General features: G+C 69.0%; 114 protein-coding genes and 2 pseudogenes (2 of these 116 running past the window's edge). 31 read left to right on the plus strand and 85 right to left on the minus strand.

The annotated features are described in order from the left end of the window. Positions 1-768 carry the 5' portion of a MerR family transcriptional regulator gene (locus ATK30_RS13880; RefSeq protein WP_208637343.1) on the minus strand. Its footprint begins 138 nt before the window's first position, so only the first 768 of its 906 coding nucleotides appear in the window; the start codon lies at positions 766-768; its stop codon lies off the left edge, out of view. A 247-nt stretch (positions 769-1,015) separates the two neighbouring features. Here ATK30_RS13880 and ATK30_RS13885 point away from each other — a divergent pair, with 247 nt between their 5' ends. Continuing rightward, a complete protein-coding gene (locus ATK30_RS13885) occupies positions 1,016-1,318 on the plus strand; it encodes a WhiB family transcriptional regulator (protein ID WP_037816439.1) in 303 nt (100 codons plus the stop codon). A 6-nt stretch (positions 1,319-1,324) separates the two neighbouring features. On the opposite strand, the gene ATK30_RS13890 is transcribed toward ATK30_RS13885, so the two are convergent. Continuing rightward, positions 1,325-1,975, minus strand: a complete 651-nt coding sequence (locus ATK30_RS13890; RefSeq protein ID WP_101435964.1) for a TetR/AcrR family transcriptional regulator — start codon at positions 1,973-1,975, stop codon at positions 1,325-1,327. Between the two features lie 93 nt (positions 1,976-2,068). Here ATK30_RS13890 and ATK30_RS13895 point away from each other — a divergent pair, with 93 nt between their 5' ends. Then, positions 2,069-2,809: an SDR family NAD(P)-dependent oxidoreductase gene (locus ATK30_RS13895; protein ID WP_101435965.1), complete on the plus strand. Its 741-nt coding sequence runs from the start codon at positions 2,069-2,071 to the stop codon at positions 2,807-2,809. Positions 2,810-2,919: 110 nt separating this feature from the next. Here the strand turns inward: ATK30_RS13895 and groL are convergent, their stop codons facing one another. After that, positions 2,920-4,533: a chaperonin GroEL gene (gene groL / locus ATK30_RS13900; protein ID WP_101435966.1), complete on the minus strand. Its 1,614-nt coding sequence runs from the start codon at positions 4,531-4,533 to the stop codon at positions 2,920-2,922. A gap of 98 nt (positions 4,534-4,631) precedes the next feature. Then, positions 4,632-4,925 (minus strand): co-chaperone GroES, encoded by a 294-nt coding sequence (gene groES / locus ATK30_RS13905; protein WP_009072407.1) that lies wholly within the window; start codon positions 4,923-4,925, stop codon positions 4,632-4,634. 349 nt (positions 4,926-5,274) lie between these two features. Between groES and ATK30_RS13910 the strand changes: the two genes are divergently transcribed. Beyond that, positions 5,275-7,197 carry a peptidoglycan recognition protein family protein gene (locus ATK30_RS13910; protein WP_101435967.1) on the plus strand — a complete coding sequence of 641 codons (1,923 nt, stop codon included), beginning with the start codon at positions 5,275-5,277 and terminating at the stop codon, positions 7,195-7,197. Positions 7,198-7,243: 46 nt separating this feature from the next. Here the strand turns inward: ATK30_RS13910 and ATK30_RS13915 are convergent, their stop codons facing one another. After that, complete coding sequence (locus ATK30_RS13915) at positions 7,244-8,572, minus strand: glycosyltransferase (protein ID WP_101440817.1); 1,329 nt, start codon at positions 8,570-8,572, stop codon at positions 7,244-7,246. Between the two features lie 53 nt (positions 8,573-8,625). Further along, complete coding sequence (gene xrtP / locus ATK30_RS13920; protein ID WP_101435968.1) at positions 8,626-9,132, minus strand: exosortase P; 507 nt, start codon at positions 9,130-9,132, stop codon at positions 8,626-8,628. A gap of 391 nt (positions 9,133-9,523) precedes the next feature. Between xrtP and ATK30_RS13925 the strand changes: the two genes are divergently transcribed. The 3 genes from ATK30_RS13925 to wecB all read left to right on the plus strand — a co-directional run bounded on the left by ATK30_RS13925 (position 9,524) and on the right by wecB (position 11,710). Continuing rightward, positions 9,524-10,276: a choice-of-anchor P family protein gene (locus tag ATK30_RS13925; RefSeq protein WP_279629991.1), complete on the plus strand. Its 753-nt coding sequence runs from the start codon at positions 9,524-9,526 to the stop codon at positions 10,274-10,276. A 21-nt stretch (positions 10,277-10,297) separates the two neighbouring features. Next, positions 10,298-10,477, plus strand: coding sequence for an LPXTG cell wall anchor domain-containing protein (locus ATK30_RS13930; protein ID WP_101435970.1), 180 nt, complete (start codon positions 10,298-10,300; stop codon positions 10,475-10,477). A 69-nt stretch (positions 10,478-10,546) separates the two neighbouring features. Next, positions 10,547-11,710, plus strand: a complete 1,164-nt coding sequence (gene wecB, locus ATK30_RS13935; protein ID WP_101440818.1) for a non-hydrolyzing UDP-N-acetylglucosamine 2-epimerase — start codon at positions 10,547-10,549, stop codon at positions 11,708-11,710. On the opposite strand, the gene tsaD is transcribed toward wecB, so the two are convergent. The 3 genes from tsaD to tsaB are packed head-to-tail and all read right to left on the minus strand — an operon-like array spanning position 11,691 to position 13,881. Beyond that, positions 11,691-12,737, minus strand: a complete 1,047-nt coding sequence (gene tsaD / locus ATK30_RS13940; protein WP_101435971.1) for a tRNA (adenosine(37)-N6)-threonylcarbamoyltransferase complex transferase subunit TsaD — start codon at positions 12,735-12,737, stop codon at positions 11,691-11,693. The genes wecB and tsaD overlap by 20 nt on opposite strands. Next, positions 12,737-13,219 (minus strand): ribosomal protein S18-alanine N-acetyltransferase, encoded by a 483-nt coding sequence (gene rimI, locus ATK30_RS13945; protein WP_101435972.1) that lies wholly within the window; start codon positions 13,217-13,219, stop codon positions 12,737-12,739. Before rimI ends, tsaD begins: the two co-directional genes overlap by 1 nt. Further along, positions 13,216-13,881, minus strand: a complete 666-nt coding sequence (tsaB, locus tag ATK30_RS13950) for a tRNA (adenosine(37)-N6)-threonylcarbamoyltransferase complex dimerization subunit type 1 TsaB (RefSeq protein ID WP_101440819.1) — start codon at positions 13,879-13,881, stop codon at positions 13,216-13,218. The genes rimI and tsaB overlap by 4 nt, the downstream gene beginning before the upstream one ends. 499 nt (positions 13,882-14,380) lie before the next feature. Between tsaB and ATK30_RS13955 the strand changes: the two genes are divergently transcribed. The 8 genes from ATK30_RS13955 (at position 14,381) to ATK30_RS13990 (ending at position 22,839) form a co-directional block, all read left to right on the plus strand. Then, positions 14,381-14,872 (plus strand): type VII secretion target, encoded by a 492-nt coding sequence (locus ATK30_RS13955; protein WP_101435973.1) that lies wholly within the window; start codon positions 14,381-14,383, stop codon positions 14,870-14,872. 4 nt (positions 14,873-14,876) lie between these two features. Then, the gene (locus tag ATK30_RS13960) at positions 14,877-15,467 is read left to right on the plus strand and encodes a DUF3558 domain-containing protein (RefSeq protein WP_101435974.1); all 591 of its coding nucleotides are present in this window, start codon (positions 14,877-14,879) and stop codon (positions 15,465-15,467) included. Beyond that, the gene (locus tag ATK30_RS13965) at positions 15,467-16,111 is read left to right on the plus strand and encodes a DUF3558 domain-containing protein (protein WP_101435975.1); all 645 of its coding nucleotides are present in this window, start codon (positions 15,467-15,469) and stop codon (positions 16,109-16,111) included. Before ATK30_RS13960 ends, ATK30_RS13965 begins: the two co-directional genes overlap by 1 nt. Beyond that, on the plus strand, positions 16,111-17,469 hold the full coding sequence (locus ATK30_RS13970) for a hypothetical protein (protein ID WP_208637345.1): 1,359 nt from the start codon (positions 16,111-16,113) through the stop codon (positions 17,467-17,469). The genes ATK30_RS13965 and ATK30_RS13970 overlap by 1 nt, the downstream gene beginning before the upstream one ends. 2 nt (positions 17,470-17,471) lie before the next feature. Further along, positions 17,472-18,218 carry an ESX secretion-associated protein EspG gene (locus ATK30_RS13975; protein ID WP_101435977.1) on the plus strand — a complete coding sequence of 249 codons (747 nt, stop codon included), beginning with the start codon at positions 17,472-17,474 and terminating at the stop codon, positions 18,216-18,218. A 109-nt stretch (positions 18,219-18,327) separates the two neighbouring features. Then, a complete protein-coding gene (locus ATK30_RS13980) occupies positions 18,328-19,749 on the plus strand; it encodes an acyl-CoA synthetase (RefSeq protein WP_101440820.1) in 1,422 nt (473 codons plus the stop codon). Then, positions 19,746-21,062 carry a carboxyl transferase domain-containing protein gene (locus tag ATK30_RS13985; RefSeq protein ID WP_101435978.1) on the plus strand — a complete coding sequence of 439 codons (1,317 nt, stop codon included), beginning with the start codon at positions 19,746-19,748 and terminating at the stop codon, positions 21,060-21,062. The genes ATK30_RS13980 and ATK30_RS13985 overlap by 4 nt, the downstream gene beginning before the upstream one ends. 364 nt (positions 21,063-21,426) lie before the next feature. Beyond that, complete coding sequence (locus ATK30_RS13990; RefSeq protein ID WP_101435979.1) at positions 21,427-22,839, plus strand: MFS transporter; 1,413 nt, start codon at positions 21,427-21,429, stop codon at positions 22,837-22,839. Between the two features lie 141 nt (positions 22,840-22,980). Here ATK30_RS13990 and ATK30_RS14000 read toward each other — a convergent pair whose 3' ends face one another. Beyond that, positions 22,981-24,078 (minus strand): neutral zinc metallopeptidase, encoded by a 1,098-nt coding sequence (locus tag ATK30_RS14000; protein WP_244194611.1) that lies wholly within the window; start codon positions 24,076-24,078, stop codon positions 22,981-22,983. 367 nt (positions 24,079-24,445) lie between these two features. On the opposite strand from ATK30_RS14000, the gene ATK30_RS14005 reads away from it, so the two are divergent. After that, on the plus strand, positions 24,446-26,104 hold the full coding sequence (locus ATK30_RS14005) for a DUF2207 domain-containing protein (protein ID WP_101435981.1): 1,659 nt from the start codon (positions 24,446-24,448) through the stop codon (positions 26,102-26,104). 21 nt (positions 26,105-26,125) lie between these two features. Here the strand turns inward: ATK30_RS14005 and tsaE are convergent, their stop codons facing one another. The 8 genes from tsaE to glmS are packed head-to-tail and all read right to left on the minus strand — an operon-like array spanning position 26,126 to position 35,532. Further along, on the minus strand, positions 26,126-26,581 hold the full coding sequence (tsaE, locus tag ATK30_RS14010; RefSeq protein ID WP_279629992.1) for a tRNA (adenosine(37)-N6)-threonylcarbamoyltransferase complex ATPase subunit type 1 TsaE: 456 nt from the start codon (positions 26,579-26,581) through the stop codon (positions 26,126-26,128). Beyond that, a complete protein-coding gene (locus ATK30_RS14015) occupies positions 26,578-27,666 on the minus strand; it encodes an alpha/beta fold hydrolase (RefSeq protein ID WP_167441906.1) in 1,089 nt (362 codons plus the stop codon). The genes tsaE and ATK30_RS14015 overlap by 4 nt, the downstream gene beginning before the upstream one ends. Next, complete coding sequence (gene alr, locus ATK30_RS14020; protein WP_101435983.1) at positions 27,663-28,784, minus strand: alanine racemase; 1,122 nt, start codon at positions 28,782-28,784, stop codon at positions 27,663-27,665. The genes ATK30_RS14015 and alr overlap by 4 nt, the downstream gene beginning before the upstream one ends. A gap of 29 nt (positions 28,785-28,813) precedes the next feature. Then, a complete protein-coding gene (locus ATK30_RS14025; protein WP_101435984.1) occupies positions 28,814-29,914 on the minus strand; it encodes an ABC transporter ATP-binding protein in 1,101 nt (366 codons plus the stop codon). Positions 29,915-29,917: 3 nt separating this feature from the next. Continuing rightward, the gene (xylB, locus tag ATK30_RS14030; protein WP_101435985.1) at positions 29,918-31,351 is read right to left on the minus strand and encodes a xylulokinase; all 1,434 of its coding nucleotides are present in this window, start codon (positions 31,349-31,351) and stop codon (positions 29,918-29,920) included. Then, positions 31,341-32,165, minus strand: a complete 825-nt coding sequence (locus ATK30_RS14035; RefSeq protein ID WP_101435986.1) for a DeoR/GlpR family DNA-binding transcription regulator — start codon at positions 32,163-32,165, stop codon at positions 31,341-31,343. The genes xylB and ATK30_RS14035 overlap by 11 nt, the downstream gene beginning before the upstream one ends. A gap of 50 nt (positions 32,166-32,215) precedes the next feature. Further along, positions 32,216-33,658, minus strand: coding sequence for an NAD(P)H-hydrate dehydratase (locus tag ATK30_RS14040; RefSeq protein ID WP_101435987.1), 1,443 nt, complete (start codon positions 33,656-33,658; stop codon positions 32,216-32,218). Between the two features lie 11 nt (positions 33,659-33,669). Continuing rightward, positions 33,670-35,532, minus strand: coding sequence for a glutamine--fructose-6-phosphate transaminase (isomerizing) (gene glmS, locus ATK30_RS14045; RefSeq protein ID WP_101435988.1), 1,863 nt, complete (start codon positions 35,530-35,532; stop codon positions 33,670-33,672). A gap of 194 nt (positions 35,533-35,726) precedes the next feature. On the opposite strand from glmS, the gene ATK30_RS14050 reads away from it, so the two are divergent. Next, positions 35,727-36,563, plus strand: a complete 837-nt coding sequence (locus ATK30_RS14050; protein ID WP_101435989.1) for a dienelactone hydrolase family protein — start codon at positions 35,727-35,729, stop codon at positions 36,561-36,563. Here the strand turns inward: ATK30_RS14050 and ATK30_RS14055 are convergent, their stop codons facing one another. The 6 genes from ATK30_RS14055 to rplM all read right to left on the minus strand — a co-directional run bounded on the left by ATK30_RS14055 (position 36,564) and on the right by rplM (position 42,377). Beyond that, the gene (locus tag ATK30_RS14055; RefSeq protein ID WP_101435990.1) at positions 36,564-39,017 is read right to left on the minus strand and encodes a WXG100 family type VII secretion target; all 2,454 of its coding nucleotides are present in this window, start codon (positions 39,015-39,017) and stop codon (positions 36,564-36,566) included. A gap of 2 nt (positions 39,018-39,019) precedes the next feature. Then, positions 39,020-39,337, minus strand: a complete 318-nt coding sequence (locus ATK30_RS14060) for a hypothetical protein (protein WP_101435991.1) — start codon at positions 39,335-39,337, stop codon at positions 39,020-39,022. 27 nt (positions 39,338-39,364) lie between these two features. Next, a complete protein-coding gene (locus ATK30_RS14065; protein WP_101435992.1) occupies positions 39,365-39,805 on the minus strand; it encodes a hypothetical protein in 441 nt (146 codons plus the stop codon). A 79-nt stretch (positions 39,806-39,884) separates the two neighbouring features. Further along, on the minus strand, positions 39,885-41,222 hold the full coding sequence (glmM, locus tag ATK30_RS14070; protein ID WP_101435993.1) for a phosphoglucosamine mutase: 1,338 nt from the start codon (positions 41,220-41,222) through the stop codon (positions 39,885-39,887). A gap of 202 nt (positions 41,223-41,424) precedes the next feature. Next, the gene (gene rpsI / locus ATK30_RS14075; RefSeq protein WP_009072362.1) at positions 41,425-41,913 is read right to left on the minus strand and encodes a 30S ribosomal protein S9; all 489 of its coding nucleotides are present in this window, start codon (positions 41,911-41,913) and stop codon (positions 41,425-41,427) included. An 11-nt stretch (positions 41,914-41,924) separates the two neighbouring features. Next, positions 41,925-42,377, minus strand: coding sequence for a 50S ribosomal protein L13 (gene rplM / locus ATK30_RS14080; RefSeq protein ID WP_009072361.1), 453 nt, complete (start codon positions 42,375-42,377; stop codon positions 41,925-41,927). Between the two features lie 254 nt (positions 42,378-42,631). Here rplM and ATK30_RS14085 point away from each other — a divergent pair, with 254 nt between their 5' ends. Together ATK30_RS14085 and ATK30_RS14090 are read left to right on the plus strand one after the other, a co-directional pair. Next, positions 42,632-43,537: a hypothetical protein gene (locus ATK30_RS14085; protein ID WP_167441907.1), complete on the plus strand. Its 906-nt coding sequence runs from the start codon at positions 42,632-42,634 to the stop codon at positions 43,535-43,537. A gap of 52 nt (positions 43,538-43,589) precedes the next feature. After that, positions 43,590-44,255 carry a DUF4333 domain-containing protein gene (locus ATK30_RS14090; RefSeq protein WP_101435995.1) on the plus strand — a complete coding sequence of 222 codons (666 nt, stop codon included), beginning with the start codon at positions 43,590-43,592 and terminating at the stop codon, positions 44,253-44,255. An 85-nt stretch (positions 44,256-44,340) separates the two neighbouring features. Here the strand turns inward: ATK30_RS14090 and ATK30_RS14095 are convergent, their stop codons facing one another. The 5 genes from ATK30_RS14095 to eccCa all read right to left on the minus strand — a co-directional run bounded on the left by ATK30_RS14095 (position 44,341) and on the right by eccCa (position 51,699). Beyond that, entirely contained in the window at positions 44,341-44,631 is a 291-nt protein-coding gene (locus ATK30_RS14095) for a WXG100 family type VII secretion target (RefSeq protein WP_101435996.1), read from the minus strand. 65 nt (positions 44,632-44,696) lie between these two features. Continuing rightward, positions 44,697-45,020 (minus strand): WXG100 family type VII secretion target, encoded by a 324-nt coding sequence (locus tag ATK30_RS14100; RefSeq protein WP_101435997.1) that lies wholly within the window; start codon positions 45,018-45,020, stop codon positions 44,697-44,699. Between the two features lie 242 nt (positions 45,021-45,262). Beyond that, positions 45,263-45,622, minus strand: a complete 360-nt coding sequence (locus ATK30_RS14105) for a hypothetical protein (protein ID WP_101435998.1) — start codon at positions 45,620-45,622, stop codon at positions 45,263-45,265. Between the two features lie 10 nt (positions 45,623-45,632). Further along, on the minus strand, positions 45,633-47,645 hold the full coding sequence (locus ATK30_RS14110; RefSeq protein WP_101435999.1) for a type VII secretion-associated protein: 2,013 nt from the start codon (positions 47,643-47,645) through the stop codon (positions 45,633-45,635). A 40-nt stretch (positions 47,646-47,685) separates the two neighbouring features. Then, positions 47,686-51,699, minus strand: a complete 4,014-nt coding sequence (eccCa, locus tag ATK30_RS14115) for a type VII secretion protein EccCa (RefSeq protein ID WP_101436000.1) — start codon at positions 51,697-51,699, stop codon at positions 47,686-47,688. Between the two features lie 327 nt (positions 51,700-52,026). Here eccCa and eccD point away from each other — a divergent pair, with 327 nt between their 5' ends. Both eccD and ATK30_RS14125 read left to right on the plus strand, forming a co-directional pair. Beyond that, a complete protein-coding gene (gene eccD / locus ATK30_RS14120; protein ID WP_101436001.1) occupies positions 52,027-53,427 on the plus strand; it encodes a type VII secretion integral membrane protein EccD in 1,401 nt (466 codons plus the stop codon). 8 nt (positions 53,428-53,435) lie between these two features. Beyond that, positions 53,436-55,070, plus strand: coding sequence for a type VII secretion-associated serine protease mycosin (locus ATK30_RS14125; RefSeq protein ID WP_101436002.1), 1,635 nt, complete (start codon positions 53,436-53,438; stop codon positions 55,068-55,070). 115 nt (positions 55,071-55,185) lie between these two features. On the opposite strand, the gene ATK30_RS14130 is transcribed toward ATK30_RS14125, so the two are convergent. The 3 genes from ATK30_RS14130 to eccB form a co-directional block, all read right to left on the minus strand. Continuing rightward, a complete protein-coding gene (locus tag ATK30_RS14130) occupies positions 55,186-56,211 on the minus strand; it encodes a WXG100 family type VII secretion target (RefSeq protein WP_101436003.1) in 1,026 nt (341 codons plus the stop codon). Continuing rightward, positions 56,208-56,516 (minus strand): hypothetical protein, encoded by a 309-nt coding sequence (locus tag ATK30_RS14135; RefSeq protein WP_167441908.1) that lies wholly within the window; start codon positions 56,514-56,516, stop codon positions 56,208-56,210. Before ATK30_RS14135 ends, ATK30_RS14130 begins: the two co-directional genes overlap by 4 nt. A 91-nt stretch (positions 56,517-56,607) precedes the next feature. Further along, positions 56,608-58,236 (minus strand): type VII secretion protein EccB, encoded by a 1,629-nt coding sequence (eccB, locus tag ATK30_RS14140; RefSeq protein ID WP_101436005.1) that lies wholly within the window; start codon positions 58,234-58,236, stop codon positions 56,608-56,610. Between the two features lie 780 nt (positions 58,237-59,016). On the opposite strand from eccB, the gene eccE reads away from it, so the two are divergent. Together eccE and ATK30_RS14155 are read left to right on the plus strand one after the other, a co-directional pair. Further along, a complete protein-coding gene (gene eccE, locus ATK30_RS14150) occupies positions 59,017-60,249 on the plus strand; it encodes a type VII secretion protein EccE (protein WP_101440822.1) in 1,233 nt (410 codons plus the stop codon). 82 nt (positions 60,250-60,331) lie between these two features. Further along, positions 60,332-61,051: a hypothetical protein gene (locus ATK30_RS14155; RefSeq protein ID WP_101436006.1), complete on the plus strand. Its 720-nt coding sequence runs from the start codon at positions 60,332-60,334 to the stop codon at positions 61,049-61,051. 51 nt (positions 61,052-61,102) lie between these two features. Here the strand turns inward: ATK30_RS14155 and ATK30_RS14160 are convergent. From ATK30_RS14160 to ATK30_RS14350, 39 genes and pseudogenes are all read right to left on the minus strand, one after another. Continuing rightward, positions 61,103-61,441, minus strand: a pseudogene (locus ATK30_RS14160) (type II toxin-antitoxin system death-on-curing family toxin); the annotation flags it as partial. Positions 61,442-61,446: 5 nt separating this feature from the next. Further along, positions 61,447-62,283 (minus strand): tRNA pseudouridine(38-40) synthase TruA, encoded by an 837-nt coding sequence (truA, locus tag ATK30_RS14165; RefSeq protein WP_101436008.1) that lies wholly within the window; start codon positions 62,281-62,283, stop codon positions 61,447-61,449. A 72-nt stretch (positions 62,284-62,355) separates the two neighbouring features. After that, positions 62,356-62,913 carry a 50S ribosomal protein L17 gene (gene rplQ / locus ATK30_RS14170; protein ID WP_101436009.1) on the minus strand — a complete coding sequence of 186 codons (558 nt, stop codon included), beginning with the start codon at positions 62,911-62,913 and terminating at the stop codon, positions 62,356-62,358. Positions 62,914-62,956: 43 nt separating this feature from the next. After that, positions 62,957-64,030, minus strand: a complete 1,074-nt coding sequence (locus ATK30_RS14175; protein WP_009072342.1) for a DNA-directed RNA polymerase subunit alpha — start codon at positions 64,028-64,030, stop codon at positions 62,957-62,959. Positions 64,031-64,135: 105 nt separating this feature from the next. Beyond that, a complete protein-coding gene (gene rpsD / locus ATK30_RS14180) occupies positions 64,136-64,741 on the minus strand; it encodes a 30S ribosomal protein S4 (protein WP_101436010.1) in 606 nt (201 codons plus the stop codon). 23 nt (positions 64,742-64,764) lie between these two features. Next, on the minus strand, positions 64,765-65,169 hold the full coding sequence (gene rpsK, locus ATK30_RS14185; protein ID WP_009072340.1) for a 30S ribosomal protein S11: 405 nt from the start codon (positions 65,167-65,169) through the stop codon (positions 64,765-64,767). 18 nt (positions 65,170-65,187) lie between these two features. Continuing rightward, complete coding sequence (locus tag ATK30_RS14190) at positions 65,188-65,373, minus strand: hypothetical protein (protein ID WP_037368511.1); 186 nt, start codon at positions 65,371-65,373, stop codon at positions 65,188-65,190. Further along, positions 65,370-65,750 (minus strand): 30S ribosomal protein S13, encoded by a 381-nt coding sequence (gene rpsM / locus ATK30_RS14195; protein ID WP_009072337.1) that lies wholly within the window; start codon positions 65,748-65,750, stop codon positions 65,370-65,372. Before rpsM ends, ATK30_RS14190 begins: the two co-directional genes overlap by 4 nt. 198 nt (positions 65,751-65,948) lie before the next feature. After that, positions 65,949-66,062: a 50S ribosomal protein L36 gene (gene rpmJ / locus ATK30_RS14200; RefSeq protein WP_004558882.1), complete on the minus strand. Its 114-nt coding sequence runs from the start codon at positions 66,060-66,062 to the stop codon at positions 65,949-65,951. 37 nt (positions 66,063-66,099) lie between these two features. Continuing rightward, positions 66,100-66,321 carry a translation initiation factor IF-1 gene (infA, locus tag ATK30_RS14205; RefSeq protein WP_004558881.1) on the minus strand — a complete coding sequence of 74 codons (222 nt, stop codon included), beginning with the start codon at positions 66,319-66,321 and terminating at the stop codon, positions 66,100-66,102. A 229-nt stretch (positions 66,322-66,550) separates the two neighbouring features. Beyond that, positions 66,551-67,327 (minus strand): type I methionyl aminopeptidase, encoded by a 777-nt coding sequence (gene map, locus ATK30_RS14210; RefSeq protein ID WP_101440823.1) that lies wholly within the window; start codon positions 67,325-67,327, stop codon positions 66,551-66,553. Between the two features lie 44 nt (positions 67,328-67,371). Further along, positions 67,372-67,926 carry an adenylate kinase gene (locus tag ATK30_RS14215; RefSeq protein WP_101436011.1) on the minus strand — a complete coding sequence of 185 codons (555 nt, stop codon included), beginning with the start codon at positions 67,924-67,926 and terminating at the stop codon, positions 67,372-67,374. Then, on the minus strand, positions 67,923-69,230 hold the full coding sequence (gene secY, locus ATK30_RS14220; RefSeq protein WP_037368504.1) for a preprotein translocase subunit SecY: 1,308 nt from the start codon (positions 69,228-69,230) through the stop codon (positions 67,923-67,925). The genes ATK30_RS14215 and secY overlap by 4 nt, the downstream gene beginning before the upstream one ends. 720 nt (positions 69,231-69,950) lie before the next feature. Next, on the minus strand, positions 69,951-70,397 hold the full coding sequence (rplO, locus tag ATK30_RS14225; RefSeq protein WP_037360245.1) for a 50S ribosomal protein L15: 447 nt from the start codon (positions 70,395-70,397) through the stop codon (positions 69,951-69,953). Then, entirely contained in the window at positions 70,394-70,579 is a 186-nt protein-coding gene (gene rpmD / locus ATK30_RS14230; RefSeq protein WP_033291195.1) for a 50S ribosomal protein L30, read from the minus strand. Before rpmD ends, rplO begins: the two co-directional genes overlap by 4 nt. Before the next feature lies 1 nt (position 70,580). Continuing rightward, a complete protein-coding gene (rpsE, locus tag ATK30_RS14235; protein ID WP_009072328.1) occupies positions 70,581-71,222 on the minus strand; it encodes a 30S ribosomal protein S5 in 642 nt (213 codons plus the stop codon). A 31-nt stretch (positions 71,223-71,253) separates the two neighbouring features. Beyond that, positions 71,254-71,655 (minus strand): 50S ribosomal protein L18, encoded by a 402-nt coding sequence (rplR, locus tag ATK30_RS14240; protein ID WP_101436012.1) that lies wholly within the window; start codon positions 71,653-71,655, stop codon positions 71,254-71,256. Further along, positions 71,655-72,194, minus strand: coding sequence for a 50S ribosomal protein L6 (gene rplF, locus ATK30_RS14245; RefSeq protein ID WP_101436013.1), 540 nt, complete (start codon positions 72,192-72,194; stop codon positions 71,655-71,657). The genes rplR and rplF overlap by 1 nt, the downstream gene beginning before the upstream one ends. A gap of 16 nt (positions 72,195-72,210) precedes the next feature. Next, positions 72,211-72,609 (minus strand): 30S ribosomal protein S8, encoded by a 399-nt coding sequence (gene rpsH, locus ATK30_RS14250; RefSeq protein WP_009072322.1) that lies wholly within the window; start codon positions 72,607-72,609, stop codon positions 72,211-72,213. Between the two features lie 106 nt (positions 72,610-72,715). Beyond that, the gene (locus ATK30_RS14255; RefSeq protein ID WP_020662790.1) at positions 72,716-72,901 is read right to left on the minus strand and encodes a type Z 30S ribosomal protein S14; all 186 of its coding nucleotides are present in this window, start codon (positions 72,899-72,901) and stop codon (positions 72,716-72,718) included. A gap of 4 nt (positions 72,902-72,905) precedes the next feature. After that, positions 72,906-73,469 (minus strand): 50S ribosomal protein L5, encoded by a 564-nt coding sequence (gene rplE / locus ATK30_RS14260; RefSeq protein ID WP_101436014.1) that lies wholly within the window; start codon positions 73,467-73,469, stop codon positions 72,906-72,908. Position 73,470: 1 nt separating this feature from the next. Then, positions 73,471-73,785: a 50S ribosomal protein L24 gene (rplX, locus tag ATK30_RS14265; RefSeq protein ID WP_009072317.1), complete on the minus strand. Its 315-nt coding sequence runs from the start codon at positions 73,783-73,785 to the stop codon at positions 73,471-73,473. Then, positions 73,785-74,153 (minus strand): 50S ribosomal protein L14, encoded by a 369-nt coding sequence (gene rplN / locus ATK30_RS14270; RefSeq protein ID WP_004558867.1) that lies wholly within the window; start codon positions 74,151-74,153, stop codon positions 73,785-73,787. Before rplN ends, rplX begins: the two co-directional genes overlap by 1 nt. A gap of 99 nt (positions 74,154-74,252) precedes the next feature. Beyond that, positions 74,253-74,531 (minus strand): 30S ribosomal protein S17, encoded by a 279-nt coding sequence (gene rpsQ / locus ATK30_RS14275; RefSeq protein ID WP_009072315.1) that lies wholly within the window; start codon positions 74,529-74,531, stop codon positions 74,253-74,255. Beyond that, positions 74,528-74,773, minus strand: coding sequence for a 50S ribosomal protein L29 (gene rpmC, locus ATK30_RS14280; protein ID WP_009072314.1), 246 nt, complete (start codon positions 74,771-74,773; stop codon positions 74,528-74,530). Before rpmC ends, rpsQ begins: the two co-directional genes overlap by 4 nt. Further along, a complete protein-coding gene (rplP, locus tag ATK30_RS14285; RefSeq protein ID WP_009072313.1) occupies positions 74,773-75,189 on the minus strand; it encodes a 50S ribosomal protein L16 in 417 nt (138 codons plus the stop codon). Before rplP ends, rpmC begins: the two co-directional genes overlap by 1 nt. Before the next feature lie 3 nt (positions 75,190-75,192). Continuing rightward, positions 75,193-76,035, minus strand: a complete 843-nt coding sequence (gene rpsC / locus ATK30_RS14290) for a 30S ribosomal protein S3 (RefSeq protein WP_101436015.1) — start codon at positions 76,033-76,035, stop codon at positions 75,193-75,195. Beyond that, positions 76,035-76,448, minus strand: coding sequence for a 50S ribosomal protein L22 (gene rplV, locus ATK30_RS14295; RefSeq protein WP_037360236.1), 414 nt, complete (start codon positions 76,446-76,448; stop codon positions 76,035-76,037). Before rplV ends, rpsC begins: the two co-directional genes overlap by 1 nt. A gap of 28 nt (positions 76,449-76,476) precedes the next feature. Beyond that, a complete protein-coding gene (gene rpsS / locus ATK30_RS14300; protein WP_003102083.1) occupies positions 76,477-76,758 on the minus strand; it encodes a 30S ribosomal protein S19 in 282 nt (93 codons plus the stop codon). 18 nt (positions 76,759-76,776) lie between these two features. Further along, a complete protein-coding gene (gene rplB / locus ATK30_RS14305; RefSeq protein WP_009072306.1) occupies positions 76,777-77,610 on the minus strand; it encodes a 50S ribosomal protein L2 in 834 nt (277 codons plus the stop codon). A 15-nt stretch (positions 77,611-77,625) separates the two neighbouring features. Further along, positions 77,626-77,937 (minus strand): 50S ribosomal protein L23, encoded by a 312-nt coding sequence (gene rplW, locus ATK30_RS14310; RefSeq protein ID WP_009072304.1) that lies wholly within the window; start codon positions 77,935-77,937, stop codon positions 77,626-77,628. Beyond that, positions 77,934-78,623, minus strand: a complete 690-nt coding sequence (rplD, locus tag ATK30_RS14315; RefSeq protein ID WP_101436016.1) for a 50S ribosomal protein L4 — start codon at positions 78,621-78,623, stop codon at positions 77,934-77,936. Before rplD ends, rplW begins: the two co-directional genes overlap by 4 nt. A gap of 2 nt (positions 78,624-78,625) precedes the next feature. Continuing rightward, a complete protein-coding gene (rplC, locus tag ATK30_RS14320) occupies positions 78,626-79,276 on the minus strand; it encodes a 50S ribosomal protein L3 (protein ID WP_009072300.1) in 651 nt (216 codons plus the stop codon). 30 nt (positions 79,277-79,306) lie between these two features. Then, positions 79,307-79,612 (minus strand): 30S ribosomal protein S10, encoded by a 306-nt coding sequence (gene rpsJ, locus ATK30_RS14325; RefSeq protein WP_003102098.1) that lies wholly within the window; start codon positions 79,610-79,612, stop codon positions 79,307-79,309. 402 nt (positions 79,613-80,014) lie between these two features. Next, positions 80,015-81,208 carry an elongation factor Tu gene (gene tuf, locus ATK30_RS14330; RefSeq protein ID WP_009072295.1) on the minus strand — a complete coding sequence of 398 codons (1,194 nt, stop codon included), beginning with the start codon at positions 81,206-81,208 and terminating at the stop codon, positions 80,015-80,017. A 126-nt stretch (positions 81,209-81,334) separates the two neighbouring features. Then, complete coding sequence (fusA, locus tag ATK30_RS14335; protein ID WP_101436017.1) at positions 81,335-83,434, minus strand: elongation factor G; 2,100 nt, start codon at positions 83,432-83,434, stop codon at positions 81,335-81,337. Between the two features lie 63 nt (positions 83,435-83,497). Then, positions 83,498-83,968, minus strand: a complete 471-nt coding sequence (gene rpsG, locus ATK30_RS14340) for a 30S ribosomal protein S7 (RefSeq protein WP_009072291.1) — start codon at positions 83,966-83,968, stop codon at positions 83,498-83,500. Continuing rightward, positions 83,968-84,342 (minus strand): 30S ribosomal protein S12, encoded by a 375-nt coding sequence (rpsL, locus tag ATK30_RS14345; protein WP_003102113.1) that lies wholly within the window; start codon positions 84,340-84,342, stop codon positions 83,968-83,970. The genes rpsG and rpsL overlap by 1 nt, the downstream gene beginning before the upstream one ends. Positions 84,343-84,984: 642 nt before the next feature. After that, a complete protein-coding gene (locus tag ATK30_RS14350; RefSeq protein WP_101436018.1) occupies positions 84,985-85,137 on the minus strand; it encodes a hypothetical protein in 153 nt (50 codons plus the stop codon). Between the two features lie 56 nt (positions 85,138-85,193). Between ATK30_RS14350 and ATK30_RS14355 the strand changes: the two genes are divergently transcribed. Further along, complete coding sequence (locus tag ATK30_RS14355; RefSeq protein ID WP_312878113.1) at positions 85,194-85,700, plus strand: GNAT family N-acetyltransferase; 507 nt, start codon at positions 85,194-85,196, stop codon at positions 85,698-85,700. Here ATK30_RS14355 and ATK30_RS14360 read toward each other — a convergent pair. The 5 genes from ATK30_RS14360 to ATK30_RS14380 form a co-directional block, all read right to left on the minus strand. Next, on the minus strand, positions 85,693-86,184 hold the full coding sequence (locus tag ATK30_RS14360; RefSeq protein WP_101436019.1) for an MmpS family transport accessory protein: 492 nt from the start codon (positions 86,182-86,184) through the stop codon (positions 85,693-85,695). The two genes, ATK30_RS14355 and ATK30_RS14360, sit on opposite strands and share 8 nt — an antisense overlap. A 77-nt stretch (positions 86,185-86,261) precedes the next feature. After that, positions 86,262-86,495: a hypothetical protein gene (locus ATK30_RS14365; protein WP_101436020.1), complete on the minus strand. Its 234-nt coding sequence runs from the start codon at positions 86,493-86,495 to the stop codon at positions 86,262-86,264. A gap of 17 nt (positions 86,496-86,512) precedes the next feature. Further along, positions 86,513-86,833, minus strand: a complete 321-nt coding sequence (locus tag ATK30_RS14370) for a hypothetical protein (RefSeq protein WP_101436021.1) — start codon at positions 86,831-86,833, stop codon at positions 86,513-86,515. A gap of 30 nt (positions 86,834-86,863) precedes the next feature. Further along, positions 86,864-88,624 carry a hypothetical protein gene (locus ATK30_RS14375; protein WP_101436022.1) on the minus strand — a complete coding sequence of 587 codons (1,761 nt, stop codon included), beginning with the start codon at positions 88,622-88,624 and terminating at the stop codon, positions 86,864-86,866. A gap of 60 nt (positions 88,625-88,684) precedes the next feature. Beyond that, a complete protein-coding gene (locus tag ATK30_RS14380) occupies positions 88,685-90,547 on the minus strand; it encodes a selenium-binding family protein (protein WP_244194613.1) in 1,863 nt (620 codons plus the stop codon). A gap of 894 nt (positions 90,548-91,441) precedes the next feature. On the opposite strand from ATK30_RS14380, the gene ATK30_RS14385 reads away from it, so the two are divergent. The 6 genes from ATK30_RS14385 (at position 91,442) to ATK30_RS14410 (ending at position 97,246) form a co-directional block, all read left to right on the plus strand. Next, complete coding sequence (locus ATK30_RS14385) at positions 91,442-92,020, plus strand: hypothetical protein (protein ID WP_244194614.1); 579 nt, start codon at positions 91,442-91,444, stop codon at positions 92,018-92,020. Next, positions 92,021-93,547, plus strand: a complete 1,527-nt coding sequence (locus tag ATK30_RS14390) for a hypothetical protein (protein ID WP_101436023.1) — start codon at positions 92,021-92,023, stop codon at positions 93,545-93,547. It abuts the gene before it with no gap. A gap of 120 nt (positions 93,548-93,667) precedes the next feature. Beyond that, complete coding sequence (locus ATK30_RS14395) at positions 93,668-94,249, plus strand: YbaB/EbfC family nucleoid-associated protein (protein ID WP_101440826.1); 582 nt, start codon at positions 93,668-93,670, stop codon at positions 94,247-94,249. Further along, positions 94,246-94,566, plus strand: coding sequence for a hypothetical protein (locus ATK30_RS14400; protein WP_101436024.1), 321 nt, complete (start codon positions 94,246-94,248; stop codon positions 94,564-94,566). The genes ATK30_RS14395 and ATK30_RS14400 overlap by 4 nt, the downstream gene beginning before the upstream one ends. Positions 94,567-94,579: 13 nt before the next feature. Then, positions 94,580-95,734, plus strand: a complete 1,155-nt coding sequence (locus ATK30_RS14405) for a hypothetical protein (RefSeq protein WP_101436025.1) — start codon at positions 94,580-94,582, stop codon at positions 95,732-95,734. Between the two features lie 9 nt (positions 95,735-95,743). Next, positions 95,744-97,246: a hypothetical protein gene (locus ATK30_RS14410; RefSeq protein ID WP_101436026.1), complete on the plus strand. Its 1,503-nt coding sequence runs from the start codon at positions 95,744-95,746 to the stop codon at positions 97,244-97,246. A gap of 4 nt (positions 97,247-97,250) precedes the next feature. On the opposite strand, the pseudogene ATK30_RS47275 reads toward ATK30_RS14410, so the two are convergent. After that, positions 97,251-97,310 (minus strand): annotated as a pseudogene (locus tag ATK30_RS47275) (zinc-ribbon domain-containing protein); the annotation flags it as partial. 98 nt (positions 97,311-97,408) lie between these two features. Here ATK30_RS47275 and ATK30_RS14420 point away from each other — a divergent pair. After that, positions 97,409-97,753 carry a hypothetical protein gene (locus tag ATK30_RS14420; protein WP_183123722.1) on the plus strand — a complete coding sequence of 115 codons (345 nt, stop codon included), beginning with the start codon at positions 97,409-97,411 and terminating at the stop codon, positions 97,751-97,753. A gap of 61 nt (positions 97,754-97,814) precedes the next feature. On the opposite strand, the gene ATK30_RS14425 is transcribed toward ATK30_RS14420, so the two are convergent. The 3 genes from ATK30_RS14425 to ATK30_RS14435 all read right to left on the minus strand — a co-directional run bounded on the left by ATK30_RS14425 (position 97,815) and on the right by ATK30_RS14435 (position 106,956). Beyond that, positions 97,815-101,726: a DNA-directed RNA polymerase subunit beta' gene (locus tag ATK30_RS14425; RefSeq protein ID WP_101436027.1), complete on the minus strand. Its 3,912-nt coding sequence runs from the start codon at positions 101,724-101,726 to the stop codon at positions 97,815-97,817. 155 nt (positions 101,727-101,881) lie between these two features. Continuing rightward, positions 101,882-105,385: a DNA-directed RNA polymerase subunit beta gene (gene rpoB, locus ATK30_RS14430; RefSeq protein ID WP_101436028.1), complete on the minus strand. Its 3,504-nt coding sequence runs from the start codon at positions 105,383-105,385 to the stop codon at positions 101,882-101,884. 713 nt (positions 105,386-106,098) lie between these two features. Next, positions 106,099-106,956 (minus strand): ADP-ribosylglycohydrolase family protein, encoded by an 858-nt coding sequence (locus ATK30_RS14435; RefSeq protein ID WP_101436029.1) that lies wholly within the window; start codon positions 106,954-106,956, stop codon positions 106,099-106,101. 83 nt (positions 106,957-107,039) lie between these two features. Here ATK30_RS14435 and aroQ point away from each other — a divergent pair, with 83 nt between their 5' ends. After that, complete coding sequence (aroQ, locus tag ATK30_RS14440; RefSeq protein ID WP_167441909.1) at positions 107,040-107,507, plus strand: gamma subclass chorismate mutase AroQ; 468 nt, start codon at positions 107,040-107,042, stop codon at positions 107,505-107,507. A gap of 19 nt (positions 107,508-107,526) precedes the next feature. On the opposite strand, the gene ATK30_RS14445 is transcribed toward aroQ, so the two are convergent. The 5 genes in view from ATK30_RS14445 to ATK30_RS14465 are tightly spaced (at most 36 nt apart) and all read right to left on the minus strand, a layout consistent with a single transcriptional unit that may run on beyond the window. Next, complete coding sequence (locus tag ATK30_RS14445; RefSeq protein WP_244194615.1) at positions 107,527-108,585, minus strand: hypothetical protein; 1,059 nt, start codon at positions 108,583-108,585, stop codon at positions 107,527-107,529. Positions 108,586-108,611: 26 nt separating this feature from the next. Further along, positions 108,612-109,217 carry a hypothetical protein gene (locus ATK30_RS14450; RefSeq protein ID WP_183123721.1) on the minus strand — a complete coding sequence of 202 codons (606 nt, stop codon included), beginning with the start codon at positions 109,215-109,217 and terminating at the stop codon, positions 108,612-108,614. Positions 109,218-109,253: 36 nt separating this feature from the next. Next, on the minus strand, positions 109,254-110,516 hold the full coding sequence (locus ATK30_RS14455; RefSeq protein ID WP_101436031.1) for an MCE family protein: 1,263 nt from the start codon (positions 110,514-110,516) through the stop codon (positions 109,254-109,256). Beyond that, on the minus strand, positions 110,516-111,739 hold the full coding sequence (locus ATK30_RS14460; protein WP_101440829.1) for an MCE family protein: 1,224 nt from the start codon (positions 111,737-111,739) through the stop codon (positions 110,516-110,518). Before ATK30_RS14460 ends, ATK30_RS14455 begins: the two co-directional genes overlap by 1 nt. 10 nt (positions 111,740-111,749) lie before the next feature. After that, positions 111,750-112,404, minus strand: the 3' portion of a protein-coding gene (locus ATK30_RS14465) for an MCE family protein (protein WP_101436032.1). Its footprint extends 527 nt past the window's final position; only the last 655 of its 1,182 coding nucleotides appear in the window; its start codon lies beyond the right edge, outside the window — the gene reads right to left on this strand; the stop codon is at positions 111,750-111,752.

Consider the following 112,404-nt stretch of genomic DNA (forward strand, 5'->3'; position numbering starts at 1 on the left):
GCGGGACACGCGCGCGAAGAGCCGCGGGTCCGCGTCCGCCCGATTCGCCCACAGCACGACCGCAGCGGGCGCGCTTCGCCGTACCGCTACCGCCAACACCTCTTGGGGCAGCGCGATGCCGAAGAGCTGTGCGCCGATCCGTCGCCCCGCGAGAGCGGCCGCCAACGCGTACACCGGCATGTTGTCCCGTTCGTCCGGCACGCACGCGAGAAGGACCGGGCGTTGGTTGCGAGGCTCGTCGAGGACCGGCGTCGCGCGTATTAATGCCGCGTACACGCACTCAGCGAGCAGGTACTCCACTTCCGCTCCCGCGTGCACGCCTCGCCACCGCGCGCCGAGCGCGGTGAGGACCGGGTCAATCACGCCCGACCACGCCTGAAGTACGCCTAGCTCGCGAATAGCGTCAACGAGCATTCGCTGTACCGCACCGACGTCCATCGCCAACGCAGCAGTACTCAACCGCCGCGCGAGCCGCGAAGGGACCTCGACGTCGTCGGCCGCCGCCTTCGTCTTCGTCGCTTCAGCAGGCTCGGCAGGCGCTGGCACGAAGTCCGCGCGCGGCATCTGCTCTAACGCGTACTGTGCGGCCTCCGCCGTTGAAGCGCCGCGAAGGAGCGCGCGCTGCATAAGTTCGAGACGGCCGATGTCAGAGCTGCCGTAGCGGCGATGTCTGCCGTCGGTGTGGCGGCTGGGGCCGAGACCGTAGCGGCGGTCCCAGGTACGCAGGGTGGACGGCGCGACACCGAGCCGGCGGGCGACCGAGGCCACCGGCAGGGTGGGTTCTCCATCGCCTGATCCGGATCCCACCCGGTCAATATCCAGCCCGCGGGCGGTCCCGGCAACCCGAGCCAAAAGCCCTGCTCACACATCTGGGGGATGCCTAACGGCTGAATCGCCGCCGATCTATTGAACAACTATTGGCGCGCTTCTAACGTTACCGCCGTTGCACCGAATGGAGTATCGGCACCACAGCAGAGCAGCTAATGGCATCGACCGGATGACGGAGGCGGTCAGGATGGCAGACACGCGCAGGCTCCCCGGCCCCAACGCAGACATGTGGGACTGGCAGCTGGAGGGGTCGTGCCGGGGGATGGACAGCGGATCCTTCTTCCACCCGGACGGAGAGCGGGGACCGGCGAGGGCGCGGCGCGAGGCCAGGGCCAAGGCGATCTGCCTGTCGTGCCCGGTGCTGGAGATGTGCCGCAAGCACGCGCTCGCCGTGCACGAGCCCTACGGCATCTGGGGCGGACTGTCCGAATCGGAACGAGACCACATCATCAAACAGGACAAACGCGCGTTGACCATGGCGCACATCTGACTTCCTTCACGGCGCGGAAGGGGCGGTGTCCACAGTGTCCACTGTGGATGCCGCCCCTCCGCCGTTTTCGGGCCACAACGAAAGCGCGAGGTCGATGACGGTCATCAGCGAGTCGAGACTGACGCCGTCGCGCGCTTGCATGGTCAGTCCATAAAAGACAGTCGCGTAAAGCGCACTGAGCGCGTCAGTGTCCACAGTGGCCGCAAGGTCGCCGTCTTCCACTCCACGGCGCAGGCGCTCGCGAAGCTGACGTCGCACGTTGTCGCGCGAAGCGGCGAGAAACTCCCACACGGACGCATTGGCTTGCGTGCAGTTGGTAGCCGCGAGAACCACCATGCAGCCCTTGGGATGGCCAGGCTCCACGTACGCACGAGCATTGTCGCGAAGCATCGCTTCGACCGCCGCGCGCGCTGTCGACTCTTCGGTCAGCGCCCGCATCGTGTACTGCCCGTACACGGATTGGTAGTGCTCGATCGCTTCGCGGAACAGCGTTTCCTTGTCCCCGAAGGCCGCGTACAGACTCGGCGGCTTGATGCCCATCGCCTCAGTCAGCTCCGCCAGCGACGCACCGTCGTAGCCACGCTCCCAGAACACCAGCATGGCCTGGGTGAGCGCGTGCTCGCGGTCGAAAGCGCGCGGGCGGCCGCGGGGTGACATGGACCACCTTCTTTAGTGAGCGATACAGAAGTCTTGACCCCGCCCATCGTACGCGGCTATTTATTTAGTTATCACTACAGAAAGAGGTGAGGCATGGGAACCCTGGACGGCAAGGTCGCTCTGGTCACCGGCGGAAGCCGCGGGATCGGCGCGGCGATCGCACTCCGGCTGGCCGAGGACGGCGCCGACGTCGCGATCACCTACGAACGCGCCGCGGACCGAGCGGCGGACGTGGTCGCGTCCATCGAAAAACTCGGCGGACGCGCACTGGCGCTGCAGGCCGACGCCGCCGACGCAGACGCCGTGACTGGCGCGGTCGACCAGACCGCGGCCGAACTGGGCGGACTGGACGTGCTGGTGAACAACGCCGGAGTGTTCCCGGCGGCACCGGTCGAAGAACTGGCCACGGAAACGATCGATCGCACGCTGGCGATCCACGTGAAGGCACCGCTGGTGGCGGCCCGGGCCGCGGTACGGCATATGAAGGAAGGCGGCCGGATCGTGTCGATCGGCAGCGACCTGGCGGAGCGCTCGCCGTTCGCCGGATTGAGCCTGTACTCGGCGAGCAAATCGGCGCTGGTCGGGATGACCAAGGGCCTGGCGCGCGACCTGGGGCCGCGCGGAATCACGGCGATGGTGGTCCACCCGGGCTCGACGGACACCGAGATGAACCCCGCCGACGGCCCGCACTCCGGAGACCAGTTGGCGCATATCGCGTTGGGGCACTACGGAAATCCGTCCGACATCGCGGCGGCGGTGGCGTACCTGGCGGGACCGGACGGCCGGTACCTGACGGGGACATCGATCACGGTGGACGGCGGGTTCACTGCCTGAACCTCTGGCGCACGAAAGCCTCGAAAGCCCGGCACCGCACCAAAAAAGCGGGGCGGCACTCCCCGAAGGGAATGCCGCCCCGCCAACGCAGAACGCGGAACGAACCAGCGTCAGTGCGAGTGCCCGTGGCCAGCGGCCTCCGGCTCCTCCTCGACCGGCTTCTCGACCACGGAGCTTTCCGTGGTGAGCACGAGCCGGGCGATGGACGCCGCGTTCGCGACGGCCGAGCGGGTCACCTTGACCGGGTCGACGATGCCGGCCGCGATCAGGTCCGTCAGCTCGCCGGTGGCGGCGTTGAAGCCCTGGCCCCAGCCCTGCTCCTGGACCTTGTTCACGATGACCGCGCCCTCGTGGCCCGCGTTCGTCGCGATCCAGAACAGCGGGGCGGTGAGCGCGTCGCGGACGATGGCGACACCGGTCGCCTCGTCGCCGGTCATGCCGAGGTTGCCCTCGAGCTCCTTGACCGCGTGCACCAGCGCCGAACCACCGCCGGGCAGGATGCCCTCCTCGACGGCCGCCTTGGTCGAAGCCACGGCGTCCTCGATGCGGTGCTTGCGCTCGTTCAGCTCGGTCTCGGTGGCCGCGCCTACCTTGATCACGGCCACGCCGCCGCCGAGCTTCGCGAGCCGCTCCTGCAGCTTCTCGCGGTCCCAGTCGGAGTCGGTGGTCTCGATCTCCTTGCGGATCTGCGCGGTCCGCGCGGCGATGGCGTCCTTGGTGCCCGCGCCGTCGACGATCGTCGTGTCGTCCTTGGTGACGACGACCCGGCGGGCCTTGCCCAGCGAGCCGAGGTCGACCTCGGACAGCTTGCGGCCGATCTCCGCGGAGATCACCTCGCCGCCGGTGACGACGGCAAGGTCGTCCAGGAACGCCTTGCGGCGGTCGCCGAAGAACGGGGCCTTGACCGCGACCGCGGTGATCGTCTTGCGCAGCGAGTTCACCACGAGGGTGGACAGCGCCTCGCCGTCGACGTCCTCGGCGATGATGAGCAGCGGCTTCTTCGCCTCGACGACCTTCTCCAGCACCGGGAGCAGGTCGGCCAGCGCCGAGATCTTCTCGCGGTGCAGCAGGACGTAGGCGTCCTCGAGGATCGCCTTCTGGTCCTCCGGGTTGGTCGCGAAGTGCGCCGACAGGAAGCCCTTGTCGAACTGGACGCCCTCGGTGATCACGAGGTCGGTCGCCAGCGTGGACGACTCCTCGATGGTGATCACGCCGTCCTCGCCGACGCGCTCGACGGCCTCGCCGAGCAGCGCGCCGATCGCCGCGTCACGCGAGGTGACGGTGCCGACCTGGGCGATGTTGTCACGGCCCTTGACCGGGGTGGCCTTGGCCTTGAGGACCTCGACGACCTTCTCCGCGGCCGCCTCGATGCCCCTGCCGACCGCGGTCGGGTTGGCGCCGGCGGCGACGTTGCGCAGGCCGTGCTTGACCAGCGACTGGGCCAGCACCGTGGCGGTGGTGGTTCCGTCGCCGGCGACGTCGTTGGTCTTGGTGGCGACGCTCTTGGCGAGCTGGGCGCCGAGGTTCTCGAACGGGTCGTCGAGCTCGACCTCACGGGCGACGGTGACGCCGTCGAGGGTGATGGTCGGACCGCCGAACTTCTTGTCGAGAACGACGTGGCGACCGCGCGGGCCGAGGGTCACCTTGACCGCGTCGGCGAGCTTGTTCACCCCGCGCTCGAGCGCGCGACGAGCGTCCTCGTCGAAACTGATCTGCTTGGGCATAGCGCTTTCCGCTTACCTTTCGGTTGTCGTGCGACGCAAAACGCCCCGCACCCCGGCATGAGCGGGGCCCGGGGCGTCCTTGCGCTGCGAGTGACGCGTCAGTTGATGACGGCCAGCACGTCGCGGGCGGAGAGGATCAGGTAGTCCTCGCCGTTGTACTTGACCTCGGTGCCGCCGTACTTGGAGTAGATGACGACGTCGCCGACAGCCACGTCCAGCGGAACGCGGTTGCCCTTGTCGTCGATGCGGCCCGGGCCCACGGCCAGAACCTTGCCCTCCTGGGGCTTCTCCTTGGCGGTGTCGGGGATGACGAGGCCGGAAGCGGTCGTCTCCTCGGCCTCGCTCGTCTGGACAACGATCTTGTCCTCGAGCGGCTTGATGTTCACGCTCACCGGGTTGACCTCCACGGTCGTCGAAAGCGTCGGCATGATGACTGGTTACGGCTCATACCACCCCCGCCGTCGCGGGTGCCGGGGCGTGTCCGGGCCGTTCGATTAGCACTCTAGCCATGTGAGTGCCAGCTTCGCAAGGAGGGTCCGCCGGACCTGGCGAATCGGGTGACGGAAGCCGCTGACCGGCCCGTTTGTTCCAGGCCGCGCGACGAGCGCCCGCCGCGGGGCGACCGGCGGCCAGGGCAGTGCCGCGTGCCCGTTCGGCCCCATCCGGCGGAAAAAGCCCACCAGCTCCCCCGGCTCCTGGTTGGATCCGGACAGACAGGCATCTCACTCCTGGAGTCCTCCTATGCCCCGCTCACTCCCGTGGCGCCTGGCCGCCGCCACCACCGGGCTGCTGGCGTTGGCCGCGGTCGCGGCCGCCGTGCCCGCTTCCGCGCAGCCGGCCAACGAAGCCCGCCAGCGTGCCTTCGCCGACGCAGCCTCCGAATTCGGTGTCCCGACCGACGTGCTGCTGGCCGTCTCGTACCTGGCATCCCGTTGGGACACCCATTCCGGCGCGCCCAGCACTGCCGCCGGGTACGGTCCGATGCACCTCACCGACGTCCGCACCACCGGCTTGCGCACCAGCGAGTTCGACAACCCCGACGAAGACCCCCGCGGCGACGACTCGCGCCCGACCCTGCGCCTGCGTCCGCTCGAGCCCTCGGCTCCCCCGCCCGGCAGCCAAACCATCGACAAGGCCGCCGAGCTCCTGCACACCGACGCGGCGAAGCTCCGTACCGACCCCGAAGCGAACATCCGCGGCGGCGCGGCGCTGCTGGCCGAGTACCAGCGAGAGCTGGGCGTCAAGAGCGACCACGCGAAGGACTGGTACGGAGCCGTCGCGCGATACAGCGGCTCCGAAGACGTCACCGGCGCGCGCACCTTCGCCGACGAGGTCTTCGCCACCATTAACAGCGGCATCGCGCGTACGACCGACGACGGCCAGGCCGTCAAACTCGCCGCGACCTCCGGCGTCACCCCGGACCGAGCACAAGCGGACCGTCTCGGCCTGCGCGCCGGGGAGCCGCCGGCGACCGAGTGCCCGAGGTCGCTGACCTGCGAATCGGTGCCCGCGCCGTTCCAGAAGATCGGCGACAGCTACGGCAACTACGACAAGGCTGACCGGCCGGACGACCAGACGATCGACTACATCGTCATCCACGACACCGAGGGCACCTGGGACTCGGTGATGAAGCAGGCCCAGACCCCGGGCCAGACCGCGTGGCACTACACGGTCCGCTCCTCGGACGGCCAGGTCGCCCAGCACGTGCCGACCAAGGACGTCGGCTGGCACGCCGGGAACTGGTACCTGAACGAGAAATCCCTCGGCGTCGAGCACGAAGGCTTCGCCGCACAGGGCACCTGGTTCACCGAGGCGATGTACCGCCAGTCCGCGAAGCTCGTGCGCTACCTCGCCCACCGCTTCGGCGTTCCGCTGGACCGGGCGCACATCCTCGGCCACGACAACGTGCCCGGCCCCAACGCGGACAAGATCAAGAGCATGCACTGGGACCCGGGTCCGTACTGGGACTGGGCGCACTATTTCGACCTGCTCGGCGCCCCGCTGCAGCACGAAGGCGAACCGGATTCCGGCCTGGTCGTGATCGACCCGGAGTTCTCCGCCAACCGTCCAGCGTTCACCGGCTGCGACAAGATCGGGTCCGGGAATCCTTGCCCGGAGCGGGGTTCGGGATCCGTCGTACTGCACACCGAGCCGAGCGAATCCGCGCCACTGCTGTCCGATGCGGGCATGCACGGGCCTAATCCGTCCACAATGGACGTCGCCGACATCGGCAGCCGTGCGGCCACTGGCCAGAAGTATGCCGTCGCGGACACCCAGGGCGACTGGATCGCGATCTGGTACCTCGGCCAGAAGGGCTGGTTCCGCAACCCGGACGACGCGCCCACCGCGTACCCGGCCGACGGATTCGTCGCGACGCCCAAGCAGGGCAAGGCGACCGTGCCGGTCTACGGAAGCGCTTACCCGGAAGCCTCGGCGTACCCGAAGGACATTCCGGTGCAGGAACTCAAGCCGCTGCCGTATCAGCTCGGCGCGGGCCAGAAGTATTCGGTCGGCGGGCTGACCGGGTCGGAGTACTACTCGGCGTCCTTCGACGTCGCGACCAACAAGGTCGTGAAGGGCAAGGCGAAGTACGTGGAAATCCAGCTCGGCCACCGCGTGGCGTACGTCAGCCGCGACGACGTCGACCTCGAACCGGCGTCCTGACCTCAGCTCGCTGAATGCCCGGGCCGCCAGTGCGCGGCCCGGGCATTCACGCGTCCAGGGCCACTTTCACGCCAGCGCTGGCCTCGGTGTTGCGCCGGGTTTTGGCCCAACCGTTGCGACCGCGCACCAGCCGGAACAGCGCACGCCAGGACGTGATGTAGAAGGTGTAGATGTAGGCCGCGTACAACAGGCCCATGCCGATGCCGCGGAAGATGTTCTTGCTGTGCAAGCATTTCATCTGGTAGATCGGGCCCCACACCACGAACGGCAGCAGCCCGAACGAACCGTAGATGGCGAACAGGATCCATGCGCCGCCGGTGAACCACGTCCACACCTGACCCGGATCGCCCGCGGTCGTCACGAGCAGCATGATGAACGGAACCGGGTACAGCAGCGAGCCGAGCAGCTGCATCCACGGCTGCGCCAGGTAGTACATCATCTCCGCGGCGCCCAAAGTGGACAGATGCGGCGAGTCCCAGATCCGGCGCAGGTACCGCATGCATTGCATGGTCCCCTGCCCCCAGCGCGTGCGTTGCACCAGGAACCGGCGGAGGCTGTACAGACCTTCTTGCGCCACATACGAATCCGGCGTGAATCCGGTGCGCCAGCCCGCGGTGAGCAGGTGCACGCCGAGCTCGAAGTCCTCCAGCAGCGAACCGCGCCACGGGGCCAGCTCGTCCCCGGCGATCGAGTCCAATGCGGACAGCCGGGTGAACTGTCCGTTGCCGCCCATGGAAATCGTGCCGGTGAAGCCGCGCGAGGTCTGGATCGCCGCGATCGCGGTACGGAACTCCAAGTCCTGCAACTGGGCGAGCTTGAGCCCGAAGGCACGGGAGAACCACGTGCGGCCGGGCGGACGGCTGCGGGCGTTGCTCATCCGGACGTCAAGCTGGACCGCGCCCACGGTTTCATCGCCGAAAAGGTGGTCCGCCGCGCACACTTCGAGACAGTTGGGCGCGGGGCGGCCGTCCGCGTCGACCACCACGACCACGACCTGGTCCCGGTCCGCGTCCGGGCCGAGCCACTCGTCCAGCTCGCGGTAGGCGGCGTTGAGCGCGTCGCCCTTGCCCGTGCGCGCTTCCGGACGCTGCCGGGCGACGAGGTGGAGATTCGGGTCGTAGCCGCCGTTGCGCCGCCACACCGCGCGCACGACGCGGGCGGTGCGGTCGTCCGAATCGTCGTCCACGACCCACACGTGCGCGCGGCGGAAGGTGCCGCGCAAGTACTTCACCGTCTCGCGGATCACCACTTCCTCGTCGCGGCAGGGGACGAAGAAGTGCCACGAGAAGTCGGCCGGGTCGCCGACCGGAGCGGGCTTGCGGCGCAGGTACGGCACGACGATCACCACGACGTACACGAGGAACGCGACGCTCATGGTGAGCGCGAACGCCTGTGTGACCGACAGCAGGATCTTCAGGCCGGAGTCGCTCACGCCGCGGCCCGCTTCTCGGCCTTAGTCTTCCGCGTCGACAGCCAGACGAACAGCACCAGCGAGATCGCGCCGCCGATGACGCTGACCAGCGAGCCGAGCAGGGTGTGGCCCCAGTAGTAGCCCTCGTCGGTGCCGAGGCCGTTGACCAGCCCGACGATGGTGAGGATCCGTAACTGATTAACCAAAATCACCGCGATCGCGGAAATTCCCAGCGAAAAAAAGAGCCGGCGGGCATTTTGTGGCCGGAACCACAGAAGAGCGGCCGTCACTAATAGCAACGGTAGAAGAAGGAATACCGACGAGCATTCCGGAGTCATCCGCAACCCGAATGGAGTATCGCCAGACAACCCGAAGTAGACCGATTCCCGGTTTCCGGCCACATAGACCCCCGATGAGGTGACGACCCGGAGGATGACCCCGGCCAGCTGCACCTCCAGCTCCCGGTACCCGCGTTCCACGAGCACCAGCACCACCCCCGCGGCGAGCACCCCGAACACCGCCATACGCAGCGGAAACCGGGATGCGCCGGACACCGGCGCGTTGACTGCTGTCACGACGACCCTCTCGAGAAGAAACCCAGCGGAACCGGGGCGGATCCGGCCGCGGTCGTGTCCGCGACGGTTTCCGCCCTTCGCCGGGCAGCCCCTTTCCGGGGACACCCGAGCAGCTTTCGGCATATTCTTACGCACACTTGCTAGTCCGTTCGGGTGATACTTCATCCAACCTGGGGAAAAGCGAATTCTTATCACCCGATATGGTGATCCAGCGAAAAATCTGTGCCATTTCTGGAACGTCCGCCGATAACCGATCCGCGTGCCGACTCTTGCTCAGCGGGATTCGTCCGTGCAGCGGCTCGCCCTGAGAAAAATCGGAGGACCAGTGAAGAGACACCTCGTGCGACGAGGCGGAATGCTCGCCGTCGTCGTGGCGAGCATCGCCTTGGCCGGAGCCGCTCCGGCCAGCGCCGCTCCCGGTGACGGGTCGGCCTACGGCGTCAACGTCAACGTGACGCTGCTCGGCCAGCCCGCGGTGCACGTCGGCCCGCTCGCGGCCGCGAACACCAATGGCCCGACGGAAAACACCGCGGTCTCCGCGAACGTGACCGGCGTGCTGACCACCGGCGTGATCACCACGTCCGCGGTGCGCGACGACAACTCCGGCGCGGTCACGTCGAAGGCGTCGGTCGCCGACGTCGGACTGCCGCTGCTCAAGCCCGCGGTGGGCAATGTCGGCGCGAAGGCCGTCGAAGCCGTCTGCACCGCGACGCAGGAAGGCGTCAAGGGCAGCACCACGCTGGTCGGCGCGAACCTCGGCAGCCTCGGCCAGGTCGACGCCAACCCGGCGCCGAACACCGAACTGCAGGTCCAGGTCGGCCCGCTGCATGTGGCGACGCTGATCCTGAACGAGCAGATCAAGAACGGCGACGGCAGCCTCACGGTCAACGCCCTGCACCTGAAGCTGCTCGGCGGCCAGGCGCTCGGCTCGCTGGGCTCGGGCGACGTGATCCTGTCGTCGGCGACCTGCGGTCCGGCCGCTCCGCCGATGCCGCTCGCCTCGGGTGCCGGCATGTGGATCGGCTTCGGCGTGCTCGCCGCGATCGCGGTGCCGGTCGGCCTGCGCTTCACCCGCCGTCGTTCGGCCGCCTGACCCCGGTGAGGTGATGGAGCGATGTACAAGATGCCTGGTGCCGGAGTCGGCGTCGCCGGTGGCGGGGTGGGTACCCTCGCCGCCACCGGTGCCGACGTCGGCTGGTGGCTCGCGGTCGGCCTGGCGCTGGTGATCCTCGGGATCGTCGCGCTGGTCGCCGTCCGCCGCCGGAATCGGCGGCTCGCCCGCCTCGACGGCTGAAGAATCCGGGCTGCCGGCGTTGTCCCGCCGGCAGCCCGGTTTTCCGGGACACTCGAAAGGGTGGAAACGTTGGACGTGATGCTGCTGGCCGGGACGCGGCCGGAGGCGGTCAAGCTCGCCCCGCTCGCGCTGGCCCTGGAGGCACGCCCCGGGCTGCGGCCGCTCGTCGTGCACAGCGGACAGCACCAGGGCATGGTCGAACAGGCGCTGGCCCCGTTCGAGGTCGAGATCGACGCGTGGCTCGACGTGCCGCCGCGAGTGTCGGGCACCCAGGCCGAACTGGTGTCCGGCCTGCTGCCCGCGCTCGACGCCGCGCTGCGCCGCTACCAGCCGTCGGCGGTCGTCGTGCAAGGCGACACCACCACCGGACTGGCCGGTGCGCTCGCCGCGTTCTGGCTCGGTATTCCGGTGGTACATCTCGAAGCCGGACTGCGTACGCACGATTTGGCGTCGCCGTTCCCCGAGGAAGGCACGCGGCAGATGATCTCGCGGATCGCCGCGCTGCACCTGGTCCCGACGGCGGCCGCGGGCGCGGCGCTGCTGGCCGAGGGCGTGCCTTCGGAACGGATCACGCTCACTGGCAACACCGTCGTGGACGCCGTGCTAGCGGTGGCCGCGCGCGATTTGCCCGCCCGTGATCCGGCGCTTGCCTTGCTGGAGATGGGAATCGCCGAAGCGGGCGAGCAACTGGTGCTGGTGACGTCACACCGCCGCGAGTCGTGGGGAGAGCCCTTGACGCGCACGCTGACTGCGGTGCGGCAGATCGTCGATACGCATCCGCGCGTGCAGGTGCTGTTCCCGGTGCATCCGAATCCGGCTGTGCGGCAACAGGTTGAGAACGTGCTGGGCGGCGTCGCGCGGGTGACTGTCACCGAGCCTCTGGAGTACCCGGACCTGGTGCGAGCACTGCGGTTGGCGTCGCTCGTGCTGACGGATTCCGGTGGTATCCAAGAAGAAGCGCCGACGTTTGGCACGCCAGTGCTCGTGCTGCGCGATACCACGGAACGCCCGGAGGCCGTCGAGGCCGGTTGCGCTTGGCTGGTCGGCACCGACACCGAGCTGATCACCGATACCGCCGCACGGATTCTTCGCGGCGAGATGAGCGCTGCGGTGTCAGCGAATCCCTACGGAAACGGCTCCGCCGCCGCCCTGTCGGCTTCGGCCATCGAGGCGTTGCTGGGGGTGTCCGCCAACTCCGCCGCTCTCGTGAGTCCTAAAGGGACACAATGTTGACCGGCAGGCCCGGGTTCGCCGAGAAGTCCAGCGGTGCCACCGATCGGCCTGCCGCCACCACGTGCGCGCCCAACGCCGCGATCATCGCACCGTTGTCCGTGCACAAGCGGGGTCGCGGCACACGCAGCTCGATGCCAGCCTCCGCGCACCGCTCAGCCGCCAGCTCGGAAAGCCGCGAATTCGCTGCCACGCCACCAGAAATCACCAGCGTGCCGATGTTTTGCTCGCGCGCGGCACGGATCGCCTTCGCGGTGAGCACGTCCGCGACCGCTTCCTGAAAGGACGCCGCGACGTCGTTCACCGGCACCTCGTCGCCAGCACGCTCGGCGTTCTCCACCCAGCGTGCCACCGCCGTTTTCAAGCCGGAGAAGGAAAAGTCGAACTTCGCGTCGCGCGGACCGGTCATCCCGCGCGGGAACGCGATCGCCTTCGGGTTGCCCTGCTTGGCCGCCTTGTCGATCGGCGGCCCGCCCGGGTACGGCAGCTCAAGCACGCGCGCGACCTTGTCGTACGCCTCGCCCGCCGCGTCGTCCACAGTGGATCCAAGCTCGGTGATGCTGGACGCGATGTCGTCCACTCGCAACAGTTGCGTGTGGCCGCCGGAAACCAGCAACGCCAACACCGGCGTCGGCAACGGGCCGTGCTGCAACGTGTCCACCGCGATGTGCCCAGCCAGGTGATTCACGCCGTACAGCGGCACATCCAACGCGGTCGCGTACGCCTTCGCCGCCGAAACGCCCACCAGCAACGCGCCGGCGAGACCCGGCCCCGCCGTCACGGCGATCGCGTCCACATCGGACAGCTTCAGGCCAGCCGTGGCGAACGCGCGTTCCGCCGTCGGCACCATCGCTTCGAGATGCGCTCGGCTGGCGACCTCCGGCACAACCCCGCCGAAGCGAGCGTGCTGGTCCACACTGGACGCGACCTCGTCGGCGAGCAGTTCCACCGTGCCGTCGTCGTGCAGGCGGACGAGGCCGACTCCGGTCTCGTCGCAGGAGCTTTCGATGCCCATGATGACGCGCGCCATCAGCCGGCCACCTCGTCTCGTGCCGGGGCCTGCGCGGGGCGGGCCATGGTGAACGCGTCGGCACCGGAGGGCTGGTAATAACGCTTCCGGATGCCAAGTTTTTGGAAGCCGTGCGCCTCGTACAGGTTCACGGCCGGGTCGTTGTCCGTGCGTACTTCGAGGAAGACCGCCGCTTGCAGCTCGTCGGCGCGCGCCAGCAACGCACGCAGCAACGCCTTGCCGATGCCCTGCCCCTGCGCCTCCGGAACCACGCCGATCGTGTGGACGCTCGCTTCGTAATCTCCGCGTCGACCGACCACTGCGAGCCCCGCGTAGCCCAGCAGGGTTTGCCCGTCGTCCGACCGCGCGGCCAAGTAGTAATGCCCCTGGTCCAGCTCGGAATGGAACGCGCGCGCACTCCACGGGTCATCGCCGGGGAAGAGAATCTTCTCGATCTCCGCGCACCTCGCGACGTCAGCGCGGCGCAACTGGTCGAGCTTCACAGTACGGTCACCCTCTTGCGCGCCGTGGGCTCCACAGCGTCCGGACGGCGCAGGTACAGCGGCGTCAACGGCTCCGGCTCCGCGCGTCCGAGAAGCGCCGTACGCGCGACGCGCACCAACCCAGCCGGCGACGGAAACCGCGGCTCGATCGGCACCACGCCCACCGCTGCCGCGTACTGCAACGCTCCGTCGCCCGCCGCAACCCGGATGTCAGTGTCGATGTCCGCGGGGCGCTGTACGTGGGGACCGTCCGTGCGCGCGCCCGAAGCGTCGTACGCAGCCCAGTAGACCTCGCGGCGCCGCGCGTCCGTGAAGACGAGAAACGGCTTCTCCGTGCGCACGACGTCAGCCGCGATCGCGTCGAGACTGCACACCGGGTACACCGGGATGCCGAGCGCGTGCGCGTACGCAGCCGCCGTGGCCATGCCAGCGCGCAGGCCGGTGAAGGGCCCAGGCCCGACACCGCACACGATCGCGTCGAGTTCGCGCAACGTGACCCCAGCCGCCTCCGCGGCAGCCAGCGCGTGCGGGGCGATCAGCTCGCCGTGCGCCCGAGGATCCACCGTGACGCGGTCCGCCCGGGTGACAAGCTCAGCCTCGTCGACGGCAACGATGCCCGCCGTTACCGCCGGAGTAGCCGTGTCGATCGCCAATACCAGCACGATTTCCCAGGATAGCCCGGGTCCGCCGGGGACCGGGGAGCGGGTTTGGGGGTCCGGGAAGATACGTTCCGTGACGAAACTTCCTTTCGCGGCCGCGCTGGGCGAGGCGCTGGTTCTGGCGGGTTGTTCAGCCGCTCCCGCCCCGGCCGGGCCGGTGGTGTCTTCGGTGCCGTCCGCCGTGCGCGGGTGACCGAGCAGCGTCGAAAGAGCACCGGACACCGTCGGTTACCCGACTGTGCTCTCCGGCCCCACCGACGACCGCGAACACAGCGGCCGTCAGGCATCGTCGGCGTGAAGAACGACGAGACCTCCACTAGTTCGGCCATCCTGTGCACTGGCGATCAGGCCGCCGCAGCAGCCCTGACCACCATCAAGACCGGTTCCTGGCCCCTGCCCGGCTTGGGGGATTTTGTCCACACGAGGAACCTCGACCGATTAAGCTCAGTCCAAGCGGCGGCAGTCGGAGACAGTGCCGCCGGGAGCGAGGGGGAGCGTCATCGTGGGCAATGGGCAGTCGTCCAGCAGCAGCCAGCCAGTGGACGGGCGCGCCGGATACGTCGACCCGGAGGAACAGGCCAGGCGCGACCGCCAGGACAAGCAGTTCGGCGAAGCGATGAACTCCAACGGCACGCGCATCTACCAACAGCGCGCGGCCGAGGACGCAAAGGTCAACGCCGCGGCGGCTGGTGGCGGATTCAAGATGGACATCGCGGCGATGCGGAAGCTGCAGCCGAAATGGCAGGAGATCGCGGACAAGCTCGATGGCATGATCCAAACTGCGAGCCAGTTGAAAGTCGTGCCCCCGCCAGCCGACGATCCGGCCAGCACGCTGCAGAAAAAGGCCGCTGACGGCCACGCTGACGCGTATGTGGCCAGCCTCCAGCAGCAGCGGGATTACGCACAGGGCTACGCGGACAAGCTGAAAGACGCCATCTCCAAGTACGAGAATCAAGACCACGCCAACACCAATAGCCTGCGCAAGCAAGGATGAACCGGTGAAGCCCTTCGCTCTCGCCGCGACCGGCGGCCTCGTTCTGCTCGCCGTTACCGCCTGCTCGACCCCGGGCACCCCGGTCCCAGCGACGCCCGAGTCGTCGTCGGCACCGACGAGCACCTCGCGCAGCGTGCCCAAGGTCAGCAACCCGCTCGACGCCACCAAATACGAGCAAAACCCCTGCGCTCTCCTCAGCCAATCCCAGGCGACCGAGGTCATCAACGCCGTCCGCAACCGCCAAAGCCAGGGCCTCGTCGCGCCCATCTGCAGCTGGTACGACGCCGACAACAACCGGGTGGGCCTCGGGCTGCTTCCCGGGCAGGGCGGCCTCGCCGGCGCCTACACCAACAGCGACAGCGAATCCGGATACTTCGAGGCCGCGCCCGACGTCAACGGCTACCCCGCCGTCTTCGCCGGCACCACCGACGACCGCAAACGCGGCGGCTGCCAAATCGCCGTCGGAATCAAAGACGACGAAACGTTCACCAGTTCCGTCGCGCTCCGGTCTGCGTCGCCCCTGTACAACGACCCGTGCTCGCTCGCGGTGAAAACGGCTGCGGCTGCCATCACGACGATCAAAGCAGGTACGTGATGGCGACCTGCACCGTACTGGACGTCATCCGCCTGTCTAGAGCAGCAGAATCCGCGAAGCCCGCGCTCACTGCGACCGGCAGCCTCCTCCTACTCGCCGTGACGGGCTGTTCGTCTGCCACCGAAACACCGATCCAGACGGCCCCGGAGTCGTCGTCGGCACCGACGAGCGCCTCGCGCAGCGTGCCCAAGGTGAGCAACCCGCTCGACGCCGCCAAATACGAGCAGAACCCCGGCGCGCTGCTCAGCCAAGCCCAAGCGACTCAGCTCATCAACGCCGTCCGCCGCCGCCAAGGCCAAGGCCTCGTCGCGCCCAGCTGCGCCTGGTACGACGACAGGGACAACAGCGTCGGCCTCGGCCTGCTGCCTGGACAGGGTGGCCTCGGCGGCGCGTACACGAAAGGCGACAGCGAATCCGGATACTTCGAGGTCGCACCTGACCTCAACGGCTACCCCGGCGTCTTCGCGGGTACCACCGACGACCGCAGATGCGGCGGCTGCCAAATCGCCGTCGGAATCAAAGACGACGAGGTCTTCACCGCCTCCGTGATGCTCGACAAATCATTTCCCGGCCACCACGACCCGTGCGCACTGGCAGCTCAAACAGCGGCCGCTGCCGTCACCACTCTCAAGGCAGGTGCTTGATGGCTAACCTCAGCCCGCAGGAAATCGTTCACCTGGTCAAAACGGGCAAGGGTTCCGGCGGCATGTTCCACGGTTCCGACCAGTCGGCGGCCCTCTCCGCTCAGCACGAGGACATCGCGAGCGAGATGCGGCAGCTTCAGAGCTCGATGGACGAGTACTGGAAGGGCGACGCCGCCGGCCGGGCCTACGTCGGGGCCGGACCGCTGGTCCAGGCTTCTCAGACCAGTGGCCAGCACCTCGCGCAAGCCGAGGCGCTCTACTCCGGCCAGGGCAGTTCCTTCGACGGGCTGCGCAGCAAAATCGCATCCGTCGGCGATCTCGGGGACAAACCGGCGGACGACTGGGTCAGCGACACTCCCCTGTCGTTCCTGTCCAACCGGGCCGACGAAATCGACGCGTGGAACAAGAAAGCACAAGAAGTCGTCAGCAGTTACGAGTCCTATCACGGGGAATCGACGGAAAACTCCGCTCGCTGGGCGGACCCGTCGCAATACGGGCAGCTTGCGATGCCCTCCGCGGGCGGTGACTTCACCATCACCCAGCCTGGCACCACCGGCACCGCGCATTTGCCCACTCGCTACACCCCGGGTGGTCCCGGCGGCACCGCTGGCACGTACTCCGAGGGCGGTTACGTCGGCGACAACACCAGCAACACCGGCGGCACGAACAGCGACACCAGCCACCGCGACCACACCAACGATCGCACTGGGCCGCCGGGGGTGATGCCTCCTTCGGATACCCACGATTGGGGTCCGGGCCGCTACACGCCGCCGCACAGCAACCCGCCGGATGGGCCGGGTCAGTACGTTCCGCCGCACGACAGCAACCTGCCGGACGACACTCGTACGTCCAGTTATGTTCCGCCGGACCTGACGAGCACCAACAATCCCAGCTACACCGGCAATCCCAACTCCTGGTCGCTCAACACCAGCAACCCCGGCGCTGGTAATCCCAACGGCGGCGGCAGCAGTCTGTACACGCCAGGGTTCCCGGGCATCGGCGGCACTCCAGGCAGCGGCAACGCAGGCACCCCAGGCGGCAACGCGGGCAGCGGCACAGGCGGCAACGCGGGCAGCGGCACAGGCGGCAACGCGGGCAACAACGTCGGCCGAGGAGGGGGAACCGGCACCGGCCCCATCAGCAACGCCGAAACCGCCGGGCGAGGCGGAGCTACCGCCGGGGCCAACGGGCGCGCGGGTGCACCGGGCATGGGCGGCGGCGCGATGGGTCGCGGCGAGAAGGGCGAGGGTGAAGACGACCTTGTGCACGAGACCGCCGACTACCTGGTCGAGCAGGACCCGGACGCGGCGCTCATCGGTGACCTTCCCAAGGCGGTTCCGCCGGTGATCGGGCTCTGACGATGCTCGTGCTCGCCCGCGAGGTGGTGCTCCCGGCCGATTGCCTGCCCCTCGCGGCGGAGTTGGCTGGGGTTTCGCTCCCGACCGCACTCGCTCCCGACCCGCTCTGGCGCGACCCCGAGGAGGCGCGCGCTCACCGCGAAGCCGCGGTGAGCGCCATGGCCGACCAGGGCGTCTGGGGTCGCGGTGGTCTGGACGAGACGTTCGCCCGGACCATGACCGTGTTGTGCCGCGGGGCCAGCGAGTTGTCGGCGACCGTCGAGAGCGGGCGGGACCGGCGGTATCGGCTGGTCGTCGCGGCGTTGCGGAAGGACGCGGTGCTCGCCTGTCACATGCCGTCCACCAGCACGGTGGTGTTGCGGCCTGCGCGGCCCGAGGCGCTGGTTGAGGATTTGATTCAGGAGCTGCCGCGCGTCCGGCCCGCGCAGGGCCAAGCGGTGTCGGTGCCAGAATCGGCCTTGAATCTGGCGATCGACGGCGGTCCGGCGAGGCAGGACGTCCGGCATCTGCTCGACATCGCGGCGTTGCCTCGGGCCGGCGGCGGCCAGATCACCGCGGCGGTGCGCGACGGGCTCGGCGGACGGCGGATCAACGGGCGCGACATCTGCACGTACTACGACACCGAGCACGGGCGCTACCTGTTCTCGTTCTCCGAAACCGACGGCGGCGAACGGTACGTGAACGTCGCCCCGGCCCGGCACGAAACGATGGTCGAACGGGTGCGCGCGCTGCTCGATAATCTCGCCTGACCCCGGGGTACCCCTGACAATCGATAGCTGTGAATCGCGTCGCAGGTGGCGATCGCCACTAGGCGGTACGGTGCGGTTCCAGGTGCCGGTGACGCAGGAGGTCCGCGAAGTGCCCGATCCGCTGTTTCCCGCAGTCGCCGCCGGATCCGGCAAGGAAGCGCTGCGCTTCGGCGACCGAAAACTCACCTACGCCGAACTCGGCGCGGTCGCCGGGGCGCTGGCCGCCGACCTGCCCAAGGACCGTCGGGTCGCGGTGTGGGCGACGCCGACGCTGCACACGAGCGTCGCAGTGGTCGCCGCGTTGCTCGCCGGGGTTCCGGTGGTGCCGCTGAACCCCAAGATCGGCGAACGCGAACTCGGCCACATCCTCGCCGACAGCGAGCCCGCGCTGGTGCTCGCCGAGCCCGGCGTCGAACTGCCCGCCGCGCTCGATCTGCCGCGGCGCGACATTCCGCTGGAGGGCGACGGGAAGCCGCCGGCCAGCGAGCCGGACGCCGAGGCTCCCGCGTTCATCGTCTACACCTCCGGCACGACCGGCCCGCCGAAGGGCGTCGTCCTGCCTCGCCGCGCGATTTCGAGCACGCTCGACGCGCTCGAGGACGCCTGGCAGTGGACCGCCGACGACGTGCTCGTCCACGGTCTGCCGCTGTTCCACGTGCACGGCCTGATCCTCGGCATCCTCGGTCCGCTGCGCCGCGGCGGAACCGTCCGGCACCTGGGCCGGTTCTCGCTCGAAGGCGTCACCGAGGAACTCGCGAACGGCGCGACGATGCTGTTCGGCGTCCCGACGATGTACCACCGGATCGCCGAAGCGGTCGCGACCGACGAAGCCCTCGCCTCCGCGCTCAAGTCCGCGCGGCTGCTCGTCTCCGGCTCGGCCGCGCTGCCGGTGCACGACCACCAGCGGATCACCGCCGCGACCGGACAGCAGGTCGTCGAGCGCTACGGCATGACCGAGACCCTGATGAACACCAGCGTCCGCGCCGACGGCGAGCGCAAGCCGGGTTCGGTCGGAGTCCCGCTCGCCGGGGTCGACCTGCGGCTCGTCGACGAGTCCGGGGCCGAAGTCACCGAGCCGGACGCGGTCGGCGAGATCCAGGTCCGCGGACCGAATCTGTTCACCGAGTACCTCAACCGGCCGGACGCGACCGCCGCCGCGCTCGACGGCGACTGGTTCCGCACCGGCGACATGGCCACCCGCGACCCCGACGGTTACGTCCGGATCGTCGGCCGCAAGGCCACCGACCTGATCAAGAGCGGCGGCTACAAGATCGGCGCGGGCGAGATCGAGAACGCGCTGCTGGAACACCCGAACGTCGCCGAGGTGGCGGTCACCGGCGAACCGGACGACGACCTCGGCGAGCGGATCGTCGCGTGGGTCGTCCCGGACGGCGCGCGCCCGACCGTCGAGGACCTCGCCGACCACGTGTCGAAGCTGCTCGCCCCGCACAAGCGGCCGAGGGTCGTGCGGTACCTGGATGCCTTGCCGCGCAACGACATGGGCAAAGTCATGAAACGAGCGCTGGGATGAGGCCCACCGCGCGCGAACTGCTGGCCGCCATCTCCGCTGAGTTCACCGACCTGTCCCTTCCGGACGCTCCGGCCGACGATCCGCTCGGCTGGCCGGGATATCCGGAAGCCCGGGCGGCAGCCGCCGCGCGCACCGGCGAGACCGAGTCGGTGGTCGTCGGACAGGCCCGGATCGGCGACGTGCCCACGGTGCTGATCGCGTGGGAGTTCGGCTTCCTCGGCGGATCGATCGGACAGCAGACCGGCGACCGCGTCGAGGCCGCTTTCGCCCACGCGAAGGAACGAGGCCTGCCGGTGGTTTCGCTGGTCGCGACTGGCGGCAGCCGGATGCAGCACGGCATGCGCGCGCTTTCCCAGCTCCAACGAATCGCACGCGCCGCCGCGGAAGCACGCGCGGCGGGCGTCCCGCAGATCTCCGTCCTGCGCGACCCGTCCACCGGTGGTGGCTGGGCGACGCTCGGTGCCGGTTCCGACGTCGTGTTGGGACTGCCCGATGCACAGGTCGGCTTCGCTGGCTCTCGCGTACGGCCTGCGACTTCGCCTGCAGAGGCGTACACCGTCGAAGCGAAGCTGGAGTGGGGTCAGGTCGACAGTCTCGTTGAACCAGACGAGCTGGGTGACGTCCTCGCGCGATGGCTACAGCTCTTAGCTTCCCCGTCGACAGATCCCGCTCCCCCGCCCAAGGCCCGTCGCGATGTCGCGCTGCCCGAAACCGGCTGGGACGCCGTACGGGCCGCGCGCGCTCCTTCGCGAGCGCGCGCACCCGAGTACCTCGACGCGTACTTCGACTGGCGAGAGAACGTACAAGGCGACCGTGCCGGTCACGTGGACGAAGGCGTCCAATGTGGCTTCGGCTGGCGAGACGGCCGCGCGATCGCGTACGCAGCACAGTGCGGCACTGCGACGCGTCCAGCGGGCTTCCGCACCGCTGCCCGGCTCGTCCGGCTGGCCTCCCGACTAGGGATTCCGGTGTTGACCCTTGTGGACACTCCCGGCGCGGCGAACGACGACGAAGCGGAAGAAGGCGGGATCGGACCAGCGATCGCGGAACTCTTCGAAGCGATCGCCACCGCCGCGGTGCCGGTCACCACACTGGTGATCGGCGAAGGCGGTTCCGGCGGCGCGCTGGCTTTCGCCGCTCCGGGCGCGACGTGGATCACCCCGGACGCCTACTTCTCGGTCACCTCACCGGAAGCCGCGGCGGCGATCCTGAAACGCCCGATGACCGACGTGCCGGCCGTGGCCGACCAGCTGCGGTTGCGCCCGCAAGACCTGGTCGGCCTCGGCCTGGCAGCCGGGATCGTTCAGCCTTAGGACAGGTCAGGCCTCGGCCCGGACCCGCCACTTGCGCTGCGCGTAGGACGCGAGGGTGGCCGCTACAGCGACTCCCGCGGTTGCACAGCTTGCGATGGCCACGAATACTGCCGTCATTGCGGCTCCTCCTCACGGGTTGCATGCGTCGATGCCCGTCGGCGAATCCGGATGATCCGCTGGCCGACGCGTGCGGGTTGATGGGGTTGAACAGGTATCTACCTGCTACAGCGCATGGTCCCCGGTCTGTGTTACCGCCGCTACCCCTGTGCGTAAGTGAGACGCATCACGTTAGGCTTTGACGCGCTCGCGGTAGGTGATGGCGGGGGCTCTGCGCAGTGAGTCCTGAAAACGCGAAGGGAGCGATGTGACAGAGGCAGCAGACGGGAGGGGGCCGTCGGGCGGCGCCACCGTCACGGACGACGCGACAATGCGCCGGGCGGTCGGCGCGGCCGCGGTCGGCAACATCACCGAGTGGTTCGATTTCGGGGTCTACGGCTACCTCTCCACCACCATCGAGGCGCAGTTCTTCCCGCCCGGCAACCCCGCGCTGGCCCAGCTCGCGACGTTCGCGACCTTCGCCGTGGCGTTCCTGGTGCGTCCGCTCGGCGGCCTGTTCTTCGGTCCGCTCGGCGACAAGATCGGCCGGACCAAGGTGCTCGCGGTGACGGTCATCCTGATGGCGACCGGCACCTTCCTCATCGGACTGATCCCGTCGTACTCCTCGATCGGGCTGGCCGCGCCGATCCTGCTGGTCTGCGCGCGGGTCCTGCAGGGCTTCTCCACCGGCGGCGAATACGCCGGCGCGATGACGTTCATCGCCGAGTACAGCCCGGACCGCCGCCGCGGCTACTTCGGCAGCTTCCTGGAGTTCGGCACCTTCATCGGGTACGCGCTGGGCGCGACCGTCTCGTCGGTGCTGCCGCTGGTTTCGACGCCGGCCTTCATGGACACCTGGGGCTGGCGGATTCCGTTCATGGTGGCGCTGCCGCTCGGCATCGTCGGGGTCTACCTGCGGACGAAGCTCGAGGAGACGCCCGCCTTCCAGCAGCTGCTCGACGAGTCCGGCAAGCGCGAGGACGCCGAGTCCAAGCACGTGGTCCGCACGATCTTCGCGAAGTACTGGCCGACGATGCTGCTGGCCGGCGGCCTCGTGGTGACCTGGAACGTCACCAACTACATGCTCACCAGCTACATGCCGACCTACCTCAAGGACGACCGCACGATGTCCGCGCACGGCGGGCAGGCGATCTCGTCCACCGCGGCGGAATGGCTGCAGATCGCCGTGCTGTGGCTCGGGGTGCTGCTGATCCCGCTGCTCGGCAGGCTCAGCGACAAGGTGGGCCGCAAGCCGATCCTGTGGGTCGGAGCCGGCGGGCTGATCGTGCTCGGCCTCCCGATGGTGCTGCTGCTCAAGAGCGGGTCGCTGATCTCGGTGCTGCTCGGCCTGGTCCTGATGGGACTGCTGCTGATCTGCTTCTCCTCGACCTGCCCGTCCACGCTGCCCGCGCTGTTCCCGACCGAGGTCCGCTACGGCGGGCTGTCGATCTCGTTCAACATCTTCGTATCCGCGTTCGCCGGGACGGTGTCGCTGGTGATGAGCGCGCTGGTGCTGGCGACCGGGGACCTCAAATGGCCCGGGTACTACCTGATGATCGCCGGTGCGGTCGGCGTGCTCACGCTCGTGAAGCTGAAGGAACCCGCCAAGAAGCCGTTGCCGGGGTCGGCCCCGTCGTTGACCGCTTCCGAGGACGCGGCGGCCAAGGCCAGCCAGCAGTAATCGGCCGACAGCGCTGAAGGGCTCCTTGAGGAAATCAAGGGGCCCTTCGGCGCGTTCAGGCCGCTTGCAACCGGTCGACCCGGGTGGTCCAGGAGCCGTGCGGTTCCAGGACGACGGTCCGGGTGTCGTCGTCGTGGCGGGTCAGGCCACGTCGGTGGAGTTCGCTGCCCAGGTGTTGCACTGCTGGGCGCGGTTCTTCGTCGCGCCCTGGCGCCACCAGGAGGCGGAGTGCTCGTCGGTGCCGTGGTCGCGCGGACCGCCGCCGTGGTCCCCGCGGTCCTCGGAGTTCCAGGCCTCGTTGTAGATGTTGCGGTCGATCGAGCCGCCCGCGGCCGACGACGCACCGAGGAACATGCCGGAGAAGCACTGCGCCTGCAGTTCCAGACGGCGGGACAGCTCCAGCCCGGCGTCGGAGTCGGCACCCGCGTCGTACCGCTGTTCGCTCATCGCCTCCTCGACGCCGGACAGGTTCTGCACGTGGTGACCGTATTCGTGGGCCAGCACCGCGAGGTAGATGCCGGGATGCGCGCCGTATTCCTCGATCTGGAGCTTGTCCATCGGCATGTAGATGGTCTCGTTCGTCGGGCAGTAGTAGGCGGCGAAATTGTCACCGGACGAACTGCACGGGCTTTGCATCTGGCCGGACTGCGCGACCACCAGGTTCGGGCTCTCGAACGGAAGGCCGGCGTCGCCGAGCACCGGTGCCCACACCGTGTTCAGGCAGCGGATGCCGGACTGGAAGAACCGTTCCGCGCCGGCCCGGTCCGAACTCCAGCGGCTGAGCGTGCACGCCACGTTCTGCAATCCGGCGTCGGCGCTGGCGAACAGCGGGTTCCGCGCGGTCTCCTTCACCGGTCGCGGGCCGCGGGGCGCCGGCGGGGCCTCGGACGCCGGTTCCGAGCCGCTGGTGGTTTCGCGGGTTTCCCTGGTTGTCGAGGTGGTCGTGGTCGAAGTGCTGCTTTCGGCGGTGTACCGGGTGGGCGGCGTTTCCCTGAAGATCGAGGAATACGTCGGCGGCGTGGTGCTCGCCGCGTCGACGCGCTTGTCTTTGTGCACGGCCGCACCGAGTGCTGCCAGTCCCCCGACGACCAGCACGATCGCGCCGAGCACGGACACCAGCACGATCACCGCGGCGTGCGATTTCTTCGGCGGACGCCCGGCGCGATAGCCGTCGAGCCGGGCGACCGGACCGAATGCCGGCGCGGGCACACCAGGGGACGCGGCGAATGGTCCCGGCACCGGAGCGACCTGCGGCGGCGGCAACGGCGCGGCCGGCGGCGGCAAAGGAACTGCCGGTCCGGCAGCGGGAAACGGCGGTCTGGGAGGGAACTGCTGTGCCGGCGGAATCGGCGGCCCGCCCGGAAACTGCTGCCCCGGCGGCATCCCCGGCCCCGCCATTCCGCCGCCTGGCATCCCGGGGCCCGGCGGCATCCCGGGCGGCAGCGGCCGCGGCGGCGGGAGCGGGGCGGCTCCCGGCGGAACCGGATAAGGACCGCCTTGCGGTGGCCAGGTCATCGTTCCCCCTGCGATTGCGTGATTCGCGTAATCCGGCTTTTTTCACTGCCGGGGCGCCCAGCCTAGCCGGTGTGCTCTAGGCTCTGCTGCCGTGGCGAGGAAATGGGTTTCCGCGGCGGCGATCGCGGCATTGGCGGTGCTATCCGCCCCGAGTCCGGCGGCGGCCTTCTCCGGAACCGGGTGGCATTCCGAGAATGCGCAAGCGTCCTCCGAAGCGACTGCGGAAATCGCACTGAAACTGTTGCGCGACGGCGCCTTCCAGGTCACCGAGAAGGTGACTGTCCCAGGTGGACAGCGGCTGGTGTCCACGTTGCCGCTGCGGCTGCCCGCCGACGACGGGCAGGACCTCCGCTACACGGTGCGGGACGCGAAGGCCACCGGCGGCAGCGCCGTCGCGCAGGCCGACGACCAGTTGACGCTCACCTTCGGCGCGGGCGAATCCACCGTCGTCTACACACTCACCGGCGCCCTCGCCGACCAGGGCGGCGGCCAGCAGGTGCGCGCGCTCGTCGCGGGCGGCTTCGACCGGCCGGTGAAGGAAATCAAGGCGTCCTTCCTCGCCCCGGCCCGGCAGATGGCTCCGGTGACCTGTTCGATCGGCGCGAACCAGCCGTGCACGCTGTCCGAGGTCGACCACACCGGCGTGCTGCGGCTGCAGCAGAACGATTTGCCGCCGGGCGCGCGGATGGAACTGTCAGTCGGGCTGCCGCCGGGCACCGCGCCGGCGAATGCCGATTTCGTGCCGGCCAGCGCATTGGCGGCGGCATTCTCGCTCACCTTGCCGTCCGTCATCGGCTTCGCCGCGGTTGCCGTTTTGCTGATTGCCACCGCGCTATTCGTATGGCGACGCCGAAAGCAAGACGAGCTCGCGACCAGCGTCGGCGATACCACAATCGAAGTTCTGTTGCAGGAAAACGGCCGAACTTGGTTCGCTTCTCCGGACGGGGTGCTTCCCGGGCAGATCGGCACCGTGATGGACGAGTCGGTGGACCCGGTGGACATCGCGGCCACTGTCGTCGATCTGGCGGTGCGGAATTACCTGTGGCTGGCCGAGCTTCCCGGTCCGGACTGGCAGATCTCCCGGCGGAACCCGCCGGACGAGCACCTGCGCGATTTCGAGCGGGTGGTCTGCGAAACGCTGCTGCCGGAAGGTACCGACACCGTCCTGCTGTCCCGGCTGAACGATCTCGACGCGGCACCGATCCAGGACTCCATGTACCGGGACGTCGTTGCCAGCCAATGGTTCTCGCGTCGTCCGGACACCTCGCGCGGGGTGCTGGCGCTGCCCGGCATCCTGCTGTTCGTGCTCGGCTTGGTCGCGACGGCGGTGCTTTCGTTCACCGTCGGGCACGCGCTGCTGGGCGTCGCGATCGCGCTCGCCGGCCTGGGTCTCGCCGCGGCTCGCGCGCTGCTGCCGTCCCGCACCGCCCGCGGCCGCGCGGTCGCCGGCCAGATCCGCGGGCTGTTGCGCTACCTGCACCGTCTGCGCGCGGAAGACATCGAACGCCCGGCGGACCGCGAGATGGTGTTCTCCCGTTCCCTGCCGTACGCGGTGGTGCTCGGCGACACCGAACGCTGGCTCGGCGCGTTCGCCGACTTGGACCCGGACGCCGACGGCCAGGCCGGCCTCTCCTGGTACGGCGGCGTCGAACAGGACAATGACCTGCGTCGCTTCGGCCCTCGGCTGCTGGCCTTCCTGACCGCGCTCAACCACGCGCTGACGAAGGAACCGTCGAAAACCGGGCCGTAGAGGATTGCCGGACGGTCAGCGCTAGGCCGCTTGCAGCTCGTCGACCCGGGTGGTCCAGGAGCCGTGCGGTTCCAGGACGACCGTCCGGGTGTCGTCGTCGTGGCGGGTCAGCCGAACGACCAGGTGGTCCTCCGACAGCCGCTCCGCACTGCCCTCGCCCCATTCGACGACCACCGCGGACGACTCCAGGTCAGTGTCCAGATCGAGGTCGTCCAGCTGGGTCAGATCGCCGCCGAGCCGGTAGGCGTCGACGTGGATCAACGGCACCCCGGCCGCCCCCGCGGCGTGCACTCGCGCCAGCACGAACGTCGGCGAACTGACCCGTCCGCCGACCCCGAGACCGTCCGCGATCCCGCGGGTCAGGGTGGTCTTCCCGGCTCCGAGCGGGCCGTCCAGCAGCACCAGGTCGCCCGCGCGCAAGGCCGCGCCCAGCGTCCGGCCGAAGGCCATCGTGTCCTCGGGGGTTTCCAGAATCACCTTGTCCACCACCAGTTTCGCCGGTTCGGCGCGGCGCTGCCACCACAGCGCTGCAGCAGGTCGATGAGATGGCTGTTCACCAGCTCGGGCTGTTCGAGCTGCACCATGTGCCCGGCTCCGCGCACGCGCACCAGCTCGGCGTCCGGCAGCTCGGAGACGATCCGCTCGGCGTGCGCGAACGGCGTGAAGCGGTCCGAGTCGCCGCCGATGACCAGCACCTGTGCGTGTTTCAGCCCGGCAAGCACAGCGTAGCGATGGTGGCTGCCGAGGGTGTCCACGAAGTTGAGCAGCCCGCGCACCGGCGTGACAGCCAGCATTTCCAGCATGAAGTCGACCAAGCGCGGCGAGACGTCGCGGCTGCCGAACGCGAGCCGTCGCACCGCTTGCCGAGTGAGCTGGCCGCCAGCCGCGCGCACGAACTCCACCAACCCGGGTTGCCATTCCGCCAGCTCGCCGACGCCGCGCGTGAGCGGGTTGTACTTGGACAGCAACGGCCTCGGCAACCCGCGTGCGCCGACTTCGCCCGCCGCGGTCGCGATGAAGGCGACGCCGCATACGCGGTCCTCGAAGAGGTCTGGCCGTTGCGCGGCAAGCTCCATGATCACCATGCCGCCCATGGAATGTCCCATGAGGACAATCGGTCCCTCGGGCACCATCGCGCGCAGCACGCTGTCGAGGTCGTGCGCGAGCTGTTCGATCGTCGACGTCTCAGCGGACGCTTCTCCGGACAGACCGTGGCCGCGATGGTCGAAGTAGACCTGCCGTACGCGCGGCAGTCGCAGCGAAGCGACGTCGCGGCGCTGAAAGTGCCACGAGAGCCGCGAAAGCGCGAAGCCGTGTACGCCGACGAGAGTCAGCTCTGGCGTTCCGCCGTCCTCTGGGTCGATCTCCTCGACCGACAGCGGCGTACCGTCTTCAGCCGCGACAGTGGACGTACGGTCCGGCTTCAGCTCGCCCAGCGGCTCGTCGGCGAACGGGTCCTCGGTCGATTTGCGTTGCTGCGTCGCGACGACTGCCGCTGCTGCCCCCGTCACTACCGCTCCGACTCCGCCAGCGATCGCCCACAGCCGTGCCGAAGGAGTCACGCCTGCTCCCCCACATACCGGCGACGCACACGCGGCCGGTACATCGAGGTGACGATCTCGTAGTCGATGGTGCCGAGCTTGTCCGCCCATTCGCGTGCGGTGGGCTCGCCGGACCGGCCCGCGCCGAACAACACGACCTCGTCGCCGATGTCAGGGACGTCCTCGTTGCCGACGTTGACCACAAGCTGGTCCATGCAGATCCGCCCGACGACCGGCCGCCGCCGGCCGCCCAGCCAGACGTCCATCCGGCCGGACAGCGTGCGCGGCACCCCGTCCGCGTACCCGGCGGGAACGAGCGCGAGCGTCGTGTCCTCCTGCGCCGTCCAGGTGTGCCCGTAGGAAACGGATTCTCCGGCCGCCAGCGGCTTGGTCAGCACCACTGTCGAACGGAACGTCATCACCGGGCGGAGGTCGTCGTCGGTGGGCACCGGGTTGAGGCCGTACATCGCGATGCCCGGGCGGACCAGGTCAAAGTGCAGGTCAGGCCGGGTGAGTGTGGCCGCGGAGTTCGCCAGGTGCCGGATCGGGTCGAGGCCAGCGGCACGCGCCGCGTCGTAGGCCTCGGCGAACAGCTTCGCCTGCGCGTCGATCGACGCGTGCCCCAGCTCGTCGGCACAGGCCAGATGCGACCAGATGGCCACTACCTCGACGCCGCGCGCCTTGGCCGCCGCCTCGACCAGCTCGGGCCAGGCCGCGGGCGGGCAGCCGTTGCGGGCCAGCCCGGTGTCGATCTTGAGGTGCACGCGGGCGCGCTTTCCGGCCCGCTGCGCCGCGGCGTCGACCCGGGCCAGCTCGCTGAGGGAGCTGACGCCGAGGTCGATGTCCGCCTCGATGCCGGGCGTGAAATCCAGCTCCGGCACGTCCAGCCAGCTGAACAGCCGCACCGACAGCCCGGCGGCCCGCAGGTCGAGGGCTTCCTGCAGCGAGCAGGTGCCGAGCCAGCTCGCCCCGGCCTCGACCGCAGCACGGCTGACGGGTACCGCGCCGTGGCCGTACGCGTCGCCTTTGACCACGCACATGACGGCCGCGCCGGGGGCCCGGGCGGCCAGCAAGGAAACGTTGTGGCGCACTGCGCCGAGATCGACCACGGTCTCGGCGTGCGGGAAACTGGCAGTCATAACGACTGCCAGTTTCCCACGTTATCGGCTCAGGAGAGACGCTGCCCGGAGGTACCGGAGAAGACGTGCAGCTCGTCCGGACGGATCCGCAGGTGCAGCGTGTCACCCATGCCGGGCGGCGTACGCGGGTCGACCCGGGCGACCACGTTGCGTGACGTGCCCTCAGCGGTCGCCTCGACGCCCGCGCCGAGCTTGCCGTACATGTACGCGTCCGAGCCCAGCTCCTCAACCAGCTCCACCTTGATCGGCAGCGCGCCCGCGGCGTCGGTGGTGACCTCCAGCGCCTCCGGACGGAAGCCGATGGTGACCGTGTCGCCGTCGGCCGCGGACCGGACCTCGGGCTTGAGCGGCACCTGCACGCCACCGACCTCGGCACCGTCCGCGGTGAGCTTCGCGGCGACCAGGTTCATCGCCGGGGAGCCGATGAAGCCCGCGACGAAAACGTTTGCGGGCCGCTCGTACAGCGCGCGCGGGGTGTCGCACTGCTGCAGCAGACCGTCCGACAGCACCGCGACGCGGTCACCCATGGTCATGGCCTCGACCTGGTCGTGGGTCACGTACACGGTGGTGACGCCGAGCCGGCGCTGCAGCGCGGCGATCTGGGTGCGAGTCGAGACGCGCAGCTTCGCGTCGAGGTTCGACAGCGGCTCGTCCATGAGGAAGACCTGCGGCTCGCGCACGATCGCGCGGCCCATCGCGACGCGCTGCCGCTGACCGCCGGACAGCGCCTTCGGCTTGCGGTCCAGGTACTGCTCGATGTCCAGCAGCTTCGCCGCGTCGAGCACCTTCTGCTTGATCTCCGACGCGGGCCGCCCGGCGATCTTCAGCGCGAAGCCCATGTTCTGCGCGACCGTCATGTGCGGGTACAGCGCGTAGTTCTGGAACACCATCGCGATGTCGCGCGAACGCGGCGGCAGCTGGGTGACGTCGCGGTCGCCGATCCAGACCGCGCCCTCGTCGATGTCCTCCAGGCCCGCGAGCATCCGCAGCGCGGTGGACTTGCCCGAGCCCGACGGCCCGACCAGCACGAGGAACTCGCCGTCGGCGATCTCCAGGTCCAGCGCGTCGACCGCGGGACGCTCGGTCCCGGAGTAGCGCCGGGTCGCCTTGTCGTAGGTGATGCTGGCCATCGGTCAGTCCTCTCCCAATTTCGCGGAAACCCCGTGCGCGGCCTCGCGCGCCTCGAGGTGGCGGTGCTGGATCTCGATGCCCGCGGCGCGCAGCGCCCCAGCCGGCTCGTCCAGCTCGAGCCGGTTTTCCGTTCCGTGCCACGTCGGCGGTTCCGCGGTGCCGGCCAGCGCCCACGCGGCCTGTCGAGCGGCACCCAGCGCGACGTACTCGCCGACCTCGGGAATCACGACGGGCAGGCCGAGCACGATCGGTGCGATCGCGCGCACCGCGGCGGACTGCGCGCCGCCGCCGATGAGCAGCACGCGCTTCACGGCCATGCCCTGCGCGCGCACCGCGTCGAGTCCGGCGGCCAACCCGCAGACCATGCCCTCGACGGTCGCCCGCGCGACGTTCTCGGGCGTCATGTTCGCCCTGGTCAGACCGTGCAGCGAACCGGTCGCGCCGGGCAGGTTCGGCGTGCGCTCGCCGTCCAGGTACGGCAGCAGCGTGAGCCCGCCCGCACCCGGTTCGGCGCTCAGCGCGAGCCGGTCGAATTCGGCCAGGTCCACCCCGAGCATCGCCGCGCCCGCGGTGAGCACGCGGGCGGCGTTGAGGGCGGCGGTCAGAGGAAGGAACCGGCCGGTGGCGTCGGCGAATCCGGCGACCAGGCCGCTCGCGTCCGCCGCACCGGTCTCGGTGACGCCGAAAACCGTGCCGCTGGTGCCGATCGAGATCACGGCGTCGCCCGGAGCCAGCTCGAGGGCGAGCGCGGCGGCCATGTTGTCGCCGGTGCCCGCGGAGACGAGCATGCCGTCGCTGGTATGCCCGGCGACGTCGGACGGACCGAGCACCGTCGGCAGATCCGGGGTGCGTCCGCCGAACGCGTGCGCGAGGACGTCGTGGCGATAAGTGTTGTCCGTCGGCGAGAAATAGCCGGTGCCCGAGGCGTCGCCGCGATCGGTCACCGCGGTCTCCGGGCGGCCGAGCAGCCGCCAGGTGAGCCAGTCGTGCGGCAGCAGCACGCGGGCGACCCGGTCCGCGTTCTCCGGCTCGTGCTCGGCGAGCCAGCGAAGCTTGGTGACGGTGAAGCTGGCGACCGGCACCAGCCCGACCGACTTCGCCCACACGCCGGGTCCGCCCAGTTCTTCGGTGAGGTCTTTGGCCGCCTGCGCGGAGCGAGTGTCGTTCCACAGCAACGCCGGCCGGACTACCTCGCCAGCCTCGTCGAGCGTCACCATGCCGTGCTGCTGACCACCGATGCCGATGGCTTTCACGCCGTCGAGGACGTCGCGAGTGGCGTCCGCAAACGCTTGCGCCCACGCTGCGGGGTCGACCTCGGTGCCGTCCGGGTGCGGTGCCCGGCCGGTGCGCACGACCTCGCCCGTGCGTGCGTCGCAGACCACGACCTTGGTCGACTGGGTCGACGAATCGACCCCGGCCACCAGCTCAGCTGTCATAGGGCTGTCCCTCCTCGACGTACTCCGCGGCCTCGACCGCCGTTCCCTCGTTCAGCGCGGCCTCGATCTCCTCGGTCGGAGTGGCTTCGCTGGTGATCAGGAGGTCGTAATCGCCGACCGTGCCGTGCGCGTAGGTCGCGGTACGGCCGAACTTCGAGTGGTCGAGCACCAGCACGTTGCGGTTCGCGGCACGCAGTACGGCCTTCTTCAGCTCGGCGTAGTCGCGGACCGGGTGGAACAGCCTGCCCACCGCGACCGCGCTCACCGAGACGAACGCGATGTCGACGCGAACGCGCCCGAGCAACTCGAGCACGTCGGGGCCGGAGCAGGAGTCGTACTCGGGGTCGTAGCGACCGCCGGCGAGCACCACCTCGACCCCGCTGCCCAGCAACCGGGCGACCTGCAGCGAGTTGGTGATCACGGTGAGGCGCTCGACCTGGGCCAGCCGCTCGACCAGCGGGAACAGTGTGGTGGAGTCGTCCACGAACACCGTCTGGCCGGGCTCGACCTGCTGGATCGCGAGGTCGGCGAGGGCTTCCTTCTCGGCCGAGTGCAGCGTGAACCGGCTGGCGGTCTCCATGGTGAGCGCCGGATACGCCTCGACCTTGCCCCGGAGCTTCCGCAGCAGCCGCTTGTCGGCGAGCTCGTCCAGGTCGCGGTGCATCGTCATCAGGCTGACGCCGAACCGGGCGGTGAGGTCGTCGATCCGGACTTCGCCCTGGTCGATGACGTAGTCGAGGATCTCCTGCCGCCGCTGCTCCACCGCGGCGTCGGACGGGCGCGTCTTCGGCCGTCCTGGCGTGTCGCGACTCACATCTTGTTCTTACCAGATATCTCGAGCCGAGTTAACACATAACTCGATAACTATGCGATCGCACGAACCAGCCGGAGCGCGGCGGGGATGGCGTCGACCAGACCGGACGCCGACGTCGGCACGTCCTCGGCGGCGAGCGCGCCCGCCAGCGAATGGACCTGCGCGGCGGCCGCGGCGGCCAGCCACGGGTCGAGTCCGGAGGCGAGCAGCGAGCCGATCAGGCCGGTCAGCACGTCGCCGGAGCCAGCGGTGGCCAGCCACGAACCGCGCGGGGTGTTCACCGCGACGCGACCGTCTGGAGCCGCGACGACCGTACAGTGACCTTTCAGCAGCACGACCGCGTCGTACTTCTTCGCCGCTTCCCGCGCCGCCGCGACTCGATCCGGACCCGGGCGGCGGCCCATCAGTCGCTCGTACTCGCCAGCGTGCGGGGTGAGCACGAGCGGAGTGTCCGGGTCGCGAGCGTCGAGGACCTCGGGAGTGTGCGCGATGATCGTGGTGGCGTCGGCGTCCGCGCACACCGGGACGCCTTGGCCGAGGATGTGCCGCAGGATTTCCCGGCCTTCCCCGCCGGTGCCGATGCCCGGGCCGACCACCCACGCCTGCACCCGCCCCGCGTCGGTGACCGAGCCGGTCGCGACGATCTCCGGCCAGCGGGAGCGCACGACGTCCGCGGCGTGTCCGGCGTAACGGACCATGCCCGCCGTCGCGCGAACCGCGGAACCGGACGCGAGCACCGCCGCGCCCGGATACGTCGCCGATCCGGCCGCGATGCCGACGACGCCCTGGGTGTATTTGTCGTCCTCCGGCCCGGGAATCGGCCACACCGCGGCGATGTCGGACAGTTCCAGCCGCCAAAGATCCGGCTCGTCCAGCCAGGGCCGCAGGCCGATCTCGACCAGCACAACGTTGCCGCATTCCTGCGGGGCCAGCGCATGCACGGGCTTCAGCGCACCGAACGTGACCGTGCGCGCAGCGGTGACGTGCGGACCGTCGACCGCGCCGGTATCCGGATCGACGCCGCTCGGCAGATCGACTGCCACCACAGGCGCTTCGATCCGCGCGACCAGCTCGGCCGCTTCCGGACGCAACGCACCGCGGGCCGAAATGCCGACGATGCCGTCGACCACGACGTCCGCTTTTTCAATCCACTGTGGACTGTCCGCTATGGACACCACCCGGCCGCCGGAGCGCCGCAGCGCAGCCAATCCGGCCGGGTGCGCTTTCTCCGGTTTCAGCAGCACCGCGGCTACCGCGACACCGCGCCGCCGCAGGAAAGCGCCGGCCCACAAGGCATCGCCGCCGTTGTTGCCGGAACCGACCAGCAGCACGACCCGGCGACCGGATACGCCGCCGGTATTCTCGGCCAGCAACCCGGCCACCTCGGCGGCGAGGCCGAAGGAGGCTCGGCGCATCAGCTCGCCGTCCGGCGTGCGCGCGAGCAGCAGGTCTTCCGCCGCGCGAATCCGTTCAGTAGTCCAGATTCCTTGCACGGCGGCTCCCGCTACTCGACAGTGACGGACTTCGCCAGGTTACGCGGCTTGTCGATGTCGTACCCGCGCGAACTGGCGATCTCCGCGGCCAGCACCTGCAGCGGCACGGTGGAAACCAGCGGCTGCAGCAGCGTCGGCACGGCGGGCACCTCGATCAGCTCGTCGGCGAACGGGCGCACGGTCTCGTCGCCCTCCTCCGCGATCACGATCGTGCGCGCGCCCCGCGCCTGGATCTCGCTGATGTTCGACACCAGCTTCGAGTGCAGCACCGCGCGGCCCTTCGGCGACGGCATCACGACGACGACCGGCAGGCCCTCTTCGATCAGCGCGATCGGACCGTGCTTCAGCTCGCCCGCCGCGAAGCCCTCCGCGTGCATGTACGCGAGTTCCTTCAGCTTCAGCGCGCCTTCCAGCGCCACCGGGAACCCGACGTGGCGGCCGAGGAACAGCACCGCGCGCGAATCGGAGATCCGCCGCGCGATCTCCCGCGTCGGCTCCACAGTGGACAGCACCTTCTGCACCGCGGCGGGCATGGCTTCCAGCTCAGCGAATTCGCGGGCGACCTCGTCCGGGTACTTCGTGCCGCGCGCCTGCGCCAGCGCGAGTCCGACGAGGTAGTTCGCGGCGATCTGCGCGAGGAACGCCTTGGTCGACGCGACCCCGATCTCCGGCCCGGCGTGCGTGTACAGCACGGCGTCGGACTCACGCGGGATCTGCGCGCCGTTGGTGTTGCAGACCGCCAGAACGCGGGCCTTCTGCTCACGCGCGTGCCGCACGGCTTCGAGGGTGTCCGCGGTCTCGCCGGACTGGGAGACGGCGACGACGAGCGTGTCGCGGTCGAGAACCGGGTCGCGGTAACGGAACTCCGACGCCAGCTCCACCTCGACCGGAAGCCGGCACCAGTGCTCGATGGCGTATTTGGCGACGAGACCGGAGTGGTAGGCCGAACCGCAGGCGACGACGAAAACCTTGTCGACGTCGCGCAGGTCCTGGTCGGAAATCCGCTGCTCGTCGAGGATGATCCGGCCGGCCTCGAAGTGCCCGCGCAGCGTGTTCGCCAGCGCCTCCGGCTGCTCCTCGATCTCCTTGAGCATGAAGTACTCGTGGCCGCCCTTCTCGGCGGCCGACAGGTCCCAGTCGACGGTGAACGGCTTGGCCTGCGCGGCGTCGCCGTGGAAGTCGGTGACCTGGTAGCCGTCGCGGGTGATGACGACCAGCTGGTCCTGGCCCAGTTCGACGGCCTCGCGGGTGTGCTCGATGAACGCGGCGACGTCGGAGGCGACGAAGTGCTCGCCCTCGCCGACCCCGACCACCAGCGGCGACGACCGGCGCGCCGCGACGATCGTGTCCGGCTCGTCCGCGTGCGTCACGACGAGCGTGAACGCGCCCTCCAGCCGGCGGCAGACCGCGGCCACGCTGGCCGGCAGGTCGCCCTTGGTGTCGCCCTCGGAGTAAGCGAGGGACACCAGGTGGGCGGCGGTTTCGGTGTCGGTGTCGCTGGCCATCTCGATGCCCGCGGCCTCGAGTTCGGCGCGCAGCGCGGCGAAGTTCTCGATGATCCCGTTGTGCACCACCGCGACGCGGCCGGTGGTGTCCCGGTGCGGATGCGAGTTGCGGTCGATCGGAGCCCCGTGCGTGGCCCAGCGGGTGTGGCCCATGCCCGCGGTCCCCGCGAACGCGTCGCGGCCGACCTCGTCGAGCCGGGCTTCCAGGTTGGCCAGACGGCCGGCCTTGCGCTCGACGGTCAGCGCGCCGGCGCCGTCCAGCACCGCGACGCCCGCCGAGTCGTAGCCCCGGTACTCCATGCGGCGGAGCCCACCGAGCACGACGTCCAAAGCCGGGCGGTGTCCGACGTATCCCACGATTCCACACACGCGAACTAGCGTAACGAGACAAGTCCAGTCCCCTACTCCGGTCCCTAGAGCGGGGTTTTCACTGCCGCTGAGCTGGGCGAGCTGTCTTCCGGACAACCGTTGACCGGGTTGGCGCGCAGTGTGGCGGCGGACCCCTGAACCGATCGGGGTGGCGCACCGGGCCGGGGCGGGGCACGGGCAGTAAGGTCAGCCGCATGGCCAGCAAGCCCAAGCAGCTGCTCACGGAGCTGTCCCACCCGGGACCCCACGAGGTCGTGCGCGGCAACCTCGCCCTGGTCGGACTGCCCGGCGTCGTGTTCACCCCGCGCCAAGGCCTCGGCCTGCCCGCGATCGCGTTCGGGCACGGCTGGATGCAGCCCGCCACGCGCTACCGGCAGCTGCTGCACCACCTCGCGAGCTGGGGCGTGGTCGCCGCGGCCCCCGCGACCCAGCTCGGCCCGCTGCCGTCGCACCGCCTGCTGGCCGGCGACCTGCTGACCACGCTGGACATCATCACCACGGTCCGCCTCGGCCCGGACGGCATCAGCGTCGACCCGGAGAAACTGGGCCTGGCCGGCCACTCCACCGGCGGCGGTTCGGCAGTGCTGGCAGCCGCCCAGGCCGCCGGAGGAGGCGACGACGCCCGCCCGAAGGTCCGCGCGGTGGCGACAGTGGCCGCGGCACAGACCTTCCCGCCCGCGACGGACGCCGCGAAGGTGATCAGCGCCCCCGGCCTGCACCTCGCGGTGGACGGCGACCTGGTCGCACCGGCGGTCGGCCACGCGGACGCGATCGCCCAGGCATGGGCCGGCCCGGTGCAACTGCGGACGCTGGCGAAGTCGTCCCATCTGGCGGTGACGGAGGGCCGGCACTGGAGCCAGCTGCTGCTGCAGGGCAAACCGCAGCGCGCGACTCAGCAGCTGACGAAGGCCCTGTTCACGGCGTTCTTCCTGACACATTTGACGGGTACGGAGAAGTACCTGCCACTGCTGGACGCGAACGTGAAGCGGGCGCCGATCGAGGTTCCGGAGGACGAGGAACCGGCTGCCTGATCAGCGCCGCCCCTCGTCCTCCTCAGACAGCGATCCGCTGATCCGGCTGCCGCCCGGCGCGGTGCCGAACAAGCCGCCGTCGGCCCGGTAACCGCTGGTCCCGCGTTCCTGGTCGCCGGAATTGCCTTGTCCGCCGCCCATCATCGGGCCGCCCATCATGCCCATCGACTGGTCGTGCTGCTGATCGGTGGTGGTCGGCGCGGTGCCGAGTTCGGCCGGGTGTTCCGCTCCGCCCTGCTCCCATCCAGCCGGAACCGCCGAATCCCCGTGTCCGGGACCAGCCGGAACGTGGCCCAGCCCGGGATCGCTGCTGAACGGGTCCAGCACCGACTGCGCGGTGGTCGACTCGTCCGGGCCGCTCGCCGCGGGCGTTCCGTATGCCGGAGTCGCGTCTGCCTGCGCCGCGACCGGCTGGGCATAGTGCCGTCCCGTCTGCTCTCCAGCGGACTGATCGTGCCCGTCGGCTGCTGCCGATTGCCCGGTCGTCGAGTGCTCTTGCGTCGCGGCAGCGTGCTCGGCGACCGGCTGGGCATGTCCAGCAGCGCCAGCGTCCGCCACGACCTGCTGACCTTCGCGGATGTGCTCCGCGGGCAGTTCAGTGGCAGGCGCGGCCGGGCTCGCGGCACCGCCGCCGTGCTGCTGAGCGGTCAATCCGTCGACCGGCCGTCCGGTCGCCGGGTCGATCTTCCCGTGGTCGTCGAGCGTGTACTTCGTCGGCTCACCGGATCCGTCGTCCACCGTCACCACGGTCGGACCGTCCGGCCCGCTCGGGCGCTCAGCCGTGATCTTGAGGTTGCCGTCCTCGATGTGGATCTTTCCGTCCGGGCCAGGGCGGTGCACCTGGTTCGGATCCGTCGTCGGAGCCGTGCCGTCCGGCTGTTTGTGGACCGGGCCGCCGGGTGCATCGTGCGGCTTCGCTGCCGGGCCTTGGCCGTCGTGTGCGGGCTGCGCCGACCCGTCGTGCGGACGAGCAGCCGAGTCCGCTTGCGCCGCGCCAGCGCCGGTTCCAGGGGCCTTGTCGGCCTGGTCTGCCTGGTCGCCGAAATCGAGCTGGTACGCCTTGTCGTGCCCGGACCCGTCGCCGACCGAGACCGCCATCTTCCCGTGGTCGTCCGGCTCCGACATGGTGATCTTGTGCTCGCCGTGCTGGACCGTGACGGTGTCCGGCGCTTCGCGCTCGGTCTTGACCGCTTCACCGGTTCGCGGGTCGATCGGGTACGGCTGCCCGGTCGACGGATCCACCTCGAGCGGCTTGTGCGTGACCGGATTCTGGTTCGGATCGGGCTGCGCGGGCGGGGTCGGTGTCGGGGTGGGGGCCGGTGTCTGTGCTGGGGCCGGGGTCGGGCCGACCTGCGGAGGAACCGTGGCCTGCTGCGGTTTTGTATCGCCGCCGCCCCCGTTGGACGGCGGTTTGCCGTCCCCGCCGTCGTTCCGGCCGGACGGTCCCTTGTCATGCCCGCCGCTGCCGCTGTCGGCACCGAGCTGCAGGCGGCCGAACGGATCGGTCGGCACGTTCAGCCCATCGGAAAACGCGCGAAGGGCGTTCGTCGCCGCTGTGTGCGCGTTGCGGATGTACTGCCGGAAGCAGTCCATCGCGTCCGAGTACTGCTGGCAGTACTCGTCCATCTGACGGCAGAACATGTCGGACCACTTGGAGTCGTAACCGGTGTCCAGGTCCACCGACATGCTCCGGATGTCCTGCGCGTTGATCGGGCCAGTGCCGGAGCTCTCGCTCCGCGCAACTTCAGACGGCCCACGTGGATTGACATATGCATCGAAGCTGGTCGCAAACTGCCAGCCCACCGAATCCTGACGGCCCCATTTGATCGCCTCGTCGAGCCGGTCCATGAACATCAGCAGCCCGTCGGTGTCCTCGGGCTTGTGCGCGTCCAGGAACTTCTTGGGCGCCTGTCCGCCGTTTTCGGGCAGCTGTCCCAAATCGAGGATCGGCTTGCGCACCGTCTGCCACAACTGCTGAAGCAGCTGGCTGAAACCGTTGACCGTGCCGAGGTATTCGCCGGAGGCCTTGCTGAAATCGTCCAGCTTCTCGGCGGCCGAATCGGCGGCCTTGCCCTGCCAGGCGGCGGTGAGGCTCTGCTTGACCTGAGCGGTGTCGTCCTGCGCGGCTTTCGCCGCCTTGCCGAGGTTCGCCGCGCGTTCCTGCGCGCCCCAGAAATAGCCGAAGCCGAACCCGCCGAGTTCGTTCAGCATCCGGTTCTCTTCGTCCCCCTGGCCGTACGGCGGGGAGAACCGCAGCCCGAGGTTTCGCGACGGATGCTGGATCCACCTCGTGTACGGCTGCACGAGTTTGCCGGTCATCTTCTCCCGGAAACCGGCCAGCGGCTTGAGAATGTTGTCGGACGTGTCGTCGAGATGGACGTCCGCGGGAGGCTGCAGCGGGGCGATGATCGTGTCGCCGAGACGACCGGCGCCCTGGTCCGCCGGAGGAGTCACGGTCAGGCTCCCTTGCCGGCGTTCGTGACGCCCCAAGCGTTCTCTTGCTCGTTCTCGCTGTGCAAGGTCACCGAGGTGTTGAGCCGTTCCGCGAAGCCGCCGAGAAACGTGCTGCCCTTCGCCGCGGAGTCGCCGAGTGCCTGCATCTTCGCCACATACGCGCCCGCGGCCTCGGACAGGCCGGGAATCTTGCCGAAGTGCCCTGGGGCCAGCTGGGACTGCGCGGTGTAAGTCTTGATCTCCTTGAACGACGTGCTCATGGTCGAGACGTCGTTCGCCACCTTTGTGACCTGGTCCGGCTCAATGTGGAATTTCGCCATCGTCGCCCTCTCCCCTCGCGCCCGCGGCTACTCTGCGTCAATCCAGTTGGTGGCCGAGAAGTCGTCGTCCTCCCATGCCCGGTGCCGGGCCGCCGAGGCAGGCGGAGGAGGCGGTGCGGCTGGCGCCGGCGCGACCGGTTCGGTGTCGTCCTCGACCCGGAACATCGCGGCGGCCGCGTCGTCCTCGGCGACCTGCTTGGCAACCCGCTGGGCTGTCCGTTCTGCCTGTTCCGACGCGGCGCGGTCTTCCTCGGTTCCCTCGGCGGCGGCAGCGATCGCGGCCTCGCGGTCGGCTTGCGACTGCGCGTCCTGGGCGCGATGTTCCTCGAGAAGCTTCGCGAACGCGGCCTGCCTGGCCTCGTCATCGGCGATCGCGCGCTCGTGGTCGGCGCTGTACTGTGCGCGGACTTCCTCCATCGCCGCCAAGCTTCTGGCGAAATGCGGAGGCACCTCACTCTGGTCGTACATCGCCCCTCCCCGGTAGATCCCGCATTGCGGAATGTACCTGCCGGATCATTGGTGGCGCAGAGTATTCACCAGATTTCGGTCAGGAGACCGCGGACACCACCCCGGCCAGCCGGTCCGCCGCCGCCTGGGCGGTCGCGTGGGCCGGGGCCTCCACCATCACCCGCACCAGCTGCTCGGTGCCCGAGGGGCGCAGCAGGACCCGGCCTTCCTCGCCGAGTTCGGCTTCGACCTCGCCTACCGCGTCGCGGACTTCGGCCGAGCCTGCCACCGCTGCCTTGTCCGCGACCGGGACGTTGACCAGCACCTGCGGCAGCCGGTTCATCACCGCGGCCAGTTCGGCCAGCGGCTTGCCCGTGGCGGCCATCCGGGCCATCAGCCGCAGTGCGGTCAGGAGGCCGTCGCCGGTCGTGGCGTGGGCGGGGAGGACCACGTGGCCGGACTGTTCGCCGCCGAGGGCCAGGCCTGAGGCGCGCAGTTCCTCCAGCACGTAGCGGTCACCCACCGCAGTCGTGACGACCGAGATGCCGTGTGCCTTCATCGCCAGGTGCAGGCCGAGGTTGCTCATCACGGTGGCGACCAGGGTGTCCTTCACCAGCGCGCCCTCTTCGGCCAGCGCCAGGGCCAGGACGGCCATGATCTGGTCGCCGTCCACCAGCTCGCCGGCCGCGTCGACGGCCACGCAGCGGTCGGCGTCTCCGTCGTGGCCGATGCCGAGGTCGGCACCGTGTTCGACGACTGCCGCGCGCAGCAAGTCCGGGTGGTTTGAGCCACAGCTGTCGTTGATGTTGATGCCGTCCGGCTCCGCGTGCAGGGCCACGACCTCGGCTCCGGCCCGGCGGTACGCCTCCGGGGCGGCTACGGACGACGCGCCGTTCGCGCAGTCCACCACGACCTTCAGGCCGGTCAGCGGATGCGGCGTCGCGGCGACCAGGTGCTCGATGTACTTGTCGAGGGCGTCCGGGACGTCCGTCACCCGGCCGACGCCGTCGCCGGTCGGGCGGGTGACGCTCGTCGCGTCGAGGCCGCGTTCGATCTCGTCCTCGATGCTGTCCGGCAGTTTGTGCCCGCCGGCGGCGAAGAGCTTGATGCCGTTGTCCGGCATGGGGTTGTGCGAGGCGGAGATCATCACGCCGAGGTCCGCGTCGAGCGCACCGACGAGGTACGCGACGGCGGGAGTCGGCAGCACGCCGAGCCGCAGGACGTCCGCACCGGCCGACGCGAGGCCCGCCACCACGGCGGCCTCCAGCATCTCGCCGCTGGCGCGCGGGTCGCGGCCGACGACGGCCACCGGACGGTGCGAACGGTCGTGCGCCGCCAGCACCCGGGCGGCGCTCGCCGCGACCGAGAGGGCCAGCTCCGGGGACAGGTCGGCATTGGCCAGACCGCGTACCCCGTCGGTGCCGAACAGTCGAGCCATCTCGACCTCCTTGTCTAGATCCACCAGCCTCGGGGCGCGCCGGCCCTCGACAAACCTAGCGCCGGACCCGGCAAGGGCGATCCCCTGCCCTACCCCAAGACAGTCGTGCCAGCGGCGGAAAACGCATCACCTGCCCGCAAACGCCGGAAGCGCCCATCCGATGGACGGATGGGCGCTTCCAGGGTTGCGCCAGGCGCGAAAATCAGCGCTTGGAGTACTGCGGGGCCTTGCGGGCCTTCTTGAGGCCGTACTTCTTCCGCTCCGTGGCGCGCGCGTCACGGGTCAGGAAGCCGGCCTTCTTCAGGGCCGGACGGTCGTCGGCGTCGACCTCGACCAGCGCACGGGCGATGGCGAGACGCAGCGCGCCCGCCTGGCCCGAGATCCCGCCGCCCTTGAGGTTGGCGAAGATGTCGAAGGAGTCCGGCTTCTCGACGGTCACGAGCGGCTCGCGGATGAGCTGCTGGTGGACCTTGTTCGGGAAGTACTGCTCGAGCGACTTGCCGTTGAGCTTGAACTCACCGGTACCCGGCACGACGCGGACGCGGACCACGGCCTCCTTGCGGCGGCCGACCGTCTGCGCGTTGCCGCCGGCGGCCCGCGAGGGACGCGGAGCGGCGGCGGACTCGCTGGTCGCCACGGCCTCGGCGGGGGTCTCGGTCGAAGCGACGACCTCGGTCTCGGTGCTGGTCAACTGTTCCTCACTCACTGCGCGACCTGCGCGATCTTGGTGATCTCGCGCGCCTGCGGCTGCTGCGCGGCGTGCGGGTGCTGCGGGCCGGCGTACACCTTCAGCTTCTTGGCCATGGCGCGGCCGAGCTTGTTCTTCGGCAGCATGCCCTTGACCACCTTCTCCACGAGGTGCTCGGGCTTGGTGTCGAGCAGCTCGCCGAAGGAGCGCTTCCGCAGACCGCCGGGGTAACCGCTGTGCCGGTACGCGAACTTCTGCTCGCGCTTGTTACCGGTGAGAGCGACCTTCTCGGCGTTGACGATGATGACGAAGTCACCGGTGTCCACGTGCGGGGCGTAGGTCGGCTTGTGCTTGCCGCGCAGCAGCGTGGCGACCTCGGTCGCGAGCCGTCCGAGCACGACATCCTCGGCGTCGATCACGTGCCAGGCACGAGTGACGTCGCCGGGCTTGGGGCTGTACGTGGGCAAGGGTCTACCTCGTCGTCATTGCGTGTGGGTAATGTGCGGGCCGAGCGCTGACGCGCCGCAACGCACAACGACATATGAAGATACCCCTGTGGTCCCTCTGCTCTGCAGCGGGGGGTGCGAAGGCGCCTCGTCGGCCGGTCGCAGCTTACCCGACCAGCGGCCGGGAACCACCATCCCGCCCCGCGCGACGCGCCGGGATGAGACGATTCGCCACGCGCATCCGCGCGAGCACGACGAGCACCTGGGGACCGCAGTTGAAGACACGAGCGTGGACGACCCGAGCCGCACGCACGGCAGGAGCCGTCGCCGCCGTGCTGGCACTCGCGACGGCGTGCGGGCAGGCCCGCGCCGGCACCGCGCTGCCCGACGGCGACCAGGCCGCCGCGTACGTCGGCGCGAAGTTCGAGAAGGCCATGTCGAAGCTCGGCGACACGATCGTCGAGCCGCGCAATGTGACCAACTCCGCGGACCGGTACTTCAAGTTCGACGACAAGTACCTGCACAACATCGTCACCTCCGCGCGCACTGGCAGCCCCGAGAGCCGCATCGTGCACAACCGGTCGCAGAAGAACCCCAACGAGTTCCTCGACTCGTTCACCCCGGCCGAGGGCGCCGTCGAGTACCTCTACCTCGGCCCGGCCTACAAATCGCTCGCGCCGACGCCGTGGGTGTCGATGCCCAAACCGGAGGCCGGGCTCATCCAGCCGTGCGCGTGGGCCGGGGTGCAGATCGCGTGCAAGATGGGCGACGCGGTCGACAGCGCGTACAAGGCGGACAAGAAAGCGCTGCGCGGCGCGAAGAGCTCCGCGGACGGCACCGAGCAGCTGACCGTGAACGTGCCGTTCCCGATCTTCCTCGACCGGCGCGTCGAGCTCCTGCCGGACAAGGTGGTCAACCAGGTCGGCCCGGAACTGCGCAAGGCCGTCATCCCGAGCACGATCACGCTCAAGCCGGACGGTTCGCTCGCCGAGTTCACGATGGCGGCCAAGTTCGAGGGCGACGGGCACAAGGTCGAACTGCGCTACGACTTCAAGTTCACCGGCGAGGCCACCTCCTCGGACCTGCCGACGGTGCCGGACGCCTCGCAGGTCACCGTCCTCGCGGACGACGCGGCCAAACAGGACTTCTACCGCAGGCTCGGCGAACTGCAGGGGCGCTGATGCGCACCCTTCCGCCGACCCCCGCGCCGACCGATCCCCGAGGTGACCTCCGATGACCCAGCCTCCCGACCAGCACCCTCATGGCCAGCCGCAGTGGTGGCAGCCGGGGCCGAACGCGCCGCAGCAGCCGGGTTATCCGTCCCATGTGGACGGATCCGGCGGCCAGTGGGCGCAACCTCCGGCGCCGCAGCCGTTTCCGCCGCCGCAGTATCCGCAACAGGGGTATCCGGCCCAGCCCTACGGTCAGCCGCAGAGCCAGCCGACGCCCGTTCAGCCGTACGGCGGGCCCGGGCAAGCGCAGGGCCAGCCGGGACCGCAGCCGTCCGGAAGTCCTTACGGCGGCGGATTCCAGCCGTCCGAATACGGCGGGCTCGGCGCGTTTTCCTCGGCGAAGCCAGGAAAACCGCGGTCGAAGAAACCGTTCCTGATCGCCGGGGCCGTCGTCGTGGTGCTGGCCGCCGCGGCCGGGATCTCGTGGGCGACCGGAGTGTTCAGCGGGGACACCCTCGACCAGAAGTCGTTGCAGGAGGGCGTTTCCCGGGTGCTCAACGAGAACTACGGCGAGCCGGACGTGAAGAACGTCGCGTGCCCGTCGGGCCAGGCGATCGAGAACGGCACCACCTTCGACTGCACGGTGCAGGTCGGCGGGCAGCCGAAGAAGGTGACCGTGCGCGTGCTCAACGACAAGCCGGAATATTCCGTCGGCGCTCCGCACTGATCAGCCCGCGAAAGCCTTTCCGGGCAACGAAAACGGCGGGCCGGCACCCGAAGGCGCCCGGCCCGCCGTGGTTTCGGAGCTTGGCTCAGAACAGGTTCTGCACCGAGCGGTCCGTCGCCGTGTAGCCGTCCGCGATCTGCGGCAGCACGGCGGCGATCTGCGCCAGCAGCTGAGTGAACTCCTCGAACTTCTGGTTCCACTCGTTCTGGGCCTGGTGGTACTGGTCCTTCGCTTCACCGGTCCAGCTGTTGGTCAGCGGGCTGAGGTCACTCTGCAGGTTGTCGAAGAGGGTCTTCAGCTCGCCGCCGGTGGCGGTGCAGTCCTCCGCGGCGCGGTGGATGGTACCCGGATCAACAACAATGCGGCCGTCAGGCATGTCGAACTCCTGTCAGAAGAAAGAATGAAAGAGGAAGGCGAATCTGGAACGGAAAAAGAACTGGATCAGCCGAGAACGCCGAAGCCCTTGTTCAGCGAGCTGATGTGCTCGTGCTGGGCCGCCTCGCTCTTGGCGTAGGTGGAACCCGCTTCCTGGAGCAGCTCACCGATGCGGTGCAGCGCGTCGTTCAGGCCGCGACCACAGTCGTCAAAGCGGCGCATGACGTTGTCGAAGGCGCGCTGGGCGTCGCCTTCCCAGCCCGCGCGGGTCGCTTCGATGTTGGAGCGCAGGTCGCTCAGGTTCTTGTTCATCCGGCTGGTCGCGTCGACGACGCGCCCCTCCGCCGCGGTGAATTCCTTCGGATCCCCAGTGAAACCGCCAGCAGCCATTGGGAGCTACCCCCTTCGTGAGTGGTTGTGCGCGCCGGCTGGTGTTTCCGGCACTGCACCTACGACGAAGACATTGCCAGTTCGGTTCACGCTTGTCGCGACTTCTTCGCAAGTAGTTGCTTGCGTGAACGCGAGGTCAGGGAACCGCCCGGCAACGGCCGGGTGAACAGCACCGGAGTACCCCCGAAAAAACCTTGTCCACCAGCGTGGTTAGCACACGCACAGCCGGTTCCCGGACAGTTTCAGGACTCCCGGCTCATGATTCGCGACTGCGAAAAGTCCTCGTCCTCATCACTCGTCCGTGTCTGTTCGGGCGAAATCTTGGGCCGATCGGGAACCGGCTCGGACGAGACAGGCTCGGCGGGCATCGGCAATCCGCGGGCCGCGCGGAACCGGCGGGCGGCCCCGCGCAACGCGGACGGCGCGGGTTCCGCGGCGCCGGAAAGCCGCCGCCTGCCGAACTCTTTCAGCAATTCCCGGTTTTCGCTGCGGTGCCGTTGACTCCGCGCGAGCGCCGTGCCCGCGACCCGGCGCGAGAAGGTGACGGCATCCTGGCCCGCTCGGATGAACGCCGCCGGCGCGGATTCCGGAACGGAGGCCACAGGTGCTCCTTCAGCTGGTGATCTTCAACGTGCGCACCACTTGCTCGCACGCGGCGTCGACGCGCTGCTGCACCGCGGGTGACTGGTACTGGCAGCCGACATGCACCCGGATCCGCCCCTGCACGAGCACATACCAGCGGACGGTGATCCGTTCCGGTTTGCTCTCGACGTAGCCGATCACGGTCCGGCCACCGTAAGTCAGATCGGAGCTGAACGCAGTGTAGTTCGCGTTTCCGCTGACCCCGGACCGCAAAGCGTCGACGAGTTTCTGCCGGTCGGCCGTCGCGTCGTAGTCCATCACGAACTCCTGCGCGAGCACGAGGTCGTTGCCCTTCTCGGCGTCCTGCGGGTGCAGGATGACCTGCCGGTCCGCGACTTCGTCCGTGGTCTGGACCCAGTCGCTCGGCGCGACGAGGCTGAAGTCGTATTGGGAGAACGAGCGGCCCTGGTCGGAGTTGTCGCCGCTGCTCACGAAGTACACGACTCCGCCTGCGATCAGCGCCACGACCGCCACCGCCGCGGTGATCAGCCACAGCCGTTTCTTCGCCTTGCCCGCGGATTTGCCCGGCGCGTCCACGCCGGGAACGGCGAACCCTCCGCTCGCGGAACCGTTCTGCCCTAACGCGTTCTGGCCCGGCGCAGTCCGCAATGGACTCGCACCGGCGGGCGCTGCGGCACCGAACGGCACGCTTTGCGGGCCCCTGGCCGGATCAGCGGGCGAGAATCCGCGCGGCGGCACCGGAGCATTGCGCGGATTCGGCGCGTGGGGCACCGGCGGAAGACCGCGCCGGATCGGCGCGTCCCCTCGGACCACCTCGGTGCGATGCTCGGATTGCCCCGGGATCGACGAACCGGGCAGCACGCCGGTGCGATCCGGTTCCAGCAGCACCGCACGGAGCGCACCGCGCGCGACGACGGTCTCCGGCTGGTCCAGGCTCGTCGGCACCACCCCGGTGCGCTCGTGCACCAGCCGGGAGATCATCGGGATCCGGCTCGAACCGCCGACGAGGAAGATCGCCGCGAGCTGCTTCGGACGCAGGCCTGAGTCGGCGATCGCGGCGCTGGTCAGCTCGACCACCCGGCCGAGCGGAGCCCCGATCAGCCGCTCCAGGTCCGCCCGCGTCACGTGCGCGTCCGCGAACGGCGGCGGCAACGGCACATCGGTGTACGTGTGCCGCGACAACGTTTCTTTCGCGCCGCGGACGTCCTGGCGCAGCACCCGGCGCCGCCGGCGATCAGCCAGCTCCCGGCCCTCGACCAGCTGCTGCCACGCCTGCGGATCCGTGCCGGACACCAGCGACCCGACGTGCTCCAGCAACGCCTGGTCGATGTCCGCCCCGCCGAAACTCGGGTCGCCGCGCGTGGCCAGCACCTGGAACCCGCCCCGCTGCGGAGGCGCGCCGGGCACTCTCGCCGCGCGCGCGGCCTCCGGCGACCGCTGAACGACGCTGACATCGACCGTGCCGCCGCCGAGGTCGAGCACCGCCAGCGCGTCGCCCGGACGGCCGGAGAACTCGACCGTCCGGCCGCCCGGCGAGGCCTCCGGGGCGAACGTGGCCGCGTGGTACACCGCCGCGGCCACCGGTTCCGGCACCAGCGCCACCTCGCGCGCCAGCCGGCCCGCGGCCTGGCGCAGCAACCGCGTGCGGATCGCGCCCCAGTCCGCCGGGTGGGTGAGCACCAGCAGGTCCACCTCGGCGTCGCCCGCGACGCGCCGCGCCTCGGCGACCGCCCGGTCCAGCACCGCGTGCACGACGTCGATGACCCGCAGCACGGCATCACCGAGCAGCAGATCGCCCTCGTCGATCCGCCGCTTCGGATTCGGCTCGTACCGCGACGGGTCGACGGCCGCCTGCCGCTCGGCCTCCTGGCCGACGAACAGGGTGCCGTCGGACGCCGCGTACACCGCCGAGGACATCAGCGGCTGCCCGTCGATCACCACGACCTGCGGCTCGCGGCCGTTGACCGACACCACGACGCAAGTGCTCGAGGTCCCGAAGTCGACCGCGACCCGCACCGTCACCGGGCGCCCCTTCCGTCAACCGCGACGGCTCCCCGGTCGGTCAGTCGGGCTGGATCCACGACACCTGCACGAGCTGCTTCCCGTTCTTGCGGCTCAGCATGTTGCCCCGGCCCGGCGGCATGGCGCTCGGCCGGATGTTGCCGATCAGCACGCCCTCGTCGCGGGAACCGTTCATCACCATGCCGGTGGCCGCCAGCTCCTTGAGCTTGCCGATGATCGGGTCGTACGCCGCCCGCGACGCACCACCGGTGCGCCGGACCACGATCAAGTGCAGGCCGACGTCCTTCGCCTGGGCGAGGAACTCCGACAGCGGCTTGAGCGGGTTGGTGGACTGCGTAGCCACCAGGTCGTAGTCGTCGACCAGGATGAACAGCTCCGGACCGGTCCACCAGGAGCGGGTCTTCAGCTGTTCCTGGGTGACGTCCGGACCCGGCAGCCGCCGCGTCATCGACCCGACCACGTCCTGGACCATGCTGTCCAGCTGCGCCGACGACACGGCGTAGCCGAGCAGCGAATCGCCCTGGAGGAACCCGAGCATCGTGCGCCGGTAGTCGACCAGCAGGATCACGGCCTCCTGCGGCGTGTAGCGCTCGGTGATGCCGCGCGCGATCTGCCGCAGCAGGTTCGTCTTGCCGGACTCGCCGTCGGCGAAGGCGAAGAAGTGCGGGTCCGCGTCGAAGTCCAGGTAGATCGGCTGGAGGTCTTCCTCGTTGACGCCGATCGGGATGAGCTTCGTGTCCCGCTTCTGGTCGATCTGCAGGACCTCTTCGTAGGTGATCATCTCCGGCAGCAGGCGCACCTGCGGGGCCACCCGGCCGCGCCACGCCCCGCGGATCTTCGCGACCGCGTCCGCGACGCCCGCCGCCACCGTCTCCGGATCGCTCGACCCGTCGATCCGCGGCAGGCCGGTGAGCAGGTGCAGCTTGTCGCGGGTGAGACCGCGGCCCGGCCGCCCGGCCGGGACGTTGACCGCGATCCGGCGGTCCATTTCGGACTCCGTCGGATCGCCGAGGCGCAGCTCGAAGCGCGTGCCGAGCATGTCCTTGATCGCCGGCCGGAGGTCGGCCCACCGGTTGGCCGAGATGATCACGTGCACGCCGTAGGCGAGACCCTGGGTGGCCAGCCGCGTAATCGACGTCTCCAGCTCCTCGAAGTCGTCGCGCAGCGCCCGCCAGTTGTCCACGATCAGGAACGCGTCGCCGAACGGGTCCTGCTCCGGCGTGATCTCACCGCGGCGCTTCCGGTTGCGGAACTCCGTCATCGAGTCGACGCCCAGCGCCCCGAACCGGCCTTCGCGCTCGGTCAGCAGCGTGGTCAGCTCCGCCACGATCCGGCGGGCCTTGTCCGGCTCGCGCCGGGCCACCGCGACCCCGCCGACGTGCGGAAGGTCCGCGAGGCCGGCGAGAGTACCGCCACCGAGGTCGAGGCAGTAGAACTGCGCTTCCTCAGGCGTGTGGGTGAGCGCCATCGACATGATCAGCGTCCGGAGCATGGTCGACTTGCCCGACTGCGGACCGCCCGCGATCACGCCGTGGCCCTGCGCACCGGAGAAGTCCGCCCACAGCAAGTCGCGCCGCTGCTCGTACGGCCGGTCGACGATGCCCAGCGGCACCTGCAGCCTGCCGTTGCCGAAGAACCCGACCGGGGACAGCCCGCGGTCGTCGGTGGGGTTGAGGTTCGGCAGCATCGTGTCGAGCGAGTTCGGCTCGTTCAACGGCGGCAGCCACACCTCGTGCGCCGGCGGGCCCTGCCCGACCAGGCGGCTGACGATCACGTCCAGTTCGCTGGGCTCGACGGCCTCTTCGGACTCCTGCTGCTTCGGAGCCTCTTCCTCGAGGACCGGCTCCGGCTCGGGTTCCTTCGGCAGTTCCACGAAGTCCGGCACGAACAGCTGCGGCCGCTTGTCCGCGCGGACCACCGTGGCGGCCGGTCCGGCCGCCTTGATGCCGGCCGGCCGGTACGGGCCCGAGACGTAGGAGGCCTTGAACCGCACCAGGGTCGAGGTGTCGTACTTCAGGTAACCGCCACCGGGGACCGACGGCAGTTCGAACGCGTCCGGCACGCCGATCGCCGCTCGGGATTCCGCCGCGGAGAACGTCTTCAGGCCGATCCGGTAGGACAGGTGCGAGTCGAGACCGCGCAGCTTGCCCTCTTCCAGCCGCTGCGACGCGAGAAGCATGTGCATCTGCAGCGACCGGCCCAGCCGTCCGATGGCGACGAACAGGTCGATGAAGTCCGGCTTCGCCGCCAGCAGTTCGGAGAACTCGTCGCAGACGATGAACAGCGCGGGCAGCGGGTCGAGGTCGGCGCCGTTCTCGCGCGCCTTCTCGTACTCCCAGACGTTCTTGAAGTTGCCGCCGTTCTTCAGCGCTTCCTGGCGGCGGTTCATCTCGCCGGCCAGCGCGTCCTTCATGCGGTCGACCAGCGTGACCTCGTCCGCGAGGTTGGTGATGACCGCGGACACGTGCGGGGCCTTGTCCAGGCCCAGGAACGTCGCACCGCCCTTGAAGTCGACGAGGACGAAGTTCAGCGTGCTCGACGAGTGCGTGGCCAGCATGCCCAGCACCAGCGTGCGGAGGAACTCCGACTTGCCGGAACCGGTCGCGCCGATGCACAGGCCGTGCGGGCCCATGCCCTCCGCCGCGGCTTCCTTGATGTCCAGCTCCACCGGCTGGCCGTACTCGCCGACGCCGAACGGGACCCGGTAGCGGTCGCGGATCGGCCGGGGCCGCCACGCCTGCTGCACGTCGAACGTCATCGGGTCGCCCGGGATTCCGAGCAGTTCCAGCAGCGACGGGTTGGACAGCAGCGGCTCTTCCTCGCTGACGTCCTGGCCGCCGCCCCCGCCGACGCGGTACGGCGCGATGAGCCGGGCCAGCGCCTCGACCTCGACCACGCTCAGCTTGTCCGGGCGGCCGAACCATTCGACCCCGCCCGCGCTGCGCGCGCCGAGCCGCTCTTCCTCGACCACGAGCCGCAGGCCGCGCCGCGCGGCGAGGTTGCCGATCGAATCGGAAAGGTCGACCAGGGTGACGCCGACCAGGCCCTCCTCGAGGATGATCTGCTCCTCGCGGGTCACCTCGGCGTCGTCGATGACGATCACGACGTGCGGCTGGTCCGGCGCGGGCGTCGCGTTGCGGGAGAACCGCTGCCGGTCGCGCAGCTCCTCGTCCAGCCAGTCTTCGATCTGCTTGAGCGAGCCCGCCATCATGCGCAGCTGGCCGATGCCGTCCGACAGCGTGGGGTGCTGGGCGTGCGGGAGCCACTTCGCCCACTCCCACTCCTGCTTCGCCCGGCCCGCGGTCGCGACCGCGATCATGACGTCGTCCGGGCTGTGGAAGGTGACCAGCTGCGCCAGCATCGCGCGGGTCAGCGCGCGGGTGAGGCCGCGTTCGCCCTGCATGCTGACCGCCGCGAAGCCGCGGAGCGTGATCTGGGTGGGCAGGTCCGGGACGATCGAGTGCGCGCGCACGAACCGGCGCAGCGCGAGGGTGGCGATCGGCTCCAGTTCGTCCACCGGGCCGGTCTGGGGCGGGACCAGCCGGGTGGCGAGGCGGTGCGAGCTGCGACCGACGCGCAGGTGCAGGAAGTCCTGGTCGTTCTGCCTGCGCTCCCACATCCGGCGGCTGGCCGCGAGCGACCACAGCGACTGCGGGTCCGGGTGCACCCATTCCAGCGCGGCGCGCTGGTCGACCATCGCCTCGCGGGCGCGGTCGCGCATCTGGCCGAGGTACCGCAGATAGTCCTTGCGGTCCTCGTCCATCTCGGCCTTCTTCTGGCCACCGCCCTTGCCGCCGCCCCCGGCGAGCATGCCGACGGTGCCCATCAGCATCATGCCGCTCATCATGATCGTGGTCGGGTTCTTGCCGCCCGCCGTGAACATGAAGACCATCATCCCGAGCGACGCGAAGATCATCACGCCCGGAATCGCCTTGGCGACGATGTTTCCCGGGATCGTGCGGGGCACCTCCGGCGGCGGCTCGAGATGCACCTCGCCGCCGGGCGGGCGCGGCGCGGCCAGCCGCGGCGACTTCTTGAACTGCAGCGTGCTCATCGAAGGACCCCTCTATTCCTGCTCGACGCCTGCACCCGGGTGCGCGGGACAACCTATCGAACGTCGCCCCGGAAATCCGGCCAACTCCAGGATCGGCATCTCGCACCCCCTCTTCGGGCCCCGCGACGGGACCCGTCCTCCCAGTGCGCCCGAGTGTAAGGACCGCCACCGACAGTTATCGGACCAGGCGGGCGAACCCACTGGTCGATCTGGCCCAACCCGGCCTGGACGGGTACTTTCGCCGACTATTTGCGGAGACGCGCTGAAACCCGTCACCAGGTTCGGTATAAGTTCCCCGGGAGCTGACTCTTCAGAGCGGGGGATCTAGTGGCAACGGGCACGACGGTATTCAGCAGGGTCACGGTGGTCGCGCCGACGACACGCATCGACGTCGCCCTTCCGGCCGACGTGGCGGTGGCCGACCTGCTGCCCATGCTTCTGGAGATGGCCAAGGAGGTCACTCCGGACGGCGGGGCCCGGCACGGCGGGTGGGCGCTGGCCAAGCTCGGCGACGCCCCGCTCGACCCGAGCCGGACGCTCGCGTCCCTCGGCGTGGTCGACGGCGAACTGCTGCAGTTGCGCAAGCGGAACGAGAACCCGCCGCCGCCGATGTACGACGACGTGGTCGACGCCATCGCGGAGGCCGACCCGGACACCTTCCGCCCGTGGACGAAGGAAACCGCGCGCCGGTTCGGCCACGCCGCCGGCGGGCTCGCCCTGTTCTTCTCCGCGCTGGCTCTGTTCTTCAGCGGTTCCCTCTACGGCGGCTCCGCGCTCGGCCCGGCGATCGCCGGCGGCCTCGGCGCGATCGCCTGCGTCGCGGTCGGAGCCACGCTCGCCAAGGCCTACCAGGCCGAGGCCACCGGTGTGCTGATCGCCTCCGCGGGCGGCCTTCCGTTCGCGTTCGTGAGCGGGTTCTACATCGTGCCCGGCCTGTCGGTCCGGGCGAACCTGCTGCTCGGCGCGGTGCTGGTGCTGATCGTCTCGGCGGTCTGCATCCTCGTGGTCGGCGCGGGCATCCGGGTGTTCATCGCCACCGCCACCGCCGGTGTGTTCGGCGCGCTCGCCTTCCTCGTCGCGACGCTCGTGACCAGCGCCGACACCGCGTCCGTCGCGGCGGGCACGGTCGCCGTCGCACTGGGCTGCATCTCCTTCCTGCCGCGCGCCACCATCTGGCTCGCCAAGCTGCCGCTGCCGTACGTGCCGAGCACCGCCGAGGAACTGAAGGAAGACTCCGGCTTCCCGGACTACCAGGCGATCGAGCAGCGCACCGCGGTCGCGCACGACTACATGACCGGCCTGATGATCGGCTGCGGCGCCACCACGGCCGTCGCGGCGGTCCTCGCGGCCACCGCGCCGAACGTCTTCGGCATCATCCTCGGCGTCGTCGCCACGCTGGTCCTGCTGCTGCGCGCCCGCGCCTACGCCGACGGCGCGCAGGCGATCGCGCTGCTCACCACCGGCATGGTCGCCGCGGCGGGCATTCTGCTCGGCTGGCTGTTCTTCTCCGCGACCGCGGAGCAGCGGCTGCTGTACGTCTTCGGCGCGCTGATCCTGATCGCCGCGGCCGCCCTCGTGGTCGGCGTGGTCTTCCCGGACCAGCGCTTCTCGCCGCCGCTGCGGCGCACCGTGGAAATCATCGAGGCGATCTGCATCGCCGTGGTGCTGCCGCTCGCCCTCGGCGTGATGGACCTCTACTCGACGCTGCGCCACCTCAACCTCAAGTGAGCCGCGCGATGGGCTCCCGCCGCTCCTTCCCCCGCAAGCTCGGCCTTCCCGGCCGGGCCGGCGTGGCGCTGTTCGCCGCCGGGCTCGGGCTGGCTTCCCCGTTCGCCGCCGCTCCGGCGTCGGCGCAGACGGCGGACGCGCCCGCGGGCACCTGGGCCACTCCGCCGCCGCTGGGTCCCGGCGACGCGCCGCCCGCCGACACCGGCCACTCGGACACCACGTACAAGAAGAAAAACGAGTGCGTGCAGCGGAGTCTCGGGCAGAACGTCGAGATCAACTTCCGCCCGTGGGGCCAGGACTACCTGCAGCTGCAGAAAGCGCAGGAGATCGTTCGCGCGGCCACCGGATCGGTCGGGGGCAACCAGAAGGTCGCCGTGATCGACACCGGCGTCACGCCGCATCCGTGGTTCCAGGGCCGGGTGGAAAGCGGCGGGGACTACGTGGCCACCCCGGACAACGGCGCCGAGCCGGGCCTGCAGGACTGCGACGGCCACGGAACCGAGGTCGCCGGGATCATCGCGGGCAATCCGCAGGACCCGAAGGTCGGCTTCATCGGCGTGGCCCCGGACGCGCACATCGTGTCCTACCGGCAGCTGAGCGAGAACTACGCCAAGGACGACAGCCCGCAGCAGCCCTCGGCTCCCCCGTCCGGCAGCAACAGCCAGCAGCCCCCGGCGGGCGGCAGCAGCAACAGCCAGCTGCCGCCGTCCTCGGGCGGCGGCACCGGGGGCGGAAGCGGCACGGCGCCCCAGCAGGACAACAAGGGCGACAACCGCCAGCTGCAGAAGGAAGGCACCGCGGGCACGCTGAACACGCTCGCGCAGATCATCCGCGGCATCGCCGACAGCGGCCGGGCCAAGGTGATCAACATGTCGGTCGACCACTGCCGTGCGGGCACCGCGCCCGGCGACATCCAGGAGGGCGAGCGCAAGGTTCAGGCCGCGGTGCACTACGCGGTCGAGCGCGACATCGTGGTCATCGCGGCCGCGGGCAACGTTTCGGAGAACTGCCCGCAGAACGACCAGGCCGACCCGAACAAGCCGAAGTCGATCGTCACGCCGCCGTGGTTCTCCGACGACGTGCTGTCCGTCGGGGCCATCCAGGAGGACGGCAGCGTCGCGCCGTTCAGCGTGCACGGCCCGTGGGTCGGCGTCGCCGCGCCGGGCACCAAGATCGTGTCGCTCGACCCGGCGGAGCATTCGACCGGACTCGCGAACCTGACCATCGCGAACGGCAACCCGTCGCCGATCCAGGGCACCAGCTTCGCCGCGCCGTACGTGGCCGGCGTCGCCGCGCTGGTCCGTTCGATGTACCCGAAGCTGAACGCCCGCGACGTGGTCAAGCGGCTCAAGGCGACCGCGCAGCATCCGGCCGCTCCGGGCGGACGCGACAACTTCGTCGGCTACGGCGTGATCGACCCGGTGGCCGCGCTCACCGCGAACCTTCCGGGCGACACCGGCAACCTCTCGCTGCCGAAGCCGGTGGTGCAGGAGGCCACGCTGCCGCCCGCCGACGGCATCAGCTCGACCCCGATGATCGTCGCGCTCGCGGGCACCGGAGGCGGCGTGGCGGCGTTGCTGATCACGCTGTTCGTGGTGCACACGATCCGGCGAAACCGGTCCGGGTCGCCGCCAGCGCGATAACTTCCGGCACCAGAAAGGGCCGCTCTCCGCGATCGCTGCGGGGAGCGGCCCTTTTTGTTCGTCCGTGCGCGGAGAAGGCCATTCGCCGCGGTTGTCGCGACGGCGGCCTCCTTGGTCACTTTCCGGGTTTCGGCGGCTTCCCGTCCTTCTCCGGCCGCCGCGCGGGCGGGTCCTGGCCGATCACCGGCGGAGTCACCTGTGCGGGCTCGCCGAAGATCTCGGACGTCTTCGCCGCCGCGCGCTGCCTCGGCTTGTGCTGCGAACCGCCGTCACCGCCTCCGCCGCCCATGCCGGCGAAGCCCATCATCGGCATCATCGACGTGCCTTGGTCCGCCGCCGCGGGCTGCGCCGCCGGGGCGACCGGCTCGGCGGGCGGAAGGCCCGCCTGGCCCTGTTCCAGCCGTGGATCGGCGGCGGTTTCCTTGCCGTGGTGGGAATCCTCCGCGGCGGACGGGGTCACCGAATCGTCCGAAGTGGACGCCGAAGCGGCCACTGTGGACTCTCCGGCGGCAGCGGAGGTCCCCGCCGGAGCGTTCGCGGGAGCGTCAGCGTCGTGCAGCCGGAACTGCTGCGCTGGATAGTGGTGCCGCAGTTCGATGCTCGACGGACGTCCGGCGGGTGCGTCGACGCCAGCACACAACCGGCCGAACTCGCGCAGCACGTCCTCCGCGGCCTCGTGCAAGGACTTCAGCGACTGTTCGGTCTCCCGCATCTGCGACCGCGCCCGGGAAGCGCCGCCGCTTGGCAGCATCGCCGATTCGGACAGCAGGTCAGCAGCGTCGACCAGCACCTCTTCCGCCGCGCCGACGATCTTGCGCAGCGATTCGGTGAGCTGATCGATCGCGTCAGCGAGCGCGTCGAGCGCGTCCTCCGATCCCTCGCTCGCCGCGCGAATTTCGCCGAGGTAAGCGACAAACGCGTCCGCGTCGGGGCCGGACCACGACGCGTCGATCCGGCCGAGATCCTCCGCGAGGTTCGTGGACACCCTGGCCGCCGTACGAGCCGCGCCGCGCAGGCTCTCGGCCTCCGCGTCCAGTTCTTCCCAGCGGCCGGTGAGCGGCCGGTAGTAGGTGGCGACCGGATCGGTCACGCCCAGCTCGCGGGCGAGCTCGGTCACGTAGGCCAAAGACGGCTCCGTCACGAGATCCTCCCGGCGCGCTCGATCCGCTCGGCCGCGTCGGCGTCCCGTTGGGTGTGGCCCGCGGTGAGCTGCTCCAGCGCCGCGGCGACCGACCGCAGCGCGGCCACGCCGGCAGTGAGCTGGCCGCGCAACGCTTGCGAAGCCTGTGCGTACGACTCCGGCACGCCCAGCTGCGCGGCCACCTCGCCGTACGCGACGGCGGTGGTCGCTCGCGCGCCGACCTCGCCCGCGGCGGTCTCCAGCTCGTCGGCCGCCCGCGCGACCTTCGCCGCGTAGCCGCCGACGACCGCGCCGTCGATCCGCACGGCGCTTGTTCCCGGACTGCTTCCCGCCGCTGCCACGTTCGTCCCTCCGCTCACCCGGTGCGTGTCCGAGTGTGACGGACGGACTCCGCCGTCAGTTCCCGGCGGGTTGCTGCTGTCCGGCCGCCTGCGGTTTGTACGAGCCCGCGTTCGGGTCGATCGGCACCGAATCGAATTGCTTCATCACGTTCTGCACGTTCAGCGACGCCCCCGTCGGCAGGAGCCCGATGATCGACTCCGGCGCGGGCAGCCGGTTGTTCAGCCCCAGTTCCTCCGCGGTCGCCGCGTCCGGCACGCCGTAGCGGATGCCGCGGTCGGAGATCAGCTGGATCGGGCCCTTGCCGAAGGTCTTGTCCGATTCGGTGGCCGACTGCACCACCGCGCCGTACCCGGTCGGCATGTAGAAGCCGGTGATCGGCACGCCGTTCGGGCCGGTGTTGCTGACGCTGAGGATCTTCGAGGTGCCGTCGGCGTTCTTCTCCACCGGGATCTGCTTGTTGATGTAGACCGAGGTGTGCGCCTGGGTCTTGTCGGCGCTCAGCGACCAGCCGAGGCACGCGACGGGCGAGCCCTGCGTGGCGTCGAGGACGGTCGGGACGACCTTCGGGTAGTCGTCGACCTTCACGTAATCGGGGTCGCCCTGCTGCAGCACCTTGACGTTGTTGATCTTGTCGAGAGTCAGGGTCGGCGTGGTGGCCGAACCGCCGCTCTTGGCTGTGCGCACGATGTCCGCGACGGCGGGCGACACCTTCTGGATGCCGGACTTGGCGATGAGCCAGAACTCCAGCGGGCCGCCGGAGGGCTGGGTCGAGAAGACGTCGCCGACGGTCAGGCCGTCGAAGCTGCTCGGCGGAGTCGTCCCCTCGCCCGCCACCGGCGGCGGGACCAGCTTGCTGACCTCCGGGATCGCGTTGAGCAAAGCCTGCGACACCTTGCGCGACTTCGTCGGCAGATGCAGCGCGGACCGCACCGGATCGCTGGAGCCGGACGGCACCTCGGCGCGCACGGTGTTCGCGTTCGGCCGGCTCTGCGTCGCGGGCAGCCGGTAGATGAGGTAGGTCTTGCCGTTGCCCGCGTCGCCGAGCAGCGCCTGGTTCTCCTGCAGTTCGTTGCCGAGCTTGTCGATGCCGGCGATCACGTCCGTGTTGGTCTTGTTGACCGAGTCCTGCTGCGGCAGCGACGGGTCCAGCACCACCTCGTCGCACACCGCCCAATTGGGGGTAATCCGCTGGTCCGCCGACGGGATCAGCTGCGGGCCGTCCGGAATGCCGGTGAGCTTCTCGCGCGGCATGTTCTTCAGCTGTTCATCCGAGACGACAGTCGGGTTCTTCACCTCCGCCGCCTGCTGACCGCCTTGGCCGCCCTGCTGTCCCTGTCCGCCCTGCTGCTTCTGCGCCATGAGGATCAGCCGCGCCGACGCGAGGTTGAACGTCGGGATCAGCCGCGCCGGGTTCCCGGTGACGACATACACGGTGCCGGACTGCTCGCCGATCACGATGTTGTCCGACGACGGCACCGACGGCGAGGGGCTCAACAGGCCCCACAGCACGAAAACGACGGCGCCCAGCACGCCGAGGATCACGCCGACCGCGGTCGCGCGCCCGTGGGAGCGCATCGGGTCGTGCAACATCACCGCGTCGCGGCGGACCAGTGCGGACTGCATCCGGCGCAGGACGAACTTGTATGCCTGAACCTGAGACTTAGTCGTGGGTGTTGATGGCATTCTCGACCTACAGTCCTCCCCGTCGCGGTACGGTTCCGCAGGATAGCCGTACGGGGACCGTCTGGTGTGGGGTTTCTACCAACTCCGGTTAGGGTCAGGCATCCCGGGACCGGCTTTCCGGGTACGCAGCACTCACGAGGGGAAGAGAACGCGCGGATGTCCGTCAGCACGCCTCCACGTCCGCCTGGTCCGCAGGGGCCGCCACCGCCTCCCGGGGGACGTCCCCCGGGTCCGCCGCAGCGGCCCGGAAGAACCGGCGGACCCGGCGCGGCTCCCGGCGGTCCCGGCCTGCCCCCTCGCACTCCCCCTCCCGGCATTCCGGGCGGCCCCGGCGGTCCCGGACGGCCCGGTGGACCGGTCACCCCCGGACCCGGCGTTCCCAAGCCCGGCGTTCCTGGCGCCCCCGGTGCTCCTGGACCGGGTGGTCCCAAGCCGGGCGGCCCCGGTGGTCCGGGCGGCCCCAAGCCCGGCGGCCCCGCTGGCCCCGGCGGTCCGGGCGGGCCTGGTGGACCCACCGGTCCGCGAACCGGACGTCCTGGCGGCGGCGGACCTAACGGTCCTCGGCCGGGCGGTCCCGGTGGCCCTGGTGGTCCCGGTGGTCCGGGCGGACCCGGCGGCCCCGGCGGCGGTGGCCCCGGAGGCCCGGGCGGACCTGGCGGCGGCGGACCCGGCGGACCCGGCGGACCTGGCGGTCCCGGTGGCCCCGGCGGCCCGAACAGCGGTGGCGGCCCCGAAAGCGGCGAACCCGCACCGACCGGCGGCACCGCGACCGCGCTCCGGATGGCCCCGCCCTCGCGGCGGCGTTCCGGCGGCATCACGCTCGGCCCGCTGCCCGTGGTCAACCTCGTCGTGCTGGAAGTCGGCGTCGCGATCGGGCTCGTGCTGCTGGCGATCAACACGCAGCTCAAGTACGTCGCGATCGGCGTCGCGGCGCTCGGCCTGATTCTCGCGTTCCTGCGCGTGGGCGGACGCTGGTTCACCCAGTGGCTCTCGCTGACGCTGCGGTACCGGTTCCGCTCGCACGGTCGCGTGGCGACCCCTCCGCCGCCGACCAGCATCGAGGAACTCGCCGAGGAAAGCGCGGTCACCGGCCCGGAGGACGCGCGCGTCAGCCTCCTGCGGCTGGCCGTTCCGGACCTCGTGGTGGCACACGCCGTCGACCACGAACGGCAGGAAGTCGGCATCGCCTGGAACGACGGCACCTGGACCGCGGTCCTGCTCGTCGAGCCGATGCCGGCGATGATCTCCCAGGCCGGCGGCGCGCCCAGCCTTCCGCTGTCCGCGCTCGCGCCGTGCCTCGAAGACCGCGGCGTGCTGCTGGACTCCATCCAGATGATCTGGCACAGCTACCCGGGTTCGGCCGCGATGCCCGCGGACGCCCCGGCGCTCAGCTCCTATCTCGAGGTGCTCGGCCCGCTGCCCGCGGCCGCCCGGCGGACCACGTGGATCGCGGTCCGGCTCGACCCGCGGCGTTGCCCGGAGGCGATCCGGGAACGCGGCGGCGGCGTCGTCGGCGCGCACCGCGCGATGATCGGTGCGCTGTCGCGGGTGCGCAACGCACTGGAGTCCCAGGGCGTGCCGACCCGGCCGCTCGACCCCGACGAACTGCTGCGCGCCAGCATTTCGGCGGCCGAGCTCACCGCGGTCGCCGGTTCGAACGAAAAGGTCAGCCTGCAGGAGAGCTGGACCGGCGTCACCGCGGCCGGCATCGGGCACTCCAGCTACGCGATCACCGGCTGGCCCAAGGGAAAGATCAGCGGCAGTCTCAACGGACTCACCAGCGTGCGCGCGCTGTCCGCGACGGTCGCCATGGCGATCTCGCCGTCGGCGGACGAGGGCCGCATCGGCCTGCGCGGCGTGGTGCGGCTCAGCGCCCGCAACCCGCGCGAGCTGGACGCCGCCGAACAGCGGCTGCAGAGCATCGCGGAGCGGCTCGACGTCGACCTGACCCCCATGAAGGGCATGCAGGTCTCGGCGTTCTCCGCGACGCTGCCGATCGGAGGCACGGCATGAGCGCCGCTTGCCAGCGAACCAACGTTATTCATGCCGTCGCCTGCCCGGCGATCAGCGTGAAACTCCTCGAGGAGGCGGCGGCATGAGCACGCGTTTGCGCGACGCCGGGCGGAACACCGGCGTCGCCCCGGAGTTCACGGTCGACCCGGCCATGCTCGACGCGATCAGCCCGTCCGGCGACCGCGGCGGCGTGGTCCTCGGTTCCGGCCTCAAGGGCGAGCCGCTGACCGTGTCGGCGCTGCGCTCGCAGCCGACCCGCATCGTGCTCGTCGGCGGGCTCTACCTCGCCCGTCAGGTCGCGATGCGCGCGATGGCGACGGGTGCGTGGGTCGTCGTGGCCACCGGACGTCCCGCGGCGTGGCAAGTGCTGCAGCAGGCAGCCGGAACCCGCGACGGACGCCCGTCGCCGCTGGTGCAGATCCGCCGGCTCTCGCCGGTCGAACTGCCGCGCCCGTCCGAGGACGCCCCGCTGCTCGTGGTCACCGACGGCGGACCGACCCCGCAGGACCTGTTCCCGCCCCGGTCGCCCTGGCAGACCACGGTGTACGTGCTGCCGTACCTGCACCCGCAGGCAGGCACCACGGCGAACGCCGCGGACCTCGTGCTGATGCAGCGGCTGCCCGCCGGACAGGCCGAACTGGCGGCCCGGATCTGGCGGCTGCCGCCGCAGATGATGCGCCAGCTGACCACACTGAAGGACGACCAGGTCGTGGCACTGGGCACGAACCTGTGGCGTCCGCTGCGGCTGGTCACGACGCAGAAGGAACAGCAGCTGCTCGGCCCGGTTCGCCGGGGCGACTGAGAACGGCAGAACGGTGAAGGCCTCCTTGCGGGATTCCGCAAGGAGGCCTTTTCACAGTTCGGCGGTGGCGCTGGCCCACTTCGCCAGGCTCTCCGCCCCCGACTGATACGGCGAAGTTCCGGTCGCGGTCGCGATCACCAGGTCGTACGCCTCGTCCTCCGGCGCGTCCAAGTCGAAGCCGTTCAGCCCGTAGAACACGAACACCGACATCCAGCCCAGCCGCTTGTTCCCGTCGATCAGCGGGTGATTCCGGACGATGGATTCCAGCAGCACCGCGGCTTTCTCGTGCAGATCCGGATAAGCGTCCTGTCCCATCAGCGAGGACTGCGGACGGTGCGCCGCCGCGTCGAGCAAGCCAAGGTCGCGCACTCCTGCTCTTTTCGGCCCGCCCCGGCCTAGAGCTCGTTCGACGACCGCACATTCCGCGTCTGCTCAGCCCGCGCGGCCAGCAACTCATCCGGCGGATAATCCACCGCCGTCAACGTCAGCCCGTGGGCCGGGGCGACCGCGCTGTCCCGGGTCCCGCTCGCCAGAACCTCGCCCGGCCACTCGGTTCCGCGCCGCCCGTCCCCTACGAGCAGCAACACCCCGACCAGGCTGCGGACCATCGAATGGCAAAACGCGTCCGCGCTGACCTGGACTTCCAGCAGATGCTCGTCGATCCGAGTCCACTCCAGACGCTGCAGCTCGCGGATCGTCGTGCCGCCCTCGCGCTGTTTGCAATACGCCGCGAAGTCCTGCAGGCCCAGCAACGACTGCGCGGCAGCGTTCATCCGCTCTGTCGACAGTGGACGGCCCCAAGCCAGAGTGTCGTTGCGGCGCAACGGATCGACGCCCCACGGGGCGTCGGAGACGCGATAGCGGTAATGCCGCCGGATGGCCGAGAACCGGGCGTCGAAACCCGCCGGGGCCACGCGTGCGTGCAGAACCCGCGCGTCGGCGGGCAAAAGTTTGTTCCAGCGGCCGCGCATGCGCGTCAGGTCCGGGATTCCCAGCGAGTCCACCGGAATCCGGCCCGGCGCACCGGGCGCGAACGGGACGACGTCGACGTGCACGACCTGGCCCGTCGCGTGCACCCCGGCGTCCGTGCGGCCCGCGACGACCACGGATTTCGGCACCGACTCCCCCGGCGGCTGGCGCTGCAGCGCCTGCTCCAGTTCAGCCTGCACGGTGCGGCGGCCCGGCTGGCGGGCCCAGCCGGAGAAGTCCGTGCCGTCGTAGCTCACGTCCAAGCGCAGACGAACGAGCCCGCCCTCCCCGTGGGGAGCGGCGGGCTCATCCGATGCAGACAGTGCCGGCAGGACTCAGTCCTTCTTGGCGTCGGCGTCGTCGGAGGCGGCAGCCTCGTCCGCGGCCGGGGCGGCGGCCTCTTCGGCAGCCGGGGCCTCTTCAGTCGCTGAGACCTTTTCGGGGGCCTCAGCGGCTTCCTCGGCGACCGGAGCGGCGGCGACCTCGTCCTTGGCGAACTTGGTCTTGCGGGCCCGCTCGGCCTCAGACGTCACGGTCTTCTCCGCGACCAGTTCGATGACGGCCATGGCGGCGTTGTCGCCCTTGCGCGGCATCGTCTTGGTGATGCGGGTGTAACCGCCGGCGCGCTCCGCGAAGTGCGGGCCGATCTCGGCGAACAGCTTGTGCACGACGTCCTTGTCCCGGACGACCTTCTGCACCAGGCGACGGTTGTGCAGGTCGCCCCGCTTCGCCTTGGTGATCAGCTTCTCGGCCAGCGGGCGGACCCGCTTGGCCTTAGCCTCGGTCGTCGTGATCTTGCCGTGCTCGAACAGCTGAGTGGCCAGGTTGGCCAGGATCAGCCGCTCGTGCGCGGCAGACCCGCCGAGCCGGGCTCCCTTGGTAGGGGTGGGCATGACTTTCTCCTAGTTCAGCTCACAGCGTCCGGGCACCGAGGCCTCAGAGCTGCTCGGTCTCTGCGTAGTCCTGGCCATCGTCGTGGCCGTCGTCCGAAATCCCGCCGCCGATGCCGGCGACCCCTTCCGACCAGCCTTCGCCGTCGTAGCTGGTGGCAGCCGCGGACGGGTCGAACCCGGGCGGGCTGTCCTTCAGCGCGAGGCCGAGGCCGACGAGCTTCAGCTTGACCTCGTCGATCGACTTGGCGCCGAAGTTGCGGATGTCGAGAAGGTCCGCCTCGCTGCGCGAGACGAGCTCGCCCACGGTGTGGATGCCTTCGCGCTTCAGGCAGTTGTACGACCGGACGGTGAGGTCCAGGTCCTCGATCGGCATCGCGTAGGCGGCGATGGTGTCCGCCTCCTGCGGCGACGGGCCGATCTCGATGCCCTCGGCGTCGACGTTCAGCTCGCGAGCGAGACCGAACAGCTCCACCAGCGTCTTGCCGGCCGAGGCCACCGCGTCGCGCGCGGTGATCGACGGCTTGGTCTCGACGTCCAGGATCAGCTTGTCGAAGTCGGTGCGCTGCTCGACACGGGTGGCCTCGACCTTGTAGGTCACCTTCAGCACCGGCGAGTAGATGGAGTCGACCGGGATCCGGCCGATCTCCGCGCCCGCCTGCTTGTTCTGCAGGGCCGGAACGTAACCGCGGCCGCGCTCGACGACGAGCTCGATCTCGAGCTTGCCCTTGCCGTTCAGCGACGCGATGTGCAGATCCGGGTTGTGCACGGTGACGCCCGCGGGCGGCACGATGTCGGCAGCCGTGACCTCACCCGGGCCCTGCTTGCGCAGGTACATGGTGACCGGCTCGTCCTCTTCCGAGGACACGACCAGTTCCTTCAGGTTCAGGATGATGTCGGTGACGTCTTCCTTCACCCCGGGAACGGTGGTGAATTCGTGCAGCACGCCGTCGATGCGGATGCTCGTCACGGCCGCGCCCGGGATGGACGACAGCAGCGTGCGCCGCAGCGAGTTGCCGAGCGTGTAGCCGAAGCCGGGCTCCAGCGGTTCGATGGTGAACCGGGAGCGGGTCTCGTTGACCGTCTCTTCGCCAAGAGCCGGCCGCTGGGAAATCAGCATTCCTTAATTCCTTTCCAGACGACGCCCGCCATATGACGTCGAAGGGATGGCGTGACGGCGGCGCACTGTGGGCGCCGCCGCCCCGTAACCAGTCGCAGAGACCGGTTACTTCGAGTAAAGCTCGACGATCAGCTGTTCCTGAACCGGAACGTCGATCTGCGCGCGCTCCGGCAGCTGGTGGACCAGCACGCGGAGGTTCGACGGCACGACCTGCAGCCAGGCCGGGACCGGACGCTCGCCGAAGGACTCCTTCGCCGCCACGAACGGCAGCATGCCCATCGACTTCGGCCGCACGTCGATGATGTCCCACTTGCTGACCTGGTAGGACGGCACGTTGACCTTGACGCCGTTGACCAGGAAGTGGCCGTGGCTCACCAGCTGCCGCGCCTGACGGCGGGTGCGGGCGATGCCGGCGCGGTAGATCACGTTGTCCAGCCGGGACTCGAGGATCTGCAGCAGGTTCTCACCGGTCTTGCCCGGACGCCGCACGGCTTCCTTGTAGTACCGGACGAACTGGCGCTCGAGAACGCCGTAGGTGTAGCGAGCCTTCTGCTTCTCCTGCGACTGCAGGAGGTACTCGGACTCCTTGATGCGCCCGCGGCCGTGCTGGCCCGGCGGGTAGGGGCGACGTTCGAACGCCTGGTCGCCGCCGATGAGGTCAACCTTGAGGCGACGCGAAATACGCGTCGCGGGGCCGGTGTAACGAGCCATTTCTTAGTACTCCTCCCCGTTCCTCAGACCCGGCGCCGCTTGGGCGGGCGGCAGCCGTTGTGAGGCTGCGGGGTCACGTCCTGGATGGTGCCGACCTCGAGGCCGGCCGCCTGCAGCGAGCGGATCGCCGTCTCGCGGCCCGAACCCGGGCCCTTCACGAAAACGTCGACCTTCTTCATGCCGTGCTCGGCCGCCTTGCGGGCGGCGTTCTCGGCGGCCATCTGCGCGGCGAACGGAGTCGACTTGCGCGAGCCCTTGAAGCCCACGTGGCCGCTCGAGGCCCACGCGATCACGGCGCCGGTCGGGTCCGTGATGGAGACGATGGTGTTGTTGAAGGTGCTCTTGATGTGCGCGTGACCGTGCGCGACATTCTTCTTTTCCTTGCGGCGGACCTTCTTGGCCCCCGCAGTGCGGCTCTTGGGTGGCATGTTCTGAGGGTTCTCCTGTTAACGCGCGTTCTGCTGGTGAGCGGCGACGGCTTCCTGCTGCCCGCGGCGGATGATGGATCCGGCGTCGGTGTAGAGGTTCCGCAGCGCCATCGGGCGGGCGTAGAGCGCCTTGGGCGAGACACAAGCCGTGGAGCGACGGACGGAACCGCCCATGCGAACGACCTTCTTGCCCTGGGTGCTCACTTCTTGCCAGCCTTCTTCTTGCCGGCGACCGTCTTCTTCGGGCCCTTGCGGGTGCGGGCGTTGGTCTTGGTCCGCTGACCGCGCACCGGCAGACCACGACGCCAGCGCAGACCCTGGTAGGTCCCGATCTCGATCTTGCGCCGGATGTCGGCGTTCACCTCACGGCGAAGGTCACCCTCGACCTTGAAGTTTTCGTCGATGTAGTCCTTCAGCTTGACGAGATCCTCGTCGCTGAGGTCCTTGACGCGGGTGTCGGCGTTCAGCTCGGCAGCAGCGATCATCTGCTTCGAGCGGGTACGGCCGATCCCGTAGATGTAAGTCAGCGCGATCTCCAACCGCTTCTCGCGGGGGAGGTCCACGCCAGCGAGTCGTGCCACTGGTGCTCCTTTATCGAGTTCGTCTTCAGGTCTGCTCCCCGTCCGGTTCCGGAACCGACTCGCCTGTCGTGCCCGTGGCTTGCGCCCCGGGTGTCCCGGCCCCGGCCTGAAGTCCGGGGGTGCACCGGGCCGCTTGCGCGGCCCGGCAGGTACGGGGAGGGTGGGTTAGCCGTCAAGCGGCCTGCTGCAGTGCGGTTCTCAGCCCTGACGCTGCTTGTGACGCAGGTTCTCGCAGATCACCATGATCCGGCCGTGACGGCGGATCACCTTGCACTTGTCGCAGATCTTCTTGACGCTCGGCTGGACCTTCACGTCTTCCTGCTTCCTGCTCTGCTCGGCTCTGGCGTGATCACTTGTAGCGGTAGACGATGCGACCACGGGAGAGGTCGTAGGGCGACAGCTCCACGACAACCCTGTCCTCCGGCAGGATGCGGATGTAGTGCTGCCGCATCTTGCCGCTGATGTGTGCCAGGACCTTGTGGCCGTTCTCCAACTCGACGCGGAACATCGCGTTGGGGAGCGGCTCGACCACGCGGCCTTCGACCTCGATGGCCCCGTCTTTCTTAGCCATGTCCTCCGCAATCCCTGATGCACGCTTGATGTGCACAGCGTGATCGGTTTTGAGCTCGAGTCCTTGCTTACTGGGTGGTGCTCGGCCACACTCGGCCCCGGGTCCATGAAGTTCGCAAGAATTCACGAGCATGCTGGAACCGGCGCATGAGCGCGCCGACTTGACAGTGTACGCAACCCGTGCAGTACCCCGTCGACCGGGGTGCAAGTAGACCCGTGTGAGTGGCCGCTCAGGACTCTTCGGGGAGAGTGAGCACCCAGGGACCGTCCTCGGTGATGGCGACGGTGTGCTCCCAGTGCGCGGCACGCGAACCGTCGACGGTGACCACCGTCCAGCCGTCGTCCAGTTCGAGGGTTTCGCCGCTGCCGCCGGTCAGCATGGGCTCGATCGCGAGCGCCATGCCGGGCTTGAGCCGGGGCCCCTTGCCGGGTTTGCCGACGTTCGGCAGGAACGGCTCCATGTGCATCTGCCGGCCGATGCCGTGGCCGCCGTACTCGAGGATCTCGCCGTACTCGCGGCCGTCGTCCTCGCCCGCCTGGCGGGCGGCGGTCTGCACGGCGAAGGAGATGTCGGTGAGCCGGGAGCCCGCGCGGACGGCCTCGATGCCCGCCCACATGGCGCGTTCGGTGGCGGCCGACAGCTGGTGGTCTTTCTCGCTGACCGCGCCGATCTCCAGCGTCACCGCGGAATCGCCGTGCCAGCCGTCGAGGATCGCGCCGCAGTCGACCGAGATCAGGTCGCCCTCGGCGAGCACCTGCTTGGCCGACGGGATGCCGTGCACGATCTGCTCGTTCACCGACGCGCAGATCGACGCCGGGAATCCGTGATAGCCCTTGAACGAGGGCACCGCGCCGGCGTCGCGGATCGTCTGCTCGGCCAGCTCGTCGAGCTCGGCCGTGGTGACCCCGGCCCGGGCGAGTTCGCGCACGGCGGCCAGGGTGCGGGCGACGACGAGACCGGCCGCCCGCATGGCCTCCAGCTCGCCGCGGGTCTTGACCTCGATCATGCGCCCGCGGCGGAGCATTTGCAGAACACGCAACCCTCCGAGATTCACGTGCGGTCGCGCAGCGCTTTCAGCACGCGGTCCGAGATCTCCTGCACCTCGCCGACGCCGTCGACCTTCACCAGGATGTCGGAGTAGTACTCCAGCAGCGGCGCGGTCTCCGACACGTACACCTGCTGGCGGCGGCGGATGACGTCCTCGGTGTCGTCCGCGCGGCCGCGCGACATGAGGCGGCGGACGACGACGTCCTCGGCCACGTCGAGCTGGATGACCGCGTCGAGCTTGGTGTCTGCCTCGCTCAGCATCTCGCCGAGAACCTCGGCCTGCTTGGTGTTGCGCGGGAACCCGTCGAGCAGGAAGCCCGCCTTCGCGTCCGGTTCGGCCAGCCGCTCGCGGACCATTTCGTTGGTCACCGAATCCGGCACCAGCTCGCCCGAGTCCAGGTACCGCTTGGCCTCCTGGCCGAGCGGGGTCTCCTGGCCGACGTGCGCCCGGAAGAGGTCGCCCGTCGAGATGTGCGGGATCCGCAGCTGCTCGGACAGGGCAACCGCCTGCGTGCCTTTGCCCGCGCCGGGCGGTCCGACGAGAACCAGTCGCGTCACTTCAAGAACCCTTCGTAGTTGCGCTGCATCAGCTGGCTTTCGATCTGCTTCACGGTGTCGAGCCCGACGCCGACCATGATCAGCACAGCCGTGCCACCGAACGGGAAGTTCTGGTTGTTCCCGCTGCCGGTGAGGGACAGGAAGAAGTTCGGGAGGATCGCGATGATGCCCAGGTACAGCGAGCCGGGAAGAGTGATCCGGCCCAGCACGAAGCTGAGGTACTCGGCGGTGGGACGGCCGGGCCGGATGCCCGGGATGAAGCCGCCGAACTTCTTCATCTCTTCCGCACGCTCGTCCACGTTGAACGTGATCGTGATGTAGAAGTAGGTGAAGAAGATGATCAACAGGAAGTAGAGCAGGATGTGCACCCAGCTGCTCTGGTTGACCAGGTAGTTCTGAATGAACGACTGCCAGCCCGCGTTGCTGTTCGGGTCGCCGATCAGCTGGCTGAGCAGCTGCGGCAGGTACAGCAGCGACGAGGCGAAGATGACCGGGATGACACCGGCCTGGTTCACCTTGATCGGCAGGTAGGTCGAGGTGCCGCCGTACATCCGGCGGCCGACCATGCGCTTGGCGTACTGCACCGGGATCCGGCGCTGGCCCTGCTCGACGAAGATGACGCTCGCGATGATCACCAGGCCGAACGCGAGGACCACGACCAGCGCGATGCCGCCGCCGTTGCTGATGATGTTGGCGCCCTCGGCCGGGATGCGGGCCGCGATGTTCAGGAAGATCAGCACCGACATGCCGTTGCCGACGCCGCGCTCGGTGATCAGCTCGCCCAGCCACATCATCACCGCGGTGCCCGCGGTCATGGTGACCACGATCAGCGTCAGCGAGTAGATGCTGTTGTCCGGGATGATCGGCTGCGAGCAGCCCTGGAACAGGGTGCCGCGATCAGCCAGCGCGACCACGCCGGTGGCCTGCAGGATCGCCAGCGCGATCGTCAGGTACCGGGTGTACTGGGTCAGCTTGTTCTGGCCGGACTGGCCTTCCTTCTTCAGCTCCTCGAACCGCGGGATGACGACGGTGAGCAGCTGGATGATGATGCTCGCGGTGATGTAGGGCATGATGCCCGTCGCGAACAGCGAGAGCTGCAGCAGCGCGCCGCCGCTGAAGAGGTTGAGCAGCTGGTACACGCCCTGCTGGTCCGCCTGTGCGGTACAGGCCTTCACGGCGGCGAACGAGACCCCCGGAGCCGGGATGGTTGCACCGATCCGGTAGACCGCGACGATGGCTAGCGTGAACAGGATCTTCTTGCGTAGATCCGGCGTCGCGAGAGCCGAGCGGAATGCGCTGAGCACGCGGGGGACCTCCTCGGCGTCGTCGGTCGTCCCAACCGACGATCGGCTTGGCCGGTACGAGACCGGCGGGATGTCTGACTCACTGGCAAGCCAGGAACGCTTCAGGGCAAACAGGCCCGGAAGCGTGCCGCCGACTCTAACAGCTTCGCATGGAGCACCCGCAGCGCGTGTGCGTTTTACGTCTCAGTACGAGCCGCCCCGGCAGGCAAGAGCCGCAGGTGAGGCCGCTCGGAGCACAGATGATCACCTGTTCGGCCCGCACCGTTAGGCGGGCTTTCCCACAGCACCACGGAAAAACGGCACCAAGCCGAGCCCGTGAGGGACCCCTTCACGTACTTAGATTCTCTCAAGGAGCCCTTCACGGACCTTTCGCGGAACCGCCACCGCCCCACTCGGACCGTCCGTGAGGGACTCCTTCACGGAATTAGATTCCCTCAAGGAGCCCTTCACGACCCCCAACCGGCACCGGTGCACGCAAAAATCGAGGCACCCAGCCCCTCCCCCGCACCCCGATACGAAGCCTCCCTGCGGTTCGGGGGTGCTTGTCAAGGCATCTTTCCCGCCTTGACAAGCACCCCCGAACCGTCAGCACAATCAAGCTTCGGGGTGCCCCACGCCACCACCGGGCGCAATGTCGCCGCCAGGCGACGAGCCGCAAACGACCGCACACGAAAACGGGCCCGCCCGGAAAACCGGACGGGCCCGCCTCAACGCAAGCGATCAGCTAACGGTGGCCGAACCACCAGCAGCCTCGATCTTCTCCTTGGCGGAACCGGAGAACGCGTGCGCGGTCAGCTCGAGCTTGACCCCGTTCAGGTCCCCGTTGCCGAGAACCTTGACGAGCTTGCCCTTGCGCACGAGACCGTGCTGAGCCAGCTCCTCCGGACCGACCTTGCCGCCGTCGGCGAACACCCGGGCGATGTCGCCCACGTTCACCGGCTGGTACTCGGTGCGGAACCGGTTCTTGAACCCACGCAGCTTCGGCAGCCGCATGTGGATGGGCATCTGCCCACCCTCGAACCCGGCGGGCACGTTCTTCCGGGCCTTGGTGCCCTTCGTGCCGCGACCCGCCGTCTTGCCCTTCGAACCCTCACCACGGCCGACGCGGATCTTGTCGCGCTTGGCGCCAGGAGCCGGACGCAGGTGGTGGATCTTGATGGCGGTCATGCCTTGACCTCCTCGACCTCCACCAGGTGGCGGACCGTGTGGATCAGGCCGCGCACCTGGGGGGTGTCCTCACGCACGACGCTCTGGCGGATCTTGCGCAGCCCGAGGGTGCGCAGCGACTCGCGGTGAGCGTGCTTCGTGCCGATCTTGCTCTTGACCTGAGTGACCTTGAGCTGAGCCATGTCAGACCCCCTGGCCGGCACGCTGGCGCAGCATCCGGGCCGGGGCGACGTCCTCGAGCGGCAGACCGCGGCGAGCGGCCACCTCCTCCGGACGCTGCAGACCCTTCAGGGCCGCGACGGTCGCGTGCACGATGTTGATGGCGTTGTCGGAGCCGAGCGACTTCGACAGCACGTCGTGGACGCCCGCGCACTCCAGCACCGCGCGCACCGGGCCGCCGGCGATGACGCCGGTACCAGCGGACGCGGGACGGAGCAGCACGACCCCGGCGGCTTCCTCACCCTGGATCGGGTGCGGAATGGTGCCGGCGACGCGCGGAACGCGGAAGAAGTTCTTCTTCGCTTCCTCGACGCCCTTGGCGATGGCCGCGGGAACTTCCTTGGCCTTGCCGTAGCCGACGCCGACCTGACCGTCGCCGTCGCCGACGACCACCAGGGCGGTGAAGCTGAAGCGACGACCGCCCTTGACGACCTTGGCGACGCGGTTGATCGTCACGACCTTCTCAAGGTGCGGGGTCTTGTCCTGGGCCGCCCCGCCACGGCCGCCGTCGCGCCGGTCGCGGCGGTCCCGACGGTCACCGCGGTCGTTGCCGCCCTGACCCGGTCCGCCCTGGCCGCCGCCGAATTGCCGTGTACGTCCCGGCATCAGGCTTTCCTTCCATTCACGAGCATGTGCATCAGAACTTCAACCCCGCCTCGCGGGCGGCGTCGGCGAGCGCGGCGATGCGGCCGTGGTAGGCGTTGCCGCCACGGTCGAACACCACGGCTTCGATGCCGGCGTCCTTGGCGCGCGAAGCGACCAGTTCGCCGACCTTGGCCGCCTTGGCCTTCTTGTCGCCCTCGAAGGACCGCAGGTCCGCCTCGAGGGTGGACGCCGACGCCAGCGTGTGACCGGCGAGGTCGTCGATCACCTGCACGGTGATGTGCCGCGAGGACCGCTTGACGACCATGCGCGGACGCGCGGGCGTCCCGCTGATCTTCTTGCGGAGGCGGAAGTGCCGACGGGCCTTGGCGACGCGACGGCGGGTCGAGATGTCCTTGCCGACCGGCTTGCGCTTCGTGGTAGTCGTGTCGCTCATCACTTACCCGTCTTTCCGACCTTGCGGCGGATCTTCTCACCCTCGTACCGCAGGCCCTTGCCCTTGTACGGGTCCGGGCGGCGCAGCTTGCGGATGACCGCGGCGGTCTGGCCGACCTTCTGCTTGTCGATGCCGGACACCGAGAACCGGGTCGGCGACTCCACCTTGAAGGTGATGCCTTCCGGAGCCTCGATCTTGACCGGGTGGCTGTAGCCGAGGGCGAACTCGAGGTCCGATCCCTTGGCCTGCACGCGGTAACCGACGCCGTGGATTTCCAGCTTCTTCTCGTAGCCCTCGGTCACGCCCACCACGAGGTTGTTCACCAGCGTGCGGGTGAGGCCGTGCAGGGCGCGGCTGGTGCGCTCGTCGTCCGGGCGCTTCACCAGCAGCGCGCCGTCCTCGCCGCGCTCGACGGTGATCGGCTCGGCGACAGTGTGCTCCAAGGTGCCCTTCGGCCCCTTGACCTTGACGTGCTGGCCGTCGATGGTCACCTCGACCCCGGAGGGGACGGAGACCGGCAGCTTTCCGATGCGTGACATGTCTGTGCCCCCTTCCTTACCAGACGTAGGCGAGGACTTCGCCGCCCACGTTGTTGCGCTTGGCCTGCCGGTCGGTCTGCAGGCCGGCGGACGTCGAGATGATCGCGACGCCGAGCCCGCCGAGAACGGACGGCAGTTCGGTCGATTTTGCGTAGACCCGCAGACCCGGCTTGGAGACGCGGCGAAGGCCGGCGATGCTCCGCTCGCGGTTGGGGCCGTACTTCAGCTCGACGACCAGGTTCTTGTGCTTCTCGCCCGGCTCGTCGCGGTAGCTCGCGATGTAGCCCTCGCGCTTGAGGATCTCGGCGATGTTCGCCTTGATCTTCGAGTGCGGAAGCACGACCTCGTCGTGGTACGCCGAGTTCGCGTTGCGCAGACGGGTCAAGAAGTCTGCGATCGGGTCGGTCATCGTCATGGTGACCTGTCAACCTTTCTCGCCTGGTTCCCCACCTCGCCCGGCCGGAGCGGTCTCCGGCCGGGTCGGCGGGGCCTGTGGCGAACTGGGAATAGAGTTTCGAGCCTTACCAGCTGGACTTGTGGACACCGGGCAGTTCACCCGCGTGCGCCATCTCCCGGAGGCAGATCCGGCACAGGCCGAACTTGCGGTAGACCGAGTGCGGACGCCCGCACCGGTTGCACCGGGTGTAGGCGCGCACCGCGAACTTCGGCTTCTTCGAAGCCTTGCTGACTAGCGCTTTCTTGGCCATCGGCTCAGTTCTCCTTGAACGGGAAACCGAGCTTGCGCAGCAGCGCCCGGCCCTCGTCGTCGGTGGTGGCGGTCGTGACGACGGTGACGTCCATGCCGCGCGGGCGGTCGATGTCGTCCGGGTTGATCTCGTGGAACATCGACTGCTCGTTGAGACCGAACGTGTAGTTGCCGTTGCCGTCGAACTGCTTGGGCGAAAGGCCGCGGAAGTCGCGGATACGGGGCAGCGCGATGGTCAGCAACCGGTCGAGGAACTCCCACATCCGGTCGCCGCGCAGCGTGACGCGCGCGCCGATCGGCTGGCCCTCGCGCAGCTTGAACTGCGCGATGGACTTGCGAGCCTTGCGGATCTCCGGCTTCTGCCCCGTGATCAGGGAGAGGTCGCGAACCGCGCCGTCGATCAGCTTGCTGTCCCGGGCGGCGTCCCCGACACCCATGTTCACGACGATCTTCACGACGCCGGGAATCTGGTGCACGTTGGCGATGGAGAACTCCTTCTGGAGTTCGCCCTTGATCTCTTCGCGGTACCGGGTCTTCAGACGCGGCACGATCTTCTCTGCGGTGGTCATGTCAGATGTCCTTGCCGTTCCGGCGCGAGACCCGGACCTTCTTGCCGTCCTCGCCGATGCGGTAGCCCACCCGGGTCGGCTTGCCGTCCGAGTCCACGACCATCACGTTCGAGACGTGGATGGGCGCTTCCTGGGTCACGATGCCGCCGGACTGCGCCCCGCGCTGGGTCTGGGTGATCCGGGTGTGCTTCTTGATCCGGTTGACACCCTCGACCAGAACGCGTTCGCGGTCCGGGTAGGCCTGGATGACCTTGCCCTTGGCGCCCTTGTCCTTGCCGGCGATAACGACGACGGTGTCGCCCTTCTTCACCTTCATCACAGCACCTCCGGCGCGAGCGAAATGATCTTCATGAACTTTCGGTCGCGCAGCTCGCGGCCCACCGGGCCGAAGATGCGGGTGCCCCGGGGCTCGTTGTCGTTCTTGATGAGCACGGCGGCGTTCTCGTCGAACCGGATGTAGGAACCGTCCGGACGACGGCGCTCCTTCACCGTGCGGACGATGACAGCCTTGACGACATCGCCCTTCTTCACCCCGGCAGCCGGGATGGCGTCCTTCACGGTGGCGACGATGATGTCGCCGATGCCGGCGTAGCGCCGCCCGGAGCCGCCGAGCACGCGGATGCAAAGGATTTCCTTTGCCCCGGTGTTGTCGGCAACCCGAAGCCGCGACTCCTGCTGGATCACGTCAACTCCTGTATGTCGCGCTGGTTCTCACGTGGTGAATCGACACCGTCGCGAGCCTTGCGGAACCAAGAGCTCCCGGGAAAACCCGTAGAGCCCTGCTTACTTGGCCTTCTCCACGACCTGCACCAGACGCCAGCGCTTGGTCGCCGACAGCGGCCGGGTCTCCATCAGGGTGACCCGGTCGCCCACGCCCGCCTCGTTGTTCTCGTCGTGCACCTTCACCTTGGAGGTGGTGCGGACGACCTTCGAGTAGCGCGGGTGCTTCTTGCGGTCCTCGAGCTCGACCACGATCGTCTTGTCCATCTTGTCCGAGACGACGTAACCCTCGCGGACCTTGCGGTAGTTCCGGACGGTCTTCTCGGTGGCAGCCTCGCTCATGCGGCACCTTCACTTTCGGCGTCGGGCGCCACGGACAGGCCGAGCTCACGCTCGCGCATGACCGTGTAGATCCGCGCGATGTCCGTGCGGACGGTGCGCAGCCGACGGTTGTTGTCCAGCTGCCCGGTCGCCATCTGGAAGCGGAGGTTGAAGAGCTCCTCCTTGTATTCCTTCAGACGCAGCACGAGCTCTTCGGCGGTGAGCTCACGCAGCTCGGATGCCTGTGCGGCTCCGTTAGCCATCAGAACTCACCTTCCCGGGTCACGATGCGGCACTTCATGGGCAGCTTGTGGATCGCGCGGCGGAGCGCCTCGCGGGCGGTCTCCTCGTTCGGGAAGCTGATCTCGAACATCACGCGACCCGGCTTCACGTTGGCGATCCACCACTCGGGCGAACCCTTGCCGGAACCCATGCGGGTTTCCGCCGGCTTCTTGGTCAGCGGGCGGTCCGGGTAGATCGTCGTCCACACCTTGCCGCCACGCTTGATGTGACGGGTCATGGCGATACGAGCGGACTCGATCTGCCGGTTCGTCACGTAGCTGTGCTCAAGCGCCTGGATGCCGTACTCGCCGAAGTTGACCTTGGTACCGCCCTTGGCGGCGCCGTGGCGCTTCGGGGAGTGCTGCTTGCGGTGCTTGACCCTGCGCGGGATGAGCACGTCTCAGCCCTCCGTCTTTTCTGCGGTCTCGGCGGCGGGGGCCGCCTCGGTCGCGTTGTCGCTCTTCGCAGCGGCAGCGGCGCGTCCGGCCTCGGTCGAGGTCGGGGTCGTGCCCGACGCGCCGGAACGGCGCGGACGGGACGGCCGGTCGCCACGGTCGCGGCGGGGGGCCCGCTCGGCAGCCGCGGCGGCGTCGCGCGCCTCGCGGGCCTTCAGGCCGCCGACCAGCTCACCCTTGTAGATCCACACCTTCACGCCGATGCGGCCGAACGTCGTCTTGGCCTCGAAGAAGCCGTAGTCGATGTCGGCGCGCAGCGTGTGCAGCGGGACCCGGCCGTCGCGGTAGTGCTCGGAACGGGACATCTCGGCACCGCCGAGACGACCGCCGCACTGCACGCGGATGCCCTTGACCTGCGGCGAGCGCATGGAGGTCTGGATCGCCTTGCGCATCGCGCGGCGGAACGCCACGCGGTTGCTCAGCTGCTCCGCGACACCCTGGGCGACTAGCTGCGCGTCGGCCTCGGGGTTCTTCACCTCGAGGATGTTGAGCTGGACCTGCTTCTTGGTCAGCTTCTCCAGCGCGCCGCGGATCCGGTCGGCCTCCGCGCCGCGGCGGCCGATGACGATGCCCGGCCGGGCGGTGTGGATGTCGACGCGGACGCGGTCACGGGTGCGCTCGATCTCGACCTTGGAGATGCCGGCGCGCTCCATGCCGGTGGAGAGCAGCTTGCGGATCTTGACGTCCTCGGCCACGTACTCCGCGTACTGCTTGTCGGCGTACCAGCGCGACTTCCAGTCAGTCGTGATACCCAGGCGGAAGCCGTGCGGGTTGATCTTCTGGCCCACTACCGGCCACCTGCCTTCTTGTTGCTCTTCTTCTCCGCAGGCCGCGACTCGACCACCACGGTGATGTGGCTGGTGCGCTTGCGGATCCGGTACGCACGGCCCTGGGCACGCGGACGGATGCGCTTGAGGGTCGGGCCCTCGTCGGCGGTCGCGGACTTGATCCAGAGCGTCTCCGGGTCCAGCTGGAGGTTGTTCTCGGCGTTGGCCGCCGCGCTGGCGATGACCTTCGCGAGCGGCGTGCTGGCCGCCTGCGGCGCGAACCGGAGCACGGCCAAGGCCTCGCTGACGCTACGACCCTTGACGAGCTCGATCACCCGGCGCACCTTCATCGGCGAGTCCCGGACGAAACGAGCCCGCGCGACGGCCGAGGGCAGCTCTTCGGCTGCGGCCGTGGCGTTTGACTGGGCGTTCATCTGCTTCCCTTAACTTTCTCTGGCCCGCTCAGCGGCGGCGCGACTTGCGGTCGTCCTTGATGTGGCCCTTGAAGGTCCGCGTCGGGGCGAACTCGCCCAGCTTGTGACCCACCATCGCCTCGGTGACGAACACCGGGACGTGCTTGCGGCCGTCGTGCACCGCGATCGTGTGACCCAGGAAGTCCGGGATGATCGTGGAGCGCCGCGACCAGGTCTTGATCACGGTCTTCTTGCCCGATTCGTTGAGAGCGTCCACCTTCTTGAGCAGGTGGTCGTCCACGAACGGGCCCTTCTTAAGGCTGCGTGGCATGTGCTTCTACCTCCCTGCTCAGCGCTTCTTGCCGGTACGCCGGCGGCGGACGATCAATTTGTCGGACGGCTTGCTCTTGCGAGTGCGGCCTTCGGGCTTGCCGTTCGGGTTCACCGGGTGACGGCCACCGGAGGTCTTGCCCTCGCCACCGCCGTGCGGGTGGTCGACCGGGTTCATCACGACACCGCGGACAGTCGGGCGCTTGCCGCGCCAGCGGTTGCGGCCCGCCTTGCCCCAGTTGATGTTCGAGTGCTCCGAGTTGCCGACCTCGCCGACGGTCGCGCGGTTGCGCACGTCCACGTTGCGGATCTCGCCCGAGGGGAGACGCAGCTGGGCGTAAGGACCGTCCTTGGCGACGAGCTGCACGCGGGCGCCGGCGGACCGGGCCATCTTCGCGCCGCCGCCGGGGCGGAGCTCGATCGCGTGGATCACGGTGCCGACCGGGATGTTGCGCAGCGGCAGGTTGTTGCCCGGCTTGATGTCGGCGCGGGGGCCGTTCTCAACCGTGTCGCCCTGCTTCAGCTTGTCCGGCGCGATGATGTAGCGCTTCTCGCCGTCGGCGTAGTGCAGCAGCGCGATGCGCGCGGTGCGGTTGGGGTCGTACTCGATGTGCGCGACCTTGGCCGGCACGCCGTCCTTGTCGTGCCGACGGAAGTCGATCACGCGGTAGGCGCGCTTGTGGCCACCGCCCTTGTGCCGGGTGGTGATCTTGCCCGAAGCGTTGCGGCCGCCGGTCTTGCTCAGCGGACGCAGCAGCGACTTCTCCGGCGTGGACCGGGTGATCTCGGCGAAATCCGAGACGCTCGAACCGCGACGACCCGGGGTCGTCGGCTTGTACTTGCGGATGCCCATACTCAGCTCAGTCCTTTACGCGGTGGGTCCGCCGAAGATCTCAATCGCCTTGCTCTCAGGCGAAAGAGTCACGATGGCGCGCTTGGTGTCCTTGCGCTTGCCGAAGCCGGTACGAGTCCGCTTCCGCTTGCCCTGGCGGTTGGCCGTGTTGACGCTGACGACCTTCACGCCGAACACCTTCTCGACCGCGATCTTGATCTGGGTCTTGTTGGCGTCCGGACGGACGATGAACGTGTACTTGTGGTCCTCGAGCAGCCCGTAGGACTTCTCGGAGATCACCGGCGCGAGCAGGATGTCGCGGGGGTCCGGAATGGCGACCGAGCTCACTTCTCGTCACTCCCTTCCGAAACCTCGCTCGAACGCGCGAGGGCCTTGACGGCCTTCCCGCGGACGGGACCTGCCACGAACGCGTCGTAGGCGGCCTTGGTGAACACGACGTCGTCGTTGACCAGGACGTCGTAGGTGTTGAGCTGGTCAGCCCAGATCAGGTGCACGTACGGCAGGTTCCGCGCGGACACCCAGGCGAGCTCCTCGTCGCGGTGCAGGACCACGAGAACGCGCTTGGCCTGGGTCGCGGCGGCGATCGCCGCCTTGGCGGTCTTGGTCGACGGCTTCTCGCCGGTGACCAGTTCCGTCACGACGTGCAGCTGGCCGGCGCGAGCCCGGTCGGAGAGGGCGCCACGCAGGGCGGCGGCCTTCATCTTCTTCGGGGTGCGCTGGGTGTAGTCGCGCGGCGTGGGGCCGTGCACGACGCCACCGCCGGCGAACTGCGGCGCGCGGGTCGAACCCTGGCGGGCGCGACCGGTGCCCTTCTGCCGGTACGGCTTCTTGCCGCCACCGGAGACCTCACCGCGGGTCTTCGTGTCGTGCGTGCCCTGGCGCGCGGCGGCCAGCTGGCCCACCACGACCTGGTGCATCAGCGCGACGTTGGCCTGCACGTCGAAGATCTCCCCGGGGAGCTCGACGGTGCCGTCGGCTTTACCGGCCGGGGTCTTCAGCTCGACGTTCGTCATCGTCAGTTACCACCCTTCGCGGCACTGCGCACGAACAGCAGGCCGCCCTTGGGACCGGGCACCGCGCCCTTGATCAGCAGCAGGCCGTCCTCGGCACGCACCGCGTGCACGGTCAGGCCCTGCGTGGTGACCCGGTCGCTACCCATCCGGCCCGCCATGCGCAGGCCCTTGAACACGCGGCCCGGCGTGGCGCAGCCGCCGATGGAACCCGGCTTGCGGTGCACGGCCTGCGCACCGTGGCTCGCGCCCTGGCCCTTGAAGCCGTGGCGCTTCATGACACCGGCGTAGCCCTTGCCCTTGCTGGTACCGGTCACGTCGACCGTGGTGCCGGCCTCGAACACCTCGGCGGTGATCTCCTGGCCGACCTCGTAGGTCTCGGCGTCGGTGGTGCGCAGCTCGGCGAGGTGCCGGCGCGGCGTCACGCCCGCCTTGTCGAAGTGGCCGGTGCGCGGCTTGTTCACCTTGCGCGGGTCGACCGCGCCGAACGCCAGCTGCACGGCCGCGTAGCCGTCTTTGTCGGTGGTCCGGACCTGGGTCACCACGTTCGGACCGGCCTTGACGACAGTGACCGGGACGACCCGGTTCTGCTCGTCGAAGACCTGGGTCATGCCGAGCTTGGTGCCCAGGATGCCCTTCATTTGCCTGTCAGACATGAGTTCTTATCTCCGCCGCTCGCCCAACGCTTACTGGATGTTGACGTCGACGCTCGCCGGGAGGTCGATGCGCATGAGCGCGTCCACCGTCTTCGGCGTCGGGTCGAGGATGTCGATCAGACGCTTGTGCGTGCGCATCTCGAAGTGCTCGCGCGAGTCCTTGTACTTGTGCGGCGAGCGGATGACGCAGTAAACGTTCTTCTCGGTAGGCAGCGGCACCGGCCCGACAACACGGGCGCCGGTGCGCGTGACCGTTTCCACGATCTTGCGCGCCGAGGTGTCGATCGCCTCGTGGTCGTAGGCCTTGAGCCGGATGCGGATCTTCTGTCCCGCCATGGTGGCTGCGTTCCTTGTCGTCTCGTGCCGCTTTGTCTCGTCAACCTGGGCCGGAGCCCGGGTTTCAGCAGTTCAACGGCCCTGTCCCCGGTCCACGCGGTCGGGCGTGTCGCGCCCGCCGCACAGACGGATCCCTAAGGATCGTCGTCTTGCCTGGTCTTCCTCTACGTGAGGAGGCCGCGGGCCGACACGCGGTCGTCCCTACTGGCCTGTGCCCGCTAGCCTCACCCGAAGGAAGAGCTCCACGGACCGTGGCCACTCGTGCCAGGGCGGCCGGAACCCAGTCGATTGAAAACCGATAAGGATTCGGCCGCCCCAGGACGAGCAACCTGAATAGTGTCGCACACGTGAGTTGACGCCCTGAACTCGGGGGTGTAGTGACCCGAATTCAGGGCGCCGACATCACTTGATGATCTTGGTAACCTGGCCCGCGCCGACGGTCCGGCCACCCTCGCGGATGGCGAAGCGCAGACCCTCGTCCATGGCGACCGGCTGGATCAGCACGACGCTGATGTCCGTGTTGTCGCCCGGCATGACCATCTCGGTGCCCTCGGGGAGGGTCACGACGCCGGTCACGTCCGTGGTGCGGAAGTAGAACTGCGGGCGGTAGTTGTTGAAGAACGGGGTGTGCCGACCGCCCTCGTCCTTGGACAGGATGTAGACCCGGCCCTCGAACTCGGTGTGCGGGGTGGTGGTGCCCGGCTTCACGACGACCTGGCCGCGCTCGACGTCCTCGCGCTTGATGCCGCGCAGCAGGAGGCCGACGTTGTCGCCCGCCTGGCCCGAGTCGAGCAGCTTGCGGAACATCTCGACACCGGTGACGGTGGTCTTGGTCGACTTCTCGCGGATACCCACGATCTCGACCTCTTCGTTCACGTTGACCTGGCCGCGCTCCACACGACCGGTCACGACGGTGCCGCGGCCGGTGATGGTGAAGACGTCCTCGATCGGCATCAGGAACGGCTTCTCGAGGTCGCGCACCGGGTCCGGCACGTTGTCGTCGACGGCGTGCATCAGCTCGAGCACGGCGTCGGCCCACTTCTGGTCGCCCTCGAGGGCCTTGAGGCCGGAGACGCGCACGACCGGCGCGTCGTCGCCCGGGAACTCCTGCGAGGACAGCAGCTCGCGGACCTCCAGCTCGACGAGCTCGAGGATTTCCTCGTCGTCGACCATGTCGGCCTTGTTCAGCGCCACCACGATGTAGGGCACGCCGACCTGGCGGGCCAGCAGCACGTGCTCGCGGGTCTGCGGCATCGGGCCGTCGGTCGCCGCGACCACCAGGATCGCGCCGTCCATCTGCGCGGCACCGGTGATCATGTTCTTGATGTAGTCAGCGTGACCGGGGGCGTCCACGTGCGCGTAGTGACGCTTCTCGGTCTGGTACTCGACGTGCGAGATGTTGATCGTGATACCGCGCTGCTTCTCTTCCGGCGCGTTGTCGATCTGGTCGAACGCACGGGCCTCGTTCAGCTCCGGGTACGCGTCGTGCAGAACCTTGGTGATCGCCGCGGTCAGCGTGGTCTTGCCGTGGTCGACGTGACCGATGGTGCCGATGTTGACGTGCGGCTTGCTCCGCTCGAACTTCGCCTTCGCCACTGGAATGTCCTCCTGGACTGGATTTCGCTTTGTGCCCGGGGGCCGACGTGGCTGCCGGCCCCCGATTCGTTCTTCGTCGTGCTGCGGACGGTCAGGAGAGTTCCTTAAGCCCGCGAGCGGAGGGGATTACTCCCCCGTCGCCTTCGCGATGATTTCCTTCGCGACGTTCGCGGGAACCTCGGCGTAGGAGTCGAACACCATGGAGTAGTTCGCCCGGCCCTGGGTACGGGACCGCAGGTCGCCGACGTAGCCGAACATCTCCGACAGCGGGACCAGTGCCTTGACGACACGGGTACCGGCGCGCTCCTCCATGGCCTGGATCTGGCCACGGCGGGAGTTGAGGTCGCCGATCACGTCACCCATGTAGTCCTCGGGAGTCGTGACCTCGACGGCCATCATCGGCTCGAGGATGACCGGGCCGGCCTTCTTCGCGGCTTCCTTCATCGCCATGGAACCGGCGATCTTGAACGCCATCTCGGAAGAGTCGACCTCGTGGTACGCGCCATCCAACAAGGTGAACTTCAACCCGACGAGCGGGTAGCCGGCCAGCACGCCGTACTGCATGGCGTCCTGGGCGCCCGCGTCGACCGACGGGATGTACTCCCGCGGCACGCGGCCACCGGTCACCTTGTTGTCGAACTCGTAGAGAGCACCGTCGGTGCGCTCGAGCGGCTCCAGCTTCACGATGACCTTCGCGAACTGGCCGGAACCACCGGTCTGCTTCTTGTGGACGTAGTCGAGCTTGTCCACGGTCTTCTTGATGGTCTCGCGGTAGGCGACCTGCGGCTTGCCGATGTTCGCCTCGACCTTGTAGTCGGACTTCATCCGGTTGACGAGCACCTCGAGGTGGAGCTCGCCCATGCCGGCGATGATCGTCTGACCGGTCTCCTCGTCCAGGTTGACCTGGAACGTGGGGTCTTCCTCGGCGAGCTTCTGGATCGCCAGGGAGAGCTTCTCCTGGTCGGCCTTGGTCTTCGGCTCGATGGCCACCTTGATGACCGGGTCCGGGAAGGTCATCGACTCGAGAACCACCGGGTTCTGCGGGTCCGCCAGGGTGTCCCCGGTCGTGGTGTCCTTCAGGCCGATGACCGCGTAGATGTGGCCGGCCAGGGCCTCGTCGACCGGGTTCTCCTTGTTGGAGTGCATCTGGAAGATCTTCCCGATGCGTTCCTTGCGCTCCTTGGTCGCGTTGACGACCTGCGCTCCGGCGGCGACCTTGCCCGAGTAGACCCGGATGTAGGTCAGCTTGCCGAAGAACGGGTGCGCGGCGATCTTGAACGCGAGCGCGGAGAACGGCTCTTCGGTCGTCGCGTGGCGGGTGACCGGGGTCTCGCCGTCCGGCAGCAGGCCCTCGACCGGCGGCACGTCCAGCGGGGACGGCAGGTAGTCGATGACCGCGTCCAGCATCGGCTGCACGCCCTTGTTCTTGAACGCGGAGCCGGCCAGGACCGGGAACGCCTCGCGGGTGACGACGAGGTGGCGGATGCCGTTCTTGATCTCGTCCTGCGACAGCTCTTCGCCCTCGAGGAACTTCTCCATCAGCGCGTCGTCGGTCTCCGAGACGGCCTCGATCAGCTTCTCGCGGTACTCGGCCGCGCGGTCGGCCAGCTCGGCCGGGATGTCCTCGACGGCGTAGTCCTCGCCCTTCTTGACCTCGCCGCGCCAGACCAGGGCCTTCATCCGGACCAGGTCGATGACGCCCTCGAAGTCGTTCTCCGCGCCGATCGGCAGCTGGATGGCCAGCGGCCGGACGCCGAGACGGTCCTCGATGGTCTTCAGGGTGTAGTAGAAGTCAGCGCCCAGCTTGTCCATCTTGTTGACGAAGCAGATGCGCGGGACGTCGTACTTGTCCGCCTGCCGCCAGACCTGCTCGGACTGCGGCTCGACGCCTTCCTTGCCGTCGAAGACCGCGACCGCGCCGTCGAGCACCCGCAGGTTGCGCTCCACCTCGACGGTGAAGTCGACGTGCCCGGGGGTGTCGATCAGGTTGATCTGGTAGTCGTTCCAGAAGGTGGTGGTGGCAGCCGAGGTGATGGTGATGCCTCGCTTCTGCTCCTCCTCCATCCAGTCCATGGTGGCGGCGCCGTCGTGGACTTCGCCGAGCTTGTAGTTGATCCCGGTGTAGAACAGGATCCGCTCGGTGGTGGTGGTCTTACCGGCGTCGATGTGCGCCATGATGCCGATGTTGCGGACCTTGTTGAGGTCGGTCAGCACTTCACGTGCCACGAGAATGTTCCCCTGTCTCGAACGTGGGGCCCGGCATGGCTTCTATCGGCAGCCGGGCGGTCATCACCAGCGGTAGTGCGCGAAGGCCTTGTTCGACTCGGCCATCTTGTGCGTGTCTTCGCGGCGCTTGACGCTGGCGCCAAGGCCGTTGCTCGCGTCCAGAAGCTCGTTCTGCAGACGCTCGATCATCGTCTTCTCGCGGCGCTGCTGCGAGAAGGAGACCAGCCAGCGCAGGGCCAGCGTGGTGGAGCGGCCGGGCTTGACCTCGATCGGCACCTGGTAGGTGGCACCGCCGACGCGGCGGCTCTTCACCTCGATGGTGGGCTTCACGTTGTCGAGCGCGCGCTTCAGCGTGACGACCGGGTCGGTGCCGGTCTTCTCGCGAGCGCCTTCCAGCGCGCCGTAGACGATGCGCTCGGCGAGGGACCGCTTGCCGTCCTTCAGCACCTTGTTCACCAGCTGGGTGACCAGCGGGGAGGCGTAGACGGGGTCGGAGATCAGCGGCCGCTTCGGCGCCGGACCCTTGCGAGGCATTAGCTCTTCTCCTTCTTCGCGCCGTACCGGCTGCGCGCCTGCTTGCGGTTCTTCACACCCTGGGTGTCGAGCGAACCGCGGATGATCTTGTACCGAACACCCGGCAGGTCCTTCACACGACCGCCGCGCACGAGCACCATCGAGTGCTCCTGGAGGTTGTGCCCCTCACCGGGGATGTATGCGGTGACCTCGATGCCGCTGGTCAGCTTCACACGAGCAACCTTGCGCAGGGCCGAGTTCGGCTTCTTCGGGGTCGTGGTGTACACGCGGGTGCACACGCCACGACGCTGCGGGCTCCCCTTGAGGGCCGCGGTCTTCTGCTTGGCAGCCTTGTCCTGGCGGCCCTTGCGGACCAGCTGCTGGATCGTGGGCAATGGACCAGCTTCCTGTCGTGATCTTGCTTCTTCGTGTCTTCACCGGTCCCCGCGGTCGGGCGTGTCGGCCCGCGTCACGGTCTCGCGACCGGTAACTTCCCGGAGGGATTTTCCGTCGGAACCCCGCGCGGCGAGGCTGGTGAACCGGGTGCGAAAGCACCCCGCTCATGCCCAACGGCACGCGGAGCGGCCCGACGCCTGCCGGGCACGGTCTCCAAAGATACCCGTCCACTCGCGGAGCGGTCCGGGCGGGGGGTCGCTACGGTCGCCGACCGGTCATCGTAACCCCAGATCGGGGCCTTGAGACGGCGCCGCGCGGGACTTCCCGGCATGCAGAACGCCGCGCGGCGGGACGCTATTCCCGGGGAGGTTCCCGCGGTCAGGGCGCACTCGGGTTCGCCTGCCGGGACACGGCGACCAAGGAGTGGGCGGCTGCCGGGCGTCCGCCGCCGGGAGCTCCGGCGGGACGCGCGGGGGCGTTAAGAACGCGAGAGAAATTCTTCAGCGGCAAGGAGAAGGGCCGCCGGCTGTTCCACAATGGACCGCGCCCCGGGGTGACAATCACCTCACCGGGGGGCCTCACCGGGGGGCGGAGCCGCGAGACCCGGCCCGGCGGCGTGCACCCGCCGGGCCGGCCGCGGGTCAGTCCTCGTCCGGCTTCGCGTGGTCGGGCTTGCCCGGGTTCGGGTCGCGCGACAGATCGATCAGCGGGTGCACTCCAGCCCCCTCCGGCGCGGCATGGCTGCCGCCGGTCTTCTTGTCCCCCGGCTGGTCTACGTTCTCGCTGCCGTCCATGTCGCCTCCTCGTTCGGTTCCCCTGCCGGACCGCACGGTACCTGCCGGGGAAATCGGTGGACGGCCTCCCCAAGATGAAGGACGTGGACTGGAAGATCAGCGAAATCCCGCCCGGACACCCGGACGCGGCGGCGATCCTGCGCGAGTACCTGGACGAGCTCGCGTCGCGGTATTACGGCCGCCCTGCCACGTCCGCCGAGGTGGACGCGGCGCTGGCCGACGAGCCCAGCGACGGGCTCGTCGCGCCGACCGGGGCGTTCCTCATGGCCTACCGGGACGGGAAACCGGCCGGTTGTGTCGGCGTGCGGATGGTCGAGCCCGGGCTGAGCGCGTTGACGAAGGTGTACGTACGCCCGGAACATCGCGGGCACGGCGGCGGGAAGCTGATCGTCACGGCGGCCGAAGAAGCGGCGAAGCGGCTGGGCTCGTCCCGGATGCGGCTCGACACCCGAGACGACCTGGTTGAGGCACGCGCGCTGTACGCGTCGATGGGCTACGCGGAGGTCGAGGCGTTCAACGACGACCAGTACGCCGAGCACTGGTTCTCCAAGGACCTCAGCTGAGCCGTCCCGCGCAGCTGGCGACCTCGCCGTCGGCGGCTTTCGCGGACCGTGCCAGCACACCGTTCACCGACACCCGGCATTCCACCGGGCCGCTCGACTGGCCCATCAGCTGCACGGTCGGCGCGACGTCCGTCTTCGGCCAGGTCAGAGTCTTGCGCCAGGGCAGGGGCACGGACAGTTCCTGCTGCACCAGGCCGAGGCCGTTGTCGTCGTAAACCACGGTGGCGGTGCCGGAGCCGGCGAGTTCATAGGTGATCTGCCAGGTGGACGGAGCGGGGGCGACCGGCGCGGTGGAGGTCGTCGGGGCCAGCGTGCGGGTCACGGTGCGGTCCGGGGCGCGTTGCGGCGCCCCGGTGGTCGGCGCGGACACGGCGACCGGGGCGGGCGCGGGGTCGTCGCCGGTGCCGAGGATCACCACGGCCGCGGCGACGGCGGCCACCGCGATGCCGGCGATGGCGAGCCGGCCGATCAGCTGTCTGTCCATGTTCCTTCTTTCGCCAGACCTCGCCCAGGGCCGCCGGTGACTCCCGGGGGACGAGGGGAGCCACCGGCGGAGCCGGGTCAGCCGGGCAGGATCCGGCCGGGGACGCCGTTCAGCGACTGGACCAGGCCCAGCACGGGCACGCCCAGCGGCGCGAACGTCCAGATGTTGTTCAGGTTCGACGTGTCCGGTTCGTCGACGACGGTGACGCCGGGCTGGTCCTGCGCGGCGGCCAGCGCGGGCGCGGCGGCGCCGAGTACCGCGGCTCCGGAGAGCAGGGTGGCGGCGGCTGCGCGGACGACTGTCTTCTTCATGGCTACTCCTTCAGTACTCAGGAAACGGCGGTGACGAGGTTAAACACCGGCGCGAGGAGCTGGGCCGGGGCTTGCGTGGTCGGGCCGAGGAGGCTGCCCGCGTCGAGGCCGGGGACGACCCAGACCGACGGGCCGCCGCCGGTCGGCGCTCCGGGGAGGCCGGGCAGGCCCGGGGTGGGCAGGGAGGGCAGGCTGCCGGTCGGCAGCGAGGGCAGGCCAGCGGGCTGACCGGCGGCGGACGGGTCCGGGGTGGCGGCGCTGGCCGCTCCCCCGGCGAATCCGGCGAACGCCCCGGCCGCGGCGAGCGGCAGCAGGATCCGGGCGGCAATGCGTTTCATCAGGGGTTTCCTTTCTTCGGGGAACTGTGGTCAGCGGAGCGCGCCGCTGATCGGGACGATGGTTCCGTCGGGGATCCACTGCCCCGCGTAGTCGCGCGCGGCCTGCATGCCGGGCGCGTGCGGTTCGTTCGGGTACATCGGCATCGCGTTGACCTGCGCGGCCGCGAACAGCTGCACCTCGCCGTTCACCGCTGTCCACTGTGGACCGAGCCAGGTCCGGAAACCGCCCAGCGACGGGCTTTCGCCGCCGAAGCTGTTGCCGACCGCCACCGCGTAGCTGACCGCGAGCTGGTCGCGCGGATCGAAGCGCAGCGGCAGGGCCGCGCTGGCCACGGTGTTCACGATGGGTCCGTTGAGCAGCCACGGCGCGAGGTACAGGCCGAACTGGTGGGTCGGTGTGAGCCGTTGTGATTCGGCGGCGCGGCTCATCGCGAGGTACCCGTCGCTCCAGCCGGAGACGACCACGAGCGCGGTGTCCGCCGCCGCGTCCGGGCGCACCGGCAGACCGACCCGAGCGGCGGTTTCGCGCACGAGCTGCCCGGCCTGCACGCCACGCGGCGAACGGTCCTCGACCAGCGTAATCGCCGACGGCTTCCGCGAGGCGAGGAATTCGACCAGCTTCACCAGCGAACCGCGGTCCTCCGACGACAACGCGTCCGAGGGACAGCTGGTCAGCACGTCCCGTTTCTCCGCCACCAGACCGCCGAGTGCGGCTTCCGCGCATTCCGGCGCGTCGGCGTCCGATACGGATGGGCCTGCCTCGGTGCCCGCGTCGACGTCGACCGTCGTGGTCGCGCCGCCCTTGTGCACGACGAGAGTGCTGCGTCCGGGCGGAAGTTCGACTTCGGCCCAGCTGCCTTCCGCGCCGGCTCGAGCCGCGGCAGTGGTCACGTTCCCGCCCTCGACGCCAGCGGACACGTCCGTGCCCGCGCTCGCCGGGAAGTGCACGAGGTTGCGCCCCGGCCGCTGTGGGCTGACCAGCAGCGGCACGGTCGCGCCGCCGACGGTCGCGTCCGCCAGCAGCGGCACTCCGGGCACGGGCAGCGGCGCTGGCTGCGGAACCGCGGCGAGTGCACTCCACGCGAGGAAACCGAGTGCGACGCCAGCGACGCCGTAGCGGTAGCCGCGGGTAGAAGCGTTGCGGGACAACAAGACCGCGGCAATTACCGTGACCGCTGCGGGCAGCAGGACGACCACGATCAGCGAGATTCCGAACAGCGTTTCGTACAGCCGTCGGTCGAAAGCGACCCCGGAGACGCCGAGCTGCACAACGCCCGCGAGCGTCAACAGTCCGGCAAGGCTGACCGACAGCGGACCGACGCGCAACGGCGTCGACCGCCACTGCTCTACCGGTACCCACGCCGACAGCAGGGTCACGCCGAACCACAGCGCGGCGGCGGCGACGTACACGGTGTCGATGGCGAAGGAGATGCCCGTGCCGTCGACGGAGGTCTCCAGCACCACGAGCACGACCAGCGCGAGCGAAGCCCAACGGCCCGCCGAAGGCCACCTCAGCAGCACCGGCACCGCGAGCGCGAGCACGATGTGGACGATCAGCGCGACGAGGTTGACGTCGACCGTCGCCGCCGACACCGCGGCCAGCACCGCAGACCCGATGCCCAGCGCGCCGGTGGTGAGCCACAGCTTGCGCGGCAACGGACCGACGAGCGGGCGCAGAATCCCGGTACCGGCGAGAAACGCCGTCGCCAGCAGCAGTGCCAACCGCAGCACCAGCGCGGCACTGTCCACCCCGGACGATCCGGTGGCGGCCGGAGTGACGTGGTGATCCATGGAGACCTTCTTCGGAGAAGAGCCCGGCGCGCGGACGGACGCCCGCGCGCCGGGAAGGAGTTACTTCACGTTCTGGTCGGCGACCACGAACAGCTCGGAGTGCGGCTTGGCGTTGCCGAAGTCCCCGTGCGGCCACGACTTCCGGTTGAAGTTGATGCCGACCTGGCCGGTGAACTCGTCGCGGAAGTTCTGGTCGACCGCGACCTTCCCGTCCGGGGACAGGTTCAGCAGGTTGACCTTGTGGTCACCGTCCAAACCGGACCGGGCGACGAAGTAGTTCGACACCGCGATGTGCTGCGGCTGCGTGGTTTCGTGGTAGAAACCGTCCGGGCCGAGCGCGAAGTTGTCGTACGCGCCCCAGTGCGGGCCCGCCCCGGGCACGCCCGGGTTGATCGGCGCGGAGCCGACGACCGTCGGCAGGTCTCCCCCGCCGCCCTGCTGCGCCTTCTCCAAGGTGTCGACGCGGCCCTTGATGTCCTCGACCTTGTCGCCGGCCGCGACCAGCTTCTGGATGTCGAGCACGTACACGCCGCCGGTGGTGCCGGGGTCGTCCGGGCCGAGCGCGCCCTTCTGCCTGCCCTGCACCGCGTGGTACAGGAACCGGTCGTCCGGACTGGTCTGCAGCCAGCCGCCGTTGGAGCTGGCGCCGTTGGAGTCGTTCTGCGAGTAGATCGGCTTGCCCGCGGTGCCGTCGTCGAACACCTCGATCCAGTGCGGATCCTTCGCGGTGATGTCCGGCGTGTAGAAGATCGCGCCGCCCTGCATCGTCTCGGCGAACGCGCCCTTGTGGCCGGGCAGGTTCGTCACCGTGGTCTCCATGACCGCGCGGCTTTCCGAATGCAGCGGGTCCGCCGGGTTCGCCCGCGGGCCGTCCTGCAGGTAGGACACCGCCTTCAGCTTGGGGTGGTTGCGGTCGGAGATGTCCCAGGTGCGGATCGTCGGACGCCGCAGGTACGGCGACGGCTGCTTCACCGGGTCGAGAATGATGTTCCGCGGTTCGGCGTAGTCACTGGTGACGAGGGTGTTGAGGTCCTCGCGCGCCTGGACGCCGTGCGGGTTCGCGCAGGACGGTTTGCCCAGCTGCGGCAGGTTGTCGCACAGCTTCGCGTTGTCGCCCTGCGGGGTCGCCGCCGGATTCTGCGACAGCACCTGCGCGTTCTTGTCGAAGTGCACGACCTCGCCCGGACTCCCGGCGAAGCCGTTTCCGATCTGCGTGGAACCGTCCTGGTACGCGTACGGACCGGGCACGACCGGACCGCCCATGTACGTGCCGTACGCGGTTCCGTCCTTCAGCACCCAGTACGCGTCGGGCACGGAACCGCCGAGCGTCTGCGTCGGCAGGCTGATGCCCTTGAGTTTCAACTGGGGCAACGCACTGACGTCGAACGCGTACGTCGCCGCGGCGAACAACGCACCGGCGTAGATCGTGTCGCCCTTGTGCCACACGTATTGCATGTGGTGCGGCTCGTTCTCGACGAGCGGCCCGACGGTCGCGGTGTTCACCACCTTGCCGTACGTCGGCGAGCCCTGTGTCGCGTCGATCACCGCGAGAAAATCGGGGCCGGGCAAGGCATTTTTGGCCTTTCCGAGGCCGCCGCCGAGCGAACCCGGCAGGTTTTTGACGTCCTTCACCGCGGTGTCGGCGATGTTCTCGTCGCCGGCCCAGACCAGCAGCCACTTCTTCGGCGTGCCGTCGGCGGAACGCGCTTGCGCGGCGAGGTCTTTGCTGACGAGGTGGTTCTGCACCCAGTACTGCTTGCCGTCGGACGCGGTTTTGGCGTCGGTGACCACTTGGACGTCGGCGTAGGCGCTGGTGCTGGACCCGGTGTAGGTCACCGCGCCGATCGCGAGCGCCACCGCGCCGGCGACGGTCAGCGCTTTCCGCCATCGGGGCGGGGCGCCCGAGGAGGAGCTGAATCGCATTGTGTCTCCCTGTTTGTGTTCCCGTGAAGCGCCCGGGAAGGCACTTCTTTCCCCGTTCCGCGGGCAGCACGAAACCCGCGCGAAACCCGCGCCGAACAGAGAAAGCGTTCATCCCCTCGGGTACGAGAAACCCGTTGCGGGGCAAGAGAAATCAGCCAGCCGGATACGGCCGGGAGAAAAGGTCAGGAATCCCTACACAGCGCACTGGCCTGCTGGCGCAGATCCACGTGCAGACGCCACACCAGGGCAACCGGAAAGGACATGCGCGAAATACTCTGGCGAACCGCACGCACTGTCAATGCGGTGATCAATCGTGGGAACATCGACCGAAGGGGTGAATATCCCACGAACTGGGCCGACTTGCCTGGCCCGCCCGGCGCACCGGGCAAAAGCGGCGGCGCTGACCTGCGATGCTCCGTTCGGCCCACCGTATGTTCGCCGCTTCGGCGTCGCGGGCGGGGCTGTTCGCCCGATATGTTCGTTACCTTTTCGTGACCAAATCTCGGGAACTCTCGGTCCTTCGCCGCCGACCGAGCCGCGACCCGAAGGCGCGAATCGGGACGAAACGTGCATAATCCGCTACGGGGACGAGGGAGGGGAAGACGTGGGACAGGACAGCGTCGCGGACCGGGTCGAAGGAAAAGTCAACGGCTACGACGACAGCCTGGTCCAGAACGCGTCCGACCTGGCGAAGAAGCGCCAATCGTCGGCAAGGGCTACAGCACGATCTCCGGTGCCGTCGACAAGTTCAGCTCGGCCAAGGACGCCGGGGACATCGCGGTGGCGAGCGGCCAGCTGGTGCAGGACGGCACCGGCTTCGTCGCGGGCGCGGCCGTCGACGTGGCGTGCTTCGCGCTCGACCCGGTCGGCTAGCTGGTCAGCAACGGCCTGAACATGCTGATCGAACTCGTCCAGCCGCTGCAGGACGCCCTGCACTTCGTCACCGGCGACGGCCCTGGCCTCAAACGCGCGTCCGAGAACTTCACCGAGATCGGCAAAGGCTTCGTCACGCTGGCCGACCAGTTCGTCACGGACGGCGACGAAGCGCTCAAGGATTGGCAAGGCGAAGGCGGCGACGCCGCGAAGAAGGCACTCGCCCAGTTCTCCCCGGGCATCAAGGGCATCGGCACCGCGGCGGGTGCGGTCGCGGACACGCTTCAGATGTGGCCGATGGTGATGACCACGTCGATCGCCAAGGTCGCGAGCGTGGTCGCCAAGGTCACCAAGACCAGGGCCGCGCTGTTCGGCGACGCGGCCAAGGAAGCCGCCGAGAGCCTGCCCAAGAAGCTGTATGAGGAAACGGTCAAGGAGGTCACCGGATCCAGCCCCGGCGACCTGTCCAAAGGCCCGGGCAGCCAGGGCAAAGCAGCCTACAAGATGGGCAGCAAAATCGTCGACTACGCCAAGAACCCGTCGGTCGGCGACGGCAAAACCGCCGAAGAAACCCGCGACAACCTCGACATGGGCGAATAAATGGCAGAACCGCTTCCCTGGTACATCGTTCTCGGCTACCTGACCGCGTTCGTCCTGCTCTGGATCGCGGGCCGGACCGAGGGCGGCGGCACAGTCACCTCGGCGATCAGCAACATCGCCTGCGGCCTCGTTTTCCTCGGCACGACGCTGACCTGGTTCACCGTCAGCATGGAGGTCCGCGCGCCGCTGGCGGTCTGGATCGCGCTGCCGGTGGTGTTCGTCGCCTTCGTGCTCTGGCAGTCCTGGCGGCAACGAGATTCGCTCCGCCGCCTCGGCGTCACGAACGAGGTGACCTTCGGGGTGCTGCCGAAGCGAGGTCGCACCGTCCCGTTCGACCAGCGGGACAGCCTGTCGCTGCGGCGAGTCCTCGAACTCGAGCACCAGGGCCACCGGCTGCTCGGCGTCGAATACCCGCTCACCGAGCCGGATTCGGCCACCAGCCGGGTCACCGACCGCGTCGGCGGCATCTACTCCATGATCGAACTGCGGATCCCCGCCAGCCCGACGCTGCTGATCACACCGAAGGTCGGAGCGTTCGAACCGGACTACACCACCCCGTTCGAGGACGCCCGGATCACCCGCATTCAGGTCGGCACCCCGAAACCGTCGTTGAAGCCGTCCGTGCAACCGCGGGAGGTCCTGGCCGGGGAGCCGCACAAGGTCGCGGTGGACCCGGAATTCGACCGGCGCTTCGAGGTCACCACCGAGGATCCCGAGTTCGCCGCCAAAGTGCTCACCCCGGAAGTCCGTGAGCTGATCCTGAGCGACCTGTGGTTCCGGGTCCACGAGGTCGTGTTCGACCAGGACGCGCTCTGGACCGCGGAAGCCGACGGGCTGAACGAAGACCGGCTGCTCGGCAACGCGCGCCACCTCGCGATCTTCGCCGCGGCTGTGACGCCGAACCTCTGGCCCGGCACCGAGTTCGCCCGGGTGACCGCCCGCGCCGAAACTGGCTACGACCTCTGGTTCGACGAGAGTCGGGGTTTCGTGCGGAACCGGGTGAACCGGTACCGCGAAGCGATGGACCGGCAACCGCTCTCGCCCACGACGGTGCTCACGCGCTCCCTGCTCGCCGCGGCCATGGTGATGCTCGGCCTGCTGCCGATCGCCAACGGCATCGCCGCGGCCGCCGGTCTGGCCAGCGAAGTCCAGCTCACCGTCCTCGATTCCACCGCGGGCGATGCCGGCCGCTCCTGCGGACCCAACCGCACCCAGATCTGCGACAGCCAGTCCCCCGCGGTCCGCGGCACCTACGAGGACAGCGGCCAGACCCACGAGGTCGTCACCACCTGGCGTGTCGGCCAGCTGCCCGAGCGCGGCGACGTGGTCCCGGTGCGGATCGGCCCGATCTGGTGGAACACGGTGTTCCAGAACAGCGACGCCGTCGCGTCGACCATCCTCGTCGCGTTGCTCCCGGTCGCGTTGGGGCTGCTTTTCTTCAAGATGATCTTCCGCCCGAAGGCTCCCCGCCGGGTGCGCATCCTGCGCCAGCTCCAAGAGTCCCGTCAGGCCGAGTCTCGGCCTTAGCGAGCCGGATCGCTGACTTGCGGTGATCATCCGCCCCGGATTTCTCACTCCTTAAGCGCGAAGCAGACAGAAGCGGCATAATCCCGCGCATCAGCGAGGTGCAGGGAAGGTGTGACCGCCGTGTCCGAAGAGATGGACCGACTCGTCGCGGAGTTCGAGAAGTTCCAGACGAAGCTCAAGCAGGCCGAAGCGCAGTTCGCGAAGGTCGGCGACATGCAGGAGGAACTGAACGCGCTCGAAGCGCAGGCTATGTCGCCAGACCGGTCGGTCACCGTGGTCGCGGGCCCGAGCGGTTCGGTCAAGGACCTCCGGCTCTCCCCGGACGCGCTCCGCCAGCAGCCGGACCAGCTGGCGTCCACGATCCTGGCGACGCTGCACCAGGCGGTGGCCGAGTCCGCGCGCAAGCAGGCCGGGATCGTCGACGAGCACGTGGGCACGGCCTTCGGGCTGAACGTGTCCGAGCAGGTCCTCGAAGCACAGGCGGCTGGTCTGGGAACCACCGTGGAGGAATTGGAGTCCAACCTCCCGGAGGCGCAGCCGCGACAAGCAGGACCGGTACAGGACGACGAGGACTTCGCCAACAATGACCTGCTTCGCGACGACCGCCGGGCGCCTCAGGCACCTCCGCCGGCGCCGCCCTCGGCGTCGGCGGGCGATCAGTTCCTAAAGAACTTGTTCAACGACGAGGAGGACCACCGGTGACCCACAGCGTCGTAACGACCGCGATCACGAAGTACTCGACCGGGCTCGACCACTACAAGAGCGAAGCGGGCAAGTTCGGGAATCTCGTGGGCCAGGCTGACGTGGGCGACAAGTCGTGGGGCCTGATCGGGTTGGTCGCCAAGCAGACCTACACCAGCAAACTCGACGAGCTGAAGCAGCTGCTCGACGCGATGAAGAACGGCCTCGAAGGGCTGCAGGGCAAGCTCGACAAAGCCGCGGAGATCTACGACGGACATGAGAAGGACACCGTCATGACCTTCGGCAAGTTCAACGCCAAGATCGACGGACCGCTCTGAGCAGGGGAAACTCATGGGACAGGACAGCGTCGCCGACGGCGTAAAGATCAAGCACGAAGACGGTTTCGGGCACAACGTCCAAGAGACGATCAAGAAGACGCCGTTCGTAGGCAAGGGCTACAGCACGGTCTCGGGTGCCATCGAGAACTTCGGCGATGCCAAGGATGTCGGGGATGTCGCCGCCGCCAGCGGGCAGCTGCTCCAGGACGGCGCGGGTTTCGTCGCCGGCGCGGCGGCGGACGCGGTGAGTTTCGCGCTCGACCCGGTCGGCTGGCTGGTCAGCAACGGCCTCAACATGCTGATCGAATTGATCCAGCCTCTTCAGGACGCCCTGCACTTCGTCACCGGCGACGGTCCTGCCCTCAAGGAAGCCTCGGGCAACTTCGTCGAGATCGGCAAGGGCTTCGTCGCTCTGGCTGACGACTTCGTCAAGAAGGGCGACGAATCGCTCAAGGACTGGCAGGGCGAAGGCGGCGAGGCCGCGAAGAAGGCGCTGGCCCAGTTCTCCGAAGGCATCAAGGGCATCGGCTCCAGTGCCGGTGCGGTCGCCGAGACCTTGCAGATGTGGTCGATGGTGATGACCGTCATCGAAGAGGTCATCAAGGCCATCATCTCCGAACTGGTCAGCTGGCTGATCTACCTGTGGCTGCCCGCGCTCGCCGCCTCCGTCGTCAGCCTCGGCTCGTCGGTCGCCGCGGCGATGTCGGCGTCGGTGGCCAAGGTCGCCAGCGTGATCGGCAAGGTCACCAAGCATCTCGGCAAGCTCGGAAAGCTGCTCGACAAATTCATCGCGTTCCTCGGCAAGTGGACCGACGACATGATCAAGCAGGGTTCGAAGCTGACCTCGGGCGGCACGATGATCAAGCCGGGCGAGCAGAAGGCGATCGACGGCATCCTCGGCAAGTCCGAAAGCATCGGCACCAGGCTGAAGGCGACCGGCGAGGAAGCTCTCAACACGCTCAAGAACGTGCCGGGCGAGGCGTTCAAGCAGACGTTCGGGGTCAACCCGGCCGATATGAAGAAGGGCTCCGCCTACGTGGGGAAGGGCCTGTACGACATCGCGGACAAGACGATCAGCAATTCCCGCGACCTTCACAAGTCGGGCCAAGCCACGGACAAGGCAGGCCCCCATTCCGAGGACGAGACCCGCGAAAACCTCGACATGTAAGGTCGCCGCGTGACGGACGAGATGATTGTCCCTGGCTATTTATTCGGCGGCTACGCGCTGTCCTTCGTGCTGCTCTGGATCGCCGCCTGGGCCGAGCGTCGCAGCTCGGTTCTGGCGGCGATCTTCCATCTTCTGTGCGGGATCACGGTTTCCCTCACGACGCTGTACTGGTTCTTCGCCAGCATGTCCGTGCCGCAGTGGGCTTGGTACGGCGTGCCGCTGGTCGTCGCCGCACTGCTCACCTGGCGCGGCTGGCGTCAGCAGCACTGGGTCAAGCGCGTCGACTCCAGCGGCGAAGCCAGCTTCGGTTTCCTTCCCCGGCACGGGCTCGCCGTTCCGCGTGACCATCCCGACCCCTGGCCGAGCCGGGCCACGGTCGAGTTCACTCACCACGGGCACCGGCTGCTCGGCATCGAGTATTCGACCGAATCTCCTTACCGGGACGAGAACTTCCGCCGGAAGTCGAAGCTCGCCGAAGCGCTCGGTTCCATCTGCTCGGTCGTGGAGCTGCGCATCCCGAAGGCACCCGCGCTGACCATCTCGCCGAAGCTCAAAGCCTTCGCCCCGGAGCACTTCACTCCGCTGGAAGACATGCGGATCACCCGCAATCAGTTCAGCTGGCTGCGTCCGGACACCACCCTGCACGAATTCGAGACCGATCCCGAATTCGACCGCCGGTTTTCCGTCTACACCTCGGATCCGGATTTCGCCCGGGAAATGCTGACCGGCGAGGTCCGCGAACTGCTCCTGAACGACCGGTTTTTCCGCGTGCACCAGGTCGCCTTCCGCGAGGACGCGCTCTGGACCACCGACACCGGCGGACTCACCGAAGACCGGATGTTCGACAACTCCCGCAAGCTCGCGGTGCTTGCCGCCGCGGTTCCGTCGCGCGTCTGGGAGAAGTGGGCGAACGACCGGCACTTCCGCTCCATCTCCACCAGTGCGGACACCCGCTACGACGCGTGGATCGGCCAGCGCGGCGGCTTCCTCCGCACTCCGCTGAACCGCAGGCGCGATGCCCGCGACCGGCAGCCAGTCACCTCGATTTCGCTGACCGCACGCACGCTCATCGCACTAGCCCTGCTCGCCATCGGCGTGGGACCGGCAGTCAACTCGATCGCGGTGCTGACCAGGCTCGCCCCGCAGGTGCAGGCGACGGTCACCCGGGTCAGCGAAGGCGGCACCCGGCATTGCGTGACCACATCCGGCGGCTTGTCGTGCACTGCGGACCGGGCCGAGATCGACGCGACCTACGAGCAAGACGGCGGCATCCGCGAAATCACCGCCGACTGGTCCCGTTCCGAGCTTCCCGCTCGCGGCACCGTCGTGGAGGTCGCGGTCGGCCCGCTCTGGGGACACCCGGCTTACCAGCTCGGCTCGATGTACTCGGCCCTCGATGTCCTGGGCGCACTGATCTGGGTCCTTCCCGGGCTCCTCCTGATCAAACGCACTTACTTCCCCAGCGTTCCCCGCCGGACGAGAAAGAAGCGCGAAGCCCTCGCCCGGACCTGACCAGTCAGAGCCGATGCCCGCAATCCGAGCAGAACACCGCACCCGCCCTGGCTTCCTTGCCGCATTATCCACAATGGACAGTCGGCGGCAGTGCACTCCCGCATCCGGTGCAGAACTTCCCGCCGGCCGCCTTCAGCCCACAGCCCGGGCAGGCCTGATCTGGTGCGGATCTTCGGGCGGACGAAGGACCTCACGAACCATCAGCACAAGATTTTCGGCGCGGAAGCGCGAAGCTCGCCTTCGGGTGGCCGCTGGGAACAGTTCCCGTTGCCGGAAAACGAGCTCACCGGCTACACCAGCGACCCCGAGTTCGCTGCCCGGGCGGTCAGCCCGGACACCGTGGACTGGCTGAGCCGCAACCGCGACCAGCTGACGAACATCATCGGACTCGACCGCGGCTGGTGCTATGCCGTGTACCGGGACCAGCTCGGCCCCGAAACCCTCCTGACCCGCATCGACCTGATCGCCGAATTCCTGGACCGGATCGGCGTCCCCTCCGCAGCCTGAAGCCCGAGAAAGCGAAACGCCCCCGGCCGAAGCCGGGGGCGTTTCGTTCAAGCGGAGCGGATCAGCGGAAGTCGCGACCGAAGTCGTAGTCGTCCAGCGGAACCGCGGCACCGGTGCCCGAACCGAACACGTCCGGGGTGTAGTAGCCGTCGTCGTAGGACGGGATCGCGTACGCCGCGACCCGCGCCTCTTCGGTCGGCTGCACCTGGATGTTCCGGTACTTGTTGATGCCCGTACCGGCCGGGATGAGCTTACCGATGATGACGTTCTCCTTGAGGCCCACGAGCTTGTCGCTGCGGCCGTTGATGGCCGCGTCGGTCAGGACTCGCGTGGTCTCCTGGAACGAGGCCGCCGACAGCCACGAGTCCGTGGTCAGCGACGCCTTCGTGATGCCCATCAGCACCGGACGGCCCGAAGCCGGCTCGCCGCCCTCGGCGACCGCGGCCCGGTTCGTCGCCTCGAACTTCGTCCGCTCGGGCAGCTCGCCCGGCAGGAAGTCCGTGGCACCGGAGTCGATGATCGTCACGCGGCGCAGCATCTGCCGCACGATGACCTCGATGTGCTTGTCGTGGATCGACACACCCTGCGCCCGGTACACCTTCTGGACCTCGTCCGTGAGGTGCATCTGCGCTTCGCGCGGGCCCATGACGCGCAGGACCTCGTGCGGGTCCGGCGTGCCCTCGAGCAGCTGCTGTCCGACGTGGACGTGGTCGCCGTCGCCCAGCGGGCCGTTCGGGGTGTTCGCGAGCCGCTGCCGCTTGGACAGCTTGTCGAAGACGATCTCCTCCGACCCGTCGTCCGGGATCAGGGTGATCTTCCAGAACCGCTCGCTCTCCTCGATCCGCACGCGGCCGTCGACGTCCGCGATCGGAGCCTTGCCCTTCGGCACGCGAGCCTCGAAAAGCTCGGTGACACGGGGCAGACCGGTCGTGATGTCGTCACCGGCGACACCACCCTGGTGGAACGTACGCATCGTCAGCTGCGTACCCGGCTCACCGATCGACTGGGCGGCGACGATGCCGACCGCCTCGCCGACGTCGACGAGCTGGCCCGTCGCCATCGAACGGCCGTAGCAGGTCGCGCACACCCCGACCGCCGACTCGCAGGTCAGCACCGAGCGGACCTTGACCTTCGAGATGCCGCTGGAGAGCAGCTTCTCGATGGCCGGGTCGCCGATGTCGTCGCCCGCGTTCAGCACGACGTTGCCCTTGGGGTCCACCGCGTCCGTCGCGAGGTTCCGCGCGTACACGGAGGTCTCGACGTGCTGGTCGCGCACGATCTTGCCGTCGCCGAGGTCCTCGCCGATCGGCATCATGATGCCGCGCGTGGTGCCGCAGTCGACCTCGCGGACGATGACGTCCTGCGAAACGTCCACCAGACGACGGGTCAGGTAACCCGAGTCCGCGGTACGGAGCGCCGTGTCCGCCAGACCCTTCCGGGCGCCGTGCGTCGCGATGAAGTACTCCGCCACCGACAGGCCTTCACGGAAGTTCGCCTTGATCGGACGCGGGATGTACTCGCCCTTCGGGTTCGACACCAGACCGCGCATACCGGCCAGCGAACGGACCTGCGTCATGTTGCCGGCGGCGCCCGACTTCACGATCATGGCGATCGGGTTGTCGTCCGGCAGCGCCGTCTCCATGATCTTGTGGACCTCTTCGGTCGCCTGCGTCCACACCTTGACGAGCTCGTTGTTGCGCTCGGCGTGGGACAGCTGACCGCGCTGGTACCGCTTCTCGACCTGGTCGGCCTTGCCCTCGTACTCGTCGAGAATGGCCTTCTTGCCGACCGGGGTCAGCACGTCCGAGATCGCGACCGTGACGCCCGAGCGGGTCGCCCAGTAGAAACCGGCGTCCTTGAGCTTGTCCAGCGTCTGCGCGACCTGCGTCATCGAGTACCGCTCGGCGAGGTCGTTCACGATGGCCGCCTGCCGCTTCTTCGGCATCGGCTCGTTGATGAACGGGTAGTCCGCCGGCAGCAGGTCGTTGAACAGGACGCGGCCCAGGGTCGTCTCGGCCAGCCACGGCTTGCCCGGCTCCCAGCCCTTTTCCGCGAGCGCCGCCTCGTCGGCCTTCGCCGGCTGACGGTCGGTGATGCGGATCTTGACCGGGGCGTGCAGGCTCAGCGCCTTGCGGTCGAACGCCATGATCGCCTCGGCGGGCGAGGAGTACGCGTTGCCCGCGCCCTCGGCGTTCTCGTTCAGCCGGGTCAGGTGGAACAGGCCGGTGACCATGTCCAGACGCGGCATGGCGAGCGGACGGCCCGACGCCGGCGACAGGATGTTGTTCGCCGACAGCATCAGGATCCGGGCCTCGGCCTGCGCCTCGGCCGACAGCGGCAGGTGCACCGCCATCTGGTCGCCGTCGAAGTCCGCGTTGAACGCTTCGCAGACCAGCGGGTGCAGCTGGATCGCCTTGCCCTCGACCAGCTGCGGTTCGAAGGCCTGGATGCCCAGCCGGTGCAGGGTCGGCGCGCGGTTCAGCATCACCGGGTGGCCGGTGATGACCTCTTCGAGCACGTCCCACACCTGCGGCCGCGAACGCTCCACCATCCGCTTGGCGGACTTGATGTTCTGCGCGTGGTTCAGGTCGACCAGCCGCTTCATGACGAACGGCTTGAACAGCTCGAGCGCCATGTCCTTCGGCAGACCGCACTGGTGCAGCTTCAGCTGCGGACCGACGATGATGACCGAACGACCCGAGTAGTCGACGCGCTTGCCCAGCAGGTTCTGGCGGAACCGGCCCTGCTTGCCCTTCAGCAGGTCGGACAGCGACTTCAGCGGCCGGTTGCCCGGACCGGTGACCGGACGCCCGCGGCGGCCGTTGTCGAACAGCGCGTCGACGGCCTCCTGCAGCATCCGCTTCTCGTTGTTGACGATGATCTCGGGCGCGCCGAGGTCGATCAGCCGCTTGAGCCGGTTGTTCCGGTTGATCACGCGGCGGTACAGGTCGTTCAGGTCCGACGTGGCGAAGCGGCCACCGTCGAGCTGCACCATCGGACGCAGGTCCGGCGGGATGACCGGGACGGCGTCGAGCACCATGCCGCGCGGGTCGTTGCCGGTCGCCTGGAACGCGGCGACGACCTTGAGCCGCTTCAGCGCGCGGAGCTTCTTCTGCCCCTTGCCGTTGCGGATGGTGTCGCGCAGGCTGTCGGCCTCCGCGGCGACGTCGAACTCGGTCGCCAGCTTCTGGATCGCCTCCGCGCCCATGCCGCCGGTGAAGTACTCGCCGTACCGGTCGACCAGCTCGCGGTAGAGCAGCTCGTCGGCGATCAGCTGACGCGGCTCGAGCTTCGTGAAGGTCGTCCAGACCTCCTCGAGACGGTCCAGCTCGCGACCGGCGCGGTCGCGGATCTGGCGCATCTCGCGCTCGCCGCCCTCCTTGACCTTGCGGCGCACGTCGGACTTCGCGCCCTCCGCCTCCAGCTCGGCCAGGTCGGCTTCCAGCTTCTGCGCGCGGGCCTCGATGTCGGCGTCGCGCTTCGTCTCGAGGTTCTTGCGCTCGACGCCGATCTCGTTCTCGAGGGTCGGCAGGTCGTTGTGCCGCAGCTCGGTGTTCACGCCGGTGATCACGTAGGCCGCGAAGTAGATGATCTTCTCGAGGTCCTTGGGCGCCAGGTCCAGCAGGTAGCCAAGGCGCGACGGAACGCCCTTGAAGTACCAGATGTGGGTGACCGGCGCGGCCAGCTCGATGTGGCCCATCCGCTCACGGCGCACCTTGGCGCGAGTGACCTCGACGCCGCAGCGCTCGCAGATGATGCCCTTGAACCGGACGCGCTTGTACTTGCCGCAGTAGCACTCCCAGTCCCGGGTCGGACCGAAGATCTTCTCGCAGAAGAGCCCGTCCTTCTCCGGCTTGAGGGTCCGGTAGTTGATGGTCTCCGGCTTCTTGACCTCGCCGAAGGACCACTGACGGATGTCGTCGGCAGTAGCAAGACCGATCCGGAGTTCGTCGAAGAAGTTGACGTCCAACACGTCTTTTCTTCCCTCTTTCCTTGAGGATTAAAGCCTTTGTGGTCCCGGGATCAACCGCACCTCAGGGGTACCGTGACGGCAGCCGGCCACGGTACCCCTCCCAGCGCGACGGTCCTCGAAAACGCGACCACACTTGGAAACGCCGGAGAGGCGGGCTAGTGCACGACGTCGTCCACCGAGGGCGACTCGTTGCGGGACAGGTTGATGCCGAGGTTCGCCGCCGCGCGCTCGAGGTCCTCGTCGTCGGAGTCGCGCATCTCGATCGCCGCGCCGTCGCTGGAGAGCACCTCGACGTTGAGGCACAGCGACTGGAGCTCCTTGAGGAGCACCTTGAACGACTCCGGGATGCCCGGCTCGGGGATGTTCTCCCCCTTCACGATCGCCTCGTACACCTTGACGCGGCCGACCACGTCGTCCGACTTGATCGTGAGCAGTTCCTGCAGCGTGTAAGCCGCGCCGTAGGCCTGCATCGCCCAGCACTCCATCTCGCCGAAGCGCTGGCCGCCGAACTGCGCCTTACCGCCCAGCGGCTGCTGGGTGATCATCGAGTACGGGCCGGTGGAGCGGGCGTGGATCTTGTCGTCGACCAGGTGGTGCAGCTTCAGGATGTACATGTAGCCGACCGACACCGGGTACGGGTACGGCTCGCCGGAGCGGCCGTCGAACAGCGTGGCCTTGCCGTTCTCCTTGACCATGCGCTCGCCGTCGCGGTTCGGCTTGGTCGCCCCGAGCAGCCCGGTGAGCTCCTCCTCCTTCGCGCCGTCGAACACCGGGGTGGCGGTGTTCGTGCCGGGCGCGACGTCGTAGAGCTCCGGCGACAGGTTCTTCGCCCAGTCCGGGTTGCCCTCGATCGTCCAGCCCTGCGAGGCCAGCCAGCCCAGGTGCAGCTCGAGGATCTGGCCGATGTTCATCCGTCGCGGCACACCGTGGGTGTTCAGGATGATGTCGACCGGGGTGCCGTCCTCCATGAACGGCATGTCCTCGACCGGCAGGATCTTGCCGATGACGCCCTTGTTGCCGTGCCGGCCGGCGAGCTTGTCGCCCGGCTGGATCTTGCGCTTCTGGGCCACGTAGACGCGGACCAGCTCGTTGACGCCCGGGGGCAGCTCGTCGTCGTCCTCGCGGGAGAACACCCGGATGCCGATGACCTTGCCGGTCTCGCCGTGCGGCACCTTCAGCGAGGTGTCGCGGACCTCGCGCGCCTTCTCGCCGAAGATCGCGCGGAGCAGGCGCTCCTCCGGGGTCAGCTCGGTCTCGCCCTTCGGCGTGACCTTGCCGACCAGGATGTCGCCGTCGCGGACCTCGGCGCCGATGCGGATGATGCCGCGCTCGTCGAGGTCGGCCAGGACCTCCTCGGAGACGTTCGGGATGTCCCGGGTGATCTCCTCGGCGCCCAGCTTGGTGTCGCGGGCGTCGATCTCGTGCTCCTCGATGTGGATCGACGTCAGCACGTCGTCCTGCACCAGGCGCTCGGAGAGGATGATCGCGTCCTCGTAGTTGTGGCCCTCCCACGGCATGACCGCGACGAGGAGGTTCTTGCCGAGCGCCATCTCACCGTTCTCGGTGGACGGGCCGTCGGCGATGACCTGGCCCTGCTCGACCCGGTCGCCCTCGTTGACGATCGGCCGGTGGTTGAAGCACGTGCCGTGGTTGGAGCGGCGGAACTTGTACAGTCCGTAGCTCTTCCGCGTGCCGTCGTCGTGCATGATCGTGATGATGTCCGCGGACAGCTCCTCGACCACGCCGGCCTGCTCGGCGACCAGGACGTCCCCGGCGTCGACCGCGGCGCGCAGCTCCACGCCGGTGCCCACGTACGGAGCCTGGTTGCGCAGCAGCGGAACAGCCTGGCGCTGCATGTTCGCGCCCATCAGCGCGCGGTTCGCGTCGTCGTGCTCCAGGAACGGGATCATCGCGGTGGCGACGGAGACCATCTGCCGCGGCGACACGTCCATGTAGTCGATCTCGAGCGGGTCGATCAGCTCGACCTCGCCGCCCTTGCGGCGGCCGAGGACCTTCTCCTCGACGAAGTGGCCGTCGTCGGTCAGCGGCGCGTTGGCCTGCGCCTTGACGTAACGGTCCTCCTCGTCCGCGGTCAGGTAGTCGACCTGGTCGGTGACCTGGCCCTCGACGACCTTGCGGTACGGCGTCTCGATGAAGCCGAACGGGTTGACCCGCGCGTACGAGCACAGCGAGCCGATCAGGCCGATGTTCGGGCCTTCCGGCGTCTCGATCGGGCACATCCGGCCGTAGTGCGACGGGTGGACGTCGCGGACCTCCATGCCGGCGCGCTCACGGGACAGACCGCCCGGGCCGAGGGCCGAAAGACGACGCTTGTGCGTCAGGCCCGACAGCGGGTTGTTCTGGTCCATGAACTGCGACAGCTGCGAGGTGCCGAAGAACTCCTTGATCGCCGCGCCGATCGGGCGGATGTTGATCAGGGTCTGCGGCGTGATCGCCTCGACGTCCTGCGTGGTCATGCGCTCGCGCACGACGCGCTCGGTGCGGGAGAGGCCGACCCGGATCTGGTTCTGGATCAGCTCGCCGACGGTGCGCAGGCGGCGGTTGCCGAAGTGGTCGATGTCGTCGGTCTCGACCGGCACCTCGACGCCGGCGGAGCTCGTCATCTTGTCCTCGCCGGCGTGCAGCCGGACCAGGTACTCGATGGCCGAGACGATGTCCTCTTCGGTCAGCGTGCCGGTCTCGTACGGGGTGTCGAGGCCCAGCTTCTTGTTGACCTTGTAGCGGCCGACCTTGGCCAGGTCGTAGCGCTTCGGCTTGAAGAACAGGTTCTCCAGCAGCGTCTGCGCGCTTTCCTTCGTGGGCGGTTCGCCCGGGCGCAGCTTGCGGTAGATGTCGAGCAGCGCCTCGTCGGTGCCCGCGGTGTGGTCCTTCTCGAGGGTGGCCAGCAGCGTCTCGGAGAACGAGAAGCGCTCGCGGATCGCCTCGGTGGACCAGCCCAGCGCCTTCAGCAGCACGGTGACCGGCTGGCGGCGCTTGCGGTCGATGCGGACGCCGACGGTGTCGCGCTTGTCCACGTCGAACTCGAGCCACGCGCCGCGGCTCGGGATCACGCGCACGCTGAAGACGTCCTTGTCGGTCGTCTTGTCGACACTGCTGTCGAAGTACACGCCCGGAGAACGCACCAGCTGGGACACGACGACCCGCTCGGTGCCGTTGATGATGAAGGTGCCCTTGTCGGTCATCACCGGGAAGTCGCCCAGGAAGACCGTCTGGCTCTTGATCTCGCCGGTGTTGTTGTTGACGAACTCGGCGGTGACGAACAGCGGGGCCGCGTACGTCATGTCCTTGTCCTTGCACTCCTCGATCGAGGCCTTGACCTCGTCGAAGCGCGGAGCGGAGAAGGACAGGGACATCGAGCCCGAGAAGTCCTCGATCGGCGAGATCTCGTTGAGGACCTCTTCCAGACCGCCGACCGGGTTTTCTTCGCCTTCGTTGACGCGGCGCTCGAACCACGCCTCGTGGCCGGTGAACCACTGGAACGACTGGATCTGGACGTCAAGCAGGTTCGGGGTGGAGAGTGGCTCGCGGATCTTCGCGAAGGAGACCCGCTTGGGCGCTCCGGGGATTCCCGTGGCCTGCGCGCGGGATTCAGCCGAGGTGGTCGCAGCAGTGGCCTGGTTCGCGGGAGAGACTGCCAAGATGCGTCCTTCCGGGGACAATGAGCGGTGAGCAGCCGCGATGGCAACAGCTGTCGCGGACTGTCAGGGGTGCCGTGTGCCCACTATCCTAACTACCGGCTCCGGGCAGCCTGAAAGAGGGCAGCGCAAAGAGGCAGTCTAGCCCGGATGGCGCGGTCTGTCCAGGGGGCACTCCAGACGGGGCCCAGCCTGCATCGCGTCACCTTCGGGCAGTGCGTCTCCCTGAGCGTCACTGCGTCCTCGGCTCCCGGTTCGCACCGGGTTTTCGCGCCCCTCCCGCAAGGTTCGCGTTCCCCGGCCGTGACCGTTGGCAGTAAGCGTGAACCCACGCGGCTTTGGAGTCAAGATGCCGCGCGGCGGTCCCGCCGGTTGGCGCAGCGTCGAAGGCGGACAGCACAGGGTGACCGTTCCCGCGGGCGTCGAGGTTACCGCCGGGTACCCGCGGACGGTCGCCCAGGTCGGCCGGGCTGCGGTGCAGGTGGGCGGCCCTGCCGGGTTTCCGGCGGCGGTTTCCGCATCGGTGTGGCGGGCGCGGGATGGATCACATTCCACGAGCGGTCGCGGGCCCGATGTTGGCCGGGAGAGTGGGGTTCTTTCGGGAAACGGACTGGGCTTCGGCGGCGTTTCCATCTGCCGGATCTGGGAACGAAGGCCGCGGGATTGAGCTCTGCAGGCCTCGCGCGGACCGGCTGAGCTTCCAGCCCGCCAATGCTCTACAGCCACCCAGGCAGCGGCTCGGCCCGCCGCACCCACTCCTCAGGCAACCGGTGCTCCCCCGCCGCCAGTACTCCGCCGGTGATCGCGCCGACGGTGTCCACGTCGTCCGCGACCTGCGCGACCGTCCAGAGTGCGTCCTCGTAACTGCGGTGGTGCCGAGCCGCGGCCCACAAGGCCAGCGGCACCGTGTCGTGCGCGGCCATCTCGCGCCCGACGCCGAGTTCGGCGGCCGCCGTCCGGGCATCCGCGTCGATCAGCCGCACAGCCGTTTCCAGCGCCGTACGCACCTTTCCCGGCGGCACGAACGGCAACACCCCTTGCAGCAGCTCCGCCCCGCCCAACTGAGGTGTCACCGCGCGGAGCGACGCCGCCACAGCCACCGCGACCGTCCCCGCGACGCCTTCGAAGTGCGAATGCGTCACGACCGACGAGCGTTCCGCGTCCTGCAAAACCCGGGGTAGGTCCGCGCCGTGAAACGCGCCCAGCGGCGCCGCCCGCATCGCTCCGCCGTTGCCCCACGAGCCGCCGCCGAAAGACTGGCTGGCCAGCGCTCGCCAGGATTCGCCCCGGCGGATGTGGGCGAGCAGGCGTTCGGTTCCCGGCCCGTACCCGCGGTCCGGGTCGTAGTGCGCGGCGAACGAGGCCGCGAGCGCGTCCTGGTCCACGCGGCCGCAGCGGCGCAGGACGGCGTACAGCGAGCAAGCCATCTCGGTGTCGTCCGTCCAGAGCCACGGCTCCTCGGGCAGCTTGCGGGCGACCACCTCGGGGTGGTCTCCGGGCAAAGTGCAGCGAGCGCCGAAGGCGTCCCCCAGGGCTAAACCGCGCAGACAGGCCAAGGCAAGATCCGCGTTCACCGGCGAAGAGTAGCCACTTCTTCACGCCTTCACTGGGTAAACTGCCGAATGGATCACGAGTTCCGGCGGGGGTGTGCACGACGGTGACAGCCGACTCGCTTCCCGAGCTGATCCTGCGCAGGCTGGTGATCAGCGAGCAGGTCGCCGCCGCGAAGTTCGGGGCTGGACGGCCCGTCGACGATCCCGTCCGCGAAGAGCGCGAGCTCGCCCGCGTCCGGGCCCTCGCCCGCGACCTGGGCCTCGACCCGGACCTCGCCGCCGACTTCCTCTCCGACCAGATCGCGGCGAGCAAGCAGGTGCAGCATCGGCTTTTCGCGCGCTGGACCGCGCATCCCGACGAACGGCCGTCCGCCGGCCCCGACCTGTCTGTGCTGCGCGCCGAATTGGACGGCCTCACGGTCGCTCTGCTGGACCGGCTGGCCGCTTCCGTCCCCGAACCTCTGACCCCGCCGGAAACCCCGCACGAGCTGACGCAGGAGCCGCTCCGGACGGCCTACCGGACGCTGGCACGCCAACGGCCCGCCCCCGGAGCTTCCGGGAACGGGCCGTGACGCCTGGCTGAGACCGCCTCTACTTCGACGGCGGGGCCGAAGCCGGGGCGGACGGCGCGGGTGCGCCAGCGGCCGGTCCGGCGGCCTTGTAGGTGTCCATGTCGGTGATCTTCCAGGTGTTGCCCTGCAGCTGGGCGTCCACGTGCATCTGCGCCGTGCCGGCCGCGGTCTGCTTGGTGTCCGCGCGCGTCGACGTCTGGTCGATGAACAGCATCACCCGGGCGAGGTCGCCGTTCAGCCGGATCACCGCGCTGCGGGTGACCTTGCAGGTCACGACCACCTTCTGCTCCGGCGCGAGCTTCTTGACCTGGCCCATCAGCGCGTTGTAGCTGGCCTTGACCTGGTCGGTCGCGAGCAGCTGGTTGGCCGCGTCCTCGGTCTTCTTGATGTTGTTGAAGTCGTAGGAGAACAGCGTCTCGATGGCCTTCGAGACCTGGTCCTTGACCTGCGCGGTCTTCGCCACGTCGAGCACCGCGCGGTTGCTCGTCGAATCGGCCGCGTCCGAGCCCTTGACCTGGAAGATGACCGCCGCGGCCACCAGAGCCAGTCCGACGACCAGCAGCAGCGCGACCCGCACGGTGTTGCGGCTGACCACGGACCGCTGCGCCGGAACCGCGGCTGCGGCGTCCTCGCGCGTGCGTGCCTTGGTCTCGGCCTCCTCGACGTCCGAGGGCTTCTCCGAACCGGTGTCCCGCTTCTTCCGTCGCGGGCTCGGCCGGGCCGGTTTCTCTTCCTCGACGGTCTCGCCGGTGAGCGCGTCGATCTCTTCGGCCGGGGCTTTCTCGGCGACCGCGGAAGCCTCGGGTTCAGCGGCGTCTTCCTCGACTGCGGTCCCCGCGACCTCGGTTTCGGCGGGTTCGGTCTCCGGCTCCGCCGGACGCGCCAGTCCGCCGCGGGGGATCCGCAGCTCCTGGGTCACCTCGGCCGGGTCGGCGTCAGGGAGCGGCCGCGGCCGGGGGCGCGGTGTGGGCGAGGCCGCCGGCGCCGCCGGGTCCGACGGCTTGCGCAGCCCGGCGACCTTCGGCCTGCGGGCCGGTGGCGTGCTGCTGCGCGGTGGCTGGCGACGGGAGGGGGGCACTGCGGAACTCCGATCTGCGGGTGAAGCTACTGGCCGGCGGCGACGAGCGGCACTTGGTCGATCCCGGACAGCTTCCAGTCGCTGCCGACCCGGGTCATCTGGACCTCGAGCCGCAGCGCCTTGGTGGCGTTCTTGCCGCCCGCCGAGGTGTCCGTGCTGATCGCGGCCAGGAAGCTGGCCTTGCCGTCGTGGTCGTTGAGCTCCTCGACCGCGATGTCCTGGATCGTCGTGGTGACCTTGACCTTCTGGTCGGTCAGCGCCTTCGAGTAGTTCGGCTGGGCCTGCGCGATCTGCTTGGCCATGTCGTCGCTCGACACCGACTTCTGCTTGGCGAAGTAGTCGTCGAGATGCTGGTAGTCGACCTGGGTGTAGGCCAGCACCGCGGCGGCGCCCTCCTTGAGCACGTCGTCGCGTGCAGCGGCGAGGTCCCGGTCGCCGTCCATCTCCGCGACCAGCCACATGATCCCGAACACGATCGCCACCACCAGCGCGGCGAGAGCGAACGCCCCGGACCCGAGCAGCCAGACGCGCGGCGATCCGGGAAGCGTCCACTTTTCCTTCGCCGCCGCCGTTGCCGGTTCGGGCGTCTCAGCGGTCACCTCTTCCTCGGCGACCGCGTGCTCGGCACTCATAACACTCCAGAGTAGGTAACAGTCATCAAATCCCAGTCAGCCGAGCCCCAGCAGCGAGCCCATGCTGTTCAGGGACACCCCGGGGCTGCCGACCACGCCCGGCACCTGAGCGTCGCGCTGCTCCTGCAGCTGCTGCGCGGGCCGGTTCTGGTTCGCCGCGATGTCCTGCTGCGACGGCTGCACCGGCACGCCGTTGTAGGGCGCGTTCTGGGAACCCCGGACGTTGATCGGGCTGCCCTTCGGTTCCGCACAGTAGGCCTTGTCGTCCTCCGGCCGGGGCGAGGTGTCCGACCCCGGACGGTACTGGCTGTAGGGCAGATAGCCCTTCGTGCACGACGGCGGGTTGAACAGGTTCAGCACCAGGCCGAGGTGCGCGGTCCCGTCGCCGGGGGCCACCGACGGCGCGGCGGCCGCCAGTGCCGGGTAGGTCACCAGGCCCTGTTCGAGACCGTCCAGCCGGGTCACGGTCAGGTTGGCCGTGGTCAGCAGGTTCGCGGTCAGCGCGCCGAGACCGGGCCCGGTCTCCTTGACGACCTCGCTGATCTGGGTCGCCACCTGGGGGGTGACGCCGATCAGCTTGCGCAGGTCGCCGTCGGAGTTCTTGAGCGTCCCGCTGAGCTGGTTGAGGCTCTTGGAGAAGGACGCGAAGTTCGACGCCTCGTCGTTCTGCGTGTCCAGCACCTGGCCGCCGGCCTGCAGCAGCTGCACGGTCTGCGGCAGGTACTGCTGCGCGGTGGTGGTGAAGCTGCGCGCGGTGTCGAGCAGCCTCTGCAGGTCGCCGCCGGTGCCGCGGAACGCGTCGTAGGACTCGTCGACGACCTTCCGCAGCGAGTCGGTCGGCACCGAGGCCGACAGCGAATCGAGGTCGCCGAGGAGCCGGTCGGTGCTGACCGGGGTCGTGGTGCGCGCGGCCGGGATCACCGAACCGCTCGCCAGGTACGGGCCCTGGTCGTTCTTCGGCCGCAGGTCCACGTACTGCTCGCCGACCGCGGACCGGTTGGCGATGACCGCGTCGAGGTCGGACGGCACGCGCGGGGCCGACGGGTCGATGTTCAGGTCCGCCTCGAGCCCGGTCTGGGTCAGCCGCAGCTGCCCGACGCGGCCGACGTTGAACCCGCGGTAGGTCACCTCGGCGTTGGTGAAGATCCCGCCGGATTCGTTGAGCTGCAGCTTGACCGTGTAGCCGCTGCTGCCGAAGACCGTGCCGAGGCCGGCGAACCGGATCAGCGCGTACACGATGGCCACGACCGAGATGATCGCGAAGACCACCAGCTGGATTTTCGTCCTGCGCAGCAACATCAGCCAGCACCTCCGGAAAGCACCCCGAACAGGCCGGACAACCCGCCCTGCGACGGCTGTCCGCCGCCCTGGCCGCCGGTCGAAGACGGAGCCGGCTGCTGTTGCTGCGCGGGCTGGCTGCCCGGGAACGACAGCGGCGGCGGCTGGTTCGACGGCGTGCCCTCGACGCCGCCGGTCAGCCCGGGAGCCGGGATCAGGCCGTTCAGCCCGTTCTGCCTGCTGCGGCCCAGGTTGTCGATGACGTCCTTGAGGTTCAAGTCGATCTTGGCGAACAGGTTGAAGTAGTCGCCCTTGACGTCGTTGTAGGCCTGGTCGGTGAACGGGTAGGTCAGCAGGATCTCCAGCGCCTTGGGCAGGTCGTTGCCCGCCTCGCCGAGCTTCTGCAGCGTCGGCGTGAGCGCCTTCAGGTCCGCCACCAGGTCCGCCTTGCTCCGGTTCACCGTGTCAGTCGCGACCCCGGAGAGGTTGTTGAGCGCGTTCAGCATGGTCACCAGCTGGCCACGCTGCTGTTCCAGCACCCCGAGCCCGGGCCCGAGGTTGTCGACCGCGCCGACCAGCTTGTCCTTCTGGTCACGCAGCGTCATGGACAGCCGGTTGAGGCCGTCGAGCGCGCGGGTGATGTTGGCCGACTGGTTGTCGAGGTTGGTGACCAGCTCGTTCGCGTTGTTGAGCAGCGCCTTGATGTCCGGCTCGCGGCCGGACGTGGCGTTGTTGAGCTCCTTGGTGATCGTGTTGAGCTGGTCCACGCCGCCGCCGTTGAGCAGCAGGGACAGCGCACCGAGCACCTCCTCGACCTCGACGTCGCGGCCGGTGCGCGCGAGCGGGATGGTCGCCCCGTTCGCCAGCTGCCCGGTCGCCTCGTTCCCGCCCGGCGAGGCCAGCTCCACGTACTTCTCGCCGAGCAAGCTCGACTGCTTCACGTTGGCCATCGCGTTGGCGGGCAGCTTGACGTCGCCGTTGACCTCGACGGTCACCTCGGCGTGCCAGCCGTCCGGCGTCAGCCCGATCGACTTGACCTGCCCGACCGGCACCTCGTTGACCTTCACCCCGGACTGCGGGACGAGGTCGAGCACGTCCTTGAACTGGATCTTCACCGTGTACGGATGGCTGCCGAGGTCGGCCCCGCCGGGCAGCGGGACGTCGTAGACGCCGTTGAACGAGCAGCCGCTCAGCACGAGCGCGGTCACCGTGGCGAGCGCCCCGCCCGCGGCGAACTTCGTCAGTCGCTTCACGTCAGCTCCCCTGCGTCCCGTAGACCTGGCCCTGCAGCGGGAGCGGCAGCGGCGGCAGCTGGCCGTTCTGCATCGCCTGGATGACCTGCGCGGTGGACGGGAGCGGAACCGCGCCGTCGACCACCTTGGCGATGCCGTCGCAGGCGTTGCCGAGCAGCTGCTTGGTCACCGAGGTCTGCTTGAGCAGGCTGCAGACCATCACCAGCGGCGGCTGGGTCAGCTCGTTGAGGTTCGGCCGCGTGTCGAGCGTGCCGGACGAGCCGTTGTAGACGCCGACGATGTTCTCCAGTGCCACCGGCGCGACGTCGAGGATCTCGGCGAGCGAGCTGCGCTGGTCCACCAGCACCTTCGTCACGCTGGCCAGTTTGTCCACATTGGACTTCAATCGGCCGCGGTTGCGTTCGATGAAACCCTGCACCGACTGCAGCGTGGTGCCGAGCTGCTGCACCGTCTGGGCGAGATTGTCCTTCTCCCCGGCGAGGAATCCGCTCACGTCGGCGAGCTGGCTTTCGAACTGGCGCACCTGGCCGTCGCTGTTGGCGAGCGTCTGGGAGAACTTGCCCAGGTTCTGCACCGTCTGGAAGAGGTCGTCCTTGTTGCCCGCCAGCGTTCCGGACGCCTGCCCGAGCTTGGTGATCGTGTCGTGCAGCGCCTTG

It is taken from the genome of Amycolatopsis echigonensis (genome assembly GCF_002846615.1).
In the GTDB taxonomy this organism is placed as follows: Bacteria; Actinomycetota; Actinomycetes; order Mycobacteriales; family Pseudonocardiaceae; genus Amycolatopsis; species Amycolatopsis echigonensis.

What these genes read in the sequence shown, in the direction of transcription:
- rpsS (WP_003102083.1), bottom strand. Translation starts at nt 76,758, where the DNA reads ATGCCACGCAGCCTTAAGAAGGGCCCGTTCGTGGACGACCACCTGCTC.
- xrtP (WP_101435968.1), bottom strand. Translation starts at nt 9,132, where the DNA reads ATGGCGGTGTTCGGGGTGCTCGCCGCGGGGGTGGTGCTGGTGCTCGTG.
- ATK30_RS14100 (WP_101435997.1), bottom strand. Translation starts at nt 45,020, where the DNA reads ATGGCTGCTGGCGGTTTCACTGGGGATCCGAAGGAATTCACCGCGGCG.
- rpmC (WP_009072314.1), bottom strand. Translation starts at nt 74,773, where the DNA reads ATGGCTAACGGAGCCGCACAGGCATCCGAGCTGCGTGAGCTCACCGCC.
- ATK30_RS14255 (WP_020662790.1), bottom strand. Translation starts at nt 72,901, where the DNA reads ATGGCCAAGAAAGCGCTAGTCAGCAAGGCTTCGAAGAAGCCGAAGTTC.
- rpsG (WP_009072291.1), bottom strand. Translation starts at nt 83,968, where the DNA reads ATGCCTCGCAAGGGTCCGGCGCCGAAGCGGCCGCTGATCTCCGACCCC.
- rplQ (WP_101436009.1), bottom strand. Translation starts at nt 62,913, where the DNA reads ATGCCCACCCCTACCAAGGGAGCCCGGCTCGGCGGGTCTGCCGCGCAC.
- ATK30_RS13930 (WP_101435970.1), top strand. Translation starts at nt 10,298, where the DNA reads ATGTACAAGATGCCTGGTGCCGGAGTCGGCGTCGCCGGTGGCGGGGTG.
- ATK30_RS13910 (WP_101435967.1), top strand. Translation starts at nt 5,275, where the DNA reads ATGCCCCGCTCACTCCCGTGGCGCCTGGCCGCCGCCACCACCGGGCTG.
- map (WP_101440823.1), bottom strand. Translation starts at nt 67,327, where the DNA reads ATGATCGAGGTCAAGACCCGCGGCGAGCTGGAGGCCATGCGGGCGGCC.
- tsaD (WP_101435971.1), bottom strand. Translation starts at nt 12,737, where the DNA reads ATGGCGCGCGTCATCATGGGCATCGAAAGCTCCTGCGACGAGACCGGA.
- rplD (WP_101436016.1), bottom strand. Translation starts at nt 78,623, where the DNA reads ATGACGAACGTCGAGCTGAAGACCCCGGCCGGTAAAGCCGACGGCACC.
- ATK30_RS13885 (WP_037816439.1), top strand. Translation starts at nt 1,016, where the DNA reads ATGGCAGACACGCGCAGGCTCCCCGGCCCCAACGCAGACATGTGGGAC.
- alr (WP_101435983.1), bottom strand. Translation starts at nt 28,784, where the DNA reads ATGACTGCCAGTTTCCCGCACGCCGAGACCGTGGTCGATCTCGGCGCA.
- rplV (WP_037360236.1), bottom strand. Translation starts at nt 76,448, where the DNA reads ATGAACGCCCAGTCAAACGCCACGGCCGCAGCCGAAGAGCTGCCCTCG.
- rpsD (WP_101436010.1), bottom strand. Translation starts at nt 64,741, where the DNA reads ATGGCTCGTTACACCGGCCCCGCGACGCGTATTTCGCGTCGCCTCAAG.
- rplE (WP_101436014.1), bottom strand. Translation starts at nt 73,469, where the DNA reads ATGACCACCGCAGAGAAGATCGTGCCGCGTCTGAAGACCCGGTACCGC.
- glmM (WP_101435993.1), bottom strand. Translation starts at nt 41,222, where the DNA reads ATGGCTCGACTGTTCGGCACCGACGGGGTACGCGGTCTGGCCAATGCC.
- rpmD (WP_033291195.1), bottom strand. Translation starts at nt 70,579, where the DNA reads ATGGCTCAGCTCAAGGTCACTCAGGTCAAGAGCAAGATCGGCACGAAG.
- rpsJ (WP_003102098.1), bottom strand. Translation starts at nt 79,612, where the DNA reads ATGGCGGGACAGAAGATCCGCATCCGGCTCAAGGCCTACGACCACGAG.
- ATK30_RS14175 (WP_009072342.1), bottom strand. Translation starts at nt 64,030, where the DNA reads ATGCTGATTTCCCAGCGGCCGGCTCTTGGCGAAGAGACGGTCAACGAG.
- ATK30_RS14405 (WP_101436025.1), top strand. Translation starts at nt 94,580, where the DNA reads ATGGGACAGGACAGCGTCGCCGACGGCGTAAAGATCAAGCACGAAGAC.
- rplR (WP_101436012.1), bottom strand. Translation starts at nt 71,655, where the DNA reads ATGAGCGACACGACTACCACGAAGCGCAAGCCGGTCGGCAAGGACATC.
- ATK30_RS14390 (WP_101436023.1), top strand. Translation starts at nt 92,021, where the DNA reads ATGGCAGAACCGCTTCCCTGGTACATCGTTCTCGGCTACCTGACCGCG.
- rpsK (WP_009072340.1), bottom strand. Translation starts at nt 65,169, where the DNA reads ATGCCACCCAAGAGCCGCACTGCGGGGGCCAAGAAGGTCCGCCGCAAG.
- rpsH (WP_009072322.1), bottom strand. Translation starts at nt 72,609, where the DNA reads ATGACGATGACCGACCCGATCGCAGACTTCTTGACCCGTCTGCGCAAC.
- ATK30_RS13890 (WP_101435964.1), bottom strand. Translation starts at nt 1,975, where the DNA reads ATGTCACCCCGCGGCCGCCCGCGCGCTTTCGACCGCGAGCACGCGCTC.
- ATK30_RS14095 (WP_101435996.1), bottom strand. Translation starts at nt 44,631, where the DNA reads ATGCCTGACGGCCGCATTGTTGTTGATCCGGGTACCATCCACCGCGCC.
- rpsQ (WP_009072315.1), bottom strand. Translation starts at nt 74,531, where the DNA reads ATGAGCGAGGCTGCCACCGAGAAGACCGTCCGGAACTACCGCAAGGTC.
- eccCa (WP_101436000.1), bottom strand. Translation starts at nt 51,699, where the DNA reads ATGAGCACGCTGCAGTTCAAGAAGTCGCCGCGGCTGGCCGCGCCGCGC.
- xylB (WP_101435985.1), bottom strand. Translation starts at nt 31,351, where the DNA reads ATGACAGCTGAGCTGGTGGCCGGGGTCGATTCGTCGACCCAGTCGACC.
- eccB (WP_101436005.1), bottom strand. Translation starts at nt 58,236, where the DNA reads ATGCCATCAACACCCACGACTAAGTCTCAGGTTCAGGCATACAAGTTC.
- ATK30_RS14365 (WP_101436020.1), bottom strand. Translation starts at nt 86,495, where the DNA reads ATGAAGAAGACAGTCGTCCGCGCAGCCGCCGCCACCCTGCTCTCCGGA.
- ATK30_RS14065 (WP_101435992.1), bottom strand. Translation starts at nt 39,805, where the DNA reads ATGTACGACCAGAGTGAGGTGCCTCCGCATTTCGCCAGAAGCTTGGCG.
- ATK30_RS13915 (WP_101440817.1), bottom strand. Translation starts at nt 8,572, where the DNA reads ATGAGCGTCGCGTTCCTCGTGTACGTCGTGGTGATCGTCGTGCCGTAC.
- ATK30_RS13895 (WP_101435965.1), top strand. Translation starts at nt 2,069, where the DNA reads ATGGGAACCCTGGACGGCAAGGTCGCTCTGGTCACCGGCGGAAGCCGC.
- groL (WP_101435966.1), bottom strand. Translation starts at nt 4,533, where the DNA reads ATGCCCAAGCAGATCAGTTTCGACGAGGACGCTCGTCGCGCGCTCGAG.
- eccE (WP_101440822.1), top strand. Translation starts at nt 59,017, where the DNA reads ATGGCCCCGCCCTCGCGGCGGCGTTCCGGCGGCATCACGCTCGGCCCG.
- ATK30_RS13985 (WP_101435978.1), top strand. Translation starts at nt 19,746, where the DNA reads ATGAGGCCCACCGCGCGCGAACTGCTGGCCGCCATCTCCGCTGAGTTC.
- ATK30_RS13970 (WP_208637345.1), top strand. Translation starts at nt 16,111, where the DNA reads ATGGCTAACCTCAGCCCGCAGGAAATCGTTCACCTGGTCAAAACGGGC.
- ATK30_RS14370 (WP_101436021.1), bottom strand. Translation starts at nt 86,833, where the DNA reads ATGAAACGCATTGCCGCCCGGATCCTGCTGCCGCTCGCCGCGGCCGGG.
- ATK30_RS14360 (WP_101436019.1), bottom strand. Translation starts at nt 86,184, where the DNA reads ATGGACAGACAGCTGATCGGCCGGCTCGCCATCGCCGGCATCGCGGTG.
- ATK30_RS14385 (WP_244194614.1), top strand. Translation starts at nt 91,442, where the DNA reads ATGCTGATCGAACTCGTCCAGCCGCTGCAGGACGCCCTGCACTTCGTC.
- ATK30_RS13965 (WP_101435975.1), top strand. Translation starts at nt 15,467, where the DNA reads ATGGCGACCTGCACCGTACTGGACGTCATCCGCCTGTCTAGAGCAGCA.
- rplX (WP_009072317.1), bottom strand. Translation starts at nt 73,785, where the DNA reads ATGAAGGTGAAGAAGGGCGACACCGTCGTCGTTATCGCCGGCAAGGAC.
- ATK30_RS14450 (WP_183123721.1), bottom strand. Translation starts at nt 109,217, where the DNA reads ATGAGTGCCGAGCACGCGGTCGCCGAGGAAGAGGTGACCGCTGAGACG.
- ATK30_RS14025 (WP_101435984.1), bottom strand. Translation starts at nt 29,914, where the DNA reads ATGGCCAGCATCACCTACGACAAGGCGACCCGGCGCTACTCCGGGACC.
- rplF (WP_101436013.1), bottom strand. Translation starts at nt 72,194, where the DNA reads ATGTCACGCATCGGAAAGCTGCCGGTCTCCGTCCCCTCCGGGGTCGAG.
- ATK30_RS14060 (WP_101435991.1), bottom strand. Translation starts at nt 39,337, where the DNA reads ATGGCGAAATTCCACATTGAGCCGGACCAGGTCACAAAGGTGGCGAAC.
- rplO (WP_037360245.1), bottom strand. Translation starts at nt 70,397, where the DNA reads ATGACCGCCATCAAGATCCACCACCTGCGTCCGGCTCCTGGCGCCAAG.
- rplB (WP_009072306.1), bottom strand. Translation starts at nt 77,610, where the DNA reads ATGGGCATCCGCAAGTACAAGCCGACGACCCCGGGTCGTCGCGGTTCG.
- infA (WP_004558881.1), bottom strand. Translation starts at nt 66,321, where the DNA reads ATGGCTAAGAAAGACGGGGCCATCGAGGTCGAAGGCCGCGTGGTCGAG.
- rpsE (WP_009072328.1), bottom strand. Translation starts at nt 71,222, where the DNA reads ATGCCGGGACGTACACGGCAATTCGGCGGCGGCCAGGGCGGACCGGGT.
- ATK30_RS14050 (WP_101435989.1), top strand. Translation starts at nt 35,727, where the DNA reads ATGGCCAGCAAGCCCAAGCAGCTGCTCACGGAGCTGTCCCACCCGGGA.
- ATK30_RS14380 (WP_244194613.1), bottom strand. Translation starts at nt 90,547, where the DNA reads ATGCGATTCAGCTCCTCCTCGGGCGCCCCGCCCCGATGGCGGAAAGCG.
- ATK30_RS14455 (WP_101436031.1), bottom strand. Translation starts at nt 110,516, where the DNA reads ATGTTGCTGCGCAGGACGAAAATCCAGCTGGTGGTCTTCGCGATCATC.
- ATK30_RS14375 (WP_101436022.1), bottom strand. Translation starts at nt 88,624, where the DNA reads ATGGATCACCACGTCACTCCGGCCGCCACCGGATCGTCCGGGGTGGAC.
- ATK30_RS14155 (WP_101436006.1), top strand. Translation starts at nt 60,332, where the DNA reads ATGAGCACGCGTTTGCGCGACGCCGGGCGGAACACCGGCGTCGCCCCG.
- ATK30_RS14350 (WP_101436018.1), bottom strand. Translation starts at nt 85,137, where the DNA reads ATGGACGGCAGCGAGAACGTAGACCAGCCGGGGGACAAGAAGACCGGC.
- ATK30_RS14090 (WP_101435995.1), top strand. Translation starts at nt 43,590, where the DNA reads ATGACCCAGCCTCCCGACCAGCACCCTCATGGCCAGCCGCAGTGGTGG.
- ATK30_RS13975 (WP_101435977.1), top strand. Translation starts at nt 17,472, where the DNA reads ATGCTCGTGCTCGCCCGCGAGGTGGTGCTCCCGGCCGATTGCCTGCCC.
- ATK30_RS14125 (WP_101436002.1), top strand. Translation starts at nt 53,436, where the DNA reads ATGGGCTCCCGCCGCTCCTTCCCCCGCAAGCTCGGCCTTCCCGGCCGG.
- rplC (WP_009072300.1), bottom strand. Translation starts at nt 79,276, where the DNA reads ATGTCTGACAGGCAAATGAAGGGCATCCTGGGCACCAAGCTCGGCATG.